Raw genomic sequence first — 115,343 nt, 5'->3', positions numbered from 1 at the left:
TATAGAAACAATAATGATAATGACTAGATTGGTAACAATGAACGAGAAAGGTTTGGAAAATAATGAGAGATACTACAACTTCTCTTTACCATGCTATTGGTGGAGAGGAAACAATCAAGAGATTAGTAGAAGCCTTCTATGCCAGAGTAGCGCAGCATCCTGAATTAATTCCGATTTTTCCTGATGACTTTACCGAAGTTGCAAGAAAACAAACGCAATTTTTAACTCAATTTTTTGGCGGGCCTCCACTCTATATTCAAGAACATGGGCATCCGATGCTGAGAAAACGTCATTTGCGTTTCCCTATTACACCATCAAGACGTGATGCTTGGTTGTCGTGTATGGAAGAAGCGTTAACGGCTTCCGAAATTGCAGAGCCATATCGTAGTGCTATGTTTGAGCGGCTCACATTAACAGCCAATCACATGATGAATACACCCGAACAGAAAGGAGAATCATTGTGAATTGGAAATATGCCGGATCTTGGAACAAGCAGGATCGCAACCAAACAACGCATTATCATTTTATTGATATTTTAAAAAAACCTATTGAAATATATATATTTATTGATCCATTATGTCCAGAATGTTGGGCGTTAGAACCTTATATCAAGAAATTATCTATTGAATACGGTCGTTTTTTTACGGTTCGTACCGTTATAAGCGGACAGGCAGATAATTCCCGTAGAGAGATTTGTGATAAACCTCGGCAGTTAAAGGATATTTGGGAAAAAACAGCTAGTCGAACAGGAATGCCTTGCGACGGAGATATTTGGATGGAAAATCCTATTCATTATCCAAGATTAGCTTCCATTGCGATTAAAGCTGCAGAATTGCAAGGAAAAAAGGCAGGTAAACGATTCTTAAGGAAACTACAGGAAATGGTTTTTTTGGAAAAGTTGGATATCTCACAAGAGCATGTATTATTAGATGTTGCTGACCAGATTCACTTAGACGTGGAAGAGTTTCAAGAAGACTTATATTCGTGCTCATCCAAGAAAGCACTGAAGTGTGATCACAAAATCACAAAAGAAATGGAAGTCGATGATTTGCCAACAATGGTTTTCTTTAATGAATCAGAAGACGAAGCAGGCTTGAAGATCTCTGGCACTTTTCCTTATGAAGTATATGTTAAAATTCTCAAGCAAATGTTACAAAAAGAGCCTCTCCCCGCAAAAAAACCGAAATTATTAGATTTTATTTCTTATTATCATTTTGTGGGAACCAAAGAAGTGGCAGTTGTCTACGATTGGTCCATCGAAAAGGCAGAGAAAGAAATGAAAAAACTACAATTAAAACAGCTCGTAGAGAAAGTTCCTGTCAAATTCGGCTGTTTTTGGAAATATGCGAAATGAATAAAGAGGAGTTGTTTAAACAACTCCTCTTTATTCCTATAGATAAGGGATGGGAGATAAATCAAGTCAAACAAAATGGGGTATGATTGTTTAACTTACTGTAACTATATCAGACCTATAACAAAGTATCAATAACTTTGTTCATTGTTTCACAAAAATGTCACGATTACCATCTCTTCTTCTCCATCTTTCTCTTTTTTTGCATGATTGTCAGCCCCAATGCATACCTTTACAATAAAATATCCTTTATACAATTACCGATAAGATGGAATATGAATTTGATGCTTCAAGTCAATTGTTATTAGTAGTGTAGACTAGCGTTAGATAATTAGTCAGAAAGGTGGATAGATAATGAAATTGTTATTATGGCTTATTCCATTGTTTGCGTTTATTTTAAACATCTTTGGTCTCATGCAAATGATTCCACTTTATCTCACCATACCACTATTATTCATCTCCATCTACACTACCATTTATTTCTATCAGCACAAAAAAAGCTTCAAAGGATTCAAAAGCCTCACTCGATGATCGAAAACGGAAAAGCAGCCAATGTGTTGGCTGCTTTTCTGTATATCTATTTCACTTCTTCTAAAAGCCGTTCCATTTCTTCTAGTTTCTCTTCAAATACTTTTAAAGCATTTTCAACCGGAGTGCGCTCGGTCATATCCACACCAGCCTGTTTTAATACTTCAATTGGATAATCACTGCTTCCTGCCTTTAAAAAACCAAGATAGCGTTCAACAGCTACATCCTTCTCTTCAGTAATCTGTGCCGCTAGCGATTGAGCAGCAGCATAGCCAGTAGCATATTGGTACACATAATAATTGTAATAAAAATGTGGAATCCTGGCCCATTCTAAACCAATCTCTTCGTCTATGACCAAATCATCTCCAAAATATTGTTTGTTAAGGTCATAATATACCTCTGTTAAACGATCTGCAGTTAAGGCCTCTCCTTCTTGTGCCAACAGATGAATCTTATGCTCAAATTCAGCAAACATGGTCTGTCTAAATACCGTCCCGCGAAACCCTTCTAAAAAGTGATTCAACAAGAATAATTTTTCTTTCGGGTCTTCTGTATTCGCCACTAAATATTCATTCAGTAACGCCTCATTACAAGTAGAAGCCACTTCTGCCACAAAGATGGAATAATTACCATAACGAAATGGCTGGTTTTCATGTGTATAGTGGCTGTGCATCGAATGACCAAGTTCGTGTGCTAATGTAAATAAATTATTCAAATTATCTTGCCAGTTCATCAAAATATATGGATTCGTTCCGTATGCGCCGGAGGAGTAGGCGCCGCTCCGCTTTCCTTTATTCTCTTCCACATCAATCCATCGCTCCGTGAATGCCCGCTGTAACACATTTAAATATTCATCACCAAAAGGTTGCAATGCCTTATGAATAATCTCTTGCGCCTTTGGATACGAATATGTCATATGCACATTCTTGACCAACGGGGTATACAAATCATACATATGGAGTTCGTCTATATCAAGAATTTTCTTGCGTAAAGCAACATAGCGCTGTAATAACGGCAACCCGTCATGTATGGCCTCCAGCAAATTATCATATACCGCTTCAGGTATATTATTTTTATTAAGGGCAGCCTGTCGGGCGGACTCATAGTTTCTCATTTTAGCGTAGAAATTATCCTTTTTCACCGTGCCTTGTAAAGTCGAAGCAAAGGTATTCTTAAAGCTGCCATACGTATTGTACATCGCTTTAAAAGCGTCTCGTCTCACACGTTGATCCTTTGATTCAAGGAAATTGATATACCTACCATGTGTGAGATCCACTTGATTACCATCTGCATCCTCAATAGATGGAAATGTTAAATCAGCATTATTAAGCATGCCAAAGGTTTGTGAAGCATTATCGGTTACTTCAGAGGCTTCTGCTAATAACGCCTCTTCCTCTTCTGACAACACATGTGGGCGTTGACGATTAATTTCATCAAACGTGTGTTGATATTGTTGCAATCCTTCATGCTGCTGCACATATTGTTGTAATGTTTGCTCATCCAGCTTTAGCATTTCTGGTGTAATAAAACTCATTGTACTGGAAGCCTGTGTAATTAAATTCTCCGCCTTCCCATTTAAGGCTTGATAAAAAGAATTGGTGGTATCCTGATCATATCGCATATGCGCATATGTATACAATTTGCTTAGCCTTTCCGACACCTCATCTTGTAGTTTTAATAACTGATAGAGATTCTCTGCACTCTCCTGCAATTTACTCTGAAAATCAGCAAATTTGGGTAATAATTGTTGAACAGCCTTCCATTCTTTTTCCCACTCTTCATCAGTAGCAAAGATGTCTTCCAATCTCCATGTATACTTCTCTGGTATTTCTTCACGAGCTGGTAATGCCTTTTGTGCTTTCGCCATCTAAATCTCCTCCTACACATACATTATTATTTCTTTCCTTATTATAACTTATTTTACGCTAATTCATACAGTACTATGATTGATTAGGTATTGTTCTTGTTTGATTGGTTGCAACACCGAATATTTTATTAATAACTGAAAATATTCCTTAATAGGATCCACATCTTCTTTAATGAAAGGGAATTTACGAGGTGAAATGTAGTATTCATACATAAAATGCCTGGCTTCTGAGAGAGAAACACTTCTATTCTTTCGTAACAAATCAACATAAAGTCGAGATTGCCATATCCAAGGTGGTACTTTCATTCGATATTGCGAAACAATGGGAAGATATACAAAATGAGGTAGGGTGGCAAGTTGTAGCTGATGTAAATAAAGCCACTGCCGCCACATCGTTTCTTGCTGATGATGGACAGAGACAGGGTGATGAATCCAAGTTTTTTTCTTCTTCTGCCAAAAATCTCGGAATGCTTGAGCGGCACGATAGTGAGGATGAAAAAGATCTCGCCACGTTAGTTCAAACAACTTTTGGGCCTTCAACGCTCCGAAAGTCTGTGTTTTAGTGAGAAAAATAACATCCTGATATTGGATCATTTGTTTCGTATTGGAACAATAATAATAAATAGACAAGGGATAATTGGGGTGAAACTGATAAAGGAAGGCATGTTCTGTAGTAGTAATACGTAAAGAATTGGCTGAAAGGCGCCGCATTCTGTTTCCACCTAAAATCCAAATAGGTATAATATTGACTGATCGATATCCAGCCGTTCGATCTAGTATTTCTTCGCTAGAAATTCTGGCACATTGATATTCGATCGCAATTCGTTTATCAGCCAAGTGCAAGAGAATATCTGCTCGTTGCTTAATCTCTTCAACATAATATTCTAAAAACACTTGATATCCTTGATTCTTCAACCATACGTAAATATCTCTCTTCCCTGTTTCATGATAAAGGCTCTCTCCAGACAAATCACAATGCGCCTCTCCTTTATGGGCAAAGTGGGCAATGTTTTTAGTACCTGCCCGCAATAATAATTGCTGTTGACAAGCCGGGCAATAAAAGGTTTCCTTCCTCATTTGTTGGAGTTTCTTTCGATTAGCATTCCATACAACCACAACCTCCCCTTTTTGATTTACTGCCTGTAACATAAAAAACACCTCCATGTATAATGATTCTACATAGAAGTGTTTTTTCCTGCCTAAGCAGCATCTTTTCCTGGAATGGAATTTTTGATAAAAAAGGCTAAGACAAGCCCAATTACAGCAAAGACACCAGCCACAAAGAAGGACACATTCACACCATGAACATAACCTTCTAATCCCTCTGACGGGATTGCTTGGTTCATCATAACGGAAATCAATAATGCTGTACCAATGGCACCAGACATTTGTCTCATCGTGTTGTTCATCGCAGTTCCGTGTGGGATATATTGGGTTGGTAACTGATTTAAGCCCGCTGTTGTAACAGGCATCATTACCATCGCCACTCCCAGCATACGCGCAGCATTGACCAGTGCTATATAGAGCCAGGTTGTTTCTGGCGTTAACACGGAAAACATAAAAGTAGTCACTGAAATTAAAGCTAAGCCGGATATAGCAAGCCATTTTCCGCCAAATTTATCAAATAAACGGCCAGTTACAGGGTTCATCAAGCCCATTAACACAGCACCTGGAAGTAAGGCAAGGCCAGATTCCACTGCATTATATCCCAAATAATTCTGCATCATAAGCGGTAAAATAATGGCACCGCCAATCATCGCCAAGAATGAAATCATCCCAATCGCTGTGGTCAATGTAAACATTCTGTACTGAAAGATACGAAACTCCAAGATTGGCTTTTCCAGTTGTAATTGACGGCGAATAAAGATCAAAAGAGTGATGCCGCCGACAATCAATGGTACATAAACCATCGGACTTCCCCAACTGTGATTAACATCACCTGCCATACTGAAACCATACAGTAGTCCACCAAAACCGAGGGTAGACAAGATGATCGAAAGAACATCCACTTTAGGGAATGTTTGTTTCGTAACATTTACTAATATTTTGTATGCTACGATAATGTCAATAACAGCGATCGGTAAGATGACATAGAACAAACTACGCCAATGGAAATGTTCCACTAACCAACCGGATAATGTTGGACCGATGGCTGGTGCAAAGGCAATAACCAGCCCAAACATTCCCATTGCTGTACCTCGTTTTTCAATTGGAAAAACCAAAAACATAATGGTTTGCATTAGCGGCATCATAATTCCAGCGCCACTTGCCTGCAGAACCCTTCCAACCATTAACAAGGAAAAACTTGGTGCGATTGCTGCGATTAATGTACCAATAGCGAAACTACCCATTGCCGTTAAAAATAACGCTCTCGTCGTAAATCGTTCAATTAAAAAAGCCGTTACAGGGATCATAATCCCATTAACGAGCATAAAAATCGATTGAAGCCATTGAGCAGTAGCTTCATCAATCTCCAAATCGGTCATAATGTGAGGTAGTGCTGTACCTAATAGTGTTTGATTCAAAATGGCTACAAATGCCCCTGATATTAATACTACCATCAATGGGGTTCTGTTAATAGTTGTTGTATTACCTTCCATATTATTCCTTCCTTCTTCTTTTACATACTTTTATATCATAACACAGATTATTTCGATTATTGAAATATATACTCACATTATTCTCAGATGTTGCTACATGATAAAGTCTCCAAATGGAAGTAATCTATGTATGCACCAAATAGTTCTTTAACTGGCCTAACCCTATACCGTCGCAAAGTTTCTCAAATACTTATTTAGTCCAACAGGCTGTTAATAAGATGGAATTATATGAACTAACCCACTTTTTATAGAGAGGTTAGCCGTACCATCCACCTTATCATTATTTAACCAGAAGCTTCCTTCAGTTTTATTATATCTAAAACCGCCCAAACACCTATTATAATGGAGATTGGATTGCCTGCTTTATTGACCAAAAAGAAGAAAAAACTAAGCATCAAAATCGATACTTAGTTATCTACTGAAATGTTCACTTACTTGTGCAAGTGCTTCCTCTGCAAAAATCACTTTACCATACTCTTCTACAATAAACACAGTTGCACTTGATTCCTGACCATATTCCAGTATTTGACTAATCAAATCTTCTTGTTCGTCATCTGAAAGGAATTCTTCATCAAATCGAGTAATCAACATGTACTGATTATCATAGAAATATAACTCGTCTTTCATCCCTTCCGCCTTTTCAAACACATGACTTAACTGGATAACATCCTCTAGTTCCCTAAATTTCACTACGACAACAAAATCTTGACCATATTGTTCTATCTGTGCCATTTCTTTTTCAGAGGAACCGAATTTCTCTTCAAGGAGTGTCTCAATTTTATCATCCACCGGCATATCAATAGTTTTACCTGATTCGGTAGGCAATTGCAGGTTCTGACCATCTTTGGACAACTGCGCCTTCGTTACAACAATCTCTAACCCTTTTTCAAGTGCCTGTACCTGAATCCATAATGGTCCATCGATCTGGAAATCTTCTTCATTATAATTTACTTCGTCCATTACCTGCCAGAAAAGCTGTTCACTTCTCTCACGGTTATACCAGATTTCCTCTCTGTCAAAACCACGATCTTCTATATCCATGTAAGAGATATAAAATTTAATGGTATTTTCGTTTATTCTCTCAATTTCCATTATAAAAACTCTCCCTTCATTTAAAAGTAATGGGGTTGGAAGGGACATTATTGCAAGAAAACCCTTATATAATAAATACCCTTTTTTCAACTATTATAAGCGATGTTATCTATATTGTATGACAAAAAGGATGATTTTGAAAACATTTAAAGTTAAAAAATAAAATTTATTGTATCGATGGTATTAACTACTGATTGTAGCGCATTCTTTTTATATTGTCACTAGTTATATGCTGGTTTTTTAGAAAAAGCAGGTATTACCACTTTAAGATCAGGATATTCAACAAGCTGCCTCGGTGCAATCATTTGTATGACCTCTATTGCTGGCACTCTCATTTGATCTGCCTTTCCCACGTATCTACCCGGGAATTACTAATTATCCACATCTCACAATAAAAGTCAAGTATTAGCCGTTGTTAATGTCCTGTATGGTGCAAAAAAAGCAGATCTTTTATTTGTAAGATCTGCTTTTTCAAGGGCTAAGGTAAGGAAAGTGGCATTCATTGTTGAACACCTTTATACTTTTCACTCATTTAGTTGACCATACGTTGAGCTTCTCTTAATTGAAAGGTACGCACCGTGCGTGGCAAGAAGCGTCGAATCTCATCTTCGTTATAACCAACTTGTAATCGTTTCTCGTCTATAATAATCGGTCTTCTCAATAAACCTGGGTTCTCTTGAATTAACTGAAATAAATCTTTTAGTGGTAATTGGTCAAGATTCACATTTAGTTTTTGAAAAACCTTAGATCGAGTGGAAATAATCTCATCTGTTCCATCTTCTGTCATTCTTAAAATTTCTTTAATCTCATCCAAGCTTAAAGGCTCTGAGAAAATATTACGTTCTGTAAATGGGATATCATGCTCCTCTAACCATGCTTTTGCTTTACGACATGATGTACAACTAGGCGAGGTATAAAGTGTTACCATAAAACTTCACTCCTCAATAAAATTTATAATGTTAACCTTCGTAATTTTCATTTCTTATTACTTTAAAATTACTATAATCTATCTTCTACTAATGTAAGTATACTATATTTCAGCAAGTAATGATAGGGTATTATGTGTTTTTATTCACTTTTTACACATTCTTAATAATGCATTGAGAATGAATATCTGTGGTCATTTCTCCGTCTTATCTCGTATTTTTTGTAATGAATGAAATATATCATCTACCTCCCGGTTGGTATCGTATTTCACCGCTTCTTCCACTGACTGATACGTTCGGCCATATACCTCTTCATCTTTATAGGTATGGATATCTTCATACATTTTCTTCATTTGCTGATAAATCTCTTCCTCATTCTCACCATGTGGTGACCAGTATAAGATTTCCAACGCGCTCGACTCATTGGTTACCAAGGACTGATGTGTGTAACCAATAGATACCGCATGTTTAAAGCCTTCCCGATGATAAAAATGCAGACGCTTCGATGTATCTGAATCTGAATAATCCAGTGGCTCCACTTCAAGAATAATCGGTTTATCCTTTTGTTTTAACTTGTCAAAAAGCTTGTGGCCGATTCCTTGTCCGCGTGACTCTTTTGATACATATACATAATCAATAAAAAGAAAAGTGGGGAACTCTGCATACATCATTACATGATCCGGGCCTTCATCTTTAAAATAAATGTCCCCTTTTTCCTTTAATAATAACTCCATATGCTCCTGCGATTTCATTTCATCTTTAGGAAAATATCGTTGTAATTTCTCATACCAATTCATTAGACAATGCCTCCTTACTACCTGCGACCTTCAACAACTTATAAAGTATTATACCCTTTTCCAATAAAAATAATCATAAAAGTGTTAACACTCCACCTTTTTTTATATGTTTAATCAAGCGGGGTGTAATCGACCCCTTCTGTATAACTATTCCCTGAATTCCAAAGCAAGAATTCATCAATGCCATTCTCATTTAATGCCTTAATCTGTGCCTCTACTTCACTAACACCGTATTCAAAGGTAGGACCACTATATAACCATGGTGCACTGAAATCTTGAATCCACGGCCGAGATACCGGTGCTTCATCCAATGCATCAAGCACTTCATTCTCTACTTTGGCATATTCATCTACTAAACGATAAGGCTCCTCATCTGGATTGTCAATACCAAAGTATGGCGTCCAATGACTTGGATAAATCATCGAAGAGATCACGTCGACATTATCAGAAATTCTTGAAAAGTTTTGTCCGATACCTGGTGTTTCTTCAATCGTTGCTGCATAGCCAAAGATGTCTACAGACACGTCTACATCATAATCAGAAAGCTCGTCTCTTGCATAGGAAACAAAGTTAGTTACTGCTTCTACTCTTTTCTTAATATTGTTCATATCAACGTCTTGATAATCACCTAAGTCATATTCTAATTCTTCATCTCTGTGCTCAAATCCTTCTGGAAAACGAACATAATCAAATTGAATTTCTTGAAAGCCCATTTCTGCGGCCATTTTGGCAATTTCGACATTATAATCCCAAACTTCTTTTTGGAAGGGGCTGACAAATGCTTCTTTCTTATTATTTTTCCAAACTTCACCATTTTCTTTAAATGATAAGTCTGGTCGTGCTTCAGCAAGTTGTGTATCCTTGAAGACAACAATTCTGGCAATAGGGTAAACCCCTTCTTCCTCCAGCCGTTTCATCATGGCCTCTGGATCTTTAATCACTTCTTGAATCGCATCCTCATAAGGAAGCTCCTGCTCAGGATCAACGGTAATATGTCCCCCGTCTTCCTTAATATCAATCACCATACTATTCAAATCCGTGTTATCAATTAAATCGAGCAGGGAGTCAAACCTACTTCCTCCTGCAGAATTCCCGGTGGCATACAGACCTCTTACTGCATCCGGATATTCAAAATCATATCCAGAATCATATGTAAACCTGGCGAAATGTTCGGGTGACTCATATGCATTAGCTGCAAATGTGTTCACGGAATGCGCTTGTGCAATAAGTACGTCACCGTCTCCCGCTGCATTCACTTTATCGGTAACCATAAAGGATGAAAGCAAGAGCATTGCCCCTGCTGCTACTTTTACGTATTTATGCATTGTCTATCAAACTCCTAAACTAAATTTTATGTATTTCTCCATTATACAGAAAATCCGTTCTTTTTTGTGTGTTTTTCACAAATTTTTTAAAAACGATCCATTAGACTGACTAACAGCTGTTGTACCATAATCTCGATCACAAATGTTGAATGCCTTCTCTGCACCTCTATTTGCTTCATTAGACATGAAATCACCATATTTCTATATGTAAGAGGATGTTCAAAAAGGAAAGAAGGTAAAAGGAATTTTTTAAACTTCCTTTTACCTTCTTGGTTATACCCCGTTTACTAACTTTTTAATCGCATCCAAGTTAAATTTTAACGATTCTTTTGTTGGGTATGCATTACTAAAATCCTCCATACCGATATTACCGTCATATCCTACTGCCTTCAGGTCCGTTAACACTTGTTTCCAGTCTACAACACCTTTATCAAGTTGCGCCCACTGCACTTGCCAATTCACTTGGTCATCATCCGTTTGTTTGACCCATTGAGCATTCTTGACATGTACATGAGCTAAATAATCGCCTAATAATTCCATCCCCATGCGATAATTCTCATACCCTTCATGCACCATATTACCCGGATCATATAAGACACCAATATGGTCAGGGTTTAGCGAGCGAACCAAACGATAAGCTAAAGAAGCGCTGGGAGTGATCGTTTGATGATGTGTCTCCACCAGTCCTTTCACCCCATATTGTTTACACATTTGTTCTGCTTCTTGTAAATAATGCAAAGCACCCTGATAAAGATCATGATAGTTACTAGAGCGATCATAGCGCGGTACACCAAGTCGAATGGATTTAGCTCCAAACTTCTTGGCAACATCCAATACCCGTTCCGTGGCTTCTAAATCACCACTTGTTAGATAAGGGGTAACACTAAAGGTCTCTATCCCATTCTCTTTGGCTGTTTGAGCAAGCTGCTGGATCTCCTGATCTGATATCGCAGGGTCAATCGTACATAAATTATTTCCCCAAAAACTGGTTTCCTGCTTTTTTACTTCCTCAGGAGTTTCTTTAAAGCGCCATTCTACTCCATCATAACCGGTCTCCTTTAAATAATGGATCATTCGTTCCGGCGTGGTATCTGGGGCCATCACCGTAAATACGGAAAATTTCATGTTACCCTTCCTTTCGTCCATTTAATAAGTTCCATCCACGTCCAAAGAAACATTAGCAACCTTCTTCTCCACTTGAGAATGCTGGATTCTTTCTTGTAATTGTTGATAATATAATTCCTCATCGACCGGAAAATCGACCCAATCATCCATCCAAGTGGACAATTGCATAGCATTGGATAGCGTTAATCCCTTAATACCTTCTTCACCTGGTGCCAATAGGGACGTATCATGCAAGATAGCATTGATAAAATTTTGTGTAATACCTGGATGACCAGTTTCCGTACCAGTGATGGGAACTTCGACCTTCCATGCCTCTGGCTCACCAAATCCACCTGTATATTCACGATTAAATGCAGGCTCTGGTACACGCAGCTGCCAAAAATCTAACTTGCCATTTTCTACAACTACTTTTCCACGATCACCTGTTATCTCCAAACGATTGGTACCAGGAGCTTCCCCAGTTGTTGTGATAAATACAGCCGTTGCCCCATTTTCATATTCGGCATAAGCTGTCACATCATCCTCTACTTCTATATCACGATATTGTCCAAAGCGGCAAAAGGCACGCATTCTTGTCGGCAGCATACCTGTCATCCATTGCCATAAATCTAACTGGTGAGGGCATTGATTGATCAGCACGCCACCACCCTCACCTTTCCAAGTCGCACGCCAACCACCTGAATCATAGTAACTTTGAGAACGATACCAATTAGTAATTAACCAATTGATGCGCCGTATTTCTCCCAATTCACCATCTTGAATTAATTCCCGTAATTTTTGATAAAGTGGATTAGTACGCTGATTGTACATCATGGAGAAGATCTTACCACTTTTTTCCGCCTCCTCATTCATTTCACGCACTTGTTTCGTATAAACTCCGGCAGGCTTTTCACATAACACATGCAGGCCATGTTCAAAGGCCTTTATCGCCAAATAGGCATGATCATAGTGCGGTGTCGCAACTAATACGGCATCTACTAAACCAGAAGCAAAAAAGGCATCTTCGTCCACAAATGTTTGAACACCTTTGCCAAATTCCCGTTCAAAAGCGGTAATAGCTTGTGCATCATGATCCAATATAGCGGTTAACCTTGCCCCTTTAATATCTCCTTGTGAGACATATTTAGAATGGGAGGTACCCATATTCCCAACCCCGATAATACCTAATCTTACTTCCTTCATTTATCCAACACGTCCTCTCTGTTTTTTGCTAATTTAATTTAAAACCCATATTTAATGGTCATGCAAGGCTGCGTCAATCGGAAAATCTTTCCCTGCCCAAGCCCTCTTTGCCGTCCATTCTTCTGGAGGATCTTGCCAAAAAGCCTCCTCGGTTGACAATCCTAATGGCAAAAAGATCGCTGTACATAAGTAGAGACTTCCTGTCGTTATGTAACCTTCGCCAATATTTGGCTGATGGCCAGACAAACCTATTTGCAGCCAACCTTCTTCTTGAAACATACCAGGGATGGCTAATGTTCTTTTTATAACAGCAGTCAGCCCTGACCGAACTTGCGCTGGTGTCAAATTAAGAGGTAAATCTTTTCTCAATGCCGATTGCGAAAGCGCTTGAAATGCTCCGAAACGATAGGCCAAAGAACGCCCAACCGGCGGATAGGTTCCTTCTGGTGAGATTTGTCGTTCCAATATTTCAGCATACCTTCTGCCTCTCTTTAATACGTCTTCATAACGCTCTTGCCAATCAGGGTATTCATGTCCCACTGCTGCCAGTATGTCTACAAGCATGGGATGAATGACAAAACTATTATAATAATCAAAATGGAATAAAGAACCATCACGATAGAGCCCATCACCGATATACCATTGCTCTAACTGCTTCAAAGCATAGTCGATACGTACCAAATCCCAATCCGACTCTCCTGTTTTATAAAAAAACACCTCAATCATAGCTGAAAATAACAACCAATTGTTAAACGCAGGCTTTTGTGCTCTTGTTTGCTGCAAGGCCTGGATTACATTGTATTTCGTTTGTTTATCCTGCTTTTCCCATAGTTCATGAGGAGCTCTTAACATGGCATGCGCTAAAAAAGCAGTATCAACTAACGGCTGCCCTCCATTAGCAAAATGCATATAATCCGGAGAATTAGGATCTGTCCCTGCCTTGATGGCTTCTCTCGCAAGTTGAGCGTAACGCTGACGAAGTTGTTCCTCTTCTTTTTCCTCATGCTTTCTTTCCAGCCATGGAGCCATGCCGTTTAACAATCTTGCCAGCGCTTCCAAATAAGTATAAGCTGTTCGATCCTTGCTTCCGACCGTCTCTACTGGCATCACTTGTTTTAATTGTCTTTTTTCCAATGCGTGAAGAACTGGATCAGCAATTTTCAACATGGTTTTCAACCAATAGCTCCGATCTGGATTAATCACGGACATCTCTTCCCACCTCCCATTCCTTTTTTCTTCACATAATTGTAGTCTACTTGACCCAAAAAGGTTTGTCTAGTACAGGATTGCCTCGTTTTTGTCTTTATTATGCCGATCATTGCACTGTTCATTATATTCCATATTACCTTTTTTAGATAAATGAATAATCATTTTAAATGGAAAGGAGCAATAAGACAGGTGATCTGAAAGGGAAAACACTTGCAAAAAAACACCGCATTCTATATAATACAATCAAATAACTCACATATTCGGAAAAGAAAAAATAGTACTTCTTTGCCTCTAGTTGAAGAGAGCCTATGATTGCTGAGAATAGGTACTAAGTAAAAGAAGGAATTGGGCTTTTCATGCAATTTTCCATGCTTGCTAGGCAATACAGTAGCATTCAAGTGATCATTAATGATGATAACAAGGGTGGCACCGCGGTTCATTCGTCCCTTAGCACAGGGAATGGATGGGCTTTTTTTGTATGAAAAAAATGGATAGAAGAATGATTTTATGCCAACTGAAGCTTTTCCCTTATTCTTTTCGTAATAGTAAAAAAATGAACAGAGGTGAACAAAATGAAAAAGATTTTTTCAGGAATTCAGCCGAGTGGTACTCTAACACTAGGCAATTACTTAGGTGCTATGAAACATTTTGTCGAATTACAAGATGACAATCAATGTTATTTTTGTATTGTAGATGAACATGCACTGACAGTTCCCCAAGATCGACTGAAATTAAGAGAGAATATTAAGTCACTGGCGGCTTTATATATTGCTTCCGGTATTGACCCAGAAAAATCAGTATTATTTATCCAATCAGAAGTACCTGCTCATACTCAGTTGGGCTGGATGCTCCAGACAGTCAGTTATATTGGCGAGTTAGAACGGATGACTCAGTTTAAGGATAAATCAAAAGGCAGCAAAGAAGCTGTATCTGCCGGATTATTAACGTATCCGCCATTAATGGCTGCCGATATATTGTTATATGGCACAGATATCGTTCCAGTAGGCGAAGATCAAAAACAACATTTGGAATTGACACGTGATCTGGCGCAACGATTTAATTCGCGTTTCAACGATATCTTTACCATTCCAGAAATTAGCATACCAAAGGTCGGTGCACGCATTATGTCGTTGCAGGATCCTACCAAGAAAATGAGTAAATCCGATCAAAACCAAAAAGCAATGATCCTTATGCTGGATACAGAAAAACAAATAGAAAAGAAAATCAAAAGTGCTGTTACAGACTCAGAAGGCGTTGTGAAATACGATAAAGATAACAAACCAGGTATTAGCAATTTATTAACGATCTACTCCTGCTGTACAGGTGAATCCATTGAACAGCTAGAAGAGAAATATCGTGATAGTGGTTATGGAGAATTTAAACAGGCGACAGCGAATGTAGTTATCGAGACATTACGTCCAATCCAGCAGCGTTACGAAGAGTTAATTCAAACAGAGGAATTAGATACCTTATTGGATCAAGGGGCGCAAAAGGCGAATGCCGATGCCCAGAAGATGTTAATCAAGGCGAAAAAAGCAATGGGCCTTGGACGTGTGAAGAAAAAGAAATAACAGGCTGTGTTCCAAAATCCAAGCATTGAAATCCTAAGGAAAAACGACCCGTCAAATATAGACCGGGTCGTTTTTATGTACAATGAGAAAAAGGGGCGAAAGTGATGGACTATACCATTACCTAGTACTTTCCCTTTTTCAAAAAATTTAGAACGATCGTAGTGATTTGGTTGTGTAGCTTGCCTGCTCCCTTTCCCAGATATCCTCATAAAATGCTTGTCCTTTACTAATCAAACGGCAAAATTCTTCATGTTTTTTACTCCATCCCTGAATCAATTCTTGATAAAGGGTGTACCATGCCTGTTCAAATGTCATGTTTTTTATTTGATGATATTTCTCTGGCTGCCATTCCGTCATCCAGTACCTTATTTCCTCAATCTTTTGGTTAACCTCTAATTGATCCAGAGCAATCATAAGCAATTGTTTTAGCTGCCGTTCCTTACGAGTTAAGCCGTTCATATATTGTGGTGATAACGATAAAATGTGGTATTCTTTTTTTGTATGACTTGGTAATGGATAGGTCTCGGCTGTTCTTCCTTGAAGTAATTCTAACACGAGTCGTTCTTGACGAGGGATAAGCCTGCTTTTTCTAATTGGAATATGATATCCCATCGTATCAAACGCCATAATAGAAAAACCATTGGTAATGATACAGGCATAATCAAGCGGCTGCCTTTTCTGATTTTTTCGCACGTAAGCTTGTTGGTATATTTGATCTAAAATTGCTTCTGGAATATCCTGCAAGTCATTCTCGATATAATCATACGTCTGATCGTCTATCAATAAAATAGGGGCCTGATCCAGAATTTCAATGCCATCTGATTTTCGCCACTCATGAAAATCACACACATTATAACCGTTCTCTTCTCCTTCAAACCAATTCACCCAAACGTCGTGTAGATATAGCATTCTTTTATCCCTCACTTTGACTAATCTCTTTAATGATCTTTAATGAACAGTATGGCCAATATCGGATAAATTATTCTTAGCCTGTTATTATTTAACAGATATATTTGTTATTTTTTGTACACTAATCCCCATAAAGAGGAGACCAATGAAGAAGAAATAACATTCTATTCTTGTCTGAATAATGGCCACATAATCAAGAAAACTTAGTCCAGCTGGTATAAAGTTTAAATATAAAATAGCGGATACTCCTCCAGAGATAGCCAGTCCAAATCCAACTAAAAAACAGACAATATACACCATATTTTTTGCCCTCCAACGCTTTGTATGATGTATATGTACAAGCATAGGAAACTATGCAAAACGATCACCTGAAGCTTTCCGAATTCAGCAAATGAGTGCAAGTCGTATTATCACCAATTCGACTGTCAATAAGATGGTTGATAAGCAATGAGTTTATGTTCACATATGTAAAAGACCAAAAGCATATAAAAATCGAGAGAAGAAGCACTTGGCCCTTCTCTCGATTTTTATATAGCTTATTCTATTTCCTTTGTCTTATCAGCTCCAGATTTACTGAAACTTTTTAAATACGAGTGTTACGTTATGACCTCCGAAACCAAAGGAATTGGAAATCGCAAACTCAATATCTTTTTGTAAGGACTCATTCGGAATATAATGTAAGTCACATGCTTCATCAGGTGTTTCATAGTTCGTTGTTGGTGGTAAAACCCCTTCCTGAATTGCTCTTACACAAGCGATTGATTCAATGGCACCAGCCGCTCCTAATAAATGACCAGTCATGGATTTGGTGGAAGATATATCCACGTTGTAAGCATGATCATGGAATACCGTTTTGATTGCTTCTGTTTCAAACGCATCATTATACTGCGTACTCGTCCCATGTGCATTGATATAGCCCACTTGTTCTGCGGTTATTTCTGCATCTTCTAATGCTTGTTGCATCGAACGGGCAGCACCTTCGCCATTTGGTGCAGGAGAAGTGATATGATAAGCGTCTCCTGTGGCACCATAACCGATGATTTCCGCATGAATAGTGGCGCCACGCGCTTGGGCAGACTCTAGTGATTCTAGAATAAGGATCCCTGCCCCTTCCCCCATAATAAAACCATCACGATCTTTATCAAATGGACGACTTGCCGTTTTCGGATCATCATTAAATGATAATGCCTTTGCCGTCGAAAAACCGGCGAATGCCATTGGTGTTAGTGGTGCTTCTGCCCCACCGGCAATCATATAATCGGCATCTCCGCGGGCAATAACTTTAAAGGCATCCCCGATCGAATTTGCCCCTGAAGAACAAGCGGTAACCGTACAGCTGTTAATACCCTTGGCACCAAGCTGGATTGAAACTTGCCCGGCAGCCATATCCGGAATAAGCATTGGAACAAAGAATGGACTCACCTTGCGATATCCTTTATCCACAAATCGTCTAAATTGTTCATCATAAGTCGCCATCCCGCCAATACCAGAACCAATCCAAACACCGACACGATTGGCGATTTCATCGGTAATATCTAAGCCAGCATCTTCCACAGCCATACGCGAGGCTGCTACTGCATATTGCGTAAACAAATCCATGCGTTTTGATTCTTTCTTATCCATAAAGTCTGTTGCAACAAAGTCTTTGACTTCACCGGCTACTTTTGCTGGAAAATCATCTTTATCTACTTTTGTTACATAGTCAATCCCAGAAGTACCTGATTTCAAATGATCCCAGAATTGTGAGACAGTATTTCCCAAAGGTGTAATAGCACCCATTCCCGTGACTACCACTCGTCTTTTGCTCATTTCATTTCCTCCTTCGATTTATTTACCCCATTTTATTGCGACAGCGCCCCAAGTCAATCCTCCACCGAAACCGACAAGAACCACTAAATCGTTATCTTTTATTTTACCGTTTTTCACAGATTCAGACAAAGCAATTGGTATGGAAGCAGCAGAAGTATTACCATACTTGTTCACGTTCACTGCCATTTTGTCTTCCGCAATGCCTAATCGTTGTCTGGCTGCTTCCATAATTCGAATATTGGCTTGGTGTGGGACAAGATAGTCAACATCTTCTTTAGCATAACCAGCTTTCTCCACCACATGAACAGACGATTCAGGCATTTGTCTTACCGCAAACTTAAACACCTCACGTCCATTCATAAATATATATCGATCGTCTTGTGACAAATGCTTACCACCACTACCATCAGCGCCTAGCTCGAAGGACAAGATCCCTTTATCTTCACTTACAGGACCAAGTACTGCTGCACCGGCACCATCTCCAAATAGGACACACGTGTTGCGATCCGTCCAGTCCGTAATTTTCGACAGTTTTTCTGCACCGATAATTAAGATATGTTTATAATCTCCTGTTTCAATAAATTGTTTCGCCGTAATCATGGCATACATAAATCCGGCACAAGCCGCACTCACATCCATCGCTGCTGCCTTTGTTGCGCCTAAACGCTCCTGTAACTTACAAGAAACCGTTGGAAATGGCTGATCCGGAGTAACCGTAGCTACCAAAATCAAATCCAAATCTTCTCCTGTTATATTAGCATCCTGTAAGGCTTGTTCTGCGGCAAAAAAAGATAAATCCGATGTATTTTCATTATCTCCGGCAATTCTGCGCTCTTCGATACCAGTTCGTGTTCTTATCCATTCATCGCTCGTTTCTACGATTTGTTCCATATCTTTATTCGTTAACACTTTCTCAGGAACATAGTGTCCTACTCCAAGAATACCTGCTTTCACTAGCACCCTTCCTCTCAAAGGATTTATTATCAATTATTAAGACGTGGTACTAATTTTAAAGCAAGCTTGATTTTTTTTCAAGCTTCTTCTCTGTAAAGAAAGGACTTTACTTTTTCACGCATCTGTCGATATAAGATTTGTGTCTTTTTTTCTACTGGTTATACAAACGAACAATGAAAGGATGAGTAATGATTGAACAACTTTTGTAAGGAATGTGGACATGCTTTAAAGGAAAATGCCCATTTTTGTCCAGAATGCGGCACACCTAATACGGTCCAGCAGCCCCCACCAAAGAAGACAACATTTATCGGAACAAAACGTAAGCAATTATCCAAAAAACAAAAGATCGTCTCCATAAGTATTGCAGGGGTGATTATTTTGTTATTTAGTGCTTATCAAGTTGGAGCGTTTATAACGGATAAAGATCGTTTGATCGGACAATTTGAAGAGGCCCTAATTGAAAAAGATAGCAATGCCATGTCGGACCTGTTATCAACAAGTGATGACCGTATGGAAATAAACGAAGATAACACCCAGAGACTGATCGATCGAATAGAAGACAACCCTTCACAACAAAACTATTTTGTCGATGCCCTAAAACAACAAGGAGAAGCCTATGATGAGGGGGCAGCATCTCCTATGACAAATTCCGTTTTCTCTCTTGAAAAGAAAGGGAAAACAGCACTAATTTATGATAATTATCAAATTGAAGTGACACCCTTCTTTTTTGAAGTGGGAACCAATATGAGTGATGTACAGATTTTATTAGATGGAGAAGAGCTTGCTATTAGTGATTCTGATACTTACTCAAAGGAATTTGGGCCACTGATGCCTGGTACATATCACGTAACGGCAACCTATCAAAACGACTACACCATTTTAGAGAATCAGGCAGAATTATCACTTTGGGAAGCATCTTATGATCAGAATCAATTACTGGACTTATCATTATACGGGGAATACGTCTCACTTTATTCGGAATATGCAGATATTGCCGATTCTACTGCTTTTTTTGTGAATGATCATGAAATCAGCATGTCCGAAGATGAAGATTTTGGACCTGTTTCAATTGATGGTTCTGTTGAGGCATATAGCACCCTTTCTTTCCCTTGGGGAGAAGCAAAGTCAGAGGTAACGCCGATTAATAGTACCTATTTAGACCTGGCTGTACCCAATCCTTTCTCAGAAGAGGTGCGTACAGAAATTATAAATACCATTCATAGCTTTGGTGAAGAATTTGCCGCTGCACAGCGCGAACGCGACGTCTCATTATATACAAACATATCCTCAGAATATGAAGAAATAGCTGCTGAGGAGTTTGAATATATGAATGAGTATGGTAATCGCTGGACTGGTTCTTATCAAAAAGTCATCATTGATTTGGATAGCTTTTACCTAGTCAAACAAGACGAGCAATTTATCTTAGATGTCAATACCCAGTTTCATTATGCGGATGTTGCTTCTTATGATGAAGACGATGACGATATAGAAACGGAAGATGAAATAACCGATTTATCAGTGGAATTGATCTATGATAACGAAAATGAGGCATGGCTGATCAATGATTACAGCTCTATTTGGGCATTCGAAGCCTCAAATACAGAAGAACGAACAGCAGAAGAACAATAATCCATTTTAGAAATGAACGCTAGCTATTTGCAGCGGATATCAAATATCTTTCAAAGGAGCGATTTATAATGCAATGCACACAATGCCATGCACAGCTAGAAGAAAATGCGAAGTTTTGTACGAATTGTGGTGCCATGGTAAATGATGAAAACACTTCGGAAACCATCGCAGCAAACACAGCTGAACTTGTTGAATCCAATAATAACCCTTCCTCACAAACCAACGATTATGTGGAGCAAGGGAAAGTTATTAGTAAGCATTACTGGAATTTTATTCGAAGAGCACTGGCTACCCCATACTTAACGAGTAAAGAGGTAACACAGCAGGAAAGGATCAATGGCATTATCACACTTGTCCTCTTCTCTATCTTATTACCGCTATTTACTTATTTGAGTATTCGCAGTTTATCAGACGGTTATATCGAACCGCCGTTTTTCGATGTTGTCATTAAACCTTTCTTTGGTCTGATATTGTTTTCTGCCCTTCTGACTCTCGTGAAATTTGGTGTAGCTAAGCTCATGAAAGCCCAAATCGATTTCTTTGGTGTATTGACCACCTATGGCACATTAATGGTCTTACCAACTGTTGTCGCATTCGCTTCATTATTGTTATCTTTTTTTAGCAGCTATGGGTTTAGCATGATGCTCTTCATTCTTGCCATAAGCATCACATCCGTAGCAAGCATGGCAACGATCTTTGCAATTAAAACAAAGGCACCGGAAAAGAGTGGTTTAGACGTCATCTATGGCTTGCTTATCACTTATCTCGCTATCGCCATTATCCTTTTAGTGATTGGTGATAGTGTTCTTGGCAGTTTGCTAAACGAGTTAGAAAACATGTTCTATACCCCACCATTCTAAAAAACCGGGCTATCAAGCCCGGTTTTTCTTAAAAGATAAGAAAGTATAGAATTCTGAGTATGATTGGACGTGGACCGATTTTGATCTTAAACGAATGGTGGTACCGATAAGATGGATGATGTAAAGTATCTAGTTCCATTATTCCATGTAGTAAAGTTGATGGTTTGTCAGTACTAGGAAACGCTCCGGAAACAGGTTCCGTTTCGATGCATAGGACATGCAAGTGCAGGTGTGGCAATTGTCGTCGTGATCTTAGCATGCGAACCTTCATGTCTTGGCTTTAGCCTCTTCGTCAGCAAAGATCGCTTCCTGCGGGATCTTCACATGGCCATTACTGCAAGATGCGGCATATGTAAAGTATTCTAGATACTGGAAGGCTTTCATCATCATAATCACTTTATGACTGATGAGGCAAAAGACCTGTCTCGACATACTCTTCAATTAATTGATCCAAATGCTGAACAGTTGCTTCTGGTACTTGTTCGCTGTATGGCCCTATCGTAATGACCCCTTCAGCAAAGCCAAAATTGTATATACCGCCAGTTAATTCCCCTTTTGTTAACTGTTCGATTGCATACACGTACAGTTTATCAACATGCTGCTGCGTACTTGTTAATACCGACTGACCACCATGTGGCTGCTGATCATTTACATAACCAATCGAATGAATCCCATCATTCATGGCCGCTTCTACAACTGCCAAGCTATATGCATCTCCTGCTGGATAGACCACATCAACGTTATTATTCAGCATTTGCTGATAATAATTCAAGGCCACTTCCGATTCATCCCAGCTATTTACATAGCGCACATCGACCTCAGCTTCCTGGTTTTGGTAAAGTACACCTTCGTAAAACCCTTCCACTTCAGGCTGCCACTCAAATGCAGCGAGCACGCCAACATGATCATTCTCCGACATGTCCCCTGCCAGCATCCCCGCAAAGAAGCCCATTGCCAACGAATTGAAGTTCAAACTGATTAAATTATCCCCTGAATAACCTCCGTTAACATAAATAAATTCAATATCAGGATAAGATGAATGCAGCTGATTAAAAAATTCTCCATAGTTACTGCTATGCCCTATAATCACCTGCACTCCTTGATTGGAAAGTTCTTCTACCGCTACATTTACTTGCTGTTGTGTTTGTACTCCTTCACGAAAAAAAATCTCTGAATCAAATTCTTCTTCTATATCTAATAAACCATGATACCCTCTGCTTCCCCATGTTTGATCATTAATGGTATGCTCAATTAACATGCCAACACGTTCAACCTTGTTAGAATCTCCTTGTTGACAGCTGATTAATAATGGAAGACCGATTAACATGAGGAAAAGCAACATCATAAACCTTCTCAATTAGTGCACTCCCCAGCAAATTGAAATTTCATTCTCCGTATAACCTTAGTACTATTCTATCGTCTCTTCTTGTTTACGTAAACCAAGAACGTATTACAAATTGATTACAAATTGAGCGTAAATAGTGGCATAAAGCCTTTTTTGTTTCTATTCACTAATACTTTATTTTATTAAAAAAGTTTGGTAAAATGTAATAAGTGTAACAGAAAGACCATACATAAAGGGCGTCCTATTCATGATCATGCTATGAATCATAGCGATGATCGGATACCTTATAACAAATTCTATTTTTTTTGGTATTATATTCAATGAGAAAGAATATATTGAAAGAGGTGAAACGGATGAAATATTTTGCTACTATTTTTTGGGCTGTCTTGATTATCACGGTTGTGTCCTATGTGTTAACAAGTATGGCAGGGCAAGCTTTTAACATTGGGTCCACGCTTTCGGTTGCAGCCATTTTTGCCGTAGCTGCTATCGTCTTGGGTGAAGGTATTTTGAAAGAAGAAAATTCATGAGATATACTTAGGTCTATTGCTAACCCTTGTCTTTCCTTCTTGACAAGGGTTATCTTTATGAGTCGATTGTGTTAGGAGGATATAAATGGAAGATTTCATATTATTGATTAAATACCTATTTTTAGGTTTATTACAAGGCTTTACTGAACCAATCCCTATCTCATCCAGCGGGCATTTAGTCTTAGCCCAAGAGATTTTTAACGTGGGAATTATCGAAAACCTCTCCTTTGAGGTACTGGTTAATTTCGGTTCTTTAATTGCGGTATTAATCATTTATTGGAAAGACATTATTAGTATCGCAAAAAATGGTATTCAATACATAGGGACAAGAGAAACACGATACCACTCCGATTTCATGTTTATTGTCTATCTTGTAGTTGCCACTGTACCAGCTGCTGTACTTGGTCTCTTTTTCGAGGATCTTATTGCCAAGACCTTTGGTGGTAAGGCGAGTATGGTTGGTATTTCATTGTTAGTTACCGGGGCAGCCTTATGGATCATTCGTAACATCCGAGGTAGTAAAAGCGATGGGGAGTTGACCTGGAAGGATGCGATTATTATTGGGCTTGCTCAAGCCGTTTCACTGATACCTGGTATAAGCCGCTCAGGTGCAACGATTGTTGCTGCCATGTTATTAGGTTTGAAACAAGAAACAGCTTTACGTTTTTCGTTTCTTATGTTCATTCCAGTAAGTGCTGGTACGATGGTTTTATCAATTGGCGATGTGATTCATGATCCAAATATCCAAACACTTTGGATTCCTTATGTGATTGCCTTCATTGCCGCCTTGATTGCTACCTATTTTGCGCTGCGCTGGTTTATGAATATTATGGCAAAAGGCAATCTTAAATATTTTGCCATCTATTGTTTTATCGTAGGTATTCTTGCCTTTATCTTGCTTTAGTATACGTAAAAAGGCGATTTCCCAAAAGGGAAATCGCCTTTTTTAAAATAAAATTAATCCGGAATTCCAAGGGCAATTTTGGCATATCTAGACATACGTTCTTTAGACCATGGAGGATTCCAGACAATATTCACATCCGTGTCTTTCACCTCAGGAATATCTTCCATTACTCGCTTAATATCTTGTTCAATGTGACCTGCTAAAGGACAGCCCATCGCCGTTAACGTCATCGTAACCGTTGCGATCCCTTCCTCATCAAGCTCCACTCCATATACAAGACCTAAGTTCACTATATCTATACCAAGCTCTGGGTCAATGACATTCTCCAAAGCTCCCATTAGGTTCTCTTCTAAAGCCTGATCCATCGTATCCCTCCTTTAAGTTTCTTGCCCTTATTATAAAACAAATCGCCCGACATTTAAAACATATATCCTTATAATTGATATTCTAGCCAGTTAACAAACTCTATCGTAGCAAAACGGCTTACCTTATGACCACTGTCTAATTGTTTAAGAAAGGCAATATTCTCTGGATTTTTATAAAGGTGGATGACCTCCTCATAAAAACTATAACTGTGATCAAAAGGTACTACCGTATCCTGTTTCCCATGCCAAAAAAATAGCGGGCGCCCAAATAATTTTTCTGCTTGCAGGGATAAATCGATTTCCTTTATCTCTTCTAATAGATTTTGCACCTCTTCATCGGATACAGGAAAATCTGGCTTATGTTCTTTCATTAAAGCAATCCTATATTCAGCATATTGTGTTAATTTTGGGGAACCCATCAGCACTCCCGCTGTCTTAATCCAGGAAAATTGTGTTAACGCAGCCGCAGTGGTCATACCACCCATGCTGGTACCTGCCAGCCCAAATCGATTTCCTTCCAGTAATCCTTTGGCAACCAGCTCTTGATAAATCATCTCAATATCATCTAAATTTTGTTTGATAATATCGAAAAAACGCATTTCCAATACCCCTTGTGACAGGTCTTCTTCCCTCTCTCCATGGTACAAGCTATCTGGCAATATCACTCGATATCCTTTTTCCGCCAACAAATAAGCGATGGGCAGATTATATTCCTTTGCGCTCGTAAAACCATGCATATACGTCAATACCGGCAATGGCTGATCTTTTTTTGGGGCTGGGGCAATATGTAACAATGGCAGGTGATTCCAATATTCTTTATTTACAACAATCAATGGTGACATTCCTTTCTTATTCCTATTTTTAAAAACGGTACAATAGATACGATTCTTCTTTTATGATATAACTTCTAAAGCAAACTTTCAAAAAATTAAGATAAACCAAGCAAAATCTGTCCATTTCTTTATTACTAATCCTTCATCAGCGGTTGATGTGAAAATTACTTCACTTATTACATATCGACTCATTCTGGCGATTAACATTGTAATGATGAAGTGAAAAATTGTCGCAAAATCAAGATATACTTCCCAGATACAGTAACATCTCATCGATAAAAATACGCGCTTTAAAACACACAAGAACTTTACATCATATTCATTTACATATAGACTATATTTAATAAAGAGGTGATAATATGCAAATGAACAGACATTTAATCGCACTTGATCTGGATGGCACATTATTAACTGATCAAAAGCAGATTAGTCCTTATACAAAACTAGTCCTTCAACAGGCGGTAGAAGCGGGGCACATTGTTGTCATTGCAACTGGGAGACCCCATCGTGCCAGCATCCAATATTACAAGGAACTTGCTTTAGACACACCTATGGTGAATTTTAACGGGGCCTTAATCCATCATCCTTCCGACAAAAAGTGGGATTCTCTCCATTCTCCATTGCCGAATCGCACGGCAAAAAAAATTATTCAAACCTGTTATGATCTGAATGTTAAAAATATTTTTGCAGAGATGATGGATAGTATGTACTTAGATCGTTTTGATCAGGAGCTTGTGGATGTTTTCACTACACCTGACGAACGAGAATCAATTACGATTGGCAGTTTAAAGCAATATTTGCTGGAAGATGACCCAACTTCCTTATTAATCCACCCAGAGGATTATCAAGTTGATGATTTACGGCAATATTTAAATGACCATCATGCCTCCATGGTGGAACATCGCAATTGGGGAGTACCGTGGAATGTGATTGAAATCGTTCGAAAAGGAATTAATAAAGCAGTAGGCTTAAAGAAAATCGCTCACTACTTTCATATCCCAGCTGAGCGGATTATCGCTTTTGGAGATGAGGATAATGATTTAGAAATGATCGATTACGCTGGTGTTGGTGTGGCAATGGATAATGCCATTATGGAATTAAAGCGGATCGCTGCCTATCATACAGCAACTAATGAACAAGATGGGATCGGTGGCTTCCTATCCGATTATTTAAAATTGGAAATAGCACCTTTAACTACTAAATCATCACTCACATAAAAGCAGCATAACCGACCATACTATACATGAACGTCACCACATGATGTTCATGTTTTTCTTCGTACTGAGCCAAACATGCTACTGTGAATCATGATGGTCATCGATTGATAAACCTAGTGATTCCTAATTGGAGGTTTTGTAAATGAAAAATCAAATGATGGAACAAGCAAAAAACGCTGTAAATCGTATGATGAACCGTGGATTTGATGAAGAGGACAAACAAGCGGCACAGTCAGCTATTCAAGCAGCCATGACCCAAGCTTCGGCAGAAGAACAACAAGAATTACGCCAGCTTGAAAAACAGCTGCAACAGCAAAATCAACTAAAGTAAGAATGCATCAGAATGAAAAGGCAGAGATAGGAATTTCTATCTCTGTTTTTTTCGATGCTTGGCTATCTCTTTGCTTTGCTTCCCGATAAAACTTTGATATGATTAACCTTAAATAAGTTGTTCAAAAACACCAGTAAACGTAACGAATTTTGAACATGTACTTAAATACATAATTTAGTCGGCTTGGAAGTCGGGTAGTTAACAAAGGAGGCACTAAAATGAGTATTCATGTAGAGTCAACACCTAATCCGAATGCGATGAAATTCAACAGTGATAAACTGATTTTTGAAGGTAACAATAGTATATCGGTCATGCCAGGTCAAACAAGCGAACATGGTGTGTTAAATGAATTAATGAAACTTGATGGAGTAGATAATGTCTTTGGATTTCAGCACTTTATAACAGTGAACAAAAAATTCGACGCAGAATGGGACGAATTAATCGAAAAGGTAGAGGCCGTTATCGTCAGCTTTGGATACTAGAAGTTAAAAAACCGGGTGGATCCCGGTTTTTTTATAAGCAAAGACAACATTACCTCCGATATAACAGGTGCTGGGACAGTTTTAATCTTGCAATAGACGAACTATAAAATTTCATAACAACACCTTTAACCATCGTACCTAACTTGTATTAATGAAAATGAACCTAGTATTATTTTTGCAAAGTTTCTCTTATTCAAACTTTGTAACGTTTTCTAAAATGGTTCAATCATTTCGCCTAAAGAAACCATACACACCAGCCGTTTGAATAACATTGGCAAAGGCATTCTCATCCACCTCACGAATAATTCGCTCCAAATCATATAATTCATAACGAGTAATAACCAAGTATAACATATGCTTATCTTCTTTCGTATAGGCACCTTTTACGGGTAAAATGGTAATGCCACGAACCATCGTATCGTGAATTGCCTTTTGTAATTCATCTGCTTTTTTAGTAACAATCATCGCCGTAATCTTCTCATGACGAGTATGTATCCCATCAATCACTCGTGTAGTTACATACAACCCTATCAGTGTATATAAAGCATTTTCTGGCTCATTTAACACACCTGCAATCATGATGATGAAACCATTAATTATCATCAAATAACCGCCAATTGGCTTGTCTTTCATACGAGAAAGAATCATAGCAATAATATCTGATCCACCAGTAGATGCACCCCATTTAAGTGTAATACCAACACCAACACCAGCAATTACGCCGCCAAACACCGCATTGAGCATTATATCACTTGATATCTCAATAATGGGAATAACTTCTAGAAAGAAGGATGTCGCTACCACGGAAACAAAGCTGTATATAGTAAACCCTTTTCCTACCATAAACCAGCCAAGAATGGCTACAGGAATATTGAGACATAATAAAATAAGACCTGTACTAGCAAACTGTAGCCCTAAATATTCTTGTGAAACAGTAGTAAGGATCTGTGCCATCCCAGTAAAACCACTTGCATATACATTGGCGCTAATCATGAAGAAATTCAACGCTATTGCATTAAGCACTGCACCAATTATTACAATAAATATCCTTTTAGCCTCCATCAAGAACACGATTCATTCCTCCTCATTTATGCTTGTTCCGATCATTCACACAGGACTAAACTATACTAAAAAAACACAACACTTCCAAGTACTTCACTATCATTTTTTGATATTTATTTGAGAAAGACGTAACTAAGTTCTCATTTTACCGTAAAAAACATGGTTTAGCTACTGCTTGTTGGCGGAAAACGTGTTATACTCTTTCTAAGTCTAAACCAAGTATAAATCAATCATACATGATGGTTATACAGAACAAATAAGGGGGGATTTTGATGGCAGTAAAAATACTTGCCGATTCAGCCTGTGACCTGACAAAAGAGGATTATCAGCGTTATCAAATAGAGGTACTTCCTCTGATTGTTCAGCTAGATGGAAAGGAATATGAAGATGGGGTTTCTATCTCTGCCAAAACGATCTATGATGCCATGCGTGGTGGTACCACACCGAAAACAGCCCAAGTAAGTGCCCAAGCGTTTAAAGACACCTTTGAACGACATGCGGCTGCAGGGGACCAAGTGGTTTATTTTTCCTTTTCTTCTCAGCTTTCCGGAACCTATCAAGCCGCTAAATTGATGGAACAAGAAATCAAAGAAAGCTACCCTGATTTCACCCTTCACGTCGTTGATACCAAGTGTGCTTCACTCGGCTATGGCTTAGTCGTGTTACGAGCAGCTGAGTTGGCCCAAGCAGGTGCAGATGTAGACGAAATACTGAAGACAGGACAGCATTATTATCAGCATATGGAACATATTTTTACCGTAGACGATTTGGAATACCTCTATCGTGGCGGTCGAGTAAGTAAAACAGCCGCTTTTGTAGGTACGTTATTAAAGGTGAAGCCACTCTTACATATGGAGGATGGTAAATTAATTCCATTAGAGAAAATACGTGGCTCCAAAAAAGTGTATAAACGCATGATCGAAGTGATGGAAGAACGAGGAGCAGACCTCGAAAATCAACGAATCGCTATCAGCCATGGAGACGCACTGGAAACAGCTGAACAGCTAAGCCAATTGATTCGTGACAAATGGCAAGTGAAAGATATAAAAATAAATATGGTTGGATCAACAATTGGCGCTCACTCCGGCCCTGGTACGATTGCCTTGTTTTTCCTAAATGATTCGCCTTTATAATAGCGGTGTGTCCCATCAAAACCATGCATCTTTGAACCTGGAAGGTTTTGTCACATAGCTTTCCAGTATCAAACCACATACTGGACAAATCAAGTGTTCGACTGGGGAACCTAGCATTTTACCTTTGGGCATAATGACACCATAACCATGCTGCATGCCCTTTCCGAAGTCTGTCCCTCCACATTTGGGACATTGCTTTGTTTCATGAGTCATAATCAATCACCTCTTTAATGTGATATACGAACTTATCCTTCTCATGGTTTCATTATTCTTCCTTTAATCCACAACAAAGGCACTAGTGTATAGAACAGCTAGTGCCTTTTCTTGCTTATTTTTCTGCCTGCTTTCCCTTTCTGTTTAGGGCTACCACAAAGAAGACAAAACCTCCAAATATGACTGCAACTAAGGAAAGAAAGAACCAGTTCAAACCGCTATCGTCCTCTAATACAAAGATATTGCTTGTTTCCCTGTCCAGAATCATGCGATAAGAACCGTCATCCTGTTGCCTGACAATATCATCATCTAAAATCCCTCGTAACTGCATGTCATCCTCCACATCATTCAATGCAACGGTCTGCGTTTCGGTATCATTATTAATCGCTACATACATGGTTTGTTCTGAAGAAGAACGCTTGAATACAGTCATCGCACCTGATTCAGCTACAACTTCCAGTTCACCTTGCTGTAAAGCTGATGAGTCACCCCGAAAATTAGACAACCGATCTAGATGCTCCGTTAGTTCTTCATCGGTTTTATTTAATTCTGCCATGCGGTGATCCGGTTCGTCTGCCCCATTATCCATTGGTACTTCCACTCCTTGATAAAACAGAGAAGAACCAGGTAGCGTATATAACAAGGTTGCTGCCAATTTCCACCGGGTCACAGGATTGTATCCTTCCTGAACCGATTCAAAAGCAAAACGGGGCGTGTTGACAGATTCGATAAAGTGTATGCCGGACAGATCTTGCTCTAAGATAGGTGTAATCGATTCACCAGGTTGCTTAAGAGCGTCGACTGCTGCCGATTGAAAGGTGTTGTTCATATCATTTTGGTCATTATCCCCATCATATATAACCGTTACATCCTCTTTTTCCGCTTGCAGACGTTGATTTAATTCCTCGATAAAATCATCTGGCGTCTGTTGATTCACATAAAAGTGAAAGCCATCTACATTGGATGTTTGCAGCCAATAAATAGCTGTCTCCATCAAGTACTCTTGTACATCCTGATTACTCATATCCACAGTTGGCAAATGCTCACCCAATGTATTTTCGGTGGTCTCTTGCACCCAGTCCATTTGTTCATCATTCCAGTTATGTTCAGAACTGACATGACTTAATGGAAAATCTAATATGACACGCATATCTCTTTCCTGCGCTTCTGATACTAGTTCTTGCAAGATAGCTATATCACCAAAGTGCGGATTAACACTTTGAGCCGATGTGATATCAAAACCATGATAAGACTCTGCTTCCATCACCGGACTTAAGTTGATCATGGTTATCCCCAAATCACTTAAATCATCCATTTTATCAATAATTCCCTGAAGATCTCCCCCATGATAGGCATCTGAATCATCAATATCAATATCGATATCATTATCATTGTCTCCATTATTATAGCGATCAATCAGCATGTAATAAATGCGTTCATCTGCTTGTTCGGCTGCTTCTGTAGATATAAAAGGAAAGATTAAAAACAAGAAACAGGTCATCATACATGCTCTTTTTATATATTGCATAATAGTCCCCTTTTCATAATAGTTATGCTTCTATTATCCTTGAGACCAAATCAGAAAGTCAAATGAATATTTTTTATTCTGTATGAATTTTTTGTGAAGAAGTAGATGTAACGAGAACGCAAATGAATGACTAAATATTGTAGCATATTTTTCTTATAAAAACATGAACATTCCATTTTAAAAATATTCATTTCAGCAAAAATCATCAAATAGCCAGGCACTATTCCGATTATCTCCCCTCTGCACCTTATGAAAATCTACTTTTACCGTTTTGCCTTGCCCGCCATAAAGCGATAAGATGAAAACAAATTCATTCTAACAAAAGGATGTGGTATACTAATGTTAACCGCAGTAAAAGAAGATACGCATGATTATCGCTCGACACCTCCCGATTATGATGGCCTATGGAAAAACATTATTCAAGAATTGTTTCAAGCATTTATGGCCTTTTTTGAAAGATAAGAAAGTATAAAATTCTGAGTATGAAAGGATGTGGACCGATTTTGATCTTGAACGAATAGTGATACTGATAAGATAGATGATGTAAAGTAGCCCACTTTCCTTAGTGGTGAGTTTGATCGTTTTATCTGTGCAAAGCAAGCGCTCCGGGAATAGGTTCCGCTTTCCATGGGGCCGGCTTCAGCTAACTAAAAAGAAGAGCACTTTTTAGTGGATCTTCAGCTCGTCCTAGTCCCATAGGAGTCTCCACCTATTCCCTCCGCTAAAGTACAGTACAACAATGATTGTTACTGCAAGAATGAAGGATTCTAGGTACCTAGACGCTGTTGTAGCAAAAGAAAAAATCGCCAACTGATTCTTCAGCTGTGTAATGGATCATGCTACAAAATGGCTCCTTCATTTTATAAAAGTCATAATGTATGATCGAATCGTTCTCAGAAAAAGGTTATACAGTTTACTTATTGGCAGAAATATAGTGTCTGGAACACTTCATTCTAGCAGTCATTCGATTGTAGTGCTACTACCCAGCGGAGGAAATAGGTGGAGACTCCTGCGAGAATAGCGCAGTGTGAAGACCCCGCAGGAAGCGATCTTTGCTGACGAGGAGGCTGAGCCAAGCTCGCGGAAAGCGGAACCTATTTCCGGAGTACTGCCTAGCACTGACAAACAATCAACTTTACTACATGGAATAATGGAACTAGATACTTAACATTATCCATCTTATCGGCAGTTCATTAACTTCTTTGAGTGGTCTGTAAAGGACCGGGCGAATTTTGCCCGGTTTTTCTTGCGCCCGATTTGTACCCGGACATTGAGTTTGACAAAGGCGTCGACTTTGAAGGTACAGAGCTTCTCCCGCATATTTTGAGACAGGCAAAAGGGAAAAGATATACGGATAAAGCGAGACTTATCAGGAGGTTTAGAGACCGTTGTTTTCCATCACCACTTGGAGGTATTTCTCATACAGTCGGAAAACTTACGGGCTCTTAACGCTGTAATAAGTTAGCCAAAGTAACATTAAAAAGTGGCAAAAACCAATACATCCATATCCATATTGAAGTGCAGGCAGTTGGGAATAAAAAATTTGCCCGACGCATGTTTCCATATTTTTACCGCATCTACAAAAAACATACAGAACCGATTTATGCCATCGCACTGTTCACGGATGCCAGCGAAGCAAACTATGAAAATCAGTTTCATGATGCCTTTTATGGCACGGAAATCACGTATCGTTACAACACCTATCACTTTTACGGGAAAGACGAAGAAGAACTGAAACAATCGTCGAACCCCTTCGCCTTAGTGGTGCTTGCCGGTATCTATGCCAGTAAAAAAACCACTGGGAAAGATGATAAAAGGATGAGTGAGGAACAAAAGAAGCAAAAGCGCGAGGAAACCAAGTTTGATCATAAGAAGATACTGGTCGACTTAGTCTACGAAAAATATCGACACCGCCCCAAGTATCTTTCTGCCTTATTGTATTTTATTGATTACATCATGAAGCTACCAGACGAATTACAGGAACAATTTTACGAATCATTACCCATCATCCAAACCGAGAAGGAGGGCAAAAACGTTATGGAAATGGAAAAGTTAAGAGACACCCCCGACATTTGGCCGATTGATTAGAGAAATTGGGGAAGCGGCTACAGAACAAGGATTGGAACGTGGGATGGAGCAAGGTATGGAACAAGGTATGGAGCGCGGAAGAGAAGAAGGCAAATTGGAAGGCATTGAAGAAGCAGAACGTAATGTTGCCAAAAAGCTGATAGACCGTGACTATTCGGATGAAGAAATATCGGAGTTAACCAGTCTTGAGCTTAAAGAAGTGACGAAACTACGGAAATCGCTTGAACATTAATATCAAAACGAAACAAGAGAATTCTCTTGTTTCGTTCTCTTTTTATGAGTTAAAAAAGTTTATAATCACTGATATAACTTGATGGATATTATTTTTACTATAAAGGCAATAGGAAAGGTTTAATCCTTCTTACATTCCTCCTTTTTAATCCGTTGTTTGAATTTTTTTCTTAGCTGATAACTGATAAGCAGCAGTAACAAGAGAGCCATGGCTAACAAGGTGTCCCTCTGACCAAGTATGGTGATTACGTTCTCCTCGCTTATCGGAGAAGCTATTCGCATGTTAGAGATCAATGGTAACATCGTAAGTTTCCAGCCAATAATCAATTTGTGCAAGGTGGGCCAAAAGCTGCGGACCTGTCATCAATTGACCAAACCACGGGGTTTCAATGCTGGACGCTTTTTGCTGTACCAGCTCTGTCACTTTATCACGATTCATTATCTCAAACAACCTAGCTTCCTTTTTGTTAATGATCATCTGCATCCACTCCGTTACCGCTTTGGTATAGGCGGGATGATATGTCTTTGGATAAGGGCTTTTCTTACGGTATAATATATCATCAGGCAAAAGCCCCGTTAATGCCCTTCTTAGTATCCCTTTTTCCCTGTTGCCATCGTTTTTCATTTCCCAGGGAATATTCCAAACATATTCGACCAGGTGATGATCACTAAATGGAACTCGAGCCTCAAAGCTTGCGCCCATGCTCATTCGATCTTTTCGATCTAATAATGTCGGCATAAACCAGTGCATATTCAAATAGAACATTTGCCTTCTGGCAGACGCTTCTTGGCTCTCTCCCTCCAGCAATGGAGTTTCATCAACTGTTTCTTGATATCTTTTCTGGACATAAGCCTGGATGTCTATCTCTCTATTAATTTCACCTCGTAATAAATGTTGACGAAAAGCAGATGAGCGTATCCATGGGAACCCTTCCCTTTCTAAGTCTTCTTGACGATAAAACCATGGATATCCACCAAAAATCTCATCTGCGCATTCACCGGATAAGGCAACTGTCACTTGTTTCTTTGTTTCTTGACAAAACCACAATAAGGAACTATCGACATCTGCCATACCTGGTAAATCACGATAGGTCACTGCCTCTTTCAACAGAACTGCCAAAGTGTTATTATCCATATGAAATGTCTGGTGTTTAGTTTGCAGGGCAGCCACCATGATATCAATAAAATCATTATCTTGATTAGGTTGGAAACTACTCTTTTTGAAATATTTATCATTTTCTTGATAATCAATGGAGAAGGTCTGCAACGGCTTGGTTAGATTGTTGGCAGCAATAGCCGTAATGGCACTTGAATCCACTCCCCCCGATAAAAACGTGCCTAAAGGAACATCAGAAACGAGTTGCCTTTCAACAGCTTCTGTCAGTAGCTGCCGTACTCTTTGTGCTGTTTCCTCTACTGAATCTTGATGTAGATGACTTTTCACATTCCAATAACGTCTAGTCTTCCAACCTGTTTTATTATAAATACCAACATGACCAGCACGTAACTCTTTGATTCCAGCAAACACACCATGACCAGGTGTTCTGGATGGACCGAGGCCAAAGATTTCCGCTACTCCATCCTGCTGAAGAACTGGTTTGATCTCTGAATGAGCCAACAACGCTTTTATTTCTGAGGCAAACAGAATGCCTTGCTGGTGTTCTGTGTAAAAAAGGGGTTTAACGCCCAAACGATCTCTCGCTGTAAATAATTGCTGCTTGTACTGATCCCAAATGGCATATGCAAAGATACCATTTAATTTATCGACATGATCTTCTCCCCATTCCATGTAACTCTTCAGTAATACTTCTGTATCTGAATGGGAGCGAAACTGCCAGCCTCTTTTTATTAATGCTGTTCTGAGCTCTTCTGTATTATATAATTCCCCATTATAAACCAGCACATATTCCTGCAGGTTTTTCTGTTCTTTCATAGGCTGTTTACCACCTTGAGGGTCTATTACGACCAGGCGCTGGTGCCCAAAAGCAACATGTCTGTCTTGATAGTAACCTGTTTCATCCGGTCCACGATGCTGCAATGTTTCTGTCATCTTTCGGACTTGTTGGCTTTCTTTCGCTACATCACGGCTAAAATCAATCCATCCCGCAATCCCGCACATGAATATCGACACACCTTTCTCTTAGTTGCTCTTACCATTATATGCAGCACCCTTGAGAAAAATCATGTTATTTCAAAACTTTGGGAAGGGAATTTCTTTTTTGACTTGATTACTCCCTATTGGTTTGCAAAATTCTCTATCCAACGATCATTTTTGATGAATATGAATTCTAGTAAACCTATTCCTCCATCTAAGCCGGAATGTGACTGTTACAAAGGAAACTCAGAAAATGAAGACAAGAAGAGAAAGTATCACAAGGATTGTTATCAAAAGAAAAGGTACGAAGGCCTTTCGTAACTCCCCTTCCTCCTCCGCGTTTTTTATTTTTTCCCTATATGTTTTCCACGAAAAGACATACCCTATTATAATCACTACCAGTACCAATACAGTAAACGCATGGATCGATCTCTCCCCTCCTCACCTTGAAATTTAAGCCTCCTACACCACAAAAACCGTGGAGGACTTTCCCCACGGTTTTTTGTTTAAAATAATTGAACGCCTATCGGCAGTCTGCCAAAGCCTAGTACTAACACAATAATAAAGGCAATGATAAATTGAATCCAGAAACTTTTAGCAGGTTTAGATTTCGCCGTTTTAACCAAGATCATTTCCATAGCGGCAATCACCCAAATACCGGCCACACCTTTTACAATAGCCTCAGGTAAGTAGGAATTAGTTCCTATGAAATAATCAGCTATCAAATCTCCACCTGAATATAAAATAAGTAAATAATCCAAGCGCAGAATCATATGCAGGATCTTCCCTGCCTTACTCCCTTTTTTATACATGGCATAAGAAACAAATAACAAAATAACCGCTAGCACCCATGCCGTAATGTGCAAATGTGTCAATTCACTGCACCTCCTATTCCCTCACAAATTTCATTCTTTTATCTTATCATGGATAGCAATAAAATTCATTTGTGAGCCTTTTCTTCACGTAATTGTCATTACTTCCTATAGTGCTCGTTTATTTGATAATCTTTTTTGATAAATCAAGCTTCGCCACAGCCATTCTATCGGTCCTCTCTGGTAATATCGCAGCCACCAATAGCTCATCAACACTTGGATCGGATAGATAATTAATCCAACCAATATCGTTTGGAATGGTGTTAGTGTATCATATAATCCCAGTCCATACGAATAAAATAGCAGTACTCCTAAGACAGATTGGAGCAGATAATTGGATAATGCCATCTTTCCTACATATCCGAGCCAGCGAAACAATTTGACTGCCTTATTATACCATAACGTTATCGTCAGCAAATAGAAAATCGCTGAACCCGTACCGCCAAGGGTGTCTTGCACCATCTGCAGCCAAAATGGGTTTCCAATCAAATAAGGACCAGCCTTACAAACGGCAAAAACGAATAAGGAACCTACCCACCATCTTTGTAAAATTTTCCGGTGATCCGTAATATCATGCAGCCAGCGGTTTCTTCCAAATAATACTCCTAAGAGAAAAATTGGAAGTAAGTTACAAGTGATCATGAAGAAATTCAAGACGTTATTACTATAGAACCAATCTGTTGCATTTTGTTGCCAAATGGCGGTAATACTGCCTTCTCCATAATGTTGCAAGGCCTGATTAATCGCCGCTGTATTCGCTAATGAGCTGGTATCCGCTACTAGACTGGTTAAGAATAACAAACCAGTTAGCATCAGCACTGGAATAACTAATAAACAAGCAAACCAAACCCACAGCGTTATATTTTTGCGTGTAAGAAATAATAACAACAGCAAGCCCACTAAAGCGTATGTGATCAAAATATCCCCATACCAAATAACAAAGGCATGTATAGCACCAATGATTAATAAAATAATCAGACGGCGCACCATCCATTTTCTTGGCGATTCAACCTGTTTCGCTGACAGGTTATCATAGATCATGTACATACCAAAGCCAAATAAAAAAGAAAACAGAGAATAGAAACTCGCCTGAAAAAAGATATCCAAAAGCATTTGAATGATCCCGGGATCCCCCAATCCCCAATAATTTTGACCATTTCCATATAAAAAATAAGGGCCATGAAAAGACGCCAGGTTCACCAGAAAGATACCTAATATGGCAAAACCGCGTGCACTATCAATCCATGGCAATCGTTTCGAATCCGTTAACGGCAGTGGATTACTCAATGATATCGACTCCTTTATTAAATTTTAAACGAAACACAGACAGTTTAGAATCCTATTTATCGATTGTAATGTCATACGCGTTTCTTCTATCCGAAAATCGATTTCTGTTCACACCCAAGCCTGTACTCGCATAATCTAAGATTGGTAGGCTAAGACCGCAGACTTTTGGGGTTACGTAACTCGTTCCTCCGAAATCATTTGTTGCAACGCCTGCAACTATATAAGTTGAACTTATCAATATAACAAAGACGTGTGACAAACAAGTCTTTGCTTACATTATTTCTTGATAATATCTTGTTTGATCCATTCGTGTGAATCACCATTCACACGCCTTTCAGCTTATATAGTACGTCAAAATGATGTAACCATGTTAGGATGATGTATATGCCAGCAATTGTTGGTGCAGTAAAGGTGATTAACATTGGTTCTTCCAGTATTTTTCATATTGGAGATGTCTATAAAATCCAGCCTTACACTCAAGCCAAAACCTTTGCAGGTGGCGGGTCATTCAACACAGGCGATGGAATCCGTGTGCATCTTGAAAATGCACAAACAACGATGGTAGATAACGATCAATTTGATCAAAATATATCTGGAATATAGTAGGTGATTTCATGCATATAACCGTTAATCAATCGATTTATATTCATTTTCTCAAGGTTGGCAGTATCACTAATTCATCCGTTCTGCAAATAGGAAGTACTGGCAGTATGCAAACTCTCTCACAGTTATACAACACGGGCGGGTATTCGACAGCTGCAGAACAAGCAACGGCAGCAGGAGAAGCTAGTGAGTCATTAGTACCTCTTTCCCCTTTCTAACAGATGTCAGAAGGAGTGATAACGAATGAGCAATCAGCTGATAATGCATTATATAACACAACTGCAGCAACAAGTGCAGCAACTCTATCAATATAGTCACTCCTTAGAGAACCGAATTCAGCAGCTTGAGAGTAATAAACAGGCCAAAACCTCCATCGAAAAACTGGAATACCATTTCGATCAACTAAAAATTGAACGCTTAGATGGAACTCTTCATATTGGGATGACGCCAGAAGATTTACAAAATAGCGAAGACCTTTCGTTAAATCCCTCGCAAGGTCAAACGCCCTTTCCTTCTGTACATCAAACTTTATTAGAAGATGCAGACAATGAACTCCCCGGTTATGTACATTCGCTTGAGCAGCAATATAATTACCCACTTGAGGATGATTTTCGACAAACATTAATCCAAGATGTGAAACAACAGTTGCCCAACCGTATCGCATACTATCAACAAGCCAATGTTCCCCCGACAGATTTACCCCAACACATCCTTGAGCATGTAAAAAAGGAATGGCAACAAGGACTGAAAAATTGGTTTAGTAATCAGCAGAAGGAGTGACGTTATGTATTACCAAGTAAATAACAGGCAATTAGGTGTAGGAAATATTTCTATCTTAGGCATTTCTGGTTCTTCTTTATTCATAGCTGGAGACAGCTGTCATATTCAACTGGCCTCTTTATTCGATACACCTCCCGAGTCCTACATTGTTGGGGCAGCGGAAGGCAGGTTGATCCCACTTGGAAACACGGACGACTAACGTACAACAACTGAAACTCGACAGTCTTGCCTATAGTTCCATATTACAAATAGGAGATACCAGCTTCACAGAACCTAGTGTGAATGTAATCGCTGTTCAAAAAGAAGGTGGTATTTCATCAGACAAAAGCTTTTCCTTTGAAGACGATTCTTTTTTCCAACAATCTATTCCTTTTCTTCCTAATTACAGCTTAACCTATGGCGATCATCATATGTTGTGCCCAAGAATTGATATTCATTCTCTCGATGTTTCAGCTGCCTCCTCTTCTGCTGTCATTCAACTCGGAAATAGTCAGCACGTGCATTCGATTGCCCGACTCAAGCATATACGCATTGTCGACCCAGATTAACCCAGCAAGCTTCATGCACCTCAAGGTTATCTATTAAATAAAAAAGGACGTGATCACCTTGCCATCCGTTGTTGGTCCTATCAAGATTAATAGTGTTGATGGAGGAATCATCAATTTTGGTGACAGTTTTTACCTATCTCCTAAGAGTGCTTCTAAACTAGCTACTGGAGCAGGTGCAAACAACACAGGCGATTTCTTGAACACCAACACAGGATTTAACATCACCAATGCGATCGACCCCGATGCCGTTGATCAAGTCATTGGTGGAAATGCATAAGGAGAATCGTTCTCCTTATGCTCACACTTCTAGTAACAGGCTTTTATCAAAAAAGTATAAATATTTTTCTGTCACAGGCTTCTTCCATATCTCAGCTAGTGCCTTTGCATATAAATCAAGCTGCAGCTGATAACGTTGTTTCAATTTTTCTTCTAGCATCTCGCTTTGTGTATCTGTGATGTGATCCGTTTTATAGTCTAGTAATAATAGTCCCGAATCGGTTTCTATCACACAATCGATCACACCTTGCAGAAAAATCCTTTCCTTGGTCTGTTCTTGCCAATTGGGATATACTTCATCTGCCAGTAATGTCATACTAAACGGCACCTCACGCTCGACTTTATCTGCTTTTAACAGCAGCTTGCCCATATCGGTTGCGAAAAAATGCAGTATCGAAGAAGTATCGATCACCTCGGCCTCATCATTCGTGATCATTTCATCCGCTTCCAGGTGGGCAATATATTCCTCTAAACCAGATAATGTCCATTCCCGATCCAAAGGCAGGTGCTGCATGACCGTGTGCATAGCTGTACCAATCTCCGCCCTAGATAACTGCCGCTCTTTTTGCATAAAGCGCGGGCGTTTGCGGATAGGGGCACGGAAGGTATCGATAATTTGTTCGTCACTATAGCTATCTTTCATTTCATATTGACGTTTCATTTCCGTTACTGTTTGTTTGGCACGATAAAAAACCGCATCTTGAAACGGATAGACAAATTCCAACTGCGAGGCTACCTTGTTAGCCATGCCCTCATCAGGTAGATCCAGCTTTTCCCACTGATTGATGGAATCATGTAAGGATTGGATTTGATCACGACCACTCTCCTCTATCCTATGATATTGGCTCTGATGCACCGGGGTAATCTTCCACTGAGAGGCATCTTGCATAATCTCTACAGGGACTTGTAATGACCTATCTGTATTCCTCAATGCAACAGCGTCTTGATGACGGAGCAGAGTTGCTCCGAACCAATCTAAATAGGTTAGCGACTCTAAACGATAATAGGACGGGAGCACCCAGTCTTGATGTGTAATGGTATTTTCCCATTTTTTCCTTTTCTTCTCTAAAGAGGGAACCGTACCGACTAAGACAAGTTTCTCTTTCGCACGTGTTAATGCCACGTATAAGACGCGCATTTCTTCTGCCAGCATCTCACGCTGCATTTCCTTTTTAATACCATGAAATAGCAAGGTGGGATACATAATTCGTTTAACTGGATCGATATATTTGGTGGCAAAACCCAGTTCCTTATGCAGTAAATACTTGGCACGCAAATCCTGTTGGTTAAATTGTTTATTCATAGCACCAACAATGACGACCGGGAATTCCAACCCTTTACTTTTATGAATCGTCATAATCCGTACGACATCTTCTTGCTCGCCCAATGCTTTGGCTGCTCCTAGGTCATCCCCTTTCTCTTCCATACGTTCAATAAATCGCAAGAATCGGAATAAACCTCGGAACGATGTAGCCTCATACCCTTTAGCACGGTCAAATAAGGCACGTAAATTGGCTTGCCGCTGCCGTCCTCCAGGCATCCCGCCGACAAAATCATAGTAACCAGTTTCTTGATAGATTTGCCAAACTAAGGAGGATAATGCCCCTTGCCTAGCTTCCAATCGCCATGCTGCTAATTGATCGATAAATGTTTGGATCGATGTATGATCGTTAACCTTGATAAATGCTTGTAGGGCTTCATAATAGGAACCACCTTTCTTACTCAATCTGATCTGAGCCAGTTCATCTTCGTTCAAGCCGACAATAGGTGACTTTAATACGGAAGTTAACGGAATATCCTGTCTTGGATTATCAATCACCTTTAACAAACTAATCATCACCTGAATTTCAATCGCCGCTAAATAACCTGTTGATAGTTCGGCATAAATCGGGATATGCTGTTTTTTAAACTCTTCCATAATGGCTGGCGCCCAAGTCATCGAACGCAGTAAAATGACAATGTCCCGGTACTCGACCTGCCGTGACATCCCTGTTTGTTTATCGACAATCTGCATCGGCTCACTTCCACCTGTGCCGACCCATTGTTTGATTTTTTCCACATAAGCCCGTGCTTCTAATTGCGCCTTTTCCAAATCGGCATCTGTTTCCATATCTCCTGCGTTTTCTTCGTTTTCCTGTGTTTCCTGATCAATCACGATCACTTCTGTTTCAGGTTCTTTCAAAGGTGTTTCTTCATACGATGTATTGCCATAAATCAATTCAGCGGCTTGATCATAGTCTATATCGCCAACTTTTTCATCGAATAACTGACGAAAAATATAATTAGCCGCCGCTAGTACCTGCTCACGACTACGGAAGTTTTTGGCCAGATCAATTCGGCGGCCCGTGGCATCACGTTCGGCAAAACGATTATACTTTTCAATGAAAAGACTTGGTTCTGCATGACGAAATCGATAGATGCTTTGTTTTACATCGCCTACCATAAACATATTACCGCCATCATCATGATTGGCAACTAGTGATAAGATCGTTTCCTGAACCAAGTTGGTATCCTGATATTCATCGACCATCACCTCTGTATATTTCTGTTTAAGGCTTTTGGCCACAGCAGACGGTTGTAATGTTTCTTTATTTTCCGAGAGAACATCTAAGGCAAAATGCTCTAAATCAGCAAAGTCTACCAATCCCTTTTCTCGTTTGGCTGCTTGATAAGCATCTTTAAACTGGTGAATTAATTCGGTCAAGGCATAAACCGTTGGATAGAGTTCTGCCATATCGCGCAGATGCCCCTGCAGACTTCTGGCAAACCAATCGGTTGCAATTCCATTCCAACGCTTCTTCACTTGATCACGCAATGTTTTCACTTGTTCTTTCTTTTCTTCTTCACAGTCCACTTTTTTACGCGAAAGTGCCTTAAATTTAGCCGTCGTAAAAATAGTTCCTACTTCTTGCCAAGACACAGCCAGTGCCCCTTTCGCTTGTTGAATCATTACGAGATCTTGGTCTAATGCCTCCGCATAATGATAAGGGCCATCTGCTTCTCGAGTTAGGTTTAATGCCTGCTGGGTTAATGTCTCCATCACCTCTAGTTGATCGGCAACTTCTTCTTTCAATAAGGAAAGCCAGGGAATCTCGTCTTCCTGCGTCTCTTCATTGACTTGATACACCAGTGACATCTGCTTAAGCCAGTGGTCAGGATTGGGATGCTGGATCGAGAACTCATACATTTTCAAAATAAGCGATTCTACTTCCAGATCATTACGATCATTACTAAATCGATCGACAACGGAGAAAAAGGCTGCCTGTTTCTGCTCGTCTTCTTCCCCATACCAGCCCTCAAATAATTCCTCCAACACATCTTGCCTGATTAAATCAGCTTCCATGTCATCGGCAATGCGAAAGCCTGGATCGATATCCAAGTGGTAAGCATATTGACGAACCAGATTCATACAGAAGGCATGCAAAGTTGAAATCGAGGCATTTTGCACCAATGCCAGCTGTTTTTTTAAATGATTCGATTGCGGATTATCTGAAAGCGACGTTTCAATAGCAGCACCGATACGGTTACGCATCTCTTGTGCCGCTGCATTCGTAAAGGTCACGACTAATAAAGTGTCAATATCGACTGGCTGTTGCTTATTTAATAATTTCTGAATAATCCGCTCCACTAGTACCGCGGTTTTACCTGAACCAGCCGCTGCTGCTACTAAAATGTCCTGACCAGATTGATAGATTGCTTCTTCCTGTTCCTTTGTCCATTGCGGCATTACATATCACCTCGTTTCATCGCTGCTATCGCTTCTTCATCCTTCATATTCTTCAGTTTACGATAATTATTTTCGATTAATGTTGGATCAAATTGACAGACGGAGCGAAAATCACAGTAATTACATGCCGTTAATTGATCTTGCTGAAATGGGTTTAAGTCGACCTTACCTTCTGTAATCTGTACACCTGCTCGTTCCATTAGCTGATAAATATAATCATGTAATTGACGGAATACTTCTTGCTCTGCTACTGCCGACCCCTTATAGAACGAACCATTCTTACTAAAACCGGCTGGAATGATATTACTTCTCCCCGAGTCCAAAGAAGTATCCATCTTCCGCACGATATCTTCTTGATCGACGAGTAATCCCTTCATCTTAAACTTTTTCATCAGCTCTTGCTCCAGTTTATCTTCCGGTAAGTAGTCATTAGCAGCCACCATCGGATTATGCACATGAAAATATAATACCCCTGCCGGTTGGGCGGGTTCACCTAACCAGTTTTCTGCATTTTGCAACACCACATCTAAATAGGAGAGCATTTGTAGGGCCAAGCCATAGTATACTTCCGTAAGAGTGAGACCTCTGGCACTGGATTTATAATCAATGATACGCAAATAGAGTTGATCCTGTTCCACTGCCCGATCCACACGATCGATTCTGCCTCGTAACAGCAATCGATGCTCATTAGGCAAATCAATCTGTAATGGCGCAAGTTGATCAGGATAACCGAAGCCTATCTCTAAACCAACGGGGGAAAAATGGGTTTTTCGTGCCTGTTCACTTAATACATAAGTAGCGCGGGCAATAACACTCTCCAATTTCCGTTGAATATATTGATATCGATTAGAACTATGCAAAATTTGGTGCTGTAAAACAGGGGACAGTGTACTGACAGCTCGATGGGCATAAGACTTTGCTTCTTGATCGTAAATATCGGCAAATTGTTTCCCTTCTTTTTGAATCCACTCGGTAATCTGTTTTAATGCTTCATGGAATAACTGCCCAATATCTGGCGCATCCAATTTATAAGTAGGACGTTCCTCCAGTCCTAAACTGTACTTAGCAAAATGCTGGTAAGAACAACGATGGTACATTTCTAACCTTGATACACTTGCCTTTATTTCCTCGGGATACATTGCTGCCACGGTATCCTTCTTCAAATCGCTTGGTCTATTCTCATAAAACAGACTTTGTAATACTCGTTGATCAAGCAACGGTTGTGGTGATCTTTCCATATACCAATTTAGTACATACTCCCAAATCGGATCAATCGGATAACCACGTAATTTGCGGGCTAACTGTGAAGTGAGCGCCCCTCTTGTTTTGACAGGTGTGGTCACAAAACGTTCTGCCTGGTTCATCTCCTCTGGATCTTGTAAGAAAAGACCGGGCATTTGCTCAGGAAACCATTCCTTCACACGTTTAATTAAAGGGGATGGCGCCTTTTGTTTCCCTTCTTCGTTACTAATAGGATAGCTGATCCATAAATAGTCAGCTGGCAGTGTGAAAGCCAGATAGACATAAAACCAATCATCCAGCAGCTGCCGTTGACTGCCCGCAGCCAATTGCATACCATTCATTTGTAAAATCGTACGTTCTTCTTCCGAAATCAAACCATCACCAGCGGGCTTCATCGGCCATGTTCCTTCGTTCACACCAAGTAAGAAGGCACACTTCACTCCGTGCATACGGGAACGATCAATCGAACCGACAACAACATGGTCCATACTTGGCGGTACATGAGAGAAACGTAATGCCTCCATACCAGATTCTAAGACCTTACGAAACATCGCTAAGTCCATCGATTCCTCGCCAGCAACTTCCGTCATCTCTTCTAACAATTGAATGATGGCATCCCATACCTGGTCCTGCTCTCGTCCTTTTTCTACTTTCCCTTGTTGATCATAAAGATCCCGGATAGCTTCGAGCCGTTCTGGGGCTTGATTGTTCTCCAGCCACTCAAAAAGCGCTACCGTCTTCTCTTGAATCGTCGGCAGGGTACGCAATTTTTTATCTATGTCAGCCAAGGCATATGCTACTTGATTGCGATAAGCATTGATACGTTCTTGTGTCAGTCGTTCTTGATCTGTCTGGACGGGTTGGTCAAAGCCCCTAAATCGTTGAAAACGCCAATCGCGATCCGATAACCAGCTGGATCTCCCTCTCATACCGTATTCTAGTACATAATTTTCTAATTCATCGATGGCCACCTGATTCAAGCGATACTCCCCTTCACCCTCAGGAATAAAGCCAGCTTTCAACAGGCGAAACACTGCCTCATAGCGCCAGTTCCCTTCTACCACATCCAATAGGGAGCGAATCGTCTCGATTAATGGATGACTCAACATCGTTTTCTTCTCATCGACAAACACTGGTATATCATAGTCCTGAAACAATGTCGTTATCAAATCCTGATAAGCTTCCGGCTCGCGAATTAAAATCGCAATATCTCGATAACGATAACCCTGTTCCCTGATTAATCGAATGATTTCTTGCGCTGTTCCTTCCACCTCAGCCCTTGGATGAACTGCCTCAGACAACCTCACGTTGGCTTTGCCATTCATGCTTGGTACAGGACGAGTGTCAAAATAATCGTTAATATGTTGAAAAGTAGGACGCACGTGCTCTGGTGGCTGCATTTGCTCACTCTCCACCTGCATACCGACCTGATCAGCCAGCTGTGTTAATTGGCTGTAGGTCTCATGTGTTAGATAAAATAAATCTAAAGGGGATGATTCTCTTTTTGCCGTATCCAACGTCAATGTCACGGTAACCTGATCTGCTTTTTTCAGCATTACATCTAATACTAACAATTCTTGCGGGGTAAACTGGTGAAAGCCATCTATGTAAATGGTTGCCCCCTCCAAAAAGGAAGATGTGTGTAGTTTTTCAACTAGCTGCTGCATCTGATCCTCGCTATTCATATATTGCCCCTGTAATGCCTCAGTTAATTGCTGATAAATATAAAATAAGTCATCCAGTTTGTGTTGTAAGGCTTGTTCATTAACGGTCGGATGATGTGACGATGCCATATCCGCCATCTGTACAGCTAACATATCAGGTGTGACACAATAATGTTTAAATTCAGTAATCATCGTTTCTAGTTGTTCAATAAACCCTTGTTTTTCGATGGATTTCTGAAACATTTTCCAATCTTCTGTCCGTTCTTCAACGATCTTGCGAAGCAGCATTTGCACTCCCATCGACGTGATATATTTCTTGGTTGCCCCTCCTGTCAGTTGCATCACACGCCAAGCCAACCGCGAAAAACTATAGACCTGCGCACGTATAGAACCATTAATATCCTCATCGCTTAGCAAGGCATATTCCTGCTGAAAGGTCATTTGATCGGGAACTAAATAAATAATAGGCGGACCCTTAGGATTCTCTTTTAGTTCCTCTCGTATTTCCGACAAGCATTGTTTACTTTTATTCACTGTCGCACTTCCTAATAAAAAACGCAGCAAGTATAACACCTACTTTCTCTGAACATATATATATTGTATCAAACACTCGTTCCATATGGAAGTGAGAGTCTTTTATATAAGGTAAGAAAACAGATAATCTCCACTATAATAAGTTCAATCTAACACAGACAAACAGTTAAACTCCCACTTACAAATTCAATTCTAACTATGGAACTACTATAAGCAAAGGTTTTGCTATAAATAAACTATGTAGTGCGTTTCTGGCTCGTTTGCTTGTCAAAATAATAAAGTCTTATTATACGGTCGTTTTCTTAACATTATCAAACAGAAAATTCTTTTGGTTTACAAACCCTCCAAATTGCTTTAGTATATAACATCTGTGAAATTATGCAGCAACATTTCCATACATTATTCTTTTTTTACCAAATCTACGTAATGAAAGCTTGGTTAAAAGGGCACACTAAAAAGAAGTGATTGGGAACGTAAACAACTAATTGGAGGAACAAACAACTATGGAACGTTTAAAAAACAAAAAGACTTCACTGGATCTCCCATCATTATTAGTAAGCGGGGGTATCTTGTTGTTTTTTGTTATTGCAGCACTTATCAATGCAGACTTGGTAGCCAATACCGTCAATCAATTATTTGGCATATCGGTTACTTATTTTGGTATTCTATATCAATTGACACTATTAGGAACCTTTTTTATTGCCTTAGCGTTAGCCATATCCAAATACGGAAAAATTCGTTTAGGAAATCTGAACAAACCGGAAATGAGTACATTTAAGTGGATCTCTATTATTATGTGTACATTATTGGCTGGCGGTGGTATATTTTGGGCGGCAGCTGAACCTTTGAGTCATTTTCTTACGACACCTCCTAATTTTCCTGGGATAGAAAGTGGTACACCTGATGCAATAGTCCCGGCCTTAACGACAAGTTTTATTGATTGGGGCTTCCTAGCTTGGGCAATATTAGGAACTTTAGGTACCATCGTCTTAATGTATGCCCATTATCACAAAGGCATGCCCTTAAAACCCCGAGCATTTTTATATCCTTTTTTTGGCGAGAAAATCATGAGAAACAATGTGTTTGGCACCATTGTCGACGCCTTTTCTATTATTGCTGTTGCAGCAGGAACTATTGGTCCTATCGGCTTCTTGGGATTGCAGGCTGGTTATGGGATTAGCTCCCTAACCAATTTATCTAATACAACAAGCTTGCATATCACCATCATTGTGTTATTAGTGATTGGAGCGGCTATTTCTGCGGTAACTGGGATTCATAGAGGAATTCAATTCTTAAGCAGTTTTAATGTTATCTTAGCGATAGGGTTGATAATTGGTGTCTTGGCATTCGGACCAGGATTGTTCATCTTTAATAATTTCTTTGAATCATTTGGTCTTTACGTGAATGATTTCATATCGCTGAATACCTATCGAGGAGATGAGGCATGGCTTAGTCTATGGACAATATTCTTCTTTGCATGGTTCGTCGGTTATGGTCCGATGATGGCTATATTTGCCGCCAGGATATCTCGAGGGCGTACGATTAGAGAGCTTGTCTTAGCGGTCGCTATTATTGCACCAGTTGTTACAACTTTTTGGTTTACAGTTGTAGGTGGGACAGGTATTTTCCAAGAACTACAATCTCCTGGCTCTATCTCTACGGCTTTAGATGAGGCTGGGCCACCTGCAGCAATGATGGCTATTACACAACAATTGCCGTTCGGGGAAATTTTTGGTTTCTTGTTCTTATTGGCAACCATTATTTTCGTCTTAACCACGACAGACTCAATGTCCTTAACGATTTCCATGGCCATCTCTGGTAATGGCCACCCTCCACGTTGGCTAAGGGCCTTTTACGCGATTATTATGGGAGCGGTAGCCATCGTGTTGGTTTCTTTAGGTGAAGGAAGTATTAATGCATTGCAATCCTTCATCGTTGTAACGGCAGCACCAGTAGTCTTATTACTATTAACGACCTTCTGGACCGCACCAAAGGTATGTAAAGAGTTATACCAAGATCAAATAAAATCCTAGACAAAACACGGCTATTCCTTGATCAATCTTGGCATAGCCGTGTTTTATTGTGTTCAGTCGTTAGGGCACACCCCTCATTCTTTATTACTTGCTGTATATTCCATTAACCAGCAATCACGATAGTCTCCTTCATGCCATTCATGATCCGCTAACGTTTTCGTCTTCACAAAACCACATTTTTCATAGCAGCGTATCGCACGAATATTACTTTTATGTGGATCTACAACGACTCGCTGCGCCCCCAATTGCTCTACTAAATAAACAACCATCAACTCAACAAACTGTGCACCAATTCCTTGATTCCAATAAGACGTCTCACCAATAAATTGATCCATACCATATATTCTCTTTTCCGATAAGCCATATGATGTTTTGGTTGAGGTATCTAAAAGATAGAATTGTATATATCCAATGGCTTGCTGGCGATATTCTATGATGCACCTCACTGTTGGAGAACCATTCAGGTAAAAGATCTTCCTTGTTTTTCTGTGATCAAATGATTGATCGCGTCCTTCATAATAAGCGAGTACATCTGGATCGGACAGCCATTTGGTCAATAGAGATTCATCCTGCAATGTTAATTTTCGGATTCCTATAGCATTTTTGTGGACGAGCACCTTGCTATCCCCTCCCCTGCCCAACGTGATCATTTATCGTGACCTTAAACGGTCCCCCTATTCAACTTTTTAGGCAACTATAACAGCAACTAAATTAGTAAGCGCTTACTTCAATCAGCAAATTGAAAGCTTAATTCAGAAATTGGCCAGTAACGAATATTTACCTTACCTACCACTGTCTCTTGATCCACAAAGCCTATCTCTCTGGAATCACGACTGTTCATTCGATTATCCCCTAGGACGAACAACTTTCCTTCAGGTACTATTTTCTCTCCGGTAACTTCTAACAGGGTAAAATCCTCTGTTAATGTTTGATTAGGTTCACGATAAGGTTCAAGATAAGGCTCTTTTTTTTCTTTACCATTAATAAACAACTTGTCATCCTTATAAACAACTTGGTCGCCTGGTTTTCCGATCACCCTTTTTACATAATCTTCATCTTGCGTTGCATGAAAAATAATCACATCAAAATAATCAATCGCTCCCCAATCATACAATCTTTTATTGACCATGAGCAGATTACCATCATGCAAAGTAGGTTCCATTGATTTTCCATTCACTTCATAATTTGCTATCAAGTAAGGCTTGAGACATAATACCAAAATGATGGTGACCACCAGACTACGAACAATGATCGATACTCTTTTTTTCCACATAGCCTTTCCTCCAAAAGGAACATTTATTAATAAGTTCCCTGTTTGGCATTTTTTAATCCTTTATTTATTCTTTTTCTCTTCCGACCGCTTATGTAAATAAGTTTCAATATATTTCCCAGCGACCCAGAGTAGAGCTACTCCTATGGCTACAATGATCGTCTTGACAGGATTTTGCGCAAAAGAAGCCAAACTATCCCCCACAAATGAAATGGTAAACACCATCACACCTTTGCCAAGTAAAACAGCAAGCACAAACTGATAGAAATTTATCCTGGATAAGGCAGCTACTACATTAATAATAGCTGATGGAGAAAAAGGAAAACATAATAACAAAAACAGTGGACCAAAACCATGTCTAGTCAACCAATTGGTTACCTTGGATACCTGTTTATTTGACGTTAACCAGCGGAAGAATCGCAAATGTTGATAACGTCTAACTAGCATAAAAACCAAAATGGTACCTGAGCTTGTCCCCGCTAACGATAATAGAAAACCTTCTAATAAACCATAAGCCGCTGCATTGGTAATAACAAAAGCAATAATCGGCAAAAAAGGTAAGAAAGCTTCAATAAAAGGTAAGAAAAATCCTGGAAGGGGACCTAAGCTTTCATAGCTGCTTAATAAGATATCTACTAATTGACCATATTCATTGGCCTCAAATAAATCTTTTATCTCCGTAACATCAATGTTTTCAATATTGTTTATACTATATAGGATCATCCCGCCTCTAGCTCCTTTAAGAAGTTCAAAGTATGGCTTACCCTTATTCTAATATTTTTTGCTTCATTTGCCCAATCTTTCACATCTTTCTTTTATTTTCTTTCCCCTTTTTATTGCAATTTTATGTACATTATATTAAAATAGAACAAACGTTCCTTTAGAGAAGGAGAATGACACATGAGATATTTGAACAAACATGAATGGAACCTAGCGTCACGTTTTCTCTTTTTATCCATGACCTTAACAGTAATTAGACATGATTTAGGGAAATTAGAGCAAAACTCTCCCTTCAAAATAACCGAACCATATACACAACTATTACAAGAGATGGAGCAGCAAGCAATAAAGGAAAGGGAGGAGCTGATTAAAGAAATGAATAAAGAAGAGCTGGAGGTGCAAGCCCTCCCTAATTCCCATGACATGTCCTTCACTTCCTATTTATTTATCTGCAAAGGGAGAGAAGAGAAACGTAATTATTTCAATCCAGCTATTCGAAGGAAAGTGTCCTTTATATTTGAAGAACTGTTAGCACATGCCCTGACAGCTAAAACCAACCAAGAAGAGAAGTTGAAACTTTAATAACTTAAAGTGCGTGCTCAAGCAGTCCAGTTTCCCATGTGACAAGTTTGATTATTTTGCTATGTTAGGCAAGTGCCGTGAAGTACTTTACACAAGCATTTGCCTAACACATTCTATACTTCAAGCCAATGTCGAGGCAATTTCACAGTTTAGAATACCCGCCATTGCTTTTAGTAACTATCTTTTTCGATGTAAGGGTGGTTCTGAGACAAATTGAGAATGTTCTAAAACATGTTCGATATTGTTGCTTAATAAGTAGCGGTATTGTGCTGTTCGGTAGACCTGATTGATGATGCTTGCATAGGAGACATTCAGCAGTATATCACGACCGTTTTTAAATACAACTCTGGTGAAATGTGTATCTTCTCTTTCCACTTCCAGCACATGAGAGTGGGCAATCCAGGTGCAAGATTTTCTCAGCGGGGATTCTACCGGAAAAAAATACATACCACTTATGCGATCAATCGCAATAGGCGGTTTATGGGTGATACCGCTCAGCATACGTGTTCCATCCAACAAACCTTGCAAACTAATTCCAAAACCCTTGCACGTGTAATTCATTACCTGATGTGTACTCCATGTGGTTTCATAATCATCCTTTTCGTCCTGTTCAACAATCCTTGTAAAAAATCCATCATCATCCTGAAACCCAACAATCGCCAATGTATTCGGACTAATCTCTGGTATTGTTTCCTTACTTATTTTCATCTAATTCCTCCTTTAAATTTTTCTACTTAAAGATAGCAATTAAAGGGCATTTTGGAAATAAAATAAGCTAAATTACCCGATATTCAGCTTAAATTCGACCAACTTGATCAATGTTTGGTATAATTCTTGTAAAAAGAGGCACTCAGTACGACTTTTTGAAGAAATTTGCCCAAATAAAGGAGGAGACGTTGATGTGGTTTAAGAAGCAACCAAAAGAAGATACAAAATACCCACAACGAGACATTTCTATAAAGGAATTGCAACAGGCCATCCAGCAATTTGAACAAGATTTACCGTCTCATATTCCACTAAGGGTGCTCATTAATGAGGATAGATCACTTGATTATTCCCTACTCACCCCATTTTTGAAGGCGATTCCAAATCAACCCTATTACATGTCGAAGGAAACGTACGAGTTATTTCCAGAGGAGGAAAAACATCTAGCAGTAGCACTAGATCAAGTTCAACGCGCAGTAGACCAATATATTCTACAAACGAATACCTTACCGGTGATTGATTATGATCCCTACCGAAAGGTGAATTTCTTCAAGTTAGAGCAGCTTGATCTCATTGATCAACGCCCTGATATTGATTTTTACATTACTGACTTAGAAAATTTAATTACTATGGAGAAACCGGAGTAATGCTTTAAGTTTGTAACAAACTTTTCAGCAATGATAAATAAATAGAATGATAAAAACTATCTTATTCTTTATCACTTATACGGATCCTTTCTGTAATATAGTCAGACTTGCTATGCCACGTATATCACCATTTCACCTCACCATTGCAGCAAAGAATGTTTTCTTTATTTACCAAAAAACTAGTGTACTTTCCTGAAAAAAATGGGTAAGTACACTAGTTGATCTTTCTTATAGAAGTTACTTTTCATTCAACATGTTATTGACAATAGTCAACTACTTCCTGATAGGACAAATCTCCACCAAAAATATCGAGGGCACTGCCAATCGTAACATGTAGCTTACCTTGCGTAAGCCGTTCGAACAGTTGTAAATCAGCCAACGAGCTTACCCCACCTGCATAAGTTGTCGGAATCGAAACAGAAGCAGTTAATGCTTCGACTAGTTCTTCCGCAATTCCAGCACGTTTTCCTTCTACATCTGCAGCATGAATCAGAAATTCATCACAATATTTTTCTAACTTCTTAATCGTTGTTGGATTAATTGCAATATTGCTGAATTTGGTCCATTTATCGGTGACCACATACCACTGTCCATCCTTTTGTTTACAGCTTAAATCGATGACTAATCTTTCTTTGCCAATTGTCTCCACTAATTTGTTTAAACGTTCGATTTTTAATTCACCATCTTGAAAAATATAGGACGTAACGATCACATGAGAAGCGCCAGCCTTCAGAAAGATCTGTGCATTGTCTGCATTGATACCACCGCCTACCTGCAACCCTCCTGGATAAGCCGCTAATGCTTTGATCGCCGCTTCTTTATTGCCTTCCCCAAGCATAATGACATGACCGCCTTTAAGTTGATCTTGTTTAAACATCTCTGCGTAATAGCGACTGTCATATGTCGAAACATAGTTTTCTATTACTTGGTGATCAGCTTGGTTTAACGTTGCTCCCACAATCTGTTTTACCTGTCCTTGATGTAAGTCAATACATGGTCTAAATTGCACACCTTCACTTCCTTTTCCATTGTTTAATGCTTATTTACCACAGGGTAACTGGAGTTTGATTGGTGGCACTAATAAGTATGAGAAAACTTCACTGAATGAAGTTTTCCTTTATTTTCCCATAAATCCACCGTTTGCCTCGATAACTTGTCCGGTTAACCAATCCGCTTCTTCTTTGATCAATAAAGAAAGAATATTCGCTGCATCAATTGGTTGCCCAATTCGTCCTGCTGGAAATAGCGGCAATAATTGTTGCTGCAGCGATGCAGTAATCCAGCCTGTATCCGTTGGCCCAGGATCTAGCGCATTAACGGTAATTCCAAGTGGAGCTAAATTAACAGCTAAAGGTGGTGTAATGGCTTTTAACATTCCCTTTGTGGCAATATAAGCCAAGTTATTTGGATCCGGTCCGCCAGACACCATGAAAATAATTCTTCCATGGTTTCCACCTGGAAATGCTTGTTCGAAATTCTTTGCAAATAACGTACTCAATAAGATTGTCGACTTATTATTTACTTGATAATGCCTATCCAACAGTTCCCCTGATAAATTGTGCAGATTGGCAGGGGCTTCAAAAGTAGCATTATTAATTAAGATACTTGGGTCCCCTAATGTACGCTTTACCTCCTCGATGATTTGGTTAGGTGCGTTAGATTCAGTCAAATCCACTTCCAAATCCGATACACGCCTGCCATAGTTCTTCAATTCATTTGTTAATTGTTGAGGGTAATTCTTTTCCTCTGCGTATATATCGGCTGAAGTCAAATGAGTAAAAAAGATATCGAGCCCTTCCGCGGCTAACTTATGACAAATAACAGCGCCGATACCATTTGGTCGGCTAACACCAGTTATCATGGCAATTTGTTTCATTTATCCCTCGCCTCGCTTTCCCTTCACCTATTGTAATGTAAAGCCTAGAAAAAGAAAAGATGTCACCAATCATGATGACATCTTTTACAGTTAAGCAAAGCCACGGGCATATTGCTTTGGAATTTCGATTTCTTGCTGGAGCTTTCGGGCAGCATGTATCGCCCAATACGGATCACGCAGTAGACCGCGGCCAATCGCAACCAAGTCGGCATCGGCATTACCGATAACCGCATTAGCCAAAGCTGAATCGTCTAACGAACCAACCGCAATGGTAGGAACGTCTAACGCATCACGCATCGCCCGAGCAAAAGGTAGCATATAGCCTTGATGTGTACCTGGGTGGCGAGTAGGTGAAATCGCTCCCTCGCCTCCAGCACTAATATGAAACATATCTACACCGGCCTCTTGATAAGCTATCGCCTTTTCCACGCCATCTTCCAAAGTATAACCTTCCTCTACAAACTCGGTCGCAGAAATTCTCATGAGAAGTGGCATACCCTCAGGCATTTCTTCTTTGACGGCTTGAATAACCTCCGAACCAAAACGCGTATATTCTTGATACTCATCTGTACGCTTATTCGTATAAGGAGAATGGAACTGATGAATCAAATAACCATGCGCCCCATGTAATTCAATTGCGTCAAAACCTGCTTCGACTGCACGACGAGCCGATTGTTTGAATTTCTCTACCATATCCTTTACTTCTGTGGTAGTAAGCGCCCTAGGCTGTTTGGATGTTTCATTATATGCAATCGCAGAAGGCGCAACAGGGTGTTCTGTATCCTCTGCTTTTCTTCCGGCATGGGCAATCTGAATGGCTATTTTACTACCTTGCTGATGTGCGGCATCGGTTATCCGACGATAAGCAGGAATCTGATCATCTGACCATAGACCGAGACATTGGTTAGAGATACGTCCAGCTGGTTCTACATTCGTCATTTCGACAATGACCAGACCGGTTCCACCGACTGCACGTGATACATAATGGGTATAGTGCCAATCATTTGGTGTACCATCCTGTTTCTCTACAGAATATTGACACATGGGTGCCATCACGACACGGTTTTTCAAGTTTAAATCTTTTATTTGAAATGGTTGAAATAGTTCTGACAAGTTGTTTCCTCCTTGCTTACTTTTTGTTCGTTACTTTTACAAGTATAGCAAGATTCCACGAGAAATTCACTTGTAACAACTTAACCAATCGATTTCTTCCGGGCAAGAAAATGCTCCAGCACAGCGATACAAATAAATACCCAAACCGTACTTAAGGCGATACCCGCCATAATATCCGTAACGTAATGCACCTGCAAAACCACTCTGCTGCAGGCAATAACTAAAGCAAGCAACAAGAACGAAACAACAGCTAGCCACTTCACCCTCTGATTGGAAATATATTTCCACACAATAAAACTTAGCATCCCATATAACGCCAGCGAACCTGCCGAATGACCACTAGGAAAGCTATAACCGGTCCCATCAAACTGTGCCAATATTTCTGGACGCTCTCGTTCAAATATTCTTTTGAAACCCTTGACCCAAAGGCTGATACCGAGCATATTTATACATAAAAACACGCTATACCAATTACTAAGCTTGCTAAACAGTAATAGTACAGTCACGACGACTGTGACCACCGTCAAAAACCAGACAGACCCTGCATGTGTAATCCATGACATCAATGAATAGAGAAGGTCACCACTGATATTATCGGCTTTTTCAAAAAAGTAATGGTCTAGTCTAAACTCAGCCCCCTGCATAATCCCCGTTGCTAATCCGAAAAAGAAGATCAAGGCAACAAGTGCGATCAAACCTAAGTATTTTATTTTGTTTGGAAGCTCCTTCACAACATGCACCTCCCTCCCTATTATTACCCGGTAATCATATTAACAAAAACGCTATTCTTTGCGGAAGCGGTAACCTACACCCCAAACCGTTTCGATAAACGAAGGATGAGAAGGATCTTTTTCAATCTTTTCTCTAATTTTACGAATATGTACCGTAACGGTTGTATTATCACCAATCGCATCCCATCCCCAAATTTGTTCAAATAGCTGATCTTTGGTGAATACTTGATTGGGATGGGTTAATAAAAAAACGAGCAAATCATATTCCTTTGCTGTCATGATTAATTCTTGCTCTCCTAAGTAGACCCGTCGTGCTTGAGTATCAATTAACATATTCCCTGTTTCAAGCAGATCCTTCTTGGATCCTTGTTGTGTTAAACGCTGATATCTAGCTAAATGCGCCTTTACCCTCGCCACCAATTCATTTGGGTTGAATGGTTTCACAATATAATCATCAGCGCCTCGATCAAATCCCTTTATCTTATCAATATCCTCTTTACGTGCCGTTACCATAAGAATGGGTATATCCAGGGTTGCACGCAGCTTCTGACATATTTCAAAACCATTGACCTCTGGCAGCATTAGGTCCAGTAAAATTAGGTCATACTCTTCCTGCCTAGCAAGACGTAATCCTTCCTGACCAGTAAGAGCAATCCTTGTCTCAAGCCCTGCCACCTCCAAATAGTCCGCTTGTAGTTCGGCAATACTTTGTTCATCTTCAATGATCAATACTTGTTTCATGTTGTTCACCTGCTTTAATAGAGAAATAAATGGTTGTCCCAAGATTCATTTCACTCTTGGCATAAACTTCACCGCCATGAGCCTCTACAATTTTTTTTACAATAGCCAACCCGAGACCACTTCCACCCGTCTCCGAATTGCGGGAATAATCACTGCGATAAAAGGGGTCAAATATACCAGGAAGTGCCCCCTGCGCTATACCTATTCCATTATCAGTAATCGCTATTTTGATCTCGTCCTGCACCTGTTCTACAAAAATAGCTATATGAAGCGGAAGAGCGCCTTTGTACTTCCAACCATTATGCAGAATGTTGCTTACCACACGATAAAGCTGTTCCCGATCACCAGATACCAAATCTGTTATCCTCCCTGTTTGATAATCAAATATAATTTCTGGATATTGGAAGCTCCATTCCTCGATAATATCACGAAGAAAATGATCAATGTCGATAGAAGAATACTGGAGGGGGACCTGCTCCACATCTAACTTAGAAAATAAAAACAATTCATCAATCATTCGTTCTAACTCATTTGTCTTCTGACTAATTGTTTTCATATATCGATTCAGTTTCTCTGGCGTATTCGCCACACCATCTGATACCCCTTGTACATACCCCTTAATCGAAGTAACCGGTGTCCGTAAATCATGAGAAATACTTGAGATTAACTCCCGACGATTTTGCTCATACATCGTTTCCTTTTCCTGTGCGTCCTTGAGACTCTTCCGCATTGCCTCAAAACTTGTCGCCAAATCGCCTAACTCGCCTTTATAGTTTGTATCGACTGCCTGATTTAAATTTCCTGCCTTGATTTGATTAGCTGCCTCCCCTAACTGTTGAACCGGTCCAATAATCGTACGTGATACCAGATAAGTTAACCCGGCATTAGTCAGAATAATCACCAGTAACATCAAGAGGAAACGATAATTGACAAAGGCACGCAATGAGTTTTCTTCCATCTCTTGATTCGGAAAGACAAAAAACATCATCCCTAGGACTATTTCTATCAGAAAAAAACAAAGAATAGGAACTATTATCATACCCAAATTAGAAAGCAATAACTTCTTCTTAATCGTCATTTCTATCACCCACTTAGAATTCCATTATAGTGGAAATAGAACGGATAAGCCAATCGTTATCCGTTCTTCCTTCTGCTATCTACTATAGGAACAAGCACGGCACAAATCATTGCCATATAATATGGTAAAAACTTGATTCCAAGTGGCACACCGAATACTGTCATACCTATAATTCCAATCAAACTAGATAAAGCGATGCCTACGATAAACCCACCAACTATACCTATAATAATTGCTAACATTGTTCTCATGACTATATCCTCCTTCCATAAGAATAAATTTGCTGTACCATCAACAGCGTTGTGCCGATAAACAGTAACACACCAACTATCGGGTGCAGTGCTGCAAACCAAGGCATTTTCCCTGCTATATTTGCCGTGAAATACATTAAGAAAATCAACACCATGAAATCAAGCACTTGTAAGTATACTCGCTTCTTCATTTTGCCCAACCAAGCAAACACAAGTAAAATAAGTGGCAGGTTAAAGCCAAATAGGTGAATCAGCATTGTGTGATTCCTCCACTGCGCTGGGTCAGCAAACACCGCTAGACCAGCCAGTATGAATTGGGCAAATACCACCATTAAAAATAAACCCAGTAAAATGATAAAGGTCATTTCCGCTATTTTTATTCTCACTTTCATTCTCCTTTCTTCGCTAATTTTTAGTCTAATGGTTAAATCTGAACGATTTCTTAGCAAACTATTAAATTTTTCTTAAATAATGGCGGCCTTCTCTTTTTTAAGATTGAATATATACACACTCTCTGCAATTTGTTACGTTTATAAAGTTTTAACATATATTTCACTTTAAAATTATTTTCATGTAGTATAAAATAAAGGGAACGATAGAGTAAGAAAGGAGGCTGTCATAAACCATGGCATACAACGAAGAGGATCACAGCTTAGAAAGATTCAACAATCAGGTTATTTCTGAGTTTTCTAAAACTTTGGAAATGTTCTCGCTAAATAAAACAGAAGCACAATTATTTGTCACTCTTTTCTTAAACGGGGAACCTATGACCTTGGATGAAATGAAAGATAACTTAGGAAAAAGCAAGACAGCAATGAGTTATGCTATCCGTCGGCTACAAGAATTTAATTTAGTCGAAAGAGTATGGCAAAAAGGGATGCGTAAAGACCTTTATCAAGCTCGAAAGGATTTATATAGAAAATTTATGAAAACCTATGTTAATCGCTGGTTAGATTCTTTAAATAAACAAATTAATAACTTAGCCGATATACAAGCGGATTTAGATATTGAATCAGGTGAGCATAAACAATTGATGGAACAAAAGATTCAAGAAGCCATCTCATTTCATCAGTCTTTAGAGGGTGTATTCTCAAAAATCAAACAAAATGACATTCTATAAGAGGTTGTTCGTAAAGTCTAATCAGATAAACCGGGCACCCTCCACGCCCGGCTCTTTATTATTTAATCTAAGTAGATACTGACTACGGAGCTCGTTCCAAGTTAACCTCTTTACAAAAATCCTATTACTCAGAATGATATGCTTTTCTACCATATAAAAAAGTCACTTTTCTTTTACACACAGAAAAGTGACCTTTTAGATTCTCTATCTATTCTCTTGATCTTTACATACTTTCCTCGACAGAGCCATTTTGTCTATCGACAACATACCAACCAAGCGTAGCGGTATGACTGTCGTTCTCATTCTCTACCACTTCAAAAACATGTACTACATAGGTGTCATTCTCCTCATCGGTGTGATCCACTACAACATGTAGTTCACTGTCATCGGGAATATTCAAGTACTCTTTCACAAGATTTTGAGCATTTTCTTCAGATATAGTGCTACCATCCTCGATTTGTGCACTATCGTCCTCCGTCACATGTTCTTGTTCATTCTGATTGATTGATTCATCATTATCTTGATCAGAACGGTCTGTTTGCTCTTCATCATCTGTCACTGTTTCATCCGTTGCAGGCTCATCCGAGTGGTTTGCCTCATATGAATTAGAATCCTCACTATCAGAACCCTCAGCACTTTGGTTGCTATTATCTTCAGGTTGCTCCACAGTTGTTGATTCATCCTCTACATCTTGCTGGTAAAAATCACTGATCCGCCATTTATCCTCTTCCCAGCTGATCGCATAGGTAACCTGAATCAAGTCATTAGAAGACGCCGTTTGTTCCTGTGTTAATGCATATTCTTCCTCTGTGATTTGCTCCAAGCTATACTCCAATTCCTCATCTAGCCAGACTGGTTGTTCCAATGGATCCGTAGACACGATATCGTCTTCTTTCTGAAAAAAATCGGATATAACGGTATCGGCATATTTTTCTGTTAAGACAGTTAGCAATTCCTCTTTTATGGTCTCTGTGGAAGAATAGTTTGTCAGTTGCCCATCTTCTTCGGCATCGGATATGACATCACGATACATCATTTGATACTCTGTTAGTACCCCAGATGCTTCTTCCTCTGTTAATTCTGGTGTTTCTGCTTCCTTTACTGGTTGATTTACCCCTGCTTTGTTATCATCTTTTGAACAAGCTATTAACACAGCAGAAAGTAATAGCACCCATACCGCTATTTTCGATTTCATCCTTCTCCCCCTCAAGCTTTTCTTTACTTCTATCATACACTTTTCCATTATCAAAACCAATAGCTTAAGGAAAAAGGACTTATTCAATTAAGCGACTTTCTTTTGATTTCTCCGTCGTTTTCTCCATTCGGTTGGATAATAATGGTTTTAATACTACCCCAATGACAAGAGCAATCACTAGAAAAATGCCTAACATCATTACATTATACCAAGCAATCTCCGGCACTAGTCCTGCCACTGCCTCTCGCATTAAATCAATCGCATAAGAGAATGGCATATACGGATGCAATGCCTGGAAAAATGGCGGAGCAACTTCAATCGGAAACGTGCCTCCACCGCTGGATATCTGTAATACTAATAATACGATCATCAGTGCCTTACCGATATTGCCTAATATTGAGGCAAAAGTATAGACAATCACCATAAACACGATAGCGATCAACACACTAAATAGGATAAAATAACCCGTTTCCTGTGTGTATACATTCAGGATCGTAATGTCGCCAATACTAACAATCAAAGCCTGTAAGATCGCAATAATCAAGAACAAAATCATTCTGCCAAAGTAAATCTGGCGCGAGGTGTAATCTTCTCTGTAGTCCTGCTTGTGTAGACCTGTAGCCAGCAAATTGGATAAAAGCAACGCTCCGACCCATAAGGCCAATGTCGTATAAAAAGGTGCGTTAGCAGAACCATAGTTTGGCACAGGAAAGATATCATCCTCCACTAATTCTACTGGATTGGCAAAAAAGTCATTTTCATCAGCCAAGTCATTTCTTAACAGCGCAATCAGCTGGTTCAATTGATCCTTATTTTCTATCTCATGCATCTTATCGGAAGCTTCAGATACCTGACTTTGTAATTCTGGCAACCTGTCCCTGCTGAATGACGCTAATTCATGAATAGCTGACTCCACCGTTGGCAGATTTTCCTCGATTTTATCCACCGTGTCTAAATAAGATTGTTCTATTCCTGGCAAATCTTGTTCAATAAAATCGGCCAATTTGTTTACCTTTTGTTCTACGGTTGGCAGATCATTCTCCATAAACTGTTGAAAAGTACCTATCGAATCGACTAACACCGGAAAGGTTTGTTGGACTTCCTGATTGATTTCCTGCCAGCGATCCTTTATTGCCGGCATATCTTCTCTCAGCTGGTTAATATCTTGATCTGCTTGCTCCAGCACGCCATCAGCATTGGATAGCAACGATTGTAACACGTCATGAATTTCATGCAGCTGATCCATATTAAAATCGGCAGAAGCAACTGTTTCTTTCATTTGATTAAACGCTCCATTTAAACTGCTTTCCCCATTTGTCTCCAGCCAGCTGGTAAGAGAATTGGTGTGCTGCTGCGTTGTTTCAATATCCGCTTGTAACGCCGTCTTCAGCGACTCGTCTAGTGTCTCCAGCCCGACCAATTGATTAACATGTTGTTCCATCGATTCGAAACTGGATTGAGCAGCCTCGATCTCGTTAATAAAACCAGCGATTTGTTCATCACCTGATAGATCATATAATCGCTGATATATTTGCGCATTACTTTGTAAATAAACAATGTGCTGGGTAATCTCCTGCTGACTCTGCTGCACAGCTTGTTGATGTTCCCTTACGCTCTCATCAGCTTCTATATTCTGCATGGTTGTCTGTAAGTCTGACATCGTTTTATCCATGCGTACCAATTGACTTTGAAAAGACTGAATAAATGGTGCGGCAGTTAAATCTGCCTCACCAATCACTTGTTGAAATTCCGCTATATTTTCTTCAATGGAGGAGGCTTGCTCGTTCACATTATCCAGTTGATTGCCGATACCCTCCATCTGTTCTCGAGTGTCTGCAATATGCTGTTGTGATTGATCGAGGAACTCTTCTGCTTCATCAAACATAGAGCCAATCTGATTAAAGCCATCAACCGCCTTTTCTAACGTTGGAATATTTTCCTCCACTTCAGCAATCGGACCACTTAACTCATAAATTCTCGGAATCTGCTCCTGTAGTGCCAGGATTTGATCTGCCCCCTCATGAATCTGTGGCAAGTAATCTTGAATAGCCATAAAGCGATCGATTTGTTCCTCAATATTACCCCAATCCTGCTCTACTCCTTCAATAAAATGACCGATATTAACAATCTCCGGCATTCGGTCATCTAATTCAAAAAGAGAATGTTCGATGCGTCGGATCGTTGGTAATTCCTCTTCGATTCGGATACCCAGGTTATCGAACTCCCGGAATAGTGTATTCGATGTCTCTTCCACAAATTGATCGTTAATCATATTCACAATCGTAGAGGCACCTGCCGAGGTCATTTTAGGTGCTATCGCATTCTTTTTCTGATTGACCTGATAGCGTACCGAAGTTTGGACAGGTTCTCCATCTACAATTTTCACTAATTGCTCCGAAAAATCAGAACCTACAAAAATACCAGCATAATAATCTCCTTGACGAATCCCTTCCTCAGCTTGTTCTTCATCGGCAAACACCCAGCCAAGACTTTCATTTTCCTTTAGATTATTTACCAGTTCTTGTCCTAAATTAACCTCTTCCCCTTCTAACTCTGCTCCAGCGTCCTCATTTACAATAACTACTTTAATATCTTCGGTGTTGGCATATGGATCCCATGATGCTCCTAAATTAAACCATGCATATAAGGAAGGCAGAATAGCTAGCCCCAATAAAAGTAACGCAACCAGCGGCACACGCCTAAGATTGCGTAAATCTTGCACAAATATTCTCCACACATTTTTCATCTCTCAATTCCCTCCGTAAAATTCCGAAACTCCTATTAGCTATTATGGTTGTAACCCCTCAATAAAATACAACCGAATTAAAGCAGCCGCTCTTTCACGCGATATCGGCGAATGGTGCTTTTGCCAATCATGAATGAGATTGATATACATTTTATACATCAAGAAGGCCGTGATCTCTGGATCACACGAGCGAATTTCCTCTTTTTCGATTGCTAGCCTGACTTTGTCAGCAATATAAACACAAATTTCTTGTTCAAAAGAATCCAATACCTCTTTAACAATCGGCGTGCCAAAATCATTTAGCTCCAATGAGAGCTTTACCATTAGATCATGTTGTTCTCTGAATTGCAGAATCGCATATAATGCAGTATCAAAACGCTCAACAAACCCTTCACTTGCTTGAATATGCTGATCTGCCACCATGCGCATCTCTACCGCCAAAGATCTGACAATTTCCTTCAACAATTTTTCCTTATTACTAAAGTACAGATATACCGTTCCTTTTCCCACTTGAGCGATCTTTGCTACCTGCTCCATCGTCGTTGCCTTATAACCATATTGGGAGAAGGATTGGGCAGCAGCATTGATAATTTGTTGTTGTTTATCCATGTCATCTCCTCTTTCTTATGACTATAAGACTAAAACAGTCATTTGTTTAATTTAACACGTTTTTGCAAATCTTGCAATGATTCGATCTGGATCTATACAAGTTGAAGGAAATCATGTCTCATGGATCGGATAGGTGCTCTTGATCTATTCACACGAATGGATCAAACGAGGGATTATCAGGAAATAATGCGAGCAAGACTTTCCTGTCACACGTTTTTGTTACATTTATAAGTTCAACTTATATAGTGTTTTAACAAGAGGATAAGGTGGTATATGGAAAAGAGATATAATACAAAGGAGGATGTCTATCATGCAAGAAGTTATACCGACAAGAACGTTAAGAGATGGGCTAGATATACCAGTAATCGGCTTTGGTACAGGAGGACTCAAAGGAATGGACGGCGCCCAAGCGATTACAAGTGCTATTCATAATGGCTATCGCTTGCTGGATACTGCTTACAATTATGAAAATGAAGGAACGGTTGGCGCAGCTATTAAGCAAAGTAATATTTCTCGGACAGAATTATTGATTACCTCCAAGTTACCCGGCCGCTTTCATGGATATGATGATGCCGTACACGCTATCCAAGAATCGCTTTTCCGTGCTGACTTGGATTATTTTGATCTTTACTTGATCCATTGGCCAAATCCTAAACAAGACAAGTTTATTGGGGCTTGGCAGGCATTAATCGACGCCAAAAAATGGGGATTGATTCGTTCCATCGGAGTCAGTAACTTCCTTCCTGAACATATCGAGCGTCTGGAAAAAGAGACAGGTGTCTTACCAAGCATTAATCAGATAGAGTTGCACCCATTCTTTAATCAGGCAGATCAGCGTCAATGGCACGAAGAACATGACATAGCGACAGAAGCTTGGAGCCCATTATACCGGGCACAAGATATCACAAATAATTCTGTTTTACAGCAAATTGCTGATAAGTATCAAAAGTCTGTTGGGCAAGTGATTTTACGTTGGCATTATCAGATTGGCACGATAACCATTCCAAAATCCACTTCCCCACAAAGACAAATTGATAATCGATCGATATTTGATTTCGCTTTAGACTATGAAGATATGGAAGCTATTGCTGAACTCTCTAGCGATAACGGTCGAATAAACGACCAAGACCCAGCTGTTTATGAGGAATTTTAAATAAAAAAAGGAGACACAGTGTAATATATTTTACCGTTTTTACTCATTCTTTTCTTTGACTTCCTGCTGTTACTCCTTAATAATAGACATAACATCTATTATAAAGGAGTTACCTAATGATGGACTATCAATCCATAGAACTAGAAGACATTAAACATTGGAAAAAAGAGTTATTACGTTTTATTATGGCTTATGATTTCGCCATCAAAGAACTAACAACCAAAATTAATATACTAGAAGACGAGTTTCAGCATATTCACGATTACAACCCAATCGAACATGTCAAATCAAGGGTAAAATCACCAGAAAGTATTTTATTTAAAATCAAGAAAAAGGGACTACCTATGGATTTGCCAACTATTCGCGAGAATATTCGCGATATCGCTGGCATTCGCATTAACTGTTCCTTTGTTTCCGATATTTATCAAGTAGCGGATATGCTGGTTCAGCAAAAGGATATCACGCTAATTGAACAAAAAGATTACATTCAACATCCAAAATACAATGGCTATAAGAGTCTCCATCTGATTATTAAAATCCCCATTTTCATGTCTGACAGGGTGGAGGATGTGTATACAGAGATTCAGATTAGAACGATTGCCATGGATTTTTGGGCAAGCCTGGAGCATAAAATATATTATAAATATAATAAGGCGATCCCACAGGCATTGAAAGACGACCTAAGAGATGCTGCCCTATCTGCATGGGAACTGGATCAGCGTATGGAACGTATTAACGCAGAAGTAAATCAAATTAAAGAGGAAGAGCATATACGCCATAAGCAAGCGGAAGAAGAACTCGTCTTTCCTCCCGAGTTCCTCAAGCTATTAACCGAAGAAAAACAAGATGACTAACCAAAACAAGCCCTATGGCCACACTATCTATGTGGCAAGGGCTTGTTGCTTTTTTTCATAAAGCATGATAGTGTATTTAAAAATATAGGAGGGATGTTTATTGCAGACGGAAGATATTTATCGTAACATGCCACAGTTAGCGACAGAACGATTGTTATTAAGAAAAATCACAATGGGTGACCTGGAAGATATCCATGCCTATGGTTCCAATCCCAACGTGGCAAAGTATGTGAGCTGGCCAAGACATCAATCACTTGCAGATACAAAAGAATTTCTGGAAATGACATTATATCAATATGAGAATGCCTTGATCGCACCTTGGGGAATAGAGCATAAAGAAGACCATAAGCTCATAGGTACGGTTGGTTTTGTCAGTTGGAATCCTGATCAATACATGGCAGAGATTGGTTATGCCTTAGCGGAGGATTATTGGAATAGTGGACTAGTAACAGAAGCTACGGAGCGCATACTAGCTTTTGGCTTTGAAGAAATGCAGCTAGAACGAATTCAAGCCAAATGTATTGCCGCCAATATCGGATCTGCTCGTGTGATGGAAAAAGCCGGTATGACCTTTGAAGGTACCATGCGAAAAGCTATTTATCATGATAACCAACATTGGGATGCCAAACTATACGCTATTATAAACAAAGATTTTCATCTTACAAAGACTATTTAACCTATTCTATCTTTAAAAACAAAGAAGTGTCGCTGAAGACGTGTCCAAGTATAGGAACAAGACGAAAGCAAAGTTTACTTGAATCGCTTGTTAACTTATGCCCTGTGTTTTACTGTCTTATCAGTACTCCAATTCGTTCAAGTTAAAACTTTTTCAAATCCTATTATATCAAGAACTATCTATTTCTTACTTTTTTTAAAAAACCGGGTCACCCGCCCGCCCTTTATTACTACCCGAAATTAGATATGAACTGCCGATTAGACGGATTATGTTAAGTATTTAATTCAATTATTCCATGTAGTAAAGTTGATTGTTTGTCAGTGCTAGGAAACGCTCCGAAAATAGGTTCCGCTTTCCGCGAGCTTGGCTCAGCCTCCTCGTCAGCAAAGATCGCTTCCTGCGGGGTCTTCACACTGCGCTTTTCTCGCAGGAGTCTCCACCTATTTCCTCCGCTGGGTAGTAGCACTACAATCGAATGACTGCTAGAATGAAGTGTTCCAGACACTATATTTCTGCCAATAAGTAAACCGCATAACCTTTTTCTGAGAACGATTCGATCATACATTATGGCTTTTATAAAATGAAGGAGCCATTTTATAGCATGATCCATTACACAGTTGAAGAATCAGTTGACGATTTTTTCCTTTTGTTACAACAGTGTCTAGGTACCTAGAATGCTTTCTCCTTGCAGTGATAACCATTGTAGTACTCCAATCTAGCGGAGGGAATATGCGGAGACTTGAAAATGGTTTACAGGCTAAAATCGCAACGTCCTGGGACTGCGATTACTCGCCCCACCGAAGCCCATTTGTTGCAACGCCTGCACTTGCACGTCCTGTGCATCGCAGGACGAGCTGAAGATCCACTTGTAAAAGTGCTCTTCTTTTGCAAGTTAGCTGAAGCCGGCCCCGCGGAAAGCGCAGCATCTTCCTGCAGCGCTTGCTTTGCACAGATAAAACGATCAAACTCACCACTAAGGAAAGTGGGCTACTAAACATAATCCGTCTTATCGGTACCACCATTCGTTTAAGATCAACTCTTTTAAAAAAGAAGCTCCTTTCGGAAGCTTCTTTTCCTTTTTGCCTTAATGCATACCTTGTTGGCCTGCTGGCGCATAGCCTTGTTCCATCATTTGCGTATCTTGATCACTTAGTTTTGGTAATTGGTAATAGCCATGCTTGTTTTGGTATAAGAATAACTCATAAGCCATTTCCAACATATTAGGAATACTATCTGCAATCACACGACGCAAAACCGGTTGATTCATCTCGAGCGCTGCAGTCGTCATGCCAGTAGCAACGGTTTTAGTTTGACCCAGCATAAACGAAGAATAACATTCATCCGTCAACTCATTAACCGTTTGCTTCGGTTGTTTAGGCTGACCGGGTTTTAAACCGTAGATAACCTCATTGCTTTCTTGCATTTTATATTCCTGTGTCGGCACTTGTGGATCGCGTCCCGTTTGAAATACACCAATAACCGTGTTATACAGCTGTGTCGTAAAAGCCGATTGACGCTGCAGTATATTTTTTAATTGGGTATCCTGGATATGCTGATCATACAATTGATATTGTTCTAACATACCGATAAGACTGCCAATCACCTCATGGGTATCCATCATTTCATGTGCACTATGATTACGTGTATTTGCTTGGCTCCCCATGTTTGGCTGCGAAGACATCCCTTGTGACATTTGTTGATGATTTTGCAATTCCATAACCTCCTGTAAAATAGATACTTGTTTAGTTTTCACAGAAGTTCGGGACTTATGTATAAAAAAAGAGGATTTTTCAATTCCTCTTTTTCAATTGAAGTAACGATAAGTCATTAATTGCTGCAGGTGGTCTATTTCCTTTAATAACAGCTGACCAATATTCGTTTCGCGAACTTTTTTTCGCTCCAATTCCTTATCCACCACTCTACGAACAGATAAGACATCTGCACCTTCTAACAATACCTCTTGTTTTGAATTAAAATGTTGATGCGCCACTAATTGCATGCCATAAGAATTATACAACAATGTATATCCAGCAATACCGGTGGTAGACTGATATACTTTGGAAAATCCTCCATCAATAACGATCATTTTCCCATCTGCTTTGATTGGGTCTTCTCCTTCAATTTCTTTTACTGGGGTATGTCCATTAATAATATGTCCTTGTTCAGGATCGAGATCAAATTCTGCTAAGATATTACAGCATATTTCTTTACTTTCACGTAAAAAATAATATGGATTCTTTTTTTCTTTATGGGCTGCTTTATCTTTTATAAAATATCGTTCAAAGGTGGTCATTGCTCGCTTGCCAAACAGTGAGGAGAATTCTCCTGTCCATAAATACCACACCATATCAGTAGCCAAATCATCAGCAAATTCTTTGTTGGCAAAGGCTTGACGTAAATAATATTCAAATTGGTCTAGCAGATCACGTCCCTGGTATTGTTCGCCTTCAATCTCCATTTTTTCCATATTACCATCTTGATCCACTGGGATACAGCCATGTATAAGCAGATTGCCATTATAACGCAAATAGAGATTCCCTTTTTTCATTAAAAAACGCATATGACGACTAAGCTTTTCGGATTGCTGTACGGCAAAAAGTAATTTTTCAATCACTTCTTCCTCTTCCGGGAGTAATTGATCAGGCTGCTCAGGGTTAACAGTAGCAAAGCAGGTATCTTCTAGAGAGTAGGTGTCTCCATACAAGGTGATCGTTTGCTGTTCATAATTCACCTTTTCTAATACAAGTCTTTCGTCCATGTTAAAAAATGGACGCCGTTTAATAATTGGACTTTCTAACTTAAATTGAATCATAGCGATCGCTTGATGCATTTTGGTAATTTGGATTTCTTCTTCTGTGGAAAGGCTTTGACCTGGTGATTTCTTTGGACGAAAAGATGGATTATCACCATAATACCTTTCCGCTAAATTAAGTAGGGGACGCAAATTGATTCCATAGGCATCCTCGATTATATCCAAATTATCATACCGCGCACAAATACGTAAAATATTGGCTAAGCAAACCTTAGATCCCGCATAAGCTCCAATCCATAGCACATCATGATTTCCCCATTGAATATCAATGGAGTGATGATTAATTAAGGCATCCATAATTTTATCTGGTTCTGGTCCACGGTCATAAATATCTCCAACTACATGCAAATGATCCACTACTAGGCGCTGTGTCGTATAAGCAAGTCCGGTAATCAACTTGTCCGCTTGATTTAATGAAATGACCTGCTGCACAATCTTTTGGTAATACGTTTTTTTATTCATATACTCATCACTTTTATATAACAGCTCTTCAATCACGTAAACAAATTGCTTTGGCAAGGCTTTTCGCAATTTGGAACGTGTATATTTCGAGGATGCATAGGCAATTAAGTGAATCAATTGATGAATTTGTTTGGTATACCATTCATCCAACTCTCGTTTTTCTGTTGTATTATTTTTAATTAATGTCAATTTATCTTCCGGATAATAAACCAACGTGGCAAATTCGGATATTTCATCCTCGGATAATGTGTCCTTGTAAATGTCATGGATTTTCTCCCTTACTTTACCTGACCCATTTCTGAGCACATGTTGAAAGGCTTGAAACTCCCCATGCAAATCACTGACAAAATGTTCTGTCCCCTTTGGCAGATTGAGGATTGCTTCCAAGTTAATAATTTCTGTGACAACTTTTTCTTCACTATCGTACTTTTCTGCTAATAAGTCCAAATATGCAGTATTCAATTGAATACATCCCCTTCCCCAAAATATATACTATAAAATATAACATTTTTCGAATAATAAATACAACACATTTGCTGTTTTTGATAAATATTATACATTTTTGTATAAATGAAATATTTGGTATATAATTTTGCATTTTCTTCATAATAAGGTATTGGTAGACAAAACAATAAATACGTAGTACCTGCACTCGAACATTTAGCAGTCATTTTTCAAGAAAAACATGCGATACAGGAGAATTTTATTCTTTCTAATACTTCTCCTACCGTTCCTTTTGTGATGTCAATAGGCGGGATGATGCTAGCTAGGGGACTCCACCTGAACCCACTTGGTGAACCATTATTAGTTATTGGCACGCAAAAATGCTGTATAGAGATCCTACAACTTGTTACAACTACTAAGGAAGCTGCGCAGCAAAGTAAGGCACAAGCGATTGTATTGGAAAACAAACAAAAATGAGGTGATACTAATCGAATTTCCAACAATTCATACTAACATATGGGATGGTACGATTGCCGTCCCTGTCATCATCATCTTGACACAGTGTATCAAAGTATTTCCCATTCCAAGGCAATTTTATCCTACGGTTGCAAGCATATTAGGCTTTATTATTTCCATCTTTATTAGTCATCGTCATGATTTGTGGGCAGGAGTGTTTATGGGGGCGTTTTATGGGGGTGCGGCTATCGGAACCTATTCTTCTTTAAAGACTTCATGGGTGGCATTCAAGAACCATAGACAGCAGAAAAAACAGACTTAAACCCGATCGTTGCTCTACGGATAAATCAAATTAGTCATTAACTGCTGATGTTAAATCGCTTTGAGATATGAATAGTGCACCAAGCTCTTCCGCAGCACTTCCTAGCACCGACAAACACTCAACTTTACTACATGGAATAGAAGGTCCGACTACTTTATATCATTCAATTTATCGAGACTCCCATTTGTTCAGAGGAAAATTTTCTTATATATTTTTCTATCATACAAAAAACTCCCCTTCAAGTAAACTATCTGTCTACTTAAAGGGAAGTTACTATTACCAGATAAGCTGGTGTTTTAGCGAATTATTCGCCTAAGCCTTCTGTCCATTTTTCAAGAAGATCTGGATTCTCTTCAAGGAATTGGCTTGCGGCATCTTCTTCGCTTTCGCCACCATTAATAGCTACAAGTAAATCATTCTCGATTTCACCATTATAATCTTCTGTAAAACGTTGAACTACTTCATACGCTGCAGGTGAATCTTCTTGGAAAGTTTTATTTGCTACTGCTTCAATACGGTCACCATCACCACCATAAATTTCTTGTGGATCTTCTAGCATTTTTAGATCCAATTCAGCGAAAGCCCAGTGTGGCTCCCAAAGTGGTACAATAATTGGCTCTTCATTGTCCATTTTTGATTGTAATTCAGAAAGCATAGCCGCTTCAGAACTAGCAAGAAGCTCCCAATTATCTAAGCCATATTCTTCGATAGCAGTTTCTGTGTTCTGCATAATACCTGCACCAGAGTCAATACCAGTAATCGTCCAGTCAACAGACTCACCTAACTCTTCATTGCCTTGAAGGTCTTCAATGGAGTTTACATCTTCCATGTAAGAAGGAACTGTTAAAGCTAGTGGGGCTTGGGCAACAAATTCCCCAACAACTTCCACATCATCTTCGTATTCTTCCCAATAAGACGCGTGTGTTGCTGGCAGCCAAGATGCCGTCATAAACGCCGCGTCACCACTTGCAACACTTGACCACATCGCTCCTGCTTCTACCTGTGTATCTTCCACCGTATAGCCAACTTCCTCAAGTACTTGCTTCAACAACGGTGTACGTGCAAGCGCACCTGCCCAAGCAACATATGGAACGGTAAGATCCGTTTCACCAAGCTCTGCGCCGTCTGCACTTTCACTACCATTGTCCGTATCTCCATTGTCCCCTGAACCTGCATCTTCTTCATCACCACTGCCGCCACAGGCTGCTAATAACATAACCAGCGCAAGCACTGCGATAAAACCAAATAATTTGACATTCTTAATCATTAAGAAGTCCCCCTTTTTTAAAATTTAATATATAGTTAAGATTTTGGGGGATGAACCCCTAAAATCTATTAACTAGCTATTTCTTCCTGTTAAATCCTTGTGTAAAGCGGTCCAACAGCATCGCTAAGATAACTAATGAAAGTCCGCCTTCAAATCCAGGTCCGATATTAACCTGTGTAACAGCCCGGTATACAACTACACCAAGTCCAGGAGCCCCTACCATCGAAGCAATAACAACCATGGATAAGGATAACATAATGGTTTGGTTAATACCTGCCATAATCGTTGGCGTGGCAAGTGGTAATTGTACCTTTCCTAACCTTTGCCACGTTGTTGAACCAAAGGCATCTGCCGCTTCAATCAATTCTCCATTAACTTGTCTAATACCAAGATTAGTCATTCTTACCGTTGGCGGCATCGAGAAGATAATTGTAGCTACAACACCTGGAACCATACCAAGGCTGAAGAATACCACTGCCGGAATTAAGTAAACAAAGGCAGGCATGGTCTGCATAAAATCCAAAATGGGTGTAATAATCGATTGAACAAGACTTTTTTGTGACATCCAAATACCAATGGGTATCCCAATAATCATCGATATAACCACCGAAACGATGACCAGTGACACGGTTTCCAATGTCTCCGGCCAATAACCTAGATTGTTTATTAATCCTAATCCAAGTAATGCAAATACCCCTATTTTCCAATTGACAACCCACCATGCTAATAAGGCAACAATAATAATTAGGGCAATTGCCGGTATCATTTCTAATAGCAAAACGAAGTTCTCTGTAATAAATTCAATAACGTTTGTAATAACATCAAAAAAACCAGATAAATGATCGGTTAAGAAATCTTCAACCTTTTCTATAAACCTATCTAAAGGCAACTTTGGAAATATTGCACCTTCTGACTTATCCATCTGCCTTCACCTCCCCGTTTCCGTTTAGCACTTGATCATTACCCGCAAGTGCACCGATAACAGAGCCTCTTACGACAATACCAACCAATCTGCCATCTTCGTCAATCACAGAAAGTGGCGCTTTTTGATCGGCCATCGGTTCAAAGGAATCGGTCAGTAATGTATCTGGTGTGATGGTTGGAACATCCGTTACCATGACATCCGTAATCTGTTTTCCTTCTTTATCTGCAGCGTCTGCTTGATCTGCTGTGATATATCCAAGGAATTTTCTTTTTTTGTCCACGACATAAATCGTTGATACGCCATTTTCTTTCATTAACCTTAGAGCCACTTTCGGCCCTTTGTCCGATACTACGGTTTCTGCCCGTTTCATAATATGGTTTGCCGTAAGTACCTTGGAAAGGTCGACATCCTCCACGAAACGTTCTACATAATCGTTCGCGGGATTCATCAGGATTTCCTCTGCTGTGCCGATTTGCACGATACTTCCATCTTTCATTAACGCAATCCTGTCACCAATTCGAAGTGCTTCATCCAAATCGTGTGTGATAAAGATAATCGTCTTCTGTACGGATTCCTGTAAATCCATTAATTCATCCTGCATGTCTTTACGAATTAACGGGTCAAGCGCACTGAAGGCCTCATCCATTAATAGGATGTCTGGATCATTAGCTAATGCTCGAGCCAAGCCAACACGCTGCTGCATACCACCAGAAAGTTCATTTGGGTATTTATCTAAATAATCCCCCAAACCAACTAACTTCAATGCTTCACGTGCCTTTTCCTGGCGATTTTCTTTATCAATTCCTTGAACCTCCAGGCCAAACTCGGTATTACGTAAAATCGTTTTGTGTGGAAGTAAGGCGAAATTCTGGAAGACCATACTCATTCTTTTCCTGCGCATGTCTCGAAGCTGTTCCTTGTTCATGCTTGTCACATTCTCATTTTCCAACTTAACTTCACCTGAAGTAGCATCAATTAAACGGTTCAGCATACGGACAAGGGTGGATTTACCACTCCCGGATAACCCCATGATTACAAAAGTTTCTCCAGCTTCTACCGAAAAAGAAGCCTGATTAACCCCAACGGTACAACCAGTTTCTTTTAAAATCTCTGCTTTTGATTTTCCTTTACTTAAAAGCTGCAGTGCTTGTTTTCGCTGTTTGTGTTTCCCAAACACTTTGGTTAGTTTGTCTACTTCGATAACCGCCATATCACTCACCTCTCTCATTTTTCTATTTCTCTGTCGGTCATTGTTTAAGCCTGATATAACGGCTAGTTGTGAAGCAGTACTGCCACCGCCTAGACAATTGAACGTTCAAATATCATGTCATTTGGCTCAGTGCTTTTCGATCAGTTCCCCAAAATATTTACTTATTTTAAACTAGAATCGATCAATCACTAACTTTCATCAGGTCAATAGGCTTTCGCTTACTGTAATACTATATAACATTTTACCCATTCAATTCAAACATTAAATTCAGCTGATTTCAAATGTTTTTTTCGTAAAGTTTAGACTGTACGTACTTATTATGGCATATTCTCTTAATTACTACATTTATCTCTTTCTAACTATCTCATTTCTGATTTTGATTTTTTTTATATCTAGTGTAGCCTTAATTTACAAGCATTTTAGGAGGATTATATGAACATTCAGAAAAAAGAAAATATCATCCACCAAACTATTCATGCCTTCTCACAAACCATTGAAATGTTTGGTTTATCTCCATCTGATGCCCGCTTATTTGCTTTTTTATATTTACATAAAAACCCATTAACACTTGATGACATGTGTGAGGCCTTGGGGAGAAGTAAAACATCGATAAGTACTGGCATTAGGAATTTAGTAGAAATGAACCTAGCAACTCGTGTATGGCAAAAAGGGGTGCGCAAAGATCTATATCAGGTAAACTCAGAATTATTTGAACTATTCGTGCATGCCTCCGTTGCAAAATGGGTCGATCACACCAATCAGCAGCGTGGCACATTAGAAGAGTTACTGAAAACACTTCCACATGATGATGACAACGAAGATTTAAAACAATCTCTTGAAGAATTGATTGCCTTTCATCAAGAAATAGGGGGCGCCTTTCAAAAAATGAAAAAAAGCGAATAAGCACAACCTATTCGGCAGTGTTTACTCGCTTTTTAAACGAACTTACCTTGTGCACTCACTCATTTCCTTGAGCGAGTGCACGTTTTATTTTTCTGTGAAGACCACTCGGGTATTCCCAATCATATCATGTAAGCCCTGCTTCTGTGCCGTAAACGCGACAAAAAGATAGAGCAACATGGTTAGCTTAAAGATATTAAAGATAAAACGACCGACAACCTCGCGAAAAATAAGGTCGCTCCATTGCAGTGCCTGCTTATCTTCCCTAATCACCTTCAAACCAAAAATCATCTTACCCAACGTCTGTTGAAAGTATTTCGTCATTAACAAGAAGTACAAGTAAAAGATAATCCCTCCAAGGATACCTGTCACTGTCCAAAAACCGATCGTTAATGGCTGGCCATCATTAATGAAAACAAATGGCAGCAATAAGATACCGCTAATGCTAAAGACGACAATACTATCTACGAGATAGGCCCAAAATCTCATCCAAAATCCCGCATATCGCTGAACGACTACTGTCTGTTCTTCCACGTTACCGACACCTCCTTATTCTGAATATAAGTACATGGCACGCGGTGCATTATTTTGCTGAAGTAATTCCTTCACACCATTTAGCTCATGCTGTGATCCCATCATATTTTGAGCTACTCCGCCAAGCCATTGATTAAAATAGGCGCCTTCTTGATATTCAATTACCGGTGCATTTGCTAAATCCTGTTCTTCTTTCATCATAGCAACGGTGTCATCGAAGCTGCCTAATTCATCAACCAGCCCTACTTCCTGTGCCTGAGAACCAGTGTACACACGGCCATCTCCTAATTCACGCACTCGATCTTCTGTCATGTCCCTGCCATCGACAATAACCTGTACAAAATCAGCGTACATGTCATCAATCATGGTTTGAAGTAATTCGCGTTCCTCGTCCGTCATATCACGAGTCGACGACATAATATCTTTAAATTCGCCACTTTTGATCGTGTTTACATCAATTCCTAATTGATCCGCCAACTCTGAGAAATTATAACTTTCCATGATTACCCCAATCGAGCCAGTCAACGTTGCATTATGGGCAACAATCTTATCAACAGGCGCAGATATGTAGTAACCACCTGAAGCAGCGGTGTTCCCCATCGATACATAGACTGGTTTATCATAGGTTTCTTTAATTTCTACTATTTTATCATGGATTTCAGCACTCTCGACAACACCGCCTCCAGGGGTATTGACTCGCAATATAATACCTCCGACACTACTATCTTCTCCCGCCTGTTCCAACATCTCCATAAAAGATTGATGATTGTAACCAGTAGACATGAAACTAGCAGCTCCACCACTGTCCTGAATAACACCATTCACATTCAGAACGGCAATTTTTTCATTTCCTGTACCTGTTTCCACCGTTTCTTCTGCATAACTCTTTGTTTCATCCCCCATCTCAAACATTCGTGTGAAATCTGTCGTGATAATGGAAGAAAAGAATTGGAAACCTATCGATACAAGGAATAATCCCACTGCTACAGATAGGGCTATCCATCGTTTTACACTCATTGTTTATGTCCTCCCTTTCGCTGTTTTACTCATAAGTGGATCTTTCACTCCTCTAATATCATACCTGTATTCATAATCTTTGAAACATCGATATGAAACAACGGTCTTTACATCCACTGTTCTTATTATGTACGAATTTTCTAGTAAAATGTTTCAGATTTTTCATTCTAAGTGCGTGTTCAAAAGCCGACTATCAGATCAATGAGACATTATTTCATTCAACTTATTTACTTTCACAGATCTAACATCCATTATATCCCTCTTCATTCCGGTTTTTTATTGTAATAAGCTATTGGTAACATATTACAAATATTTAATCACCTTCGCTGGATTACCGCCTACCACTACATTATGGGGTACATCCTTTGTCACCACTGCACCAGAACCTATCACAACATTATCTCCAATCGTGACGCCCGGGTTAATAATCGCTCCGGCACCAATCCAGGCCTTATTTCCTATCGTTATTGGTTTGGCATATTCCTTACCAGAGGTACGTTCGTTAGGATCTAATGGGTGTGTAGCGGTCAATATTTGCACACTTGGACCAATCATACAGTCATCCCCTATTCTCACTTCACATACATCTAACACCGTAAAATCGAAGTTCGCATAAAAATTTTCGCCAACATGTAAGTTATAGCCATAGTCAAAGCGAATATTGGGTTCCATTCCTATGTTTTCACCAGTTGAACCAATTATTTCTTTTAACAAACGGACACGCTTTTGCTCTTCAGCTGGACCGGTAGCATTAAATATATGGACCAATTCCCTTACCCGATGCCGTTCTTCCGTTAAAACGGCATCGGTGGCATCATACAATTCTCCGGCTAACATTTTCTCTTTTTCTGTTTTCATCATTATTCTATTCTCCTCCTTTATTTTAATACATACAACAGTCGTTCTGAGGCGATCAACATCAGGGCGATGATCAGCACAAGAAACATTGGAAAAATGGCAATACTAGTCTGTGTTGCGATAAAACCAAGTAATGGGGGAATAAACGTCGTTCCCGTATAAGCGGTCGCCATTTGGTACCCCATAATCGATTGGGAATGAGTAGTACCAAAACGGGTAGGTGTTTCATGCAGCATACAAGGAAAAATCGGCGCCAAACCTAAACCAATCAGCAGTAAGCCTGCTAAAGCAAAAGGAATAGGTAATGGTAGAAGCAATAATATCGCACCACTTAAAGCAGTAATTTGTCCTGATCTGATCAGATGATTATTATCAATCTTTAAGGTGACAAAACCAGTAATAAATCGGCCAATCGTGATACCTGCCCAATAAAAGGATATCCATTTGGCAGCAACTGATGGGGAGACATCTTTCACATTGACTAAATAACTGCTCCCCCACAAACCGACAGCCGCTTCAGCCGAGCAATAAAAGAAAAGGGATAGAAGTGCAAACTTGACACCTTTTGTTTGCAGTGGTTTGCTCTTTGGTTGTTTTACTGATTCATCGGTATTGGTTTCTGCCACTATCGTTCTTTTCTGTGTATTCTCTACCTTTTTCCATAGGGGTAATGACAAAGAATAAATAATAACCAAGCTAAATTGAATGATAGCAATTGCCAGATACCCATTACGCCAAGAATCTTGTGTATCAATAAAAAAAGCCATAACAATAGGACCAGAAGTAGCCCCTACTCCCCAAAAACTATGTAGCCAGCTCATATGATGGGCTTTATAATGACGGGCAACGAAATCGTTTAACCCGGCATCAATGGCTCCAGCCCCTAACCCAAGAGGTATAGCGCACAGCACTAACCAAAGCAGAGATGGGGCGAAGTGGAAACCTAACAAGGCAGCAGCTGTCATCGCAGCACTGACCAGAGAAACTTTGCCAACTCCAAAGTGTTTCAATAATTTCCCACTTGCTAAGCTGGATACAATCGTACCACAAGCAATCACCATAAACAGGTAACCAGCTGTATCCAGAGGGGCATCGAAATCCGGACGCATTGCCGGCCATGCTGCCCCTAAAACCGAATCTGGCAATCCCAAGCTAATAAATGCCAAATAAATAATAAGCAATAATAATGTCATACGGTAAAACCTCTTCTATGTATATTTATCCGATTATTATGAGCATTAATCATACTATACCAACCTGAAATATTCTAAACAAATAATCCGACTTTCTTGTTTTTATAAACAAATACAATCGATTGAACGAGAGGTTGACAATCTCTTTAGATTATGTATAATTATTCATAATAATTTATATTTATTAACGGAGGGATCGAATGAATCTTCAATGTACATCTCCTAATCTGGAGGACTATCTCGTTGAATTACCTGCGCTTGATTTTTCTCATCCACTTGTACAAGCTAAATCAGACGAACTATTTACAGCTTACCCATCCGAAATAAGTAAAGTGCAGCGTGCCTTTTGCTTTGTTCGTGACCGAATCGACCATTCATGGGATATACAAGGAAAACAAAATACTTGTAAGGCCTCGGAGGTGTTACAACATCAAGAGGGGATATGTTATGCTAAAACCCACCTGTTAGCTGCCTTACTCCGTTCCCAAGGCGTCCCTACTGGATTTTGTTATCAGCGCTTAACCTTATTTGATACAGCTGAACAAGGTTATTGCATCCATGCATTGAATGCCGTTTTTTTGTCTGATCAACAAACATGGATACGATTAGATGCAAGGGGCAACAAGCCTGGCATCAACGCTCAGTTCTCTGGCGGTAAAGAGCAGCTAGCCTTCACTGTAAGAGAAGAATTAGACGAGAAGGACTATCCCTTTATTTTCGCCAAACCACATCCAAAGATCTTAAACACGTTGACAAGCTACGCTGATCCGATTGATATGTGTCGCTCCGGTTTACCAAATGAACTTTGATATGAATACAGGGTGTCTTTTATAAGAAAAGACACCCTGTATTCATTTATTTCCATTCCATCGGTCGTTGTACGAATGGATGATCATAGGATTTCTCTCTGCGCACCCCTTTGCCAATATGATATTCCTTTGCTTGTACAGTATCATGAAAGGAAAGAAGATTGCTTAGCTGCAGTCCTGATCCCGGCATAATCACTGGTCCGTCCAATTGATCCGCTAATTGGATTAAGCGTAGAATCTGATCTTTGCCTTGTATACAATCCGGTGCACCACCAGAGGTTAGTACTCGTTCTACTAAGTTTGGATAGGTGGCGAGTGTTTGATAGGAGGTTTGTAAATCATTAGAATAATCAATAGCCCGATGAAAGGTGATGCGAATATCCGTTGAGATGGCCTCTATTTGTTGTAGGATCTGTTCATTTATGCTGCCATCTTCATTAAGAGCACCGAAAACAAAGTGATTTATCCCTAGTCGATGTAGTTCTTGAAAATCTTGCAATATTTGTTGCGTATCCTGTTTGCTATAATAAAAACCGTTATCATGTGGTCGCACCATGACTTGCACTCGTATCGATGGTTTCTCATTGATAATGGACCGCAGCAAATCAATATCTGGTGTCAAGCCGTCCTCTTCAATTGCTGAAACTAACTCTACTCGATCATAACCACATTGTTCCGCCTCTAATACATCGTCCTTTGTTAAGGCAATGACTTCAATAATCACATAAATCCCTTCTTCCTGCTTGTTTACGGCAAACATCACGTCGACAATATTCGCCATATTTATTATCATACCACTTTTTTGATTCCAATCATAAAGGGAGACTGTCATCAATGATATTTTTTCCTTCCTTACAGAGATGTAACGAGGGGTCTATCTCTACTAAGCTGGGAGGAACTAAATTGTACTGGAATAAACAAAACGGCTGCTGCCCTCATGGAACAGCAACCTTCTCGTTTACTTTGTAATATAGTCATACATCGATGTTACTTGTAGTTGTTTAACTGGAACTGTATCTGTCACTTCTGGGTCTAATGATTGACAATACCGAACAAATTTCTTGATACCCGGTACAAGATTAAAATTATTATCTTCAAAAAAACCAGTCTCTTCCACCTGTAGCCAAACATTCGTTGCATAGGATGTCGCTGTCAACACGACGCCATCATCCGCCAATTCCCATTTAATATGAGGATTTTGCAGATTCAAGTGTTTTGTTTTCTCAAACAAATGGTCTATCGAATCTACCACAGTATCACCAATTAACAACTCACAACGCAATAATGTTTGACTGCGATCGCCCGATGCGATGTTTGCCACATCTTCTTCGATTAATTTACTTGAAGTATTGGCCTCTATTGTCACCTGTTGGTGCTGTTGATCAAGTAATGATCCATTAAAATCATAAAGAGAATAAATCAATGTTGCCTCTTGCTGCTTGATGACATCAGAAACGGCATAAATGGTGAATTGCTCTTCTTTTTGATCGGCAATGATCACCGTCGGTTTAAAGCGGTCTTTCATCGTAAATTGCAATGCCTTCCACCTGCCGTAGTAATCCATGCTTGACCAAGAAGCGACTGGCCAGCAATCGTTCATTTGCCAATACAATGTTCCCATACAATACGGCATATGTAGCCTGTGACCCTCTACTGCTTGTTTAATTGCCTCAGCCTGTAAGATATGACTCACATGCAGAAAGGAAGAAAAATCTTTAGGTTCCTGATAATAACTATCCATATAGGTTTTAATCAAACGATTACCAGCACCATTTTTCTGATGATGCAGCATCACATCAGACTCTAATGCCATCTCCTGCTCCTGGGCGTAGGTTCTTACCGTTCTTTCTTCCGGAAAGGATTGGAACCCATATTCGCTCATAAAGCGGCCAACATTCTGTTTATATGCCTCTAATGGCTGCTGACCATGCCAGACATCCCAATAGTGCATGTCACCTCTTGTTACGGAATCAAAGGTTGCATGCTGTGATGATGTTCCCGATAAATCCTGCATAGGAGAGCTTGGCCAATAGTCCTTAACCGGATCGTTTTGGTCGATCACCTCTGGTAAAATCTGATGAAAGACTTGTTCATAATCCTGCCAAATAGCCTGACGCTGTTCCTCATTATATCGTTGCTTCCAGCCCCATCCAGCCTCTTCAATGTATTCTGTCCAGGCGGAGTCCATTTCATTATTACCGCACCATAAGGCTATACATGCATAATTACGTAGTCGCTTCACTTGGTCCATCGCTTCCTGTTTGACATTGGCAAGGAAGGCCTCGTCACCGGGATACATGCTGCAAGCAAACATGAAGTCCTGCCAGACAAGAATTCCATATTGGTCACAATATTCATAAAAGGCTTCATATTCATAAATCCCGCCGCCCCAAATACGCAACATGTTCATATTCGAATCAACGGCTGTTAATATTTCATGACGATAATCTTCCTTACTGATTCTTGTTTCAAAACTGTCATTCGGGATATGATTGGCACCTTTTGCAAACACAGGGATGCCATTTAATTCAAAATAAAAACTTTCCCCTGCTTCGTCTGCTTTTCTTACCAATTTGATGGAGCGTAACCCCGTCGTCAGCTGATAATCACTCAACACTTGATCGGTAGAAGAGACTACTTCCACATGAAATTGATACAAATGAGCTGCACCTAATCCGTTAGACCACCATAGGCGTGGCGACTCCTTCGTAAATGGTACATCAATCACCTGTTGACCTGCTTCTAGCGTAGCTTGTTGTGTATGCTCCCAGCCATATTGATCGGTAATTTTAATAGTTACCTGTTGCGCCTCGGTTGTTTCCACTTCTACATGTGCTAGTACTTCCGCTTTTTCTTCTGTAATATGCTGTTGCTCCAGGTAAACATCCTGCACTTTTACGTCCGACCATGCTTCGATCGTTACATCTTTCCAAATTCCAGCTGTAACAAAGCGAGGTCCCCAATCCCAACCATAATGATAAGGGGCCTTTCGCGCAAAAACACTCAATTTCTTCTCGCCAACACCGCCATCTTCGGAATGGTCATTATCGGCCGGTAGATTGTAACCTAGCTGATCTGGTTTATCCAAGTCATATTGAACGGCAGAATGGAAATAAATGTGCAGTGTATTTTCCCCAAGTTGCAAATAGTCTTTTATATCAACCTTCCAAATGCGAAACATATTGTTAGCTTTCAGAATCGAATGACCATTCAAACGCACATCTGCATAGGTATCAAGCCCATGGAAGGTAAGTACTACATACTCTTGTTTTAACGCTTCCTCGGTTACTTCGAAAGTGGTCTGATATTCCCAGTCCCGCTTATCTACCCATTGCACATCTAATTCTTTTTTTCCCTCAAAGGGATCTTCTATCATGCCAAGATCCAATAAATCCGTGTGAACGCAACCCGGCACAGTGGCAGTATACCACTCTTCCGCTGTTGCCTCTTTAAATTTCCAGTTGTCTAATTGCCATGTTGTTAGATTCGTCATTTCTCTACACCACCTAGCTGTTAAAATATATTTCTCTTTGTTCTGTACTGGATTGATAGACACCCGTTAACATCTTCATCATCTCCACGCCATCCCCTACTGGCGCAATCGTTGTTGCCTCTCCTTTTACACAAGCAATAAAGTGATCGATTTCTTTTTGGAAACCTTGGACAAAATCAAAGGATAGATGGTCAATTTGTGGTGTGCTATTAAACATAATATTATGCTTTTCCGTAAAAATTTCAAGTGCTGGTTCGATCACTGCCCCTCCCTTATTACCATGGAGGCTAACACTGATTTCTTCTTTTGGTGCATGTAAGGCAAAGCTCACCTCTACAGCAAGAGATGCACCATTTTCAAAACGAATCAGGGCATTTGCCGAATCTTCGACATCATTTTGGTCAGCATCATAATCGGCCGCCTGATAAAAGGATTTGTATTCAATATTGGACCGGTTTCCTAATTGATGATAAGTATTACCACTAACCGATTTTACTTTTGGTTTCCCCATTAAATACCAGCACAAATCGATAACATGCACACCTAAATCAATTAGAGGACCTCCGCCCGATCGTTCTTTATCAGCAAACCAGCCTCCAGGATTACCTAATACACGAATACAAGACGCCTTCGAGTAATAAATATCCCCTAAGTCACCACTGTCAATGAACTTTTTTAATACTTGTGTATTAGTGCCAAAGCGACGTACATAACCTACCTGCAAGAATTGATCCGGATTATCTGTTACCGCTTGCTGTACGGCTTCTGCCTCTTCTACCGTTTTACACAAAGGTTTCTCTGATAAGACACTTTTGCCGCTATTTAATGCAGCAATAGCGATCTCGGCATGGCTATTATTCCATGTACAAATGCTGATTGCCTCTACTTCTGGGTTGGCTAGAAGCTCTTGGTAATCCGTATACGCATAGGAAACGCCAAGATCTTCCGTCGTTTGCTCAAGACGTTCCTGATTGATATCACACACGGCAATCAGTTCAGCTTCTTCTGATTTTTGATACGATTGAATATGCATTTCCGAAATCGACCCTAATCCAATCACACCTATTTTGATTTTGCTCATTCTATTTTTTTCCTCCTTTTAGATAGAATCCCATAGTTGTTTGATATTTTTAAAGGAAATGGCGCTGGCTTGTTTACATTCTTCCATCCCTTCAAATTCGATCGAGATATAACCGTCATAGCCATGATCTTTCACTTGTTTTAATATTTGTGCTAACGGCAAGTCACCGTGACCAGTAATGGCGCCTCGTAAATAATTACCTCCAGCAGAGCCAAACCAACCTTCACCTGGGTTAGGGGCAGTTGCTGAACGAACATAGAAATCTTTAGCATGCAGCATCGTAGTATTCCCCAGACATTTAGGAACAGCTACTGCGGGATCCTCATCGACACAAACAAAATTCCCTGTATCCAAGGTATGACCAAAGTTTGGTCGATTCACCTTAGCGATGATTAAGTTGATGCGATCACTTGCCTGCAAATAGAAACCATGATTTTCAATACTTGTCACAATATCATACTGCTTGGCATAATCGGCAATCAGCTGACACGCCTTTACAATCGTCGGCAAATCCTGATCAAACTGTTCGATCGTCCCCTCTTGCGGTGGCTTAAAAGACACGTCATGCCGCATTCTTTTGACACCTAACTGATTTGCGATATCCACTTCTTTTTTCACGCGTTCTATTTCCTGTTGAAAAGCGGTTTCATCTCCAGACAAGAAATCGGCGCCAATGGCATAATTGGAAATAGCCAAGTCTAACTCTTTTGCTTTGGCTGTAATTGCCTTGATTAGCTGGGGATTCTCCGTTAACGAATAACCAATCGGGACAATTTCGATATGCTCTCCACCTAATTCTTTCGTCCATTCCATCACATCCAAAATCGTCATTTCTCCAGAATGAATCGCCTGTGCTAAACTATAAGAGCTCATTCCTAATTTCATTACATATATCCTCCTATGGTGTTATTAAGCTTTATGTATTGCTTGGATAAACAGTGGTCATATAAACAACAACCTCTGATTCCCCTTATATTTTTAATCTACCTTCTTCACTATCATTCAAGCCTATACCTTCGTAATGGAAAGTATAGGGGGATACTATCAAGCTAGTGTAAAACGAAAGACGTCTGCTATAGGATGCGTCGTTTCCTCATTTACCAGTTCCACAGTGATCCCTTCATCATCTTGCGAGAACACGATATCTTGCTGCTCATTCATCCATTCGATAGTTTTTACTTTCGCTTGAAAAGGAATACGGATCGTTGTTGGATAAACGCTATCCTCTTCTTCACACAATCGAAAGCAGAATACTTGATTTTCTTTTTTAGTAAAGGCAAAAGGTGCTTCAAAATACGGCGCTGTTATTCTGGTACCGTAAATTGCCTCACCATACCTATCCATCCATTTCCCTAACTGCTCCATTCGCTCCAGCGCAATTCTAGGCAGTCGACCATCTGGTTGTGGTGGTACATTTAAGGCAAGATTACCACCTTTGGCAACGATCTCAATCAAGGCATGCACAATTTCACGTAATGATTTATACTCATCCTCATATTTAAAAGCAAAGGAGGTAGCAATTGAAATACAGCTTTCCCACGGGATATGAAGAGCTCTATCCGGTATCGTCTGCTCTGGGGTAATATAGTTTTCATGTTCTCCACCTATCGTACGGTCAGCCGTTAGTAAACCTGGTTGATGCTTACGCCCTTCAGCAACCACTTCTCCCAAACGAATATCTTGTTTTCCTTTACCAACCCATCCGGCATCCAACCATAGAATATCGATTTCTCCATATTCTGTCAGCAACTCGAGTATCTGACGATGTGTAAAGGATACAAAGTTTTCCCACATCCATGGATACTCTTCTGGATCATAGGATGGTCCTCTCCACATATGATGTTTTCTTTCCATTCCTGGTGCCCAATAGTAGGGTGTATGCCAATCAGCTTTGGAAAAATAAGCGGCAATCCCGATTCCTTGCTTCCTGAATGCAGTAAATACATGCTTACAAATATCGGCATATCGATGCGTGTGGAAAGGACATTCTGCACCAGTAATGCGATAATCAGATTGTTTTGTATTCCACATCGAAAAGCCATCATGGTGTTTGGTTGTGAAAATCAAATACTTAAATCCTGCTTTTTTGGCTTGTTCAGCCCATTTATCTGGTTGAAAGCGAATAGGATTAAACGTTTTGTTCAGATTAAAATACTGACGTTTGAACTCTTCCATATCCTCTTCCCAGTCGACATCATCTCTCGACCAGTCGCCATCTGCATCGCTCAGTGCCCATGACTCCACCAGGCCAATTTGTGAATAGGGACCCCAGTGCATCATCAATGCCAACTTCTGATCCTTAAACCATTCCAGTTTTTCTAATACAGCAGGGTCGTTTGGTTTTACCCATTTGTCCTCTGCACTATAATTGTGCACCCCGCGTTCGATTTCGGTATGCTCGCTCATTACAATCACATCCTCATTTATTTATTTAAGCATTACTCCAGTGCACTGCCTGTTCCAGCTGACTTTAGCGAAACGAGTTATACATCGAGTTTGCTCACGAAAATCAAGATCGTGTTTACTGGCTCGAGCCATCCAATGAAAAGTTCGTGCATTAGATTCTCCTCGGCATCGGTTGTCTTTTATAATGTGACGACATGATCTCCTCCGCTCTTTCAGCAGAAATCAAATCTTAGATCTTTATGGCAATATGCCTAGCTTAAGCATATATGAAGCCTTGAGCTATCGAATTTTCTCATTTGATAATAATTTCCGTCTTCAAATGAAACGATAACAAACGACTGTATCCCTAGTTCTATTTCCTGTATACTACCACATGACAAATAGTTGTCAATGTTGATCATTAGCACCACTTCTCTAACTAGCGCTTGTTCCATCTTGTCAATGAACCGCATATGTATGTCACTCTTTAGCTGCAGATATACAAGGATGGCTCGTCCTTTTGATTACAAAACGAGCCATCCACTTGTTAACTGAAATTAATTACTTGCCCAACGATCATAGGCTGCTTGATTAATTTCAATATATCTTTCAATATTCATATTTTCAATTGTCTCAACATAAGAATCCCAATTAGACATTGGTTCTACTCCTGTGATGAACTTCGCCTCCATCTGTTCTACATAAGACTCCAAGTCCACTTCAATCGTATTTAGCTCATCTTGTTCATCTTTCGTTAAATAAACTAGCGGAAACGGTAATTCGCCATATGGTTCAATCTTTTCTTCTGTTTCCGCTCGAACAAATTGATCAAATTCAGACTCTTCTTTCCCCTCAATTGGATAGGTAACAGTTGGTGTAGCAATACCGTAATCAGGGGTTAGCGTGCCGCGATAATCTTCCGAACTATCATATCCCTCAGGTGGATCCAGTTCAATGACTTCTCCATCGTCACCACGTTCCCAAAGGTCTCCTTCTGGACCCATGTTCAAGAAGGCATATCCTTCAGGAGAATAGAAATAATCGATCCATCTAATAGTCGCTTCGGGATTGCTGTTATTCGATGTGATCGAGAACGTTCCTCGTGTTAACCCTGGGCTTAATGGCATCATTGGTTCTTCTGACCATTCACTAGTCAATGGATGAAACATTGGATTATTCATTGCTTCTTCCTGGCTTTCACCAGTAGTAAAGAAGGAGAACCAATCTGGGAATAACCCTAGTCGGTTTTGTTGTCCTTTTGCTTTCTTCTGCTCATCAGATTGCGAGAATGTTTCTTGATCTAATAAGTTTTCTTCGTACAATTTATTCATAAATGTTAAGTACTCTTTATAATTTTCGGTGATAGGGGTGTAACGTACTTCACCATCTACCTCGTCAATTCCCCATTCTTTCAAGCCAAATGCGGCTAATAACCAAGGACGAGTACTGTTCATTTCTACGTCTAATAATGGAATTTCATCTGCTTCCCCATTGCCATTCGGATCTTCGTCACGGAATCGGACTAATAAATCATAAAACTCATCTATTGTCTTCGGTAGTTCTTCTACTCCTAATTCATCTAACCATTGTCCGTTATACCACATCGGACCAGTATACCATAGAGCTGATGAACCGCCTTCAGCAACACGAGGCAACGAGTAGATATGACCATCCACTGTCGTAATGGATTTTTCAATCTCTGGATTTTCATCTAATAATTTTTGAATATTCGGGGCATGCTCTGCGATTAAATCTTCCAATGGAACCAGTACTCCTTGTTGACCATAATCCACTTCCATACCAGGAGTAAAGTCGTCTGATCCAGCTGCATAGATAATATCAGCAATATCCCCACTTGCAAAAGCCAAATTTAATTTGGTTGGAAAATCACTGACAGGAGGTGTGTCATAAGACAAATTTATGTTAGTCATCTCTGCATACTCCTGAAGTGTCTCCATGTCTTCCCAATCTTCCAAACCAGTACCTGGAGCCATCAATGATAAGGTAATCTCTTCATCGACAATCGGAAAACCTTCTTCATTGATTTCAACTGTTTCATCGGTGGAAGCTAACTCTGAACCTTCATCTGATGAATCACCACCACATGCGGCCAATAAGCCGATACATAACACACTAATTAAGGTAAAAATTAAGTATTTTCTCATATGTTGTACCCTCTCTTTTTTTAAGAATAGAATGTCCCAAATTACATGTACTTACGCGTTGTCCCTGCTTTTCACCTCCCTAAATGAAATGATTGAAGACTTTATGGATAAATACTTGCACTGAGTTTTCTGACACGATAACTATCTTAGCCCTGCAAGCAATTCCCATCGATTCATTATATGGTTCGTTTATCTGTTAAGCTTTATTAACCTTTTAATGAGCCAATCATAACCCCTTTTACGAAATACTTCTGTAAGAACGGATAAACGATAATAACTGGTAAAGAGGAAACAATCATTACCCCATATTTAATAATGGCTGCCAGCTGTTGATTACTGTGGATCAACTGTGCCGCTTCCCCTGTCATATTGGTATTATTAGAAGACATATCCTGCAATACTAAAATCTCTCTTAATACTAACTGCAATGGAAATAAATCACGATCAGAAATATAAATTAAGGCATTGAAATAACCGTTCCAGTGACCAACACCATAGAATAAAGCCATTACCGCAATAATTGGAGCAGATAAAGGCAGGATAATTTTGAAGAACAATTTAAAATTCGTTGCCCCATCAATTGTCGCTGCCTCTTCCAAGCCTCTAGGAATCGTAGACTGGAAGAACACGCGAGCAATGACAATATTCCATACCGCTGCTGCGTTCGGAAGCACCATTGCCCAGATTGTATCAATTAACCCCAAGTCTCGAACCACTAAGTACGTAGGGATTAATCCACCTGTAAAAAACATGGTAAGTACAAATAAAGCAGTAAAGAATCCTCTTCCATAAAAATCTTTCCGAGCCAAGGCATATGCCGCTGGGATCGTTACTAATAAATTGATAAAAGTACCTAATCCAGTATACACGACAGTCATTAAATAACCTTGCCAAATGGAGTCATTGCCAAAAATCAAACGATAACCTTCAAATGTAATATCTTTTGGCCATAACCACATTTGTCCTGAGTTCACCATAGATGGATTACTGATCGACGCACTAACAATATAGATTAATGGATATAAAACGGCAACTAAGGCCACGGTCAAGCAAAAATAGACGAATAATTTAAACATTTTGTCTTTTCTTGTTTCAAAAATATTAGAGTCCATACTTATAAACCTCCTTTACCATAAGCTTGTTTCGCTTGTTTTTCTGGCGATTTGGTTAACGGCAATTAACAATATCGCGTTGATAACAGCGTTGAATAAGCCAACCGCTGCCGCAAAGCTGTACTGTGCATCTAATAAACCGGCTTGATACACGAAAGTCGCAATTACATTTGATGATTCCATGTTTAATGGATTCTGTAATAGTAAGATCTTTTCAAAACCAAGCGCCATAATATTACCTAAGTTCATAATTAATAAGATAACCATTGTTGGCACTAAAGTCGGGATATTAATATAAAGAATCCGCTGGAATCTGGTTGCACCATCTACGATAGCAGCCTCATGCTGCTGCGGATCTACACCTGACAAGGCAGCTAAGTAAATAATCGTTCCCCAACCGGTACTTTGCCATACACCCGATAATACATAAACGGTCTTAAACCACTTTGGATCACTCATAAAACTAATTGGATCAAAGCCTAAAAACGTAATAAAGTGGTTAATGATACCTGTTGTTGGTGATAAGAAGGCAATTATCATACCAGAAATAACCACAACAGAGATAAAGTGTGGTGCATAGGTAACCGTTTGCACCGTACGCTTATAAATTCCATCCTTTACCTCATTTAATAATAAGGCCAAGATAATTGGCAAAGGAAAACCAACAATTAATTCGTATACACTAATTCCTAATGTATTCTTCAATAAATCCCAGAAATAATAAGAATCAAAAAACCTTTCAAAATGTTTCAATCCTACCCAATCACTTCCTAAAAACCCTAGGGAAGGTACATAATCTTTAAATGCAATTTGAATTCCATACATCGGGACATAATGGAAAATAATAAAATACAAAACAGCTGGTAAAATAAAGATGTAAAGCTGCCAATTTTGTAGTATCTTCTTCCATTTACTTTTCTTCATGCTTTTAGCAATATTGTTATCTTTCTTATTTGCTGTAGCTGTTCCTGAATCCATCTACATATTCCTCCTTTTTTCGGTTGTTGCATGCCGTGAAACTGTTTTCATCATACGCTTTTTGAGAAAACGTTATCAATATGTGATTTTTATTTTTGATTGTCATTGAATTTATACAAAATGTGATAAAGTCTTGATTATCAAAGGGTTTCAGCCGTCTACAATATGTGAAAATTGATTGGTATGTGGTTTTTGCGATTGTCTTATTAACACACATCTTATAAGACATATTGGTTTCATTAATAAGAAAAACCGGGCAATTCCGTCGGGTGCATTACCGACCACTCAAAGAAGATACGGAACTGCTGATAAGATAGATGATGTAAAGTAGTTTGCTTTCTTTAGTGGTGAGTTTGCCCGTTTTTTGTGCTAGGCGAGCGCTGAAGGTTCGCAGGCTAAAATCATGACGACAATCGCCACGCCTGCACTTACATGTCCTATGCATCGAAACGGAACCTATTTCTCGAGCGTTTCCTAGCACTTACAAACCATCAACTTTACTTTATGGAATAAATGGCCTGGCTACTTTGCCTCATTCATCTTATCGGTACCACCATTCGTTCAAGGTCAACCATTCCAAGTTCTATTATATCAATGATCATAAACTGTCTTATCTTTTAAAATAATCTGACTTATTTGCTTTTACCAACAAATAAGTCAGATCTACTAATGTCGTTTAATTACTAGCCCACCGATCATAGGCTTCCTGATAAATATCGACGTATTCTGCTATATTCATATTTTCAATGGTTTTAACATATTGATCCCAATTAGATAAAGGCTCAACGCCCGTAATAAATTTCGCCTCCATTTGTTCTACATAGGATTGTAAATCGACTTCAATGGAATTGATTTGTTCTTGTTCATCATTCGTTAGATAGGTTAAGGGATAAGCTGTTTCAGCATATTGATCGACTTTTTCTTGCGTTTCTGATTCTATGAATAAATCAAAATCAGAACGTGGTGCATTCTCTACTAGATCAACTAGCATCGGCACTGGAATACCATATGCCGGCGTTAGCGTACCCCGATAATCTTCACTACTATCGTACTCTTCTGGTATATCCAAGAAAACCCTCTCCCCATCGTCTCCCATCTCCCACAGAAAACCTTCAGGGCCTTGATCAAAGAAATCTCTACCTTCTCTGGAATACAAATAATCTACCCATCTTAAGGAAACCTCAGGATGTTCATTGTTTTTGGTAATGGCAAAGGCCCCTCTATTTATACCTGGATTCCCTGGCAAAACGATTTCGGGCGATACGTCACTGACTAATGGGTGAAACATTGGATTATTAATAGCGTCTTCCTCTGCTTGACCCGTAGTAAAGAAAGAAAACCAATCAGGGAATAAGCCAAGTCGGTTTTCTTGACCTTTTGCCTTTTTTTGTTCGTCAGCTTGAGAGAATGTTTCAGGATCAAGTAAGTTCTCTTCATACAATGTATTCATGTAAGTTAAATACTCCAAATAGTTATCGCTGATAGGTGCATAACGAACTTGGTCGCCAACAGCCTCTATGCCCCATTCCTTCATACCAAATGCCGCAAGAAACCAAGTTCTTGAACTTTCCATTTTGACATCTATCAATGGTATTTCATCCGCTTCTCCATTTCCATTTGGATCCTCATCACGAAAACGAACCAACAACTCATACAAATCATCCGTTGTTTTAGGTAACTCTGTAATATTAAGAGCGTCCAGCCATTCTCCGTTATACCAAAGCGGACCGGCTGGCCATGCAGATGTTGGATGCTGATTAATTACTGGCAAGGCATAGATGTGCCCATCACTAGTCGTAATGGACTTTCTTATTTCAGGATTTTGTTCCATCAATGCCTTAAAATGAGGAGCATATTCATCAATTAATTCTTCTAATGGAATTAAAGTCCCTTGTTTACCATAATCCACTTCCATAGATGGGGTTAAATTATCGCTCCCTGCTGCAAATATAATATCTGCTATATCTCCACTAGCAAAAGCCAAATTTAATTTTGTCTGAAAATCAGCCATTGGAGGAGTATCGTAATGGAAATCAACATTTGTCATCTCTGAATATTGTTTCAGTGTTTCCATTTCACTCCATTCTTCCAAACCGGTGCCTGGAGCGATCAATGACAAAGTAATCTCTTCTTCAACAATAGGAAACCCTTCTTTCTTCACTTCCACTGCATCGTTAGTTGACGACTCATTTTCTTCACCAGCGGAATCATCTCCACATGCAACCAAGACTGTAAATAACAATAGGCTAAAAACAACATATGCAAGCTTTAACTTCATTTGTTTTCCCCTTTCGTTTGAGCACACTTATTTATTTAAAATGGTCTCACAATTTCTCTAATGATAAGTGTCTTACCCAATCAATTACTCTTTTTCTTGTGTAATACGCATGGATGTAAAGGTTTTTATTTCATAACATAACTTCGCGACTAATTTGTCGTACAATGATCTTATCTAATTCGCCTATAAAATGCTAAGCATTTTATAGAAAGAATGCCTCTATAAAAAGAGACATTCTCCCCCAATCAATTAACTTTCTGCCCAACGATCATAAGCTTCTTGATGGATTTCAATATAACGCTCAATATTCATATTCTCAATCGTGCTGACATAAGCATCCCAATTTGAGATTGGTTCTACACCTGTAATGAATTTTGCTTCCATCTGTTCTACATATGATTGTAAATCCACTTCAATGGCATTTAATTCTTCTTGTTCTTCTTGTGTTAAATATACTAAAGGAAATGGTACCTCACTATAAGGTACATACTTTTCATCCGTCTCTGCCTGCACAAATTGAGTAAATTCACTAACTTCTTTTCCTTCGATTGGCTGAGCAAGTGTTGGTGTTGAAATTCCATAATCTGGTGTGATGGTACCACGCCAGTCTTCTGAACTTTCAAATTGTGATGGTACTTCTAATTCAACAATTTCACCATTCTCTCCTTCTTCCCACATGACCCCTTCAGGCCCCATGTTCAAGAACTTGTTTCCTTCTGGTGAATAGAAATAGTCAACCCACCGTATAGAAGCTTCTGGATGTTCATTATTATTCGTAATGGCAAAAGTTCCTCGATTCAACCCAGGACTTTCTGGTAACAGTGGCTCAGAAGTCCATTCGCTTGTTAATGGATAATACATCGGATTGTTCATCGATTCTTCTTCGGTCTCACCAGTAGTAAAGAAAGAAAAATAATCAGGGAATACACCTATGCGATTTTCTTGTCCTTTTGCTTTCTTTTGTTCATCTGCTTGCGAGAAAGTCTCATGATCTAATAAGTTCTCATCATATAGCTTGTTCATAAATTCTAGATATGCTTGATAATTTTCGGTAATCGGTGTGTAACGAACCTCTCCATCTACTTCGTCAATTCCCCATTCTTTTAAACCGAATGCACCCAACAACCATGGACGAGTACTTTCCATCTGCACATCAATTAGAGGAATCTCATCTGCTTCCCCATTCCCATTTGGATCCTCATCCCGAAAACGAACTAATAAGTCATAAAATTCATCAATCGTTTTAGGTAATTCCTCTACTCCTAGTTCATCTAGCCAGCGACCGTTATACCACATTGGTCCCCTGTACCAAACAGCACCGAAATCCCCTTGAGAAATACGTGGCAAGGAGTATATATGTCCATCTACTGTAGTGATTGATTTTTCTATATCTGGATTTTCATCTAGCAGCTTCTTAATATTTGGTGCATATTCATCAATTAGCCCTTCTAATGGAACTAATACACCTTGCTGACCGTAATCAACTTCCATACCTGGTGTAAAATCTGTTGAACCTGCTGCAAAAATAATATCAGCAATGTCGCCACTAGCAAATGCTAAGTTTAATTTTGTCTGGAAATCAGCCATTGGAGGCGTATCATAGTTGAATTGAATATTTGTCATATCTGCATATTCCTGTAACGTCTCCATGTTTTCCCAATCTTCCATTCCAGTCCCTGGTGCGATCAAAGATAAGGTAATTTCCTCATCTACAATTGGGAAGCCCTCTGTATTTACTTCTTCCGCAGAATCAGATGAAGCCCCCTCTTCGTTGTTTTCCGCAACACTGTCTGTTGAATTGTCACTACATGCAGCCAGCACAACGAATAACAGTAAACCAATAAACAAATACAATAATTTCTCTTTCATCATGTTCATCCCCTCTTTTCTATTATTTTACATAAACTGACCGTTTTGTTATCGCTATCAAAAATCTACCTGATGATTCTATAAAAATACAATTGATTTGTTACATTATGCAACAAACTTTTTCCATGCAACTATTACATACTAAAATCGATCAAGTACAAAAGTAATTTTTGATAAAAATGCGATAACGGCAGTTGTGTAATTGCTTTCATAATACCTTGCTACATTTGACCATTCAATATGTATTTCTTGTTGTGACTTGTCTTTCGAGGATTGGTATGATTGTGTTTTCCATATATGACCTGCTTTCATGTATATTGCTATATGTAAAATTTGTTGTTTATGTATGATTTGTCATTTATGTTATTAGAAAGGCTGAAAAACAAAAATTCCTCTGTTTTTTGTTTTCCAGCTGTCAATGTGCAGACTATATATGGTTTTTAATGAGCAATCTTTTTTATACAGGTGATTAGTTAATGTTGTCAACAACTGATGAAATGACTATTACAAGATTATTTTTGAGAAAATAAAATTGTTGGTCTAGCAGTAATCCATTTTCAAGAAAAAGAGACTTGCAGTAGACCATATTGCTAGTCTCTTTCGCTTATTTAACTGTCTGCCCAACGATCATAAGCAGCTTGGTATATTTCTACGTAACGTTCAATATTCATGTTCTCAATAGTACCTACATAACTTTCCCAGTTGGAAATCGGCTCCACACCTGTAATAAACTTCGCTTCCATTTGTCGTACATATGATTCAAGATCCACCTCAATAGTATTAATCTCATCTTGTTCATCTTTCGTTAAATAAACCTCTGGAAAAGCGACCTCTCCATAAGGTGCAATTTTCTCATCCGTTTCTGCTTCAATAAATTTATCAAAATCGTTTATTTCTATTCCTTCTATTGGATAAGTAATGGTTGGTGCTGCTATCCCATAATCTGGTGTAATGGTTGCTCGATAATCCTCTCTACTGTCATATCCTTCTGGAATATCTAAGTCTACAATTTCTCCATTTTCACCACGTTCCCACATAATTCCTTCAGGGCCCATGTTTAAGAAAGCTCTGCCTTCAGCAGTATAAAAGTAATCTATCCATCTTATTGTCGCTTCAGGATGTTCATTATTGCTTGTGATTGAAAAAGTACCACGGCCAATCCCTGTATTTAAAGGCATTAAAGGTTCTTTTGACCATTCGCTTGTTAATGGAAAAAACATAGGATTATTTACCGATTCTTCTGTTTCTTGACCTGTAGTAAAGAAAGAGAACCAGTCAGGAAAAACACCTAATCTATTTTCTTGTCCCTTTGCTTTCTTCTGCTCATCAGATTGAGAAAATGTTTCGTGATCAAGTAAATTCTCATCATGTAATTTATTCATAAATGTCAAATACTCTTTATAATTCTCTGTAATTGGGGCATAATGCACCTCCCCATCAAATTCTTCAATCCCCCACTCTTTGATACCAAAAGCCGGCAGCAACCAAGGACGAGTACTATCCATTTCAACATCGATTAATGGAATTTCATCCGCTTCTCCGTTGCCATTCGGATCTTCATCACGAAAACGAACTAATAAATCATAAAATTCGTCAACTGTTTTTGGTAATTCTTCTACCTCTAGTGCCTCTAACCATGTACCGTTATACCACATAGGGCCTCTAATCCAAAGGGCCGAGGAGCCACCTTCCGCAATACGTGGTAAAGAATAAATATGGCCGTCTACCGTAGTGATTGACTTTTTTATATTTGGATTTTCATCTAATATGCTTTGGATATTTGGTGCATAATCTGCAATTAAATCTTCTAACGGAATCAATATCCCTTGTTGACCATAGTCCACTTCCATTCCCGGAGTGAGATTATCAGAGCCAGCCGCATAGATTACATCAGCAATATCTCCACTGGCAAAGGCTAAATTCAATTTTGTTTGAAAATCTGTTATTGGAGGCGTATCATAAGTGAATTGAATATTGGTCATCTCTGCATAATCCATTAAAGTCTCCATGTTTTCCCAATCTTCTTGACCAGTACCAGGAGCAATCATAGATAAAGTGATTTCCTCGTCCACAATAGGGAACCCTTCTTTATTTACTTCTGCTTCTGAAGCGGAATCTTCTGCACTTGTCGAATCTCCTTCCACGTCCTCATTGCTATTACATGCCATTAAAATAAAACACCAAAAACTAATAAACAAAATCATTAATCCATGCTTCATGTTTATACCCCCTTGTATATTTGTTATTTACTTTCGTACAGCTACACTCACCTCCTTAAAAGTTCATATTCATTTGCTAGGACACCATTATCACTTTCCAAATGATAGACTAATTATTTATGCTTTTAGCGTGATAAGCCTCCACACCATTTTTGTAACTGCTTACATAATACGTTTGTTTAGCCGATGCATTCAATATGTATTTTGTAAATAGATTTGTCATTCACCTTCAAACAAAGGTATAAAGTTATAGTTCGTCTTTGTTTTTCACTGTGTAAATATGTGAGAACGAAATATATATGTAATAATTGATATCACCCTTTTATGTTTTATATGTATTGACTGATGTTGGGTTTATCTCTCCATCATCATTTGCATCTCATGAAGAGAAACGATTCTATTGACATAAAGGAAGAAATCTTATTCAATTAATGCTTTCAGACAGTGTTCAAGTGGAATTTATACAAAAAGAAAGGTTCTAAACAATAGATATCGGAAAAATATTCCACGAAGAAGATGTTCGAGGAAAAAAAATTATACCTTGGGTTAAAAGTGTAATACAGTCATGCTTTATATTAATTAACACAAGTAAATCGCCGCAGAAACAGTATAAAAAGCACTTTAATGCTTGTAAGTATAATAATTTTGAGTTCGTATAAGAAAAAGAGCTACTTTTGCAGCAGCTCTTCGTTTTACTATTCTGTATAAAATTGGCGGTATTTCCCTGGTGTCATCCCTACCTCATTTTTAAACTTACGGGTGAAATTGGCAACATCTTTATAGCCAACATCCATTACAATTGCCTTAATTGGTTTATCCGTAGTAGTCAGCTGTTTCTTGACTTCCTCCATTCGCAAATATTGTACATATTGCTTAAAAGTGTAGCCCGTCTGTTCTTTAATAAATCGGCTTACATAAGAGGCGGACAAGCGAAACTCAATAGCGATTTTTTCCAAGGAAAGATCGTATAACATAAAATACTTATTCAAGTAATCAGTAATATCGTTTTTCAATTGCTCATTATGGCTCTTCTTACTCTCATTCACTTCTTTACAAGCAGTTTCCATTAGCTTGAATAACTCCTGATGTAATTGTTCATATGAACGAAAATCAAAGATTCGCTCATAGGTTTCTCGAGATGGTTTTATTCCCATTTCAGTGATGGTTTTAATGACGGTATTAATCACATCGAAACAAATTGCTCTTAAGAATGATAAAGACTGCTTATTGTTTTGAAAAGATTTAAAAATAGAAGACAAGGTTTCTTGTGCAACCTCTTTATCACCTTGTTTAATACTTTGAATAATTTTCAATAAATCTTCCCTTGGATACCCTACAGCAAATTCATGCTCTTTCATCTCTTCAAAATAAAGGTTACTTCCCTCGCTGTATAAATATTTATAATCCAAGGCGGCTAGTGCTTCAATATACGATCGGTTAATCATTGTTTTACGATCGTAAATCTTTCCCACTCCCACCATCGGTTTGAATCCTAAAACATCTTTGACCTCATCATTCATTTTTTGTACAAATTCTTTACGTTTTTTTTCAGCAGTTTGCAAATTGCCTTTAAATTTGACAATTAGTGCAACAGCATCCATATTCAATAAGTCAATACCGTAAGCTGTTATATCCTTGGTGGAGACATTGGTAAATAATTCATAAATGGTTTCACGTTCTATAATTTCCTCGTTAGATAGTTTTTCTTCTAACGATACAATTAAAGAACAATAATAATCCCCATCAATATCTAGATATAGTGTTTCGTTATAGTTATCAATCTCTTCTTCTGTAGAAAAATCACCTTTAATGATCTTCGTTAAAAACTGGTCCTTGGCAAAGGTTTGATGTTTATAGATCGTTTCACTCAACATTTCATGATCTTCAAATACGGATGTCACCGTTCGTTTAATGGTTTCTAATTCATTAATGCCTTTTGAGTCTGTTTTTCGATTCTTATTAATAGAGTTAAAGAGCGATCGAATCGGCTGATATTGCCTTCTAGCCAAGAATAAAGTTAATACACTTCCGATGATAAACAGACTCACACATAATAATACCATGACAATAACCGTATTGGATAATCGCTCAAAAAACTGGGAACTCTTCATCATGATAACAAATTTCCAGCCTGTCTCTTCTGATTCTACAACAGCCATCGAGTAACTCTCTCCATCTAGCTTTATGCTGTTAACTTCACCAAAGGTCCGTTCTTCCAAATTTATATTTGATATGTCAATCTCTTGCTCATTAGCCGTTTCCGCAATAACTTGATCATGCTCTGACAGAATATAGGCATTACCTCGCATATCATTCATCGTATTGGCAATAAGCTCATTCATTGTTCTTTCACGAATAACATAAGCAACTGTGCCATAACTATTATTATTATCTAATGTTATCGGTACAAAATAATTAATATACTGAAATTTTCCACTCTGTCCCTCTTCCTCATCCACAATGGAGGTGACAGGTACATTTGCCTCTATCGCCTCATCAATCATCTCCGCATCCCAATTATATTGTTCAAAAGCAGGCTGCAAGGAAGAAGAACCCTTTGATGAATAAATAGCATCCGTTCCATGATAGTAAATCATCAGCTCATCAATAATAGAACTGTTTGCCTTATATTTTCTTAATTCATTGATTGCCTCAGAACTATAGTATTGATGTCGGACCATATAAGGAGTTAGTCTCGGGTCATAGGCAATTCGATTAGCGATCATATCCAACTCTTGCATTCGTTCATCTGTAATTGTGGCCACTTGTTCTAATTTACCAATATTCGATTGCTCGATCTCCTCTTTCAAATCCGAAACAGAGTTCAAATAAATAATTGAACACATGACAACAAAAGGTATAAAAAACATAATAAAATAGGAAAATATATATTGTTTAAATAATTTTGACTTTATCACCATGTCCCCTCCTGCACATGCACCTGTTGTTTAATTTTCTTCCGGTTCTGGGTCTGACTCTTGCATTGCTGCACTCTTCTCTTCAACAGCAACACAAGCTCGATAAGAGAACCATAACAGAGGATAAAGGGTTAATGGTACACCCATAAATATCACTAGAACAGGTAAGAAATTGTATAAGTAATATAATGGAAACAAAGCAATTAACATCGCTAATGACTCAAATGGACGAATAAGCCCAATCAGAACGGTCTGCTTAAAATAACGGAAAAAGGTGAGCTCATATCGATTATAGACAACGAAGAAATGAAATACAGTGATCGTATATAACACCATAATAACAACAATAAATATATGAAAATAAAAAGATTGAATCATATCTCTGGAAATTACATAATCAGCATAAAAAAATATACCGATAACAAACCAGATCAGACCTAATCCATTCCCTTTCAAAAACGCTTTCTTATATGTTTGCCAAAACACTTTATAAACCGAGATATCGCTACCTTCTTTAAACCATTTATGTATGACGGCAGCCGTAGCCAGTGTGGCGGGCACTATTCCGAATATTCCTAAACCAATCGCTGTAAAACCATACCACAATACTTGTAAATACATCATATTAAACAACCAATTACCAAACTGATAAAAAAAACGCATGAAGCCGTTCATTTGCGATCCCCCTACTATCTAAAACTCTCTCATTACGATGGAATGTATGACGTAGATTGCCATTTTAATATGTTGCACCTATTTTTCCAATTTACGACAAAAAACGCCCTTGCCAACTTATTCTTCTATTTTAACACTATTTATCAACCATTACACTAACAAAAATAATTTAGACCATGCCTCCAACCCGGCTTTTATACATAATAGCTTTATTCTTGATTGTAACGTTTTGTTCATCTTTCATTCATAAAGCGATCGTATACTTGAAAGGAAGGTATTGGAGGTATGAAAATGAAAATAGGATGGAAAGAAATCAAAAAGAATAAAATACGTTTTTTAATATTGGGATCCATCGTCTTTTTGGTTAGTTTATTAACATTTATGATATCAGGTCTGGCAAATGGGCTTTCCCAAGACAATGCCGCCTTAATTAAAAATTTACCAGATGGCACCATCTATATGTCAGCAGACGCCGAGGATAATTATAACCTATCAAGTATCGATAACCAACAAATAACCACTGATAATCAGGCAACAGCTTTTTCGATTCAAATGGGGTTCTTACATGATCAAACAGATAAACAACACAGCGTAGCATTTGTTACGTCAACCAATTCGGATGATTTTGTTCAAGTAGACGATGGAGATGTGATCTTGGATCAAACCTTGCACGAAGAAGGTATACAAATAGGTGATACACTTACGAGCCAGCAAACTGATCAAAACTTTACCGTGACTGGATTTGTTGATGAAAGTAAATTCAGTCATGCACCGGTAGCTTACCTGCATGTAGAAGACTACCAGCAAATGTATCAGACCGATCAGATGCAACTAATCTTCTCACCAGATAATCAAGCGGCGATTGATGACGAAAATTTGCAAGCGTACTCCCCGTCAGAATTTCTCAACACCATTCCCAGTTACCAGGCAGAACAGTTGTCACTCACGATGATTATTTGGTTTTTGATTGTTATAAGCGGGTTGTTATTCGGAATTTTCTTTTATATGATGAATGTCCAAAAGATGGGACTATATGGGATTCTAAAAGCGATTGGTGTAAAGACAACGACCTTGTTTGCTATGATCTGGGGCCAAATGCTATTCATTACGATCATCGCACTGGTTTTTTCTACCATTTTCAGCCAATTGTTTAATCTGTTTGCTCCAAACGGAATGCCATTTCATTTAACCGGTGTTACCACTTTGCAGCTTTCAATCATCTTTTTGATCATAGGTTTCTTAGGGGCTACCATTTCTGGTCTTCAAATTCGAAAAGCCGCCCCCTTACAAGCCATTCAACAAGGAGAGAATTAACATGTCGATTTTAACATTATCAAATATCCATAAGACATTTAAAACAGGAGAGGTAGAAGAAGAAATCATCAAAGGAATTGACCTTGCTCTGCCACGAGGAGGCATCACAGCACTTACCGGGGCTTCCGGATCTGGAAAAAGCACACTGCTTACCATTGCTGCAGGTCTGCAGCCAGCTACTAGCGGTCATATTTATTTTGACTCTATAGATTTGACCAGCTTAAACCCTGATCAAGTGCGGAAAATTCGGGCTGAACAATTTGGATTTGTGTTTCAATTTGCCCACCTTGTCCCTTTCTTAACAGTAGCAGAGCAACTGACTTTTATGTTAGAGGTAGCGATTACGAAACAAAACAAAAAACAACAAGCTCAAGCAGTCGAACAGCTACTTGAACGTGTAGACATGCAACATCGTTCTTCCGCTTATCCCTCCTCCCTATCCGGCGGAGAAAAACAGCGGGTAGCGATTGCCCGTGCCGTTATTCATCAACCCCAGGTATTATTCGCTGATGAACCAACGGCAAGCCTTGATTCCAAACGATCTACCGAAGCTATGAACTTAATTCGTGATATAACGAAACAATTGGACATCACCACCTTGATGGTTACCCATGATTCCGATACGTTATCTTATGCAGATCACGTCGTGGAGATGCAAGACGGGAAATTATGTTAATATGATAAGAACAGATGTGATAATGTATCAGCTTAAAATCCCTAGATCGCTGACCTAAAATAAACAAACATAGGAGTTATGAAACATGACCAATATTCTAATTGTAGATGATGACCAACATATGTTGAAGTTTGTCGAGCATCATTTGACTACGCAAGGTTATATCGTCCATCAGGCACAAGATGGTGTACAAGCGCTATCTGTATTAAAAAAACAAGCATGTCAACTAGCGGTAGTGGATATCATGATGCCATTTATGAATGGTTATGAATTAACCAGAGAAATTCGCAGTCATTATGATATTCCCATTATACTACTGACGGCAAAGAATCAGATTGAGGATAAGGAGCAAGGCTTTTTTGCTGGAACGGATGATTATTTGGTCAAACCATTTGAACCAAAAGAATTAGTGTATCGCATCAAGGCACTGCTCAGGCGTTACACTCCTACCAATGAAACGTCCTGTATTCAAATGGGACAAACCAAAATCGACAAAAAAAGTTATGAAGTGTTCACGCTTAATCGTACGCTGCTTTTACCGCTAAAAGAATTTGAATTGTTATATTTACTAATGTCCCACCCTTCGCAAGTTTTCTCCAGAGAACAACTAATCGAGCAGATTTGGGGAATCGATTTTCAAGGAGATGATCGAACGGTGGATGTGCATATCAAACGATTACGAGAAAGGTTTCGTGATATAACCGATGACTTCCAGATAAAAACAGTGCGAGGAATCGGATACTCATTGGTGGAAAAGCAATCATGAAATCTTTTTATATCAAATATGTCGCAATGACGGTTTGTATTATGATTATCAGCAGCGTAATTGCTTTCCTTGTATGTAACATTTATTATCACCATGCCTTAAAACCGGACAACGATCAAAAAAATACAGAAATCGCTCAATCGATTACTGCCTATATTGATAACCATCCAGATGTTCATCTTGAGGATTATTTAGAAAACATCGCCCAAGTCGGCTATCAATTATACCTCGTTGATGCCCAGGGAGAGGATACATTTTTCGGTTCCTCCTTTCGTGAAACTGCACTGCCTGGTCAAACCAAAAAACGCGTACTATCTGGTTCTATCTATCACGGTATCGCCGAATTCCCTAACCAAACCTTTGTCACTGGTTTTTTTGCGAATGAATTGCAGAATACGATCGGCGTTCCTATCACTCACCAAGGAGAAAGCTATGCCTTGTTTATCCGACCTGATATCAAGCTGTTATTCAATGAAATGCACTGGCTGTTTGCTTGGCTATTATTATTAACGATTACCTTAAGTGTTTTGCTGGTGTTGTTCAGCACGAAGTACTTAGTTAAGCCGATCAGTAGACTAACCAAGGCAACAAAAAAAATAGCCGATGGTACATTTGATGTGTCACTTCATAGCAAACGAAAAGATGAGTTAGGAGAGCTCACTAATAGTTTTGCTTCGATGGCGAATAAACTAGGACAAATGGAAGATGTACGAAAAGAATTTATTTCCAATATCTCACATGACATTCAATCACCATTAGCCAACATCAAGGGTTATACCAATATATTGGAAGATCATTCGTTAGATGAACGAGATCGAAAGGAATATATCGACATCATTAATGGAGAAATTACAAGATTATCCTCCCTAACAAAACAATTACTACTGCTAGCGTCCTTGGATCGTGATCAGGATATCCTCAAAAAGAAATCGTTCCAACTTGATCAACAATTAAAGGAATTAATTCGTCATTATCAGTGGCTGATCAATGAAAAAGGCATGATGCTCAGTTATTCCCTTCCAGATATCGTTTTTTATGGAGACCCATCCTTGCTCCATACAGTCTGGGACAACCTGCTATCGAATGCTATTAAATATAACAAAGAGAATGGCAGTATTATGATGGAAGCGAGAGAAACGGAAGAAGCAGTGACGATTATATTTGAAGATAGTGGCATTGGCATATCATCAGAGGAAATAAAGAGAATTTTTGATCGTTTTTATCGAGTCGACGCTTCCCGCACAAGAGCGATAGAGGGTTCTGGTTTGGGGTTGTCGATTGCTGCCAACGTGGTCCAGTTACATGAAGGAGAAATCACTGTTAAGAGTACAGTCGAGACAGGAACTGTATTTACGGTGCAACTTCCGAAGAAACGGCATGTTAGTGAAACTTAGAATAATATCAAGAGCAATTCCAGAACGATGTGACAGTTCTTTACTTCACAATGATTGCTTAGTTTCTTTCGCTCGTATACTGAACCGTGTACCATTCATTGCTACGATCAATATGCTTGCGGACGGTTCTGTACGTATTCCGGACGGTTTGGGATTCTTCCCGGACAGTTCCACTCGGATTCCAGGCGGTTTCGTATTATGTCAACTAGACTTTCACTTAACAAGCTTCGTTTCTACTGAACGAAGCTTGTTAAGTGGGAACGATCACTGTTTAGCCTAGGGCTGGAGTGTCTCTCAAGCTAATTTTATCCGATTCCCTGCGATGTAACTCAAAGATAATGATTTCATTTTCTCCTTCTCTCAGCAGTGGTCCAGGCAGATACAATGTTTGTTGCGGCCCCTTATGCCAATATCTCCCCAGGTTGAATCCATTAATAAAGACAACACCTTTTGTCCAACCTTCAAGAGAAACAAAGGTATCGGCTGCTTCTTTTACATGAAAATTGCCCCTGTAAAAAGCTGGACTTTGCTCATCTGCGCCAGTATCATAAGCCAGTCCCGTTAAATCAGTTAGCGATAATGGATAGATCGTCCAGTCGTAAAGAAATTGATTACCAATCCGTATACCCTCGGTAATGCCTTTCTCATCCCATAAGTGTGGGCCATAATTAACCCTGCCCATATTCTCTACCAAAATAGCGAGCTCCAACCCCTGTTCTGGAATCGTTAACGGTACGCCTTTGGGATCCCAGCGTTCGACCACGTCTAGCAGCACGCCATCAGCAAAAACTAATGCCCGATCATGTACCTCCTGTAAAGTCAAATCACCGGACTCCCTAGGACCCGGGATAAACGTTTGATACAGAATAAAGCCATAATCCTGACCGATTTGTTCCATCGTATTTGGATGCTTAGATAGAATGGCTTTACTAATATTTTTCAAGTTAGCAAACAAAGAAGCTTGCTCTGCTAATCTAATTTCTCCATAATCCTGTTTAGATATCGGCTCAGGTAATACCAAACCGGGCAATTCAAAGTGCCGTTCAAGCACGTTTCTTATTTGATAGAATTTTTCGGTTGGTTCCCCTGCTTCATTCAGTGGCGCATCACTGTCATAGCTTGTAATCGTTGGTTCATACGTATCGAACAGATTCGCCCCGTTGTAAAAGCCAAAATTGGTGCCCCCATGAAACATATAAAAATTCACGGAGCCATCCTCTTGTAATATACCATCTAATACATCAGCCACTTCTTTTGCATCCCTGGTATGATGCTCTTCCCCCCAATGGTCGAACCAGCCATTCCAGAATTCCATACACATCACCGGCTGATGACGCTGGTATTCTCTTAATTTAGTAAACGATCCCACTGGATTTGAACCAAAATTAACGGTTTCAAGCACATCAGGAATCATCCCACCTTGAAGCATCGAATCCTCCGCGCCATCAGAGGTAAATAACAATACATCCATCCCACGGGTGCGCATGCTGTCTCTTAGATATTCTAGGTATGCGGTATCATTTCCAAAACTACCATATTCATTTTCGATCTGCATCGCTATGACTGGACCACCATTTGTTGATAAATATGGTTTAAGGAGTGGTAATAAACGATCAAAGTAAGCGTCTACCTTTTCTAAAAATGGCTGGAATGAGGAGCGCAGCCTCATATTCCTATCTGCTAATAACCATGACGGAAGTCCACCAAATTCCCATTCTGCACATATGTAAGGGGTAGGTCTTAAGATCACAAATAATCCTTGTTTTTCCGCCAATTCAATAAAAGCAGTCAAATCTGCCATACCTTCAAAATAAAATTGACCTTCTTGGGGTTCATGAAGATTCCAAGGGATATATGTCTCCACACTATTAAACCCACAGGCCTTCAGTTTAGCCAGACGATCCTGCCAATATTCCGGCACCACCCGAAAATAATGAATAGCTCCAGATACGATGGTTATCGGTTTGTCTTGATAGATAAATTGTGCTTGATTCGTTGTTAAATTTGTCATAGGTTCTCCTTTCTTCTGTCCTTTTTAGATTGCTTCTATTATTTTACCATTAGTAGCACACGGAGTATAACATGAAATATCGCACAAATACCCAAGCTTCACCAGTTGATTAGCTTGGGTATTTGTGCGCTCCATAGAGGTTGTTCAATAAAAATGGTGCCTCGAACTCCTCTTAGTGTCGGTGTTGGCATTGTTGCCGCAAAATTACCGACGGATCCTTTTCATCAAACGATTTGAATCATACTTATGTTTACCTAAATACGATCCCACCATCGGTAAGGATGGATTGACCTGTAATATAGTCAGAATCATCTGAAGCCAAAAAGGAGACTAAATTAGCCACATCTTCTGGCTCCTGCGGCCGGCCTAGCAAAATACCCTCAGAGAATTTTTTAAAGGCATCGCCGGGTTCCATATTATCGTAATATTTCACCATTTCCTTATCGATACGATCCCACATTGAGGTTCCAGCAACACCTGGACAGTAAGCATTCACGCGAATATTATCTGCAGCCAATTCCTTTGCCGCTGTCTGTGTAAAAGAACGTACCGCATGTTTCGTTGCTGAATAAGTACCTAACATTTCATAGGATTCATGTCCAGCAATACTACAAGCATTGATGATCTTGCCTTTTGATTGCTGTTTTTTGAATTGCTCTGCAGCTGCCTGGGTACCAAATACCGTTCCATTTACATTAATCGCAAATGACTTAGACAGCTCATCTTCATCAATATCTAAGAAAGGCGATACGGCATCAATCCCCGCATTATTCACAAACACATCTAATTGTCCAAACTCTTTGACTGCCTGTTCAACCAAGTTAAATTGGTCATCTCTTTTAGAAACATCGCCTTTTACCGCGATGGTCTCGATTCCCACCTCGTCAAATTCCTTTAATGTTTCTTCTAACATGTCTTTATTTATATCATTTAAGACAATGCGAAAACCGTCTCTCCCCAACCTTTGTGCGATTCCTTTGCCTAATCCTCCTGCTGATCCGGTAACTATCGCAACTTTTGCCACAATAAAACCTCCTTAGTAAAAATTCGTGTTGTGTTGTCACATTATTACTATTCCTTATTATTGTGGTTTTAAACAACGCAAGTTTTATTTGCCAAATGCCTCATCAGAAGAAGACAAGAAAGTCTGCGATATCATAATGCAGTATAACCCCCATCAATCGTAAAAACGGAACCTGTTGCAAAAGAAGAAGCTTCAGACGCTAAGTACAGTGCAATACCGCCTAGTTCTTCAGGCTGTCCTGGTCTGCCCATCGGCGTCATTCCCATCCATGTTTCCGTTATTCCTCCTTGCTCAAAAAATTTCTTCGTTAATTCTGTTTCCATGTATCCTGGAGCAATCGTGTTTACTCGGATATTATGCTTAGCCCACTCCATTGCCAGACTTTTCGTCAACATAATAACCCCGGCCTTAGACGTGTTATAAGAGGCTTGATACTGTGGTGTGTTTACGACCAAGCCAGACATAGAAGAAATATTGATAATGGATCCTTTTTGCTGCTTGATCATTTGTTTACCCACTAATTTTGCCGTAATAAAAACACCATTTACATTGATATTCATTACTTTTTGCCAATTTTCAAGCGAGGTTTCTTCTGCTTCTTCATTCATAACAATACCAGCATTATTAATCAACACATCAATCTGACCGAAGCGTTCGACCACTTGATCGACCATCTGCTGTACCTGTTCTTCATTAGTTACATCTGTTTGTATGGCTAATGATTCAACACCTTCTGCTTCACTGAACTGTTTCGCCGTTTCCTCTGCTTTCGATACATCAATATCAGCAATCACAATCTTAGAACCCGCTTGTGCTAAAGCTTCGGCCATAGCTTTTCCTAAGCCGGTTGCTCCCCCTGTTATAATCGATACTTTGTTCGTTAAATCATACTTGTCTAAAATTTTCATTTTCTTCCCTCCATGAAATGAATCGCTTGTCCGATAATGTCAGCTGGATGCATGAACCATTAAATGCATTCCACAAAGACCGCCTAGTTTGATGTAGTCTTTTTATGTAACGCATTTATAATCGTAAGTGCTTACATTGTAGCATAATTAATTACTAAATAGCATTATTTCAACCTGAAAGTGACCTAGTTGATGTTGTGGAACGAACATGATCGTGGGACCACATCATCTGAGTGTAGCCCCTCTTCATAAACTAACTGTCAGTAACAGGATGCATAATATTATTCCAAAACATCTCCCACACCTGTTCCATATGGCATGTAATATCTTCCTCCGCATAAAGCATTGTTTCATTATATAGACCCTCTAATAGATAAAAAAAGGTATGTGTCATTTGTGAAGTTGTGTAATCTTTTCTAATTTGCTGCTGTTGCTTTCCTGTTTCAATAATTGTATGTATCCCTGATTTCACTACTTGATCACCTTCTATTACATAGCGCTTTACATTCTCTTCTAATCCTGTTGGAGGATAAATATAGAAACGATTATAGAAATTCATTCCTGCTTCATCTTTAGGTAATTCTAATATATAGGCCTGCAATATAGCATATAATTGGCTGGAAGCACCAGAATCTTTCTCCTTTTCAATAGCAGCTTGAATAAATGTTTCGTACTCGGCTGACATTTGATCAAGAACAGCCAAAAACAAGGCTTCTTTACTATTAAAATGGGCATATAAGGAAGGCTTTTTTATCCCTACTTCCTTGGCAATCATTGCTAGAGTAGTACCTTCATATCCATATAATGAAAATAATTCGACACTTACTTTGAGAATAACATCTTTTGTTTTCATTCATAATCTCCTTTGACTTTTATTTTTCATTGATATATAATTTTTGAATAACAAACTAACGGTAGGTAGGTTATTGTTTGGAACAATTATTTCCCTTTTATTATAACGCAAATGACCACCTAATTTAACATAAACAAACAACAAGGCCATGCAGGCAATGGAAACTAGGATAAAGGAGAAAAATAAATGGAACATTCTACAACACCATTAATGCGCAATCGTACCTTTGTATTGTTGCTAGTAGCAGGAATTTTTGCTGTCGTTGGCTTCAGCATGTTTTTAACCACAACGACATGGTACGTTGTCACGGACATTGGCAGCAGCAGTTCACTAGGAATCGTACTAATCGTGGCAACCGTACCCAGGCTCGTCATGATGATCTATGGGGGTGTACTTGCAGATAAATATAAGAAAACAACGATTATGTTTGCGACCAACTTATCGCAGGCTTTTTTACTTTTGGTCATTTACCTTCTTGTAAATAATGGATCTATGACTTTTGTTATTTTATTAGTGATTGCTGGTGTATTTGGTATGCTGGATGCCTTCTTTGGTCCTGCTAGTTCTTCCATGATCCCTAAGATAGTACCAAAACACCAACTTCAGCGAGCGAATGCTTTTTTTCAAGGGGTAGATCAGATTTCTTTTGTTATTGGTCCTATATTAGCAGGAGCTGCCATGGAATATGCCGGCGTAGCCACCAGTTATCTTATAGCTACTATACTTGTATCATTATCGGCAGTTATTATTTTTCCACCTTTTATTAAAGAAGCTGCTGTAGAAAACGAGGTTGAACAAAATCCACTGCAGGATTTCAAAGAAGGATTGGCCTATGTGCTAAGGTCACAGTTCTTATTGGTAGGACTACTCGTATTAATAACACTAAACTTTTTTGTGTTTGGCACCTTGCATATCGCCATTCCATTACTAGTTGACCTTCATGGCGGCAGTCCGTTGAATTTAAGTTATATGGAAGTGAGCTTGGGAGTAGGCATGATCCTGGGAACCACCATATTAGGCTCTGTGATGATTAAACGTAAGGGACTCGTTTCTTTGATAGGCTTACTGACATCTTTAGTCATCTTCATAGTCTTCAGTCAGGTGCCTAACTTATTTTTGCTTACTGCCTTGGTTTTCTTTATTGGCTTTGCTATGTCCTTTGTGTTTATTCCATTCTTTACAGCCGTTCAAGAGATTACTGAAAATCGCTTAATGGGAAGGGTGATGAGTATTGTTTTTCTTGCTATGAACGGGTTTGACCCTATTTCATACGGCGTAGTTACTGGGCTTATTGCTATAGATGTTTCGATTCAAGTGATTTTACTCTGTTTTGGAGTGGTTGGATTTATTATTGCGATGAGTCTTTTTGTTAAAGCACATGGCTATAAGACAATGTAATATTTACCTTAGTCCACCAAATAATTATCGCAAATATAATTTTCTTATTATTTTTAAACAGTCGAATATACAACCGGCTGTTTTTATTTTCGTCATTAATTAATCTCTTTAAGCGTAACTAGCTAGAATGCCTGTTTTTACAAGAAAGTATCGAATAATAGCAATCAGTCTATACCGATGATTGTCTTCAGAATATATTGAAGAAGAGCATAACATTTAGGTGGATAATCGTACGTTTGCTTAAATGGTCATGTTTCTTAAAGCTTATTTTTTATGAAAGGAGAATGATAATGTCTCTACCTAATATTCCCGATCTTACTCCCAATATTACCGTTTCAAGAGATGATGTTATCAATTTATTACTTGCTTCCATTGCCATGGAAGAGCTAGGTATTTCTCATATTATTAATGCAGAAGGAGAAAAAATTCAATATGCCTTGGGTACGATACCTGGTTTAACCATGCCAGCCTCATTGGATGAGATTATGGAGGTAAACGAGAGTGTCCAAGATATGCTTTCTACTGCAATGAAAAAAGAATTAATTCTTGATGACAAACTAAAACGTGTGACAAGGATTATGCCTAATGGAGATATTGGACCTACGGGGCCTACGGGACCTACTGGTGATCCAGGACCTACTGGACCTACGGGGGCTACCGGTGATCCGGGAGCTACTGGACCTACTGGCGCTACTGGACCTACTGGGGCCACTGGACCTACTGGCGCTACTGGACCGGCTGGAGCCACTGGACCTACCGGCGCTACCGGACCGGCTGGGGCCACTGGACCTACCGGCGCTACTGGACCTACTGGGGCCACTGGACCTACTGGCGCTACTGGACCTACCGGCGCTACTGGACCGGCTGGAGCCACTGGACCTACCGGCGCTACCGGACCGGCTGGAGCCACGGGACCTACCGGCGCTACTGGACCGGCTGGGGCCACTGGACCTACCGGCGCTACTGGACCTACTGGGGCCACTGGACCTACTGGCGCTACTGGACCTACCGGCGCTACTGGACCGGCTGGAGCCACGGGACCTACCGGCGCTACTGGACCGGCTGGAGCCACTGGACCTACCGGCGCTACCGGACCGGCTGGAGCCACGGGACCTACCGGCGCTACCGGACCGGCTGGAGCCACGGGACCTACCGGCGCTACTGGACCGGCTGGGGCTACGGGACCTACCGGGGCCACTGGACCTACCGGCGCTACTGGAGCTGTCGGGGCTACGGGACCGATCGGCGCTACTGGAGCCGACGGGGCTACTGGACCTACCGGCGCTACCGGACCGGCTGGGGCTACGGGACCTACCGGCGCTACTGGACCGGCTGGGGCCACGGGACCTACTGGCGCTACTGGACCGGCTGGGGCCACGGGACCGGCTGGCGCTACGGGACCTACCGGGGCCACTGGACCTACCGGCGCTACCGGACCGGCTGGAGCCACTGGACCTACCGGCGCTACCGGACCGGCTGGAGCCACGGGACCTACCGGACCGGCTGGAGCCACTGGACCTACCGGCGCTACTGGACCGGCTGGAGCCACGGGACCTACCGGCGCTACCGGACCGGCTGGAGCTACGGGACCTACCGGGGCCACTGGAGCTGTCGGCGCTACTGGACCTACCGGCGCTACCGGACCTGCGTTTGCAGAAAATGGATTCTCCGCACGAGTTGGAACCTTATCAATAGATGAATCTATACAAATACAAGGCTTTACTACGGCAGATCCAGGATACCCTAACGCTAGCTTCAACGCACCAGATGGTATATTCACAGTACCTGAAACAGGTCGCTATTCCATCAGTGCAACGATAAACTATCAAACAACTGCCGCAATTACCGTTGACCTTGGAGCGGGAGTAAATCCAGCTTTTGAAGTTCGTCGAATTACACCAACAACTACAACTTTGGTAACCGGGTTATTCCCTGTATTGAACGTAAACGTAGCCTTAGTCCTCAGCTTAAGAGCTGTATTAGGAAACGGAACCGTAACCCTAGCAGGAGAAGCTCAGCTTAGCGCTGGGGATGAGATTGGACTGTTCTATGTAGCAGATGGTTTAACCATCGCCTTAGACATAGGCGGTACAGATCAACAAGGAATTTATTGGTCTATCAATCAAATCGCATAATTCATCGGGCTGGAGCAATATTTTGCTTCAGCCTCTTGTTTTGATTAAATAACCATTTTATCGATCGTTGTTTTATCACCTTTTGCGATCCCAACAAGTAGACTCCTGCCCATTTAAGGAACAGCCCGCCTATCCCATACATACAATGGTACCGCAATAACAAATCCATAAAGAAATGAGGAAAACCACTTGTCACAAGCGAATATTCCTAATATTACACCCGAGATTTCCATTGACCGAGATGATGTGATTAATCTCTTGTTAGCTTCGATCGCCTTAGAAGAACTAGGCTTAGCACATATTATTAATGCCGAAGGAGAAAAAATCCAGTATGTACTAGGCACGCTAACAACCCCGCCTAATACAATGGTCGAATTAGATGATTTACTAAGCATTAATGATAATGTCCAGTCCACCTTAGAGGTGGTCCTAAAGAAAGAATTATTACTACAAACCAAGTTAAAAAACATTATCGATATCTTGGAATAACCTGGACTTTTATTCAAGAAAAATTTTCTCGATAAACTGTTCACTAAATCAACGTAAGAGACGTAAGATAAATCAAATGCAGATAAGAGCCTACTTTTTCTAACAAAAGAAAGTAGTGTTTGATAAAGCAAGGAGGAAAAAAGATGTCAATGCCAAATATCCCTAACATTACACCAACCGTATCCTTAACCCGTTGTGAAACCATTGACTTACTATTATCATCTATTGCACTTGAAGAAATTGGCTTATCCCATATATTAAATGCCGAA

106 protein-coding genes, 1 pseudogene and 1 other annotated feature (1 of these 108 only partly in view) are annotated in these 115,343 nt (G+C 39.5%); of the genes and pseudogenes, 40 read left to right on the top strand and 67 right to left on the bottom strand.

Annotated features, from left to right (window positions below; all coding sequences use genetic code 11):
• The first annotated feature begins 62 nt into the window (after window positions 1–62).
• The 3 genes from E0E32_RS01550 to E0E32_RS21970 all read left to right on the top strand — a co-directional run bounded on the left by E0E32_RS01550 (window position 63) and on the right by E0E32_RS21970 (window position 1,882).
• The gene (locus E0E32_RS01550) at window positions 63–464 is read left to right on the top strand and encodes a globin domain-containing protein (RefSeq protein WP_066187113.1); all 402 of its coding nucleotides are present in this window, start codon (window positions 63–65) and stop codon (window positions 462–464) included.
• Window positions 461–1,354, top strand: a complete 894-nt coding sequence (locus E0E32_RS01545; RefSeq protein ID WP_066187111.1) for a ClpXP adapter SpxH family protein — start codon at window positions 461–463, stop codon at window positions 1,352–1,354. Before E0E32_RS01550 ends, E0E32_RS01545 begins: the two co-directional genes overlap by 4 nt.
• A gap of 351 nt (window positions 1,355–1,705) precedes the next feature.
• Window positions 1,706–1,882: a hypothetical protein gene (locus E0E32_RS21970; protein ID WP_162840587.1), complete on the top strand. Its 177-nt coding sequence runs from the start codon at window positions 1,706–1,708 to the stop codon at window positions 1,880–1,882.
• 46 nt (window positions 1,883–1,928) lie between these two features.
• On the opposite strand, the gene pepF is transcribed toward E0E32_RS21970, so the two are convergent.
• From pepF to E0E32_RS01495, 10 genes are all read right to left on the bottom strand, one after another.
• Entirely contained in the window at window positions 1,929–3,746 is a 1,818-nt protein-coding gene (pepF, locus tag E0E32_RS01540; protein ID WP_066187108.1) for an oligoendopeptidase F, read from the bottom strand.
• 63 nt (window positions 3,747–3,809) lie between these two features.
• Window positions 3,810–4,895, bottom strand: a complete 1,086-nt coding sequence (locus E0E32_RS01535; protein ID WP_165444918.1) for a competence protein CoiA — start codon at window positions 4,893–4,895, stop codon at window positions 3,810–3,812.
• A 50-nt stretch (window positions 4,896–4,945) separates the two neighbouring features.
• A complete protein-coding gene (locus tag E0E32_RS01530) occupies window positions 4,946–6,346 on the bottom strand; it encodes an MDR family MFS transporter (RefSeq protein WP_066187106.1) in 1,401 nt (466 codons plus the stop codon).
• 411 nt (window positions 6,347–6,757) lie between these two features.
• Complete coding sequence (gene mecA / locus E0E32_RS01525; protein ID WP_066187104.1) at window positions 6,758–7,438, bottom strand: adaptor protein MecA; 681 nt, start codon at window positions 7,436–7,438, stop codon at window positions 6,758–6,760.
• Window positions 7,439–7,970: 532 nt separating this feature from the next.
• Window positions 7,971–8,366 (bottom strand): transcriptional regulator SpxA, encoded by a 396-nt coding sequence (gene spxA, locus E0E32_RS01520; RefSeq protein ID WP_066187102.1) that lies wholly within the window; start codon window positions 8,364–8,366, stop codon window positions 7,971–7,973.
• Window positions 8,367–8,558: 192 nt separating this feature from the next.
• Window positions 8,559–9,161, bottom strand: a complete 603-nt coding sequence (locus E0E32_RS01515; RefSeq protein WP_066187099.1) for a GNAT family N-acetyltransferase — start codon at window positions 9,159–9,161, stop codon at window positions 8,559–8,561.
• A gap of 110 nt (window positions 9,162–9,271) precedes the next feature.
• Window positions 9,272–10,486 carry a putative glycoside hydrolase gene (locus tag E0E32_RS01510; protein WP_130858746.1) on the bottom strand — a complete coding sequence of 405 codons (1,215 nt, stop codon included), beginning with the start codon at window positions 10,484–10,486 and terminating at the stop codon, window positions 9,272–9,274.
• A gap of 273 nt (window positions 10,487–10,759) precedes the next feature.
• Window positions 10,760–11,611, bottom strand: coding sequence for a sugar phosphate isomerase/epimerase family protein (locus tag E0E32_RS01505; RefSeq protein WP_130858745.1), 852 nt, complete (start codon window positions 11,609–11,611; stop codon window positions 10,760–10,762).
• 21 nt (window positions 11,612–11,632) lie between these two features.
• Window positions 11,633–12,793, bottom strand: coding sequence for a Gfo/Idh/MocA family protein (locus E0E32_RS01500; RefSeq protein WP_130858744.1), 1,161 nt, complete (start codon window positions 12,791–12,793; stop codon window positions 11,633–11,635).
• Window positions 12,794–12,844: 51 nt separating this feature from the next.
• Window positions 12,845–14,002, bottom strand: coding sequence for a DUF2264 domain-containing protein (locus E0E32_RS01495; protein ID WP_130858743.1), 1,158 nt, complete (start codon window positions 14,000–14,002; stop codon window positions 12,845–12,847).
• Between the two features lie 262 nt (window positions 14,003–14,264).
• Window positions 14,265–14,453, top strand: a binding site (T-box leader).
• Window positions 14,454–14,574: 121 nt separating this feature from the next.
• On the opposite strand from E0E32_RS01495, the gene trpS reads away from it, so the two are divergent.
• On the top strand, window positions 14,575–15,573 hold the full coding sequence (gene trpS / locus E0E32_RS01490) for a tryptophan--tRNA ligase (protein WP_130858742.1): 999 nt from the start codon (window positions 14,575–14,577) through the stop codon (window positions 15,571–15,573).
• Between the two features lie 147 nt (window positions 15,574–15,720).
• On the opposite strand, the gene E0E32_RS01485 is transcribed toward trpS, so the two are convergent.
• From E0E32_RS01485 to E0E32_RS01470, 4 genes are all read right to left on the bottom strand, one after another.
• On the bottom strand, window positions 15,721–16,482 hold the full coding sequence (locus E0E32_RS01485) for a DUF3603 family protein (RefSeq protein WP_130858741.1): 762 nt from the start codon (window positions 16,480–16,482) through the stop codon (window positions 15,721–15,723).
• 87 nt (window positions 16,483–16,569) lie between these two features.
• Entirely contained in the window at window positions 16,570–16,782 is a 213-nt protein-coding gene (locus E0E32_RS01480) for a YuzI family membrane protein (protein WP_066187082.1), read from the bottom strand.
• 270 nt (window positions 16,783–17,052) lie between these two features.
• Window positions 17,053–18,291: a beta-ketoacyl-ACP synthase II gene (gene fabF / locus E0E32_RS01475; RefSeq protein WP_066187081.1), complete on the bottom strand. Its 1,239-nt coding sequence runs from the start codon at window positions 18,289–18,291 to the stop codon at window positions 17,053–17,055.
• Window positions 18,292–18,309: 18 nt separating this feature from the next.
• Window positions 18,310–19,245 carry a beta-ketoacyl-ACP synthase III gene (locus E0E32_RS01470; protein WP_066187079.1) on the bottom strand — a complete coding sequence of 312 codons (936 nt, stop codon included), beginning with the start codon at window positions 19,243–19,245 and terminating at the stop codon, window positions 18,310–18,312.
• 192 nt (window positions 19,246–19,437) lie between these two features.
• Between E0E32_RS01470 and E0E32_RS01465 the strand changes: the two genes are divergently transcribed.
• Together E0E32_RS01465 and E0E32_RS01460 are read left to right on the top strand one after the other, a co-directional pair.
• A complete protein-coding gene (locus E0E32_RS01465; protein WP_066187077.1) occupies window positions 19,438–20,874 on the top strand; it encodes a zinc ribbon domain-containing protein in 1,437 nt (478 codons plus the stop codon).
• Between the two features lie 68 nt (window positions 20,875–20,942).
• Entirely contained in the window at window positions 20,943–21,734 is a 792-nt protein-coding gene (locus E0E32_RS01460; RefSeq protein ID WP_066187075.1) for a zinc-ribbon domain-containing protein, read from the top strand.
• Between the two features lie 397 nt (window positions 21,735–22,131).
• Here the strand turns inward: E0E32_RS01460 and E0E32_RS01455 are convergent, their stop codons facing one another.
• Complete coding sequence (locus tag E0E32_RS01455; RefSeq protein WP_078059905.1) at window positions 22,132–23,091, bottom strand: BMP family ABC transporter substrate-binding protein; 960 nt, start codon at window positions 23,089–23,091, stop codon at window positions 22,132–22,134.
• 308 nt (window positions 23,092–23,399) lie between these two features.
• Between E0E32_RS01455 and E0E32_RS01450 the strand changes: the two genes are divergently transcribed.
• Together E0E32_RS01450 and E0E32_RS01445 are read left to right on the top strand one after the other, a co-directional pair.
• Window positions 23,400–23,609 carry a DUF2929 family protein gene (locus tag E0E32_RS01450; protein WP_286171621.1) on the top strand — a complete coding sequence of 70 codons (210 nt, stop codon included), beginning with the start codon at window positions 23,400–23,402 and terminating at the stop codon, window positions 23,607–23,609.
• A gap of 85 nt (window positions 23,610–23,694) precedes the next feature.
• Entirely contained in the window at window positions 23,695–24,513 is an 819-nt protein-coding gene (locus E0E32_RS01445) for an undecaprenyl-diphosphate phosphatase (protein ID WP_066187067.1), read from the top strand.
• A 53-nt stretch (window positions 24,514–24,566) separates the two neighbouring features.
• On the opposite strand, the gene E0E32_RS01440 is transcribed toward E0E32_RS01445, so the two are convergent.
• Both E0E32_RS01440 and E0E32_RS01435 read right to left on the bottom strand, forming a co-directional pair.
• Window positions 24,567–24,878 carry a metal-sulfur cluster assembly factor gene (locus tag E0E32_RS01440; RefSeq protein ID WP_066187065.1) on the bottom strand — a complete coding sequence of 104 codons (312 nt, stop codon included), beginning with the start codon at window positions 24,876–24,878 and terminating at the stop codon, window positions 24,567–24,569.
• A 68-nt stretch (window positions 24,879–24,946) separates the two neighbouring features.
• On the bottom strand, window positions 24,947–25,711 hold the full coding sequence (locus tag E0E32_RS01435) for an alpha/beta fold hydrolase (protein WP_130858840.1): 765 nt from the start codon (window positions 25,709–25,711) through the stop codon (window positions 24,947–24,949).
• Window positions 25,712–26,070: 359 nt separating this feature from the next.
• On the opposite strand from E0E32_RS01435, the gene E0E32_RS01430 reads away from it, so the two are divergent.
• The 3 genes from E0E32_RS01430 (at window position 26,071) to E0E32_RS01420 (ending at window position 27,741) form a co-directional block, all read left to right on the top strand.
• Window positions 26,071–26,928, top strand: coding sequence for a Cof-type HAD-IIB family hydrolase (locus E0E32_RS01430; protein ID WP_066187063.1), 858 nt, complete (start codon window positions 26,071–26,073; stop codon window positions 26,926–26,928).
• 142 nt (window positions 26,929–27,070) lie between these two features.
• Window positions 27,071–27,259, top strand: a complete 189-nt coding sequence (locus tag E0E32_RS01425; RefSeq protein WP_066187058.1) for a DUF3813 family protein — start codon at window positions 27,071–27,073, stop codon at window positions 27,257–27,259.
• A gap of 218 nt (window positions 27,260–27,477) precedes the next feature.
• Complete coding sequence (locus E0E32_RS01420; protein WP_066187055.1) at window positions 27,478–27,741, top strand: NifU N-terminal domain-containing protein; 264 nt, start codon at window positions 27,478–27,480, stop codon at window positions 27,739–27,741.
• Between the two features lie 222 nt (window positions 27,742–27,963).
• On the opposite strand, the gene E0E32_RS01415 is transcribed toward E0E32_RS01420, so the two are convergent.
• Window positions 27,964–28,812 carry a YitT family protein gene (locus tag E0E32_RS01415; RefSeq protein WP_130858740.1) on the bottom strand — a complete coding sequence of 283 codons (849 nt, stop codon included), beginning with the start codon at window positions 28,810–28,812 and terminating at the stop codon, window positions 27,964–27,966.
• Window positions 28,813–29,075: 263 nt separating this feature from the next.
• Here E0E32_RS01415 and E0E32_RS01410 point away from each other — a divergent pair, with 263 nt between their 5' ends.
• Window positions 29,076–29,936, top strand: a complete 861-nt coding sequence (locus E0E32_RS01410; protein WP_130858739.1) for a DegV family protein — start codon at window positions 29,076–29,078, stop codon at window positions 29,934–29,936.
• A gap of 15 nt (window positions 29,937–29,951) precedes the next feature.
• Here the strand turns inward: E0E32_RS01410 and E0E32_RS01405 are convergent, their stop codons facing one another.
• Together E0E32_RS01405 and E0E32_RS01400 are read right to left on the bottom strand one after the other, a co-directional pair.
• Complete coding sequence (locus tag E0E32_RS01405; protein ID WP_066187048.1) at window positions 29,952–30,149, bottom strand: transcription initiation factor TFIIIB; 198 nt, start codon at window positions 30,147–30,149, stop codon at window positions 29,952–29,954.
• Window positions 30,150–30,264: 115 nt separating this feature from the next.
• On the bottom strand, window positions 30,265–31,677 hold the full coding sequence (locus E0E32_RS01400; protein WP_066187046.1) for an alpha-amylase family glycosyl hydrolase: 1,413 nt from the start codon (window positions 31,675–31,677) through the stop codon (window positions 30,265–30,267).
• A gap of 339 nt (window positions 31,678–32,016) precedes the next feature.
• Between E0E32_RS01400 and E0E32_RS22540 the strand changes: the two genes are divergently transcribed.
• The 3 genes and pseudogenes from E0E32_RS22540 (at window position 32,017) to E0E32_RS01390 (ending at window position 33,997) form a co-directional block, all read left to right on the top strand.
• On the top strand, window positions 32,017–32,139 hold the full coding sequence (locus E0E32_RS22540; RefSeq protein ID WP_286171619.1) for a hypothetical protein: 123 nt from the start codon (window positions 32,017–32,019) through the stop codon (window positions 32,137–32,139).
• A gap of 1,011 nt (window positions 32,140–33,150) precedes the next feature.
• Window positions 33,151–33,765, top strand: a pseudogene (locus E0E32_RS01395) (hypothetical protein); the annotation flags it as partial.
• The gene (locus tag E0E32_RS01390; protein WP_130858737.1) at window positions 33,758–33,997 is read left to right on the top strand and encodes an RpnC/YadD family protein; all 240 of its coding nucleotides are present in this window, start codon (window positions 33,758–33,760) and stop codon (window positions 33,995–33,997) included. The pseudogene E0E32_RS01395 and the gene E0E32_RS01390, both read left to right, overlap by 8 nt.
• Window positions 33,998–34,116: 119 nt before the next feature.
• Here E0E32_RS01390 and E0E32_RS21965 read toward each other — a convergent pair whose 3' ends face one another.
• From E0E32_RS21965 to E0E32_RS01375, 4 genes are all read right to left on the bottom strand, one after another.
• Window positions 34,117–34,278: a hypothetical protein gene (locus E0E32_RS21965; RefSeq protein WP_165444916.1), complete on the bottom strand. Its 162-nt coding sequence runs from the start codon at window positions 34,276–34,278 to the stop codon at window positions 34,117–34,119.
• Between the two features lies 1 nt (window position 34,279).
• Window positions 34,280–36,115 carry an asparagine synthase (glutamine-hydrolyzing) gene (asnB, locus tag E0E32_RS01385; RefSeq protein WP_066187031.1) on the bottom strand — a complete coding sequence of 612 codons (1,836 nt, stop codon included), beginning with the start codon at window positions 36,113–36,115 and terminating at the stop codon, window positions 34,280–34,282.
• A 482-nt stretch (window positions 36,116–36,597) separates the two neighbouring features.
• Entirely contained in the window at window positions 36,598–36,966 is a 369-nt protein-coding gene (locus E0E32_RS01380) for a YisL family protein (protein WP_066187028.1), read from the bottom strand.
• A 105-nt stretch (window positions 36,967–37,071) separates the two neighbouring features.
• On the bottom strand, window positions 37,072–38,250 hold the full coding sequence (locus E0E32_RS01375; RefSeq protein WP_130858736.1) for a DUF418 domain-containing protein: 1,179 nt from the start codon (window positions 38,248–38,250) through the stop codon (window positions 37,072–37,074).
• 384 nt (window positions 38,251–38,634) lie between these two features.
• Between E0E32_RS01375 and E0E32_RS01370 the strand changes: the two genes are divergently transcribed.
• The 6 genes from E0E32_RS01370 to E0E32_RS01345 are packed head-to-tail and all read left to right on the top strand — an operon-like array spanning window position 38,635 to window position 40,458.
• A complete protein-coding gene (locus tag E0E32_RS01370) occupies window positions 38,635–38,853 on the top strand; it encodes a spore germination protein (RefSeq protein ID WP_066187022.1) in 219 nt (72 codons plus the stop codon).
• A gap of 11 nt (window positions 38,854–38,864) precedes the next feature.
• Window positions 38,865–39,071, top strand: coding sequence for a spore germination protein GerPB (locus tag E0E32_RS01365; RefSeq protein ID WP_066187019.1), 207 nt, complete (start codon window positions 38,865–38,867; stop codon window positions 39,069–39,071).
• A gap of 25 nt (window positions 39,072–39,096) precedes the next feature.
• Entirely contained in the window at window positions 39,097–39,633 is a 537-nt protein-coding gene (gene gerPC / locus E0E32_RS01360; protein ID WP_130858735.1) for a spore germination protein GerPC, read from the top strand.
• 4 nt (window positions 39,634–39,637) lie between these two features.
• Window positions 39,638–39,832 carry a spore gernimation protein GerPD gene (locus E0E32_RS01355; RefSeq protein WP_066187013.1) on the top strand — a complete coding sequence of 65 codons (195 nt, stop codon included), beginning with the start codon at window positions 39,638–39,640 and terminating at the stop codon, window positions 39,830–39,832.
• The gene (locus tag E0E32_RS01350; protein ID WP_066187009.1) at window positions 39,813–40,181 is read left to right on the top strand and encodes a spore germination protein GerPE; all 369 of its coding nucleotides are present in this window, start codon (window positions 39,813–39,815) and stop codon (window positions 40,179–40,181) included. The genes E0E32_RS01355 and E0E32_RS01350 overlap by 20 nt, the downstream gene beginning before the upstream one ends.
• Before the next feature lie 58 nt (window positions 40,182–40,239).
• Entirely contained in the window at window positions 40,240–40,458 is a 219-nt protein-coding gene (locus E0E32_RS01345; RefSeq protein ID WP_130858734.1) for a spore germination protein, read from the top strand.
• Window positions 40,459–40,479: 21 nt separating this feature from the next.
• Here E0E32_RS01345 and addA read toward each other — a convergent pair whose 3' ends face one another.
• Both addA and addB read right to left on the bottom strand, forming a co-directional pair.
• Window positions 40,480–44,184 carry a helicase-exonuclease AddAB subunit AddA gene (addA, locus tag E0E32_RS01340; RefSeq protein WP_130858733.1) on the bottom strand — a complete coding sequence of 1,235 codons (3,705 nt, stop codon included), beginning with the start codon at window positions 44,182–44,184 and terminating at the stop codon, window positions 40,480–40,482.
• Window positions 44,184–47,654 carry a helicase-exonuclease AddAB subunit AddB gene (gene addB, locus E0E32_RS01335; protein ID WP_286171615.1) on the bottom strand — a complete coding sequence of 1,157 codons (3,471 nt, stop codon included), beginning with the start codon at window positions 47,652–47,654 and terminating at the stop codon, window positions 44,184–44,186. Before addB ends, addA begins: the two co-directional genes overlap by 1 nt.
• Window positions 47,655–48,127: 473 nt before the next feature.
• Between addB and E0E32_RS01330 the strand changes: the two genes are divergently transcribed.
• Entirely contained in the window at window positions 48,128–49,657 is a 1,530-nt protein-coding gene (locus E0E32_RS01330; protein WP_130858732.1) for a BCCT family transporter, read from the top strand.
• A 74-nt stretch (window positions 49,658–49,731) separates the two neighbouring features.
• Here E0E32_RS01330 and E0E32_RS01325 read toward each other — a convergent pair whose 3' ends face one another.
• The 3 genes from E0E32_RS01325 to E0E32_RS01315 all read right to left on the bottom strand — a co-directional run bounded on the left by E0E32_RS01325 (window position 49,732) and on the right by E0E32_RS01315 (window position 51,650).
• Entirely contained in the window at window positions 49,732–50,274 is a 543-nt protein-coding gene (locus E0E32_RS01325) for a GNAT family N-acetyltransferase (protein WP_066187399.1), read from the bottom strand.
• A gap of 110 nt (window positions 50,275–50,384) precedes the next feature.
• Window positions 50,385–50,930, bottom strand: a complete 546-nt coding sequence (gene lepB / locus E0E32_RS01320) for a signal peptidase I (protein WP_066186993.1) — start codon at window positions 50,928–50,930, stop codon at window positions 50,385–50,387.
• Between the two features lie 60 nt (window positions 50,931–50,990).
• Complete coding sequence (locus tag E0E32_RS01315) at window positions 50,991–51,650, bottom strand: TVP38/TMEM64 family protein (RefSeq protein WP_066186990.1); 660 nt, start codon at window positions 51,648–51,650, stop codon at window positions 50,991–50,993.
• Window positions 51,651–51,827: 177 nt separating this feature from the next.
• On the opposite strand from E0E32_RS01315, the gene E0E32_RS01310 reads away from it, so the two are divergent.
• Window positions 51,828–52,229: a YhjD family protein gene (locus tag E0E32_RS01310; protein WP_130858731.1), complete on the top strand. Its 402-nt coding sequence runs from the start codon at window positions 51,828–51,830 to the stop codon at window positions 52,227–52,229.
• A 177-nt stretch (window positions 52,230–52,406) separates the two neighbouring features.
• Here E0E32_RS01310 and E0E32_RS01305 read toward each other — a convergent pair whose 3' ends face one another.
• Window positions 52,407–52,937, bottom strand: a complete 531-nt coding sequence (locus E0E32_RS01305) for a competence protein ComK (protein WP_130858730.1) — start codon at window positions 52,935–52,937, stop codon at window positions 52,407–52,409.
• A 191-nt stretch (window positions 52,938–53,128) separates the two neighbouring features.
• Between E0E32_RS01305 and E0E32_RS01300 the strand changes: the two genes are divergently transcribed.
• Window positions 53,129–53,581: a DUF3939 domain-containing protein gene (locus E0E32_RS01300; RefSeq protein ID WP_066186982.1), complete on the top strand. Its 453-nt coding sequence runs from the start codon at window positions 53,129–53,131 to the stop codon at window positions 53,579–53,581.
• A 256-nt stretch (window positions 53,582–53,837) separates the two neighbouring features.
• Here E0E32_RS01300 and hisA read toward each other — a convergent pair whose 3' ends face one another.
• The 8 genes from hisA to E0E32_RS01260 form a co-directional block, all read right to left on the bottom strand.
• Window positions 53,838–54,590 (bottom strand): phosphoribosylformimino-5-aminoimidazole carboxamide ribotide isomerase, encoded by a 753-nt coding sequence (gene hisA / locus E0E32_RS01295; protein ID WP_130858729.1) that lies wholly within the window; start codon window positions 54,588–54,590, stop codon window positions 53,838–53,840.
• Between the two features lie 108 nt (window positions 54,591–54,698).
• Window positions 54,699–55,457 (bottom strand): SDR family oxidoreductase, encoded by a 759-nt coding sequence (locus E0E32_RS01290; RefSeq protein WP_130858728.1) that lies wholly within the window; start codon window positions 55,455–55,457, stop codon window positions 54,699–54,701.
• Between the two features lie 90 nt (window positions 55,458–55,547).
• Window positions 55,548–56,570, bottom strand: a complete 1,023-nt coding sequence (locus tag E0E32_RS01285) for an NADH:flavin oxidoreductase/NADH oxidase (protein ID WP_130858727.1) — start codon at window positions 56,568–56,570, stop codon at window positions 55,548–55,550.
• An 80-nt stretch (window positions 56,571–56,650) separates the two neighbouring features.
• Window positions 56,651–57,301, bottom strand: coding sequence for a phosphatase PAP2 family protein (locus E0E32_RS01280; protein WP_130858726.1), 651 nt, complete (start codon window positions 57,299–57,301; stop codon window positions 56,651–56,653).
• Window positions 57,302–57,352: 51 nt separating this feature from the next.
• Window positions 57,353–58,042, bottom strand: coding sequence for a response regulator transcription factor (locus E0E32_RS01275; RefSeq protein WP_066186975.1), 690 nt, complete (start codon window positions 58,040–58,042; stop codon window positions 57,353–57,355).
• Window positions 58,020–59,030: a sensor histidine kinase gene (locus tag E0E32_RS01270; protein WP_286171613.1), complete on the bottom strand. Its 1,011-nt coding sequence runs from the start codon at window positions 59,028–59,030 to the stop codon at window positions 58,020–58,022. Before E0E32_RS01270 ends, E0E32_RS01275 begins: the two co-directional genes overlap by 23 nt.
• Before the next feature lie 146 nt (window positions 59,031–59,176).
• The gene (locus tag E0E32_RS01265; protein WP_130858724.1) at window positions 59,177–59,371 is read right to left on the bottom strand and encodes a DUF5957 family protein; all 195 of its coding nucleotides are present in this window, start codon (window positions 59,369–59,371) and stop codon (window positions 59,177–59,179) included.
• A gap of 2 nt (window positions 59,372–59,373) precedes the next feature.
• A complete protein-coding gene (locus tag E0E32_RS01260; RefSeq protein ID WP_130858723.1) occupies window positions 59,374–59,757 on the bottom strand; it encodes a DUF6220 domain-containing protein in 384 nt (127 codons plus the stop codon).
• A 239-nt stretch (window positions 59,758–59,996) separates the two neighbouring features.
• On the opposite strand from E0E32_RS01260, the gene E0E32_RS01255 reads away from it, so the two are divergent.
• Window positions 59,997–60,491 (top strand): GbsR/MarR family transcriptional regulator, encoded by a 495-nt coding sequence (locus E0E32_RS01255; RefSeq protein ID WP_066186966.1) that lies wholly within the window; start codon window positions 59,997–59,999, stop codon window positions 60,489–60,491.
• A 223-nt stretch (window positions 60,492–60,714) separates the two neighbouring features.
• On the opposite strand, the gene E0E32_RS01250 is transcribed toward E0E32_RS01255, so the two are convergent.
• The 3 genes from E0E32_RS01250 to E0E32_RS01240 all read right to left on the bottom strand — a co-directional run bounded on the left by E0E32_RS01250 (window position 60,715) and on the right by E0E32_RS01240 (window position 65,041).
• A complete protein-coding gene (locus E0E32_RS01250; protein WP_130858722.1) occupies window positions 60,715–61,686 on the bottom strand; it encodes a hypothetical protein in 972 nt (323 codons plus the stop codon).
• 79 nt (window positions 61,687–61,765) lie between these two features.
• Window positions 61,766–64,432, bottom strand: a complete 2,667-nt coding sequence (locus E0E32_RS01245) for a YhgE/Pip domain-containing protein (RefSeq protein ID WP_130858721.1) — start codon at window positions 64,430–64,432, stop codon at window positions 61,766–61,768.
• A 42-nt stretch (window positions 64,433–64,474) separates the two neighbouring features.
• Window positions 64,475–65,041, bottom strand: coding sequence for a TetR/AcrR family transcriptional regulator (locus E0E32_RS01240; protein WP_130858720.1), 567 nt, complete (start codon window positions 65,039–65,041; stop codon window positions 64,475–64,477).
• Between the two features lie 310 nt (window positions 65,042–65,351).
• On the opposite strand from E0E32_RS01240, the gene E0E32_RS01235 reads away from it, so the two are divergent.
• The 3 genes from E0E32_RS01235 to E0E32_RS01225 all read left to right on the top strand — a co-directional run bounded on the left by E0E32_RS01235 (window position 65,352) and on the right by E0E32_RS01225 (window position 67,724).
• Window positions 65,352–66,194: an aldo/keto reductase gene (locus tag E0E32_RS01235; RefSeq protein ID WP_066186954.1), complete on the top strand. Its 843-nt coding sequence runs from the start codon at window positions 65,352–65,354 to the stop codon at window positions 66,192–66,194.
• A 119-nt stretch (window positions 66,195–66,313) separates the two neighbouring features.
• Window positions 66,314–67,048 carry a GTP pyrophosphokinase gene (locus tag E0E32_RS01230; protein WP_130858838.1) on the top strand — a complete coding sequence of 245 codons (735 nt, stop codon included), beginning with the start codon at window positions 66,314–66,316 and terminating at the stop codon, window positions 67,046–67,048.
• Between the two features lie 100 nt (window positions 67,049–67,148).
• The gene (locus E0E32_RS01225) at window positions 67,149–67,724 is read left to right on the top strand and encodes a GNAT family N-acetyltransferase (RefSeq protein WP_130858719.1); all 576 of its coding nucleotides are present in this window, start codon (window positions 67,149–67,151) and stop codon (window positions 67,722–67,724) included.
• Between the two features lie 1,084 nt (window positions 67,725–68,808).
• Here the strand turns inward: E0E32_RS01225 and E0E32_RS01220 are convergent.
• Together E0E32_RS01220 and E0E32_RS01215 are read right to left on the bottom strand one after the other, a co-directional pair.
• Window positions 68,809–69,477 carry a spore coat protein gene (locus E0E32_RS01220; protein WP_350308611.1) on the bottom strand — a complete coding sequence of 223 codons (669 nt, stop codon included), beginning with the start codon at window positions 69,475–69,477 and terminating at the stop codon, window positions 68,809–68,811.
• Window positions 69,478–69,528: 51 nt separating this feature from the next.
• Entirely contained in the window at window positions 69,529–71,460 is a 1,932-nt protein-coding gene (locus tag E0E32_RS01215; protein ID WP_066186939.1) for a fructose-bisphosphatase class III, read from the bottom strand.
• A 153-nt stretch (window positions 71,461–71,613) separates the two neighbouring features.
• On the opposite strand from E0E32_RS01215, the gene E0E32_RS01210 reads away from it, so the two are divergent.
• Both E0E32_RS01210 and E0E32_RS01205 read left to right on the top strand, forming a co-directional pair.
• Window positions 71,614–71,919 carry a DUF3189 family protein gene (locus tag E0E32_RS01210; protein ID WP_078059902.1) on the top strand — a complete coding sequence of 102 codons (306 nt, stop codon included), beginning with the start codon at window positions 71,614–71,616 and terminating at the stop codon, window positions 71,917–71,919.
• A 10-nt stretch (window positions 71,920–71,929) separates the two neighbouring features.
• On the top strand, window positions 71,930–72,220 hold the full coding sequence (locus E0E32_RS01205; protein WP_066187392.1) for a hypothetical protein: 291 nt from the start codon (window positions 71,930–71,932) through the stop codon (window positions 72,218–72,220).
• Window positions 72,221–72,524: 304 nt separating this feature from the next.
• Here the strand turns inward: E0E32_RS01205 and E0E32_RS01200 are convergent, their stop codons facing one another.
• From E0E32_RS01200 to E0E32_RS01190, 3 genes are all read right to left on the bottom strand, one after another.
• Window positions 72,525–73,487 carry a glycine betaine ABC transporter substrate-binding protein gene (locus tag E0E32_RS01200; protein ID WP_130858717.1) on the bottom strand — a complete coding sequence of 321 codons (963 nt, stop codon included), beginning with the start codon at window positions 73,485–73,487 and terminating at the stop codon, window positions 72,525–72,527.
• A 76-nt stretch (window positions 73,488–73,563) separates the two neighbouring features.
• The gene (locus E0E32_RS01195) at window positions 73,564–74,409 is read right to left on the bottom strand and encodes an ABC transporter permease (RefSeq protein WP_066186934.1); all 846 of its coding nucleotides are present in this window, start codon (window positions 74,407–74,409) and stop codon (window positions 73,564–73,566) included.
• Window positions 74,402–75,622 carry a quaternary amine ABC transporter ATP-binding protein gene (locus E0E32_RS01190; RefSeq protein ID WP_066186931.1) on the bottom strand — a complete coding sequence of 407 codons (1,221 nt, stop codon included), beginning with the start codon at window positions 75,620–75,622 and terminating at the stop codon, window positions 74,402–74,404. The genes E0E32_RS01195 and E0E32_RS01190 overlap by 8 nt, the downstream gene beginning before the upstream one ends.
• A 432-nt stretch (window positions 75,623–76,054) precedes the next feature.
• Between E0E32_RS01190 and E0E32_RS01185 the strand changes: the two genes are divergently transcribed.
• The gene (locus E0E32_RS01185) at window positions 76,055–76,525 is read left to right on the top strand and encodes a GbsR/MarR family transcriptional regulator (RefSeq protein WP_066186928.1); all 471 of its coding nucleotides are present in this window, start codon (window positions 76,055–76,057) and stop codon (window positions 76,523–76,525) included.
• Window positions 76,526–76,609: 84 nt separating this feature from the next.
• Here the strand turns inward: E0E32_RS01185 and E0E32_RS01180 are convergent, their stop codons facing one another.
• The 4 genes from E0E32_RS01180 to E0E32_RS01165 all read right to left on the bottom strand — a co-directional run bounded on the left by E0E32_RS01180 (window position 76,610) and on the right by E0E32_RS01165 (window position 80,124).
• Window positions 76,610–77,056, bottom strand: coding sequence for an RDD family protein (locus E0E32_RS01180; protein ID WP_066186926.1), 447 nt, complete (start codon window positions 77,054–77,056; stop codon window positions 76,610–76,612).
• A 15-nt stretch (window positions 77,057–77,071) separates the two neighbouring features.
• Window positions 77,072–78,073, bottom strand: a complete 1,002-nt coding sequence (gene sppA / locus E0E32_RS01175) for a signal peptide peptidase SppA (protein WP_066186923.1) — start codon at window positions 78,071–78,073, stop codon at window positions 77,072–77,074.
• A gap of 303 nt (window positions 78,074–78,376) precedes the next feature.
• The gene (locus E0E32_RS01170; protein ID WP_066187390.1) at window positions 78,377–78,931 is read right to left on the bottom strand and encodes a sugar O-acetyltransferase; all 555 of its coding nucleotides are present in this window, start codon (window positions 78,929–78,931) and stop codon (window positions 78,377–78,379) included.
• 20 nt (window positions 78,932–78,951) lie between these two features.
• A complete protein-coding gene (locus tag E0E32_RS01165) occupies window positions 78,952–80,124 on the bottom strand; it encodes an MFS transporter (RefSeq protein ID WP_130858716.1) in 1,173 nt (390 codons plus the stop codon).
• A gap of 200 nt (window positions 80,125–80,324) precedes the next feature.
• On the opposite strand from E0E32_RS01165, the gene E0E32_RS01160 reads away from it, so the two are divergent.
• Window positions 80,325–80,933 carry a transglutaminase-like domain-containing protein gene (locus tag E0E32_RS01160; protein ID WP_066186917.1) on the top strand — a complete coding sequence of 203 codons (609 nt, stop codon included), beginning with the start codon at window positions 80,325–80,327 and terminating at the stop codon, window positions 80,931–80,933.
• A gap of 46 nt (window positions 80,934–80,979) precedes the next feature.
• On the opposite strand, the gene E0E32_RS01155 is transcribed toward E0E32_RS01160, so the two are convergent.
• From E0E32_RS01155 to E0E32_RS01095, 13 genes are all read right to left on the bottom strand, one after another.
• Entirely contained in the window at window positions 80,980–81,726 is a 747-nt protein-coding gene (locus E0E32_RS01155) for a copper homeostasis protein CutC (protein WP_165444915.1), read from the bottom strand.
• A gap of 165 nt (window positions 81,727–81,891) precedes the next feature.
• Window positions 81,892–84,426 carry a beta-mannosidase gene (locus E0E32_RS01150; protein WP_130858714.1) on the bottom strand — a complete coding sequence of 845 codons (2,535 nt, stop codon included), beginning with the start codon at window positions 84,424–84,426 and terminating at the stop codon, window positions 81,892–81,894.
• A 13-nt stretch (window positions 84,427–84,439) separates the two neighbouring features.
• Complete coding sequence (locus tag E0E32_RS01145; protein ID WP_130858713.1) at window positions 84,440–85,507, bottom strand: Gfo/Idh/MocA family protein; 1,068 nt, start codon at window positions 85,505–85,507, stop codon at window positions 84,440–84,442.
• Between the two features lie 18 nt (window positions 85,508–85,525).
• A complete protein-coding gene (locus E0E32_RS01140) occupies window positions 85,526–86,392 on the bottom strand; it encodes a sugar phosphate isomerase/epimerase family protein (RefSeq protein ID WP_130858712.1) in 867 nt (288 codons plus the stop codon).
• Between the two features lie 159 nt (window positions 86,393–86,551).
• Entirely contained in the window at window positions 86,552–87,913 is a 1,362-nt protein-coding gene (locus tag E0E32_RS01135; RefSeq protein WP_130858711.1) for an alpha-L-fucosidase, read from the bottom strand.
• A 536-nt stretch (window positions 87,914–88,449) separates the two neighbouring features.
• Complete coding sequence (locus tag E0E32_RS01130; protein ID WP_130858710.1) at window positions 88,450–90,057, bottom strand: extracellular solute-binding protein; 1,608 nt, start codon at window positions 90,055–90,057, stop codon at window positions 88,450–88,452.
• Window positions 90,058–90,263: 206 nt separating this feature from the next.
• Entirely contained in the window at window positions 90,264–91,169 is a 906-nt protein-coding gene (locus E0E32_RS01125) for a carbohydrate ABC transporter permease (RefSeq protein WP_066186898.1), read from the bottom strand.
• Window positions 91,170–91,184: 15 nt separating this feature from the next.
• Window positions 91,185–92,093 (bottom strand): ABC transporter permease, encoded by a 909-nt coding sequence (locus tag E0E32_RS01120; RefSeq protein WP_392388582.1) that lies wholly within the window; start codon window positions 92,091–92,093, stop codon window positions 91,185–91,187.
• A 730-nt stretch (window positions 92,094–92,823) separates the two neighbouring features.
• Entirely contained in the window at window positions 92,824–94,425 is a 1,602-nt protein-coding gene (locus E0E32_RS01115; protein WP_066186889.1) for an extracellular solute-binding protein, read from the bottom strand.
• A gap of 249 nt (window positions 94,426–94,674) precedes the next feature.
• Window positions 94,675–96,297, bottom strand: a complete 1,623-nt coding sequence (locus E0E32_RS01110) for an extracellular solute-binding protein (RefSeq protein WP_235817441.1) — start codon at window positions 96,295–96,297, stop codon at window positions 94,675–94,677.
• A gap of 605 nt (window positions 96,298–96,902) precedes the next feature.
• Window positions 96,903–98,513 carry an extracellular solute-binding protein gene (locus E0E32_RS01105; protein ID WP_130858708.1) on the bottom strand — a complete coding sequence of 537 codons (1,611 nt, stop codon included), beginning with the start codon at window positions 98,511–98,513 and terminating at the stop codon, window positions 96,903–96,905.
• Window positions 98,514–99,208: 695 nt separating this feature from the next.
• On the bottom strand, window positions 99,209–101,431 hold the full coding sequence (locus tag E0E32_RS01100) for a helix-turn-helix domain-containing protein (protein ID WP_165444914.1): 2,223 nt from the start codon (window positions 101,429–101,431) through the stop codon (window positions 99,209–99,211).
• A gap of 30 nt (window positions 101,432–101,461) precedes the next feature.
• Window positions 101,462–102,106, bottom strand: a complete 645-nt coding sequence (locus E0E32_RS01095) for a YesL family protein (protein WP_066186877.1) — start codon at window positions 102,104–102,106, stop codon at window positions 101,462–101,464.
• Window positions 102,107–102,397: 291 nt separating this feature from the next.
• Here E0E32_RS01095 and E0E32_RS01090 point away from each other — a divergent pair, with 291 nt between their 5' ends.
• The 4 genes from E0E32_RS01090 to E0E32_RS01075 all read left to right on the top strand — a co-directional run bounded on the left by E0E32_RS01090 (window position 102,398) and on the right by E0E32_RS01075 (window position 106,256).
• Window positions 102,398–103,420, top strand: coding sequence for an ABC transporter permease (locus E0E32_RS01090; RefSeq protein ID WP_130858706.1), 1,023 nt, complete (start codon window positions 102,398–102,400; stop codon window positions 103,418–103,420).
• Between the two features lies 1 nt (window position 103,421).
• On the top strand, window positions 103,422–104,096 hold the full coding sequence (locus tag E0E32_RS01085) for an ABC transporter ATP-binding protein (protein ID WP_130858705.1): 675 nt from the start codon (window positions 103,422–103,424) through the stop codon (window positions 104,094–104,096).
• A gap of 85 nt (window positions 104,097–104,181) precedes the next feature.
• Window positions 104,182–104,862, top strand: a complete 681-nt coding sequence (locus tag E0E32_RS01080) for a response regulator transcription factor (RefSeq protein WP_130858704.1) — start codon at window positions 104,182–104,184, stop codon at window positions 104,860–104,862.
• The gene (locus E0E32_RS01075; protein ID WP_130858703.1) at window positions 104,859–106,256 is read left to right on the top strand and encodes a sensor histidine kinase; all 1,398 of its coding nucleotides are present in this window, start codon (window positions 104,859–104,861) and stop codon (window positions 106,254–106,256) included. The genes E0E32_RS01080 and E0E32_RS01075 overlap by 4 nt, the downstream gene beginning before the upstream one ends.
• A 271-nt stretch (window positions 106,257–106,527) precedes the next feature.
• Here the strand turns inward: E0E32_RS01075 and E0E32_RS01070 are convergent, their stop codons facing one another.
• The 4 genes from E0E32_RS01070 to E0E32_RS01055 form a co-directional block, all read right to left on the bottom strand.
• A complete protein-coding gene (locus E0E32_RS01070; protein WP_130858702.1) occupies window positions 106,528–108,267 on the bottom strand; it encodes a glycoside hydrolase family 35 protein in 1,740 nt (579 codons plus the stop codon).
• Between the two features lie 250 nt (window positions 108,268–108,517).
• Complete coding sequence (locus E0E32_RS01065) at window positions 108,518–109,291, bottom strand: acetoin reductase (protein WP_130858701.1); 774 nt, start codon at window positions 109,289–109,291, stop codon at window positions 108,518–108,520.
• A 131-nt stretch (window positions 109,292–109,422) separates the two neighbouring features.
• Window positions 109,423–110,199: an SDR family NAD(P)-dependent oxidoreductase gene (locus E0E32_RS01060; protein ID WP_130858700.1), complete on the bottom strand. Its 777-nt coding sequence runs from the start codon at window positions 110,197–110,199 to the stop codon at window positions 109,423–109,425.
• Between the two features lie 253 nt (window positions 110,200–110,452).
• Complete coding sequence (locus tag E0E32_RS01055) at window positions 110,453–111,052, bottom strand: TetR/AcrR family transcriptional regulator (protein ID WP_066186846.1); 600 nt, start codon at window positions 111,050–111,052, stop codon at window positions 110,453–110,455.
• A 186-nt stretch (window positions 111,053–111,238) separates the two neighbouring features.
• On the opposite strand from E0E32_RS01055, the gene E0E32_RS01050 reads away from it, so the two are divergent.
• From E0E32_RS01050 to E0E32_RS01035, 4 genes are all read left to right on the top strand, one after another.
• Window positions 111,239–112,450, top strand: coding sequence for an MFS transporter (locus E0E32_RS01050; protein ID WP_066186843.1), 1,212 nt, complete (start codon window positions 111,239–111,241; stop codon window positions 112,448–112,450).
• A gap of 290 nt (window positions 112,451–112,740) precedes the next feature.
• Window positions 112,741–114,585, top strand: a complete 1,845-nt coding sequence (locus E0E32_RS01045; RefSeq protein ID WP_130858699.1) for an alpha-helical endospore appendage domain-containing protein — start codon at window positions 112,741–112,743, stop codon at window positions 114,583–114,585.
• 189 nt (window positions 114,586–114,774) lie between these two features.
• Window positions 114,775–115,074 (top strand): alpha-helical endospore appendage domain-containing protein, encoded by a 300-nt coding sequence (locus E0E32_RS01040; protein WP_066186838.1) that lies wholly within the window; start codon window positions 114,775–114,777, stop codon window positions 115,072–115,074.
• Window positions 115,075–115,217: 143 nt separating this feature from the next.
• Window positions 115,218–115,343 carry the start of an alpha-helical endospore appendage domain-containing protein gene (locus E0E32_RS01035; protein ID WP_235817440.1) on the top strand. Its footprint extends 276 nt past the window's final position, so 126 of the gene's 402 nt are visible here — the first part of the coding sequence; it begins with the start codon at window positions 115,218–115,220; its stop codon lies off the right edge, out of view.

Origin of the sequence: Gracilibacillus phocaeensis (assembly GCF_900626275.1) — a bacterium.
In the GTDB taxonomy this organism is placed as follows: domain Bacteria; phylum Bacillota; class Bacilli; order Bacillales; family Amphibacillaceae; genus Gracilibacillus; species Gracilibacillus timonensis.
Note: the sequence above shows the minus strand (reverse complement) of the source record. Positions and strands in the feature narration are given on the sequence as shown.

Coding starts and splice junctions, on each gene's coding strand:
- E0E32_RS01075 (WP_130858703.1), top strand. CDS start 104,859: ATGAAATCTTTTTATATCAAATATGTCGCAATGACGGTTTGTATTATG.
- trpS (WP_130858742.1), top strand. CDS start 14,575: ATGAAAAAGATTTTTTCAGGAATTCAGCCGAGTGGTACTCTAACACTA.
- E0E32_RS01330 (WP_130858732.1), top strand. CDS start 48,128: ATGGAACGTTTAAAAAACAAAAAGACTTCACTGGATCTCCCATCATTA.
- E0E32_RS01535 (WP_165444918.1), bottom strand. CDS start 4,895: ATGTTACAGGCAGTAAATCAAAAAGGGGAGGTTGTGGTTGTATGGAAT.
- E0E32_RS01305 (WP_130858730.1), bottom strand. CDS start 52,937: ATGAAAATAAGTAAGGAAACAATACCAGAGATTAGTCCGAATACATTG.
- E0E32_RS01255 (WP_066186966.1), top strand. CDS start 59,997: ATGGCATACAACGAAGAGGATCACAGCTTAGAAAGATTCAACAATCAG.
- E0E32_RS01510 (WP_130858746.1), bottom strand. CDS start 10,486: ATGCATAAATACGTAAAAGTAGCAGCAGGGGCAATGCTCTTGCTTTCA.
- E0E32_RS01485 (WP_130858741.1), bottom strand. CDS start 16,482: ATGCTATATCTACACGACGTTTGGGTGAATTGGTTTGAAGGAGAAGAG.
- pepF (WP_066187108.1), bottom strand. CDS start 3,746: ATGGCGAAAGCACAAAAGGCATTACCAGCTCGTGAAGAAATACCAGAG.
- E0E32_RS01400 (WP_066187046.1), bottom strand. CDS start 31,677: ATGCAATATATAAAAAGAGCATGTATGATGACCTGTTTCTTGTTTTTA.
- E0E32_RS01155 (WP_165444915.1), bottom strand. CDS start 81,726: ATGATAATAAATATGGCGAATATTGTCGACGTGATGTTTGCCGTAAAC.
- sppA (WP_066186923.1), bottom strand. CDS start 78,073: ATGAGTGTAAAACGATGGATAGCCCTATCTGTAGCAGTGGGATTATTC.
- E0E32_RS01055 (WP_066186846.1), bottom strand. CDS start 111,052: ATGAAAACAAAAGATGTTATTCTCAAAGTAAGTGTCGAATTATTTTCA.
- E0E32_RS21965 (WP_165444916.1), bottom strand. CDS start 34,278: ATGCGAATAGCTTCTCCGATAAGCGAGGAGAACGTAATCACCATACTT.
- E0E32_RS01275 (WP_066186975.1), bottom strand. CDS start 58,042: ATGAAACAAGTATTGATCATTGAAGATGAACAAAGTATTGCCGAACTA.
- E0E32_RS01310 (WP_130858731.1), top strand. CDS start 51,828: ATGAGATATTTGAACAAACATGAATGGAACCTAGCGTCACGTTTTCTC.
- fabF (WP_066187081.1), bottom strand. CDS start 18,291: ATGAGCAAAAGACGAGTGGTAGTCACGGGAATGGGTGCTATTACACCT.
- E0E32_RS01195 (WP_066186934.1), bottom strand. CDS start 74,409: ATGGATAAGTCAGAAGGTGCAATATTTCCAAAGTTGCCTTTAGATAGG.
- E0E32_RS01240 (WP_130858720.1), bottom strand. CDS start 65,041: ATGGATAAACAACAACAAATTATCAATGCTGCTGCCCAATCCTTCTCC.
- E0E32_RS01550 (WP_066187113.1), top strand. CDS start 63: ATGAGAGATACTACAACTTCTCTTTACCATGCTATTGGTGGAGAGGAA.
- E0E32_RS01405 (WP_066187048.1), bottom strand. CDS start 30,149: ATGACTCATGAAACAAAGCAATGTCCCAAATGTGGAGGGACAGACTTC.
- E0E32_RS01120 (WP_392388582.1), bottom strand. CDS start 92,093: ATGAAGAAAAGTAAATGGAAGAAGATACTACAAAATTGGCAGCTTTAC.
- E0E32_RS01245 (WP_130858721.1), bottom strand. CDS start 64,432: ATGAAAAATGTGTGGAGAATATTTGTGCAAGATTTACGCAATCTTAGG.
- E0E32_RS01250 (WP_130858722.1), bottom strand. CDS start 61,686: ATGAAATCGAAAATAGCGGTATGGGTGCTATTACTTTCTGCTGTGTTA.
- E0E32_RS01480 (WP_066187082.1), bottom strand. CDS start 16,782: ATGGTGTATATTGTCTGTTTTTTAGTTGGATTTGGACTGGCTATCTCT.
- E0E32_RS01425 (WP_066187058.1), top strand. CDS start 27,071: ATGAAAAATCAAATGATGGAACAAGCAAAAAACGCTGTAAATCGTATG.
- E0E32_RS01190 (WP_066186931.1), bottom strand. CDS start 75,622: ATGGCGGTTATCGAAGTAGACAAACTAACCAAAGTGTTTGGGAAACAC.
- E0E32_RS01150 (WP_130858714.1), bottom strand. CDS start 84,426: ATGACGAATCTAACAACATGGCAATTAGACAACTGGAAATTTAAAGAG.
- E0E32_RS01265 (WP_130858724.1), bottom strand. CDS start 59,371: ATGAGAACAATGTTAGCAATTATTATAGGTATAGTTGGTGGGTTTATC.
- E0E32_RS01170 (WP_066187390.1), bottom strand. CDS start 78,931: ATGAAAACAGAAAAAGAGAAAATGTTAGCCGGAGAATTGTATGATGCC.
- E0E32_RS01370 (WP_066187022.1), top strand. CDS start 38,635: ATGCCAGCAATTGTTGGTGCAGTAAAGGTGATTAACATTGGTTCTTCC.
- E0E32_RS01080 (WP_130858704.1), top strand. CDS start 104,182: ATGACCAATATTCTAATTGTAGATGATGACCAACATATGTTGAAGTTT.
- E0E32_RS01235 (WP_066186954.1), top strand. CDS start 65,352: ATGCAAGAAGTTATACCGACAAGAACGTTAAGAGATGGGCTAGATATA.
- E0E32_RS01270 (WP_286171613.1), bottom strand. CDS start 59,030: ATGATGTTTTTTGTCTTTCCGAATCAAGAGATGGAAGAAAACTCATTG.
- E0E32_RS01410 (WP_130858739.1), top strand. CDS start 29,076: ATGGCAGTAAAAATACTTGCCGATTCAGCCTGTGACCTGACAAAAGAG.
- E0E32_RS01185 (WP_066186928.1), top strand. CDS start 76,055: ATGAACATTCAGAAAAAAGAAAATATCATCCACCAAACTATTCATGCC.
- lepB (WP_066186993.1), bottom strand. CDS start 50,930: ATGTGGAAAAAAAGAGTATCGATCATTGTTCGTAGTCTGGTGGTCACC.
- E0E32_RS01090 (WP_130858706.1), top strand. CDS start 102,398: ATGAAAATAGGATGGAAAGAAATCAAAAAGAATAAAATACGTTTTTTA.
- E0E32_RS01140 (WP_130858712.1), bottom strand. CDS start 86,392: ATGAAATTAGGAATGAGCTCTTATAGTTTAGCACAGGCGATTCATTCT.
- E0E32_RS01420 (WP_066187055.1), top strand. CDS start 27,478: ATGAGTATTCATGTAGAGTCAACACCTAATCCGAATGCGATGAAATTC.
- E0E32_RS01130 (WP_130858710.1), bottom strand. CDS start 90,057: ATGAGAAAATACTTAATTTTTACCTTAATTAGTGTGTTATGTATCGGC.
- E0E32_RS01200 (WP_130858717.1), bottom strand. CDS start 73,487: ATGATTAAGAATGTCAAATTATTTGGTTTTATCGCAGTGCTTGCGCTG.
- E0E32_RS01300 (WP_066186982.1), top strand. CDS start 53,129: ATGTGGTTTAAGAAGCAACCAAAAGAAGATACAAAATACCCACAACGA.
- asnB (WP_066187031.1), bottom strand. CDS start 36,115: ATGTGCGGGATTGCGGGATGGATTGATTTTAGCCGTGATGTAGCGAAA.
- E0E32_RS01430 (WP_066187063.1), top strand. CDS start 26,071: ATGCAAATGAACAGACATTTAATCGCACTTGATCTGGATGGCACATTA.
- E0E32_RS01095 (WP_066186877.1), bottom strand. CDS start 102,106: ATGAACGGCTTCATGCGTTTTTTTTATCAGTTTGGTAATTGGTTGTTT.
- E0E32_RS21970 (WP_162840587.1), top strand. CDS start 1,706: ATGAAATTGTTATTATGGCTTATTCCATTGTTTGCGTTTATTTTAAAC.
- E0E32_RS01070 (WP_130858702.1), bottom strand. CDS start 108,267: ATGACAAATTTAACAACGAATCAAGCACAATTTATCTATCAAGACAAA.
- mecA (WP_066187104.1), bottom strand. CDS start 7,438: ATGGAAATTGAGAGAATAAACGAAAATACCATTAAATTTTATATCTCT.
- E0E32_RS01530 (WP_066187106.1), bottom strand. CDS start 6,346: ATGGAAGGTAATACAACAACTATTAACAGAACCCCATTGATGGTAGTA.
- E0E32_RS01060 (WP_130858700.1), bottom strand. CDS start 110,199: ATGAAAATTTTAGACAAGTATGATTTAACGAACAAAGTATCGATTATA.
- E0E32_RS01450 (WP_286171621.1), top strand. CDS start 23,400: ATGAGAAAGAATATATTGAAAGAGGTGAAACGGATGAAATATTTTGCT.
- E0E32_RS01125 (WP_066186898.1), bottom strand. CDS start 91,169: ATGGACTCTAATATTTTTGAAACAAGAAAAGACAAAATGTTTAAATTA.
- E0E32_RS01445 (WP_066187067.1), top strand. CDS start 23,695: ATGGAAGATTTCATATTATTGATTAAATACCTATTTTTAGGTTTATTA.
- E0E32_RS01355 (WP_066187013.1), top strand. CDS start 39,638: ATGTATTACCAAGTAAATAACAGGCAATTAGGTGTAGGAAATATTTCT.
- E0E32_RS01165 (WP_130858716.1), bottom strand. CDS start 80,124: ATGACATTATTATTGCTTATTATTTATTTGGCATTTATTAGCTTGGGA.
- E0E32_RS22540 (WP_286171619.1), top strand. CDS start 32,017: ATGTTAACCGCAGTAAAAGAAGATACGCATGATTATCGCTCGACACCT.
- E0E32_RS01105 (WP_130858708.1), bottom strand. CDS start 98,513: ATGAAGCATGGATTAATGATTTTGTTTATTAGTTTTTGGTGTTTTATT.
- E0E32_RS01115 (WP_066186889.1), bottom strand. CDS start 94,425: ATGAAGTTAAAGCTTGCATATGTTGTTTTTAGCCTATTGTTATTTACA.
- E0E32_RS01500 (WP_130858744.1), bottom strand. CDS start 12,793: ATGAAGGAAGTAAGATTAGGTATTATCGGGGTTGGGAATATGGGTACC.
- E0E32_RS01315 (WP_066186990.1), bottom strand. CDS start 51,650: ATGATCCTATATAGTATAAACAATATTGAAAACATTGATGTTACGGAG.
- E0E32_RS01045 (WP_130858699.1), top strand. CDS start 112,741: ATGTCTCTACCTAATATTCCCGATCTTACTCCCAATATTACCGTTTCA.
- E0E32_RS01085 (WP_130858705.1), top strand. CDS start 103,422: ATGTCGATTTTAACATTATCAAATATCCATAAGACATTTAAAACAGGA.
- E0E32_RS01110 (WP_235817441.1), bottom strand. CDS start 96,297: ATGATGAAAGAGAAATTATTGTATTTGTTTATTGGTTTACTGTTATTC.
- E0E32_RS01365 (WP_066187019.1), top strand. CDS start 38,865: ATGCATATAACCGTTAATCAATCGATTTATATTCATTTTCTCAAGGTT.
- addA (WP_130858733.1), bottom strand. CDS start 44,184: ATGCCGCAATGGACAAAGGAACAGGAAGAAGCAATCTATCAATCTGGT.
- E0E32_RS01515 (WP_066187099.1), bottom strand. CDS start 9,161: ATGAATTGGTATGAGAAATTACAACGATATTTTCCTAAAGATGAAATG.
- E0E32_RS01440 (WP_066187065.1), bottom strand. CDS start 24,878: ATGGATCAGGCTTTAGAAGAGAACCTAATGGGAGCTTTGGAGAATGTC.
- E0E32_RS01460 (WP_066187075.1), top strand. CDS start 20,943: ATGCAATGCACACAATGCCATGCACAGCTAGAAGAAAATGCGAAGTTT.
- E0E32_RS01495 (WP_130858743.1), bottom strand. CDS start 14,002: ATGTCCGTGATTAATCCAGATCGGAGCTATTGGTTGAAAACCATGTTG.
- E0E32_RS01290 (WP_130858728.1), bottom strand. CDS start 55,457: ATGAAACAAATTGCCATGATAACTGGTGTTAGCCGACCAAATGGTATC.
- spxA (WP_066187102.1), bottom strand. CDS start 8,366: ATGGTAACACTTTATACCTCGCCTAGTTGTACATCATGTCGTAAAGCA.
- E0E32_RS01230 (WP_130858838.1), top strand. CDS start 66,314: ATGGACTATCAATCCATAGAACTAGAAGACATTAAACATTGGAAAAAA.
- E0E32_RS01145 (WP_130858713.1), bottom strand. CDS start 85,507: ATGAGCAAAATCAAAATAGGTGTGATTGGATTAGGGTCGATTTCGGAA.
- E0E32_RS01135 (WP_130858711.1), bottom strand. CDS start 87,913: ATGAGCGAGCATACCGAAATCGAACGCGGGGTGCACAATTATAGTGCA.
- E0E32_RS01160 (WP_066186917.1), top strand. CDS start 80,325: ATGAATCTTCAATGTACATCTCCTAATCTGGAGGACTATCTCGTTGAA.
- E0E32_RS01505 (WP_130858745.1), bottom strand. CDS start 11,611: ATGAAATTTTCCGTATTTACGGTGATGGCCCCAGATACCACGCCGGAA.
- E0E32_RS01050 (WP_066186843.1), top strand. CDS start 111,239: ATGGAACATTCTACAACACCATTAATGCGCAATCGTACCTTTGTATTG.
- gerPC (WP_130858735.1), top strand. CDS start 39,097: ATGAGCAATCAGCTGATAATGCATTATATAACACAACTGCAGCAACAA.